Annotated in this window: 103 protein-coding genes (1 of these 103 only partly in view); 42 read left to right on the plus strand and 61 right to left on the minus strand. The window is 75.0% G+C overall.

The window, feature by feature from the left end:
- The 3 genes from ACFVVX_RS11440 to ACFVVX_RS11450 all read right to left on the minus strand — a co-directional run.
- Nucleotides 1-97: the start of a fasciclin domain-containing protein gene (locus ACFVVX_RS11440; RefSeq protein ID WP_387944004.1), read on the minus strand. The gene continues 593 nt to the left of window position 1, outside the view; only the first 97 of its 690 coding nucleotides appear in the window; it begins with the start codon at nt 95-97; the stop codon falls past the left edge of the window.
- A gap of 107 nt (nt 98-204) precedes the next feature.
- The gene (locus ACFVVX_RS11445; RefSeq protein WP_387944006.1) at nt 205-1,872 is read right to left on the minus strand and encodes a molybdopterin-dependent oxidoreductase; all 1,668 of its coding nucleotides are present in this window, start codon (nt 1,870-1,872) and stop codon (nt 205-207) included.
- 194 nt (nt 1,873-2,066) lie between these two features.
- Nucleotides 2,067-3,035 (minus strand): hypothetical protein, encoded by a 969-nt coding sequence (locus ACFVVX_RS11450; protein WP_387944008.1) that lies wholly within the window; start codon nt 3,033-3,035, stop codon nt 2,067-2,069.
- 227 nt (nt 3,036-3,262) lie between these two features.
- Between ACFVVX_RS11450 and ACFVVX_RS11455 the strand changes: the two genes are divergently transcribed.
- Entirely contained in the window at nt 3,263-4,270 is a 1,008-nt protein-coding gene (locus ACFVVX_RS11455) for an NADP-dependent oxidoreductase (protein ID WP_387944250.1), read from the plus strand.
- Nucleotides 4,271-4,340: 70 nt separating this feature from the next.
- Here the strand turns inward: ACFVVX_RS11455 and ACFVVX_RS11460 are convergent, their stop codons facing one another.
- The 4 genes from ACFVVX_RS11460 to ACFVVX_RS11475 form a co-directional block, all read right to left on the minus strand.
- Nucleotides 4,341-5,822 (minus strand): glutamate synthase subunit beta, encoded by a 1,482-nt coding sequence (locus ACFVVX_RS11460; RefSeq protein WP_387944010.1) that lies wholly within the window; start codon nt 5,820-5,822, stop codon nt 4,341-4,343.
- Nucleotides 5,823-6,066: 244 nt separating this feature from the next.
- Complete coding sequence (locus ACFVVX_RS11465; RefSeq protein ID WP_387944012.1) at nt 6,067-6,438, minus strand: hypothetical protein; 372 nt, start codon at nt 6,436-6,438, stop codon at nt 6,067-6,069.
- Between the two features lie 375 nt (nt 6,439-6,813).
- Complete coding sequence (locus tag ACFVVX_RS11470) at nt 6,814-7,017, minus strand: cold-shock protein (RefSeq protein ID WP_042388274.1); 204 nt, start codon at nt 7,015-7,017, stop codon at nt 6,814-6,816.
- A gap of 309 nt (nt 7,018-7,326) precedes the next feature.
- Nucleotides 7,327-8,175 (minus strand): hypothetical protein, encoded by an 849-nt coding sequence (locus ACFVVX_RS11475; RefSeq protein WP_387944014.1) that lies wholly within the window; start codon nt 8,173-8,175, stop codon nt 7,327-7,329.
- A gap of 239 nt (nt 8,176-8,414) precedes the next feature.
- On the opposite strand from ACFVVX_RS11475, the gene ACFVVX_RS11480 reads away from it, so the two are divergent.
- The 3 genes from ACFVVX_RS11480 (at nt 8,415) to ACFVVX_RS11490 (ending at nt 24,699) form a co-directional block, all read left to right on the plus strand.
- The gene (locus tag ACFVVX_RS11480) at nt 8,415-9,731 is read left to right on the plus strand and encodes an MFS transporter (RefSeq protein WP_387944016.1); all 1,317 of its coding nucleotides are present in this window, start codon (nt 8,415-8,417) and stop codon (nt 9,729-9,731) included.
- A 155-nt stretch (nt 9,732-9,886) separates the two neighbouring features.
- Complete coding sequence (locus tag ACFVVX_RS11485) at nt 9,887-23,242, plus strand: MupA/Atu3671 family FMN-dependent luciferase-like monooxygenase (protein ID WP_387944018.1); 13,356 nt, start codon at nt 9,887-9,889, stop codon at nt 23,240-23,242.
- The gene (locus tag ACFVVX_RS11490; RefSeq protein WP_387944020.1) at nt 23,239-24,699 is read left to right on the plus strand and encodes a condensation domain-containing protein; all 1,461 of its coding nucleotides are present in this window, start codon (nt 23,239-23,241) and stop codon (nt 24,697-24,699) included. Before ACFVVX_RS11485 ends, ACFVVX_RS11490 begins: the two co-directional genes overlap by 4 nt.
- Before the next feature lie 37 nt (nt 24,700-24,736).
- Here the strand turns inward: ACFVVX_RS11490 and ACFVVX_RS11495 are convergent, their stop codons facing one another.
- Both ACFVVX_RS11495 and ACFVVX_RS11500 read right to left on the minus strand, forming a co-directional pair.
- A complete protein-coding gene (locus ACFVVX_RS11495) occupies nt 24,737-24,892 on the minus strand; it encodes a hypothetical protein (protein ID WP_387944022.1) in 156 nt (51 codons plus the stop codon).
- A gap of 151 nt (nt 24,893-25,043) precedes the next feature.
- Entirely contained in the window at nt 25,044-25,214 is a 171-nt protein-coding gene (locus tag ACFVVX_RS11500; protein WP_387944024.1) for a hypothetical protein, read from the minus strand.
- A gap of 213 nt (nt 25,215-25,427) precedes the next feature.
- Between ACFVVX_RS11500 and ACFVVX_RS11505 the strand changes: the two genes are divergently transcribed.
- Entirely contained in the window at nt 25,428-26,855 is a 1,428-nt protein-coding gene (locus ACFVVX_RS11505; RefSeq protein WP_387944026.1) for a hypothetical protein, read from the plus strand.
- Here the strand turns inward: ACFVVX_RS11505 and ACFVVX_RS11510 are convergent.
- On the minus strand, nt 26,852-27,382 hold the full coding sequence (locus ACFVVX_RS11510) for an NUDIX hydrolase (RefSeq protein WP_387944028.1): 531 nt from the start codon (nt 27,380-27,382) through the stop codon (nt 26,852-26,854). The genes ACFVVX_RS11505 and ACFVVX_RS11510 overlap by 4 nt on opposite strands.
- 148 nt (nt 27,383-27,530) lie before the next feature.
- Between ACFVVX_RS11510 and ACFVVX_RS11515 the strand changes: the two genes are divergently transcribed.
- Nucleotides 27,531-28,193 (plus strand): HAD family hydrolase, encoded by a 663-nt coding sequence (locus ACFVVX_RS11515; protein ID WP_387944030.1) that lies wholly within the window; start codon nt 27,531-27,533, stop codon nt 28,191-28,193.
- A 237-nt stretch (nt 28,194-28,430) separates the two neighbouring features.
- Here ACFVVX_RS11515 and ACFVVX_RS11520 read toward each other — a convergent pair whose 3' ends face one another.
- The 4 genes from ACFVVX_RS11520 to ACFVVX_RS11535 all read right to left on the minus strand — a co-directional run bounded on the left by ACFVVX_RS11520 (nt 28,431) and on the right by ACFVVX_RS11535 (nt 31,383).
- Nucleotides 28,431-28,973, minus strand: coding sequence for an AAA family ATPase (locus ACFVVX_RS11520; RefSeq protein WP_387944032.1), 543 nt, complete (start codon nt 28,971-28,973; stop codon nt 28,431-28,433).
- Between the two features lie 231 nt (nt 28,974-29,204).
- Nucleotides 29,205-29,804: a MepB family protein gene (locus ACFVVX_RS11525; protein WP_387944034.1), complete on the minus strand. Its 600-nt coding sequence runs from the start codon at nt 29,802-29,804 to the stop codon at nt 29,205-29,207.
- Nucleotides 29,805-29,908: 104 nt separating this feature from the next.
- Nucleotides 29,909-30,541, minus strand: coding sequence for an HAD family hydrolase (locus ACFVVX_RS11530; protein WP_387944036.1), 633 nt, complete (start codon nt 30,539-30,541; stop codon nt 29,909-29,911).
- Between the two features lie 26 nt (nt 30,542-30,567).
- Nucleotides 30,568-31,383, minus strand: a complete 816-nt coding sequence (locus ACFVVX_RS11535) for a tyrosine-protein phosphatase (protein WP_387944038.1) — start codon at nt 31,381-31,383, stop codon at nt 30,568-30,570.
- A 231-nt stretch (nt 31,384-31,614) separates the two neighbouring features.
- Here ACFVVX_RS11535 and ACFVVX_RS11540 point away from each other — a divergent pair, with 231 nt between their 5' ends.
- Entirely contained in the window at nt 31,615-33,018 is a 1,404-nt protein-coding gene (locus ACFVVX_RS11540; RefSeq protein ID WP_387944040.1) for an erythromycin esterase family protein, read from the plus strand.
- An 83-nt stretch (nt 33,019-33,101) separates the two neighbouring features.
- Here ACFVVX_RS11540 and ACFVVX_RS11545 read toward each other — a convergent pair whose 3' ends face one another.
- Together ACFVVX_RS11545 and ACFVVX_RS11550 are read right to left on the minus strand one after the other, a co-directional pair.
- On the minus strand, nt 33,102-33,770 hold the full coding sequence (locus tag ACFVVX_RS11545; protein WP_387944042.1) for a DUF4097 family beta strand repeat-containing protein: 669 nt from the start codon (nt 33,768-33,770) through the stop codon (nt 33,102-33,104).
- 244 nt (nt 33,771-34,014) lie between these two features.
- Nucleotides 34,015-34,959: a LysR substrate-binding domain-containing protein gene (locus tag ACFVVX_RS11550; protein WP_387944044.1), complete on the minus strand. Its 945-nt coding sequence runs from the start codon at nt 34,957-34,959 to the stop codon at nt 34,015-34,017.
- Between the two features lie 71 nt (nt 34,960-35,030).
- Here ACFVVX_RS11550 and ACFVVX_RS11555 point away from each other — a divergent pair, with 71 nt between their 5' ends.
- Entirely contained in the window at nt 35,031-35,765 is a 735-nt protein-coding gene (locus tag ACFVVX_RS11555; RefSeq protein ID WP_387944046.1) for an SDR family oxidoreductase, read from the plus strand.
- A gap of 67 nt (nt 35,766-35,832) precedes the next feature.
- Here the strand turns inward: ACFVVX_RS11555 and ACFVVX_RS11560 are convergent, their stop codons facing one another.
- Complete coding sequence (locus tag ACFVVX_RS11560) at nt 35,833-36,381, minus strand: DUF1062 domain-containing protein (RefSeq protein WP_387944048.1); 549 nt, start codon at nt 36,379-36,381, stop codon at nt 35,833-35,835.
- 359 nt (nt 36,382-36,740) lie between these two features.
- Nucleotides 36,741-38,240 (minus strand): hypothetical protein, encoded by a 1,500-nt coding sequence (locus ACFVVX_RS11565; RefSeq protein ID WP_387944050.1) that lies wholly within the window; start codon nt 38,238-38,240, stop codon nt 36,741-36,743.
- Nucleotides 38,241-38,528: 288 nt separating this feature from the next.
- On the opposite strand from ACFVVX_RS11565, the gene ACFVVX_RS11570 reads away from it, so the two are divergent.
- Both ACFVVX_RS11570 and ACFVVX_RS11575 read left to right on the plus strand, forming a co-directional pair.
- Complete coding sequence (locus ACFVVX_RS11570; RefSeq protein WP_387944052.1) at nt 38,529-39,740, plus strand: sensor histidine kinase; 1,212 nt, start codon at nt 38,529-38,531, stop codon at nt 39,738-39,740.
- A complete protein-coding gene (locus ACFVVX_RS11575) occupies nt 39,737-40,411 on the plus strand; it encodes a response regulator (RefSeq protein WP_387944053.1) in 675 nt (224 codons plus the stop codon). Before ACFVVX_RS11570 ends, ACFVVX_RS11575 begins: the two co-directional genes overlap by 4 nt.
- A gap of 446 nt (nt 40,412-40,857) precedes the next feature.
- On the opposite strand, the gene pgm is transcribed toward ACFVVX_RS11575, so the two are convergent.
- The 4 genes from pgm to ACFVVX_RS11595 all read right to left on the minus strand — a co-directional run bounded on the left by pgm (nt 40,858) and on the right by ACFVVX_RS11595 (nt 46,115).
- Complete coding sequence (gene pgm / locus ACFVVX_RS11580; protein ID WP_387944055.1) at nt 40,858-42,504, minus strand: phosphoglucomutase (alpha-D-glucose-1,6-bisphosphate-dependent); 1,647 nt, start codon at nt 42,502-42,504, stop codon at nt 40,858-40,860.
- Nucleotides 42,505-42,740: 236 nt separating this feature from the next.
- On the minus strand, nt 42,741-44,009 hold the full coding sequence (locus ACFVVX_RS11585) for a sugar ABC transporter permease (protein WP_387944057.1): 1,269 nt from the start codon (nt 44,007-44,009) through the stop codon (nt 42,741-42,743).
- Nucleotides 44,006-44,794: an ATP-binding cassette domain-containing protein gene (locus ACFVVX_RS11590; protein WP_387944059.1), complete on the minus strand. Its 789-nt coding sequence runs from the start codon at nt 44,792-44,794 to the stop codon at nt 44,006-44,008. Before ACFVVX_RS11590 ends, ACFVVX_RS11585 begins: the two co-directional genes overlap by 4 nt.
- Nucleotides 44,795-45,020: 226 nt before the next feature.
- Nucleotides 45,021-46,115 carry a sugar ABC transporter substrate-binding protein gene (locus ACFVVX_RS11595; RefSeq protein WP_387944062.1) on the minus strand — a complete coding sequence of 365 codons (1,095 nt, stop codon included), beginning with the start codon at nt 46,113-46,115 and terminating at the stop codon, nt 45,021-45,023.
- 363 nt (nt 46,116-46,478) lie between these two features.
- Here ACFVVX_RS11595 and ACFVVX_RS11600 point away from each other — a divergent pair, with 363 nt between their 5' ends.
- Nucleotides 46,479-47,033, plus strand: coding sequence for a GNAT family N-acetyltransferase (locus ACFVVX_RS11600; protein WP_387944064.1), 555 nt, complete (start codon nt 46,479-46,481; stop codon nt 47,031-47,033).
- A 70-nt stretch (nt 47,034-47,103) separates the two neighbouring features.
- Here ACFVVX_RS11600 and ACFVVX_RS11605 read toward each other — a convergent pair whose 3' ends face one another.
- The 8 genes from ACFVVX_RS11605 to ACFVVX_RS11640 form a co-directional block, all read right to left on the minus strand.
- Nucleotides 47,104-48,150: a LacI family DNA-binding transcriptional regulator gene (locus tag ACFVVX_RS11605; protein WP_387944066.1), complete on the minus strand. Its 1,047-nt coding sequence runs from the start codon at nt 48,148-48,150 to the stop codon at nt 47,104-47,106.
- 168 nt (nt 48,151-48,318) lie between these two features.
- Nucleotides 48,319-49,218 (minus strand): carbohydrate ABC transporter permease, encoded by a 900-nt coding sequence (locus tag ACFVVX_RS11610; protein WP_387944068.1) that lies wholly within the window; start codon nt 49,216-49,218, stop codon nt 48,319-48,321.
- A complete protein-coding gene (locus tag ACFVVX_RS11615; protein WP_387944070.1) occupies nt 49,215-50,147 on the minus strand; it encodes a carbohydrate ABC transporter permease in 933 nt (310 codons plus the stop codon). The genes ACFVVX_RS11610 and ACFVVX_RS11615 overlap by 4 nt, the downstream gene beginning before the upstream one ends.
- Nucleotides 50,144-51,487 carry an extracellular solute-binding protein gene (locus tag ACFVVX_RS11620; protein WP_387944072.1) on the minus strand — a complete coding sequence of 448 codons (1,344 nt, stop codon included), beginning with the start codon at nt 51,485-51,487 and terminating at the stop codon, nt 50,144-50,146. The genes ACFVVX_RS11615 and ACFVVX_RS11620 overlap by 4 nt, the downstream gene beginning before the upstream one ends.
- A gap of 122 nt (nt 51,488-51,609) precedes the next feature.
- A complete protein-coding gene (locus ACFVVX_RS11625) occupies nt 51,610-52,779 on the minus strand; it encodes an aminotransferase class V-fold PLP-dependent enzyme (RefSeq protein ID WP_387944074.1) in 1,170 nt (389 codons plus the stop codon).
- Nucleotides 52,780-53,083: 304 nt separating this feature from the next.
- Nucleotides 53,084-53,548, minus strand: a complete 465-nt coding sequence (locus tag ACFVVX_RS11630) for a rhodanese-like domain-containing protein (RefSeq protein WP_387944076.1) — start codon at nt 53,546-53,548, stop codon at nt 53,084-53,086.
- Nucleotides 53,549-53,723: 175 nt separating this feature from the next.
- Entirely contained in the window at nt 53,724-54,086 is a 363-nt protein-coding gene (locus ACFVVX_RS11635) for a hypothetical protein (RefSeq protein WP_387944078.1), read from the minus strand.
- A 192-nt stretch (nt 54,087-54,278) separates the two neighbouring features.
- Nucleotides 54,279-54,803: an ATP-binding protein gene (locus ACFVVX_RS11640; protein ID WP_387944080.1), complete on the minus strand. Its 525-nt coding sequence runs from the start codon at nt 54,801-54,803 to the stop codon at nt 54,279-54,281.
- 94 nt (nt 54,804-54,897) lie between these two features.
- Between ACFVVX_RS11640 and ACFVVX_RS11645 the strand changes: the two genes are divergently transcribed.
- The 6 genes from ACFVVX_RS11645 to ACFVVX_RS11670 all read left to right on the plus strand — a co-directional run bounded on the left by ACFVVX_RS11645 (nt 54,898) and on the right by ACFVVX_RS11670 (nt 58,668).
- Nucleotides 54,898-56,112: a helix-turn-helix domain-containing protein gene (locus ACFVVX_RS11645; protein ID WP_387944082.1), complete on the plus strand. Its 1,215-nt coding sequence runs from the start codon at nt 54,898-54,900 to the stop codon at nt 56,110-56,112.
- A 276-nt stretch (nt 56,113-56,388) separates the two neighbouring features.
- Nucleotides 56,389-56,574: a hypothetical protein gene (locus ACFVVX_RS11650; protein ID WP_387944084.1), complete on the plus strand. Its 186-nt coding sequence runs from the start codon at nt 56,389-56,391 to the stop codon at nt 56,572-56,574.
- A 130-nt stretch (nt 56,575-56,704) separates the two neighbouring features.
- Entirely contained in the window at nt 56,705-56,827 is a 123-nt protein-coding gene (locus tag ACFVVX_RS11655; protein WP_387944086.1) for a hypothetical protein, read from the plus strand.
- 62 nt (nt 56,828-56,889) lie between these two features.
- Nucleotides 56,890-57,669, plus strand: a complete 780-nt coding sequence (locus ACFVVX_RS11660; RefSeq protein WP_387944088.1) for a phosphotransferase family protein — start codon at nt 56,890-56,892, stop codon at nt 57,667-57,669.
- A 112-nt stretch (nt 57,670-57,781) separates the two neighbouring features.
- Nucleotides 57,782-58,075, plus strand: a complete 294-nt coding sequence (locus ACFVVX_RS11665) for a hypothetical protein (RefSeq protein ID WP_387944090.1) — start codon at nt 57,782-57,784, stop codon at nt 58,073-58,075.
- Nucleotides 58,072-58,668, plus strand: a complete 597-nt coding sequence (locus ACFVVX_RS11670) for a hypothetical protein (protein WP_387944092.1) — start codon at nt 58,072-58,074, stop codon at nt 58,666-58,668. The genes ACFVVX_RS11665 and ACFVVX_RS11670 overlap by 4 nt, the downstream gene beginning before the upstream one ends.
- Nucleotides 58,669-58,887: 219 nt before the next feature.
- On the opposite strand, the gene ACFVVX_RS11675 is transcribed toward ACFVVX_RS11670, so the two are convergent.
- Nucleotides 58,888-59,280, minus strand: coding sequence for a ribonuclease (locus tag ACFVVX_RS11675; protein WP_387944094.1), 393 nt, complete (start codon nt 59,278-59,280; stop codon nt 58,888-58,890).
- A gap of 156 nt (nt 59,281-59,436) precedes the next feature.
- On the opposite strand from ACFVVX_RS11675, the gene ACFVVX_RS11680 reads away from it, so the two are divergent.
- Nucleotides 59,437-60,231 (plus strand): GNAT family N-acetyltransferase, encoded by a 795-nt coding sequence (locus ACFVVX_RS11680; RefSeq protein WP_387944096.1) that lies wholly within the window; start codon nt 59,437-59,439, stop codon nt 60,229-60,231.
- Between the two features lie 170 nt (nt 60,232-60,401).
- Nucleotides 60,402-60,788 carry an ASCH domain-containing protein gene (locus tag ACFVVX_RS11685; RefSeq protein ID WP_387944098.1) on the plus strand — a complete coding sequence of 129 codons (387 nt, stop codon included), beginning with the start codon at nt 60,402-60,404 and terminating at the stop codon, nt 60,786-60,788.
- A 75-nt stretch (nt 60,789-60,863) separates the two neighbouring features.
- Here the strand turns inward: ACFVVX_RS11685 and ACFVVX_RS11690 are convergent, their stop codons facing one another.
- Together ACFVVX_RS11690 and ACFVVX_RS11695 are read right to left on the minus strand one after the other, a co-directional pair.
- A complete protein-coding gene (locus ACFVVX_RS11690; protein ID WP_387944100.1) occupies nt 60,864-61,325 on the minus strand; it encodes a ribonuclease domain-containing protein in 462 nt (153 codons plus the stop codon).
- A 326-nt stretch (nt 61,326-61,651) separates the two neighbouring features.
- Complete coding sequence (locus ACFVVX_RS11695; protein WP_387944102.1) at nt 61,652-62,002, minus strand: hypothetical protein; 351 nt, start codon at nt 62,000-62,002, stop codon at nt 61,652-61,654.
- Between the two features lie 371 nt (nt 62,003-62,373).
- On the opposite strand from ACFVVX_RS11695, the gene ACFVVX_RS11700 reads away from it, so the two are divergent.
- Complete coding sequence (locus ACFVVX_RS11700) at nt 62,374-62,811, plus strand: hypothetical protein (protein ID WP_387944104.1); 438 nt, start codon at nt 62,374-62,376, stop codon at nt 62,809-62,811.
- Nucleotides 62,812-62,879: 68 nt separating this feature from the next.
- Here the strand turns inward: ACFVVX_RS11700 and ACFVVX_RS11705 are convergent, their stop codons facing one another.
- Nucleotides 62,880-63,899, minus strand: coding sequence for a cupin domain-containing protein (locus ACFVVX_RS11705; RefSeq protein ID WP_387944106.1), 1,020 nt, complete (start codon nt 63,897-63,899; stop codon nt 62,880-62,882).
- Nucleotides 63,900-64,032: 133 nt separating this feature from the next.
- Here ACFVVX_RS11705 and ACFVVX_RS11710 point away from each other — a divergent pair, with 133 nt between their 5' ends.
- Nucleotides 64,033-64,950: an MBL fold metallo-hydrolase gene (locus tag ACFVVX_RS11710; RefSeq protein WP_387944108.1), complete on the plus strand. Its 918-nt coding sequence runs from the start codon at nt 64,033-64,035 to the stop codon at nt 64,948-64,950.
- A gap of 84 nt (nt 64,951-65,034) precedes the next feature.
- Here ACFVVX_RS11710 and ACFVVX_RS11715 read toward each other — a convergent pair whose 3' ends face one another.
- A complete protein-coding gene (locus ACFVVX_RS11715) occupies nt 65,035-65,352 on the minus strand; it encodes a hypothetical protein (RefSeq protein ID WP_387944110.1) in 318 nt (105 codons plus the stop codon).
- Nucleotides 65,353-65,680: 328 nt separating this feature from the next.
- Between ACFVVX_RS11715 and ACFVVX_RS11720 the strand changes: the two genes are divergently transcribed.
- The 3 genes from ACFVVX_RS11720 (at nt 65,681) to ACFVVX_RS11730 (ending at nt 68,197) form a co-directional block, all read left to right on the plus strand.
- Nucleotides 65,681-65,926 carry a cupin domain-containing protein gene (locus ACFVVX_RS11720; RefSeq protein ID WP_387944112.1) on the plus strand — a complete coding sequence of 82 codons (246 nt, stop codon included), beginning with the start codon at nt 65,681-65,683 and terminating at the stop codon, nt 65,924-65,926.
- A gap of 270 nt (nt 65,927-66,196) precedes the next feature.
- The gene (locus ACFVVX_RS11725) at nt 66,197-66,568 is read left to right on the plus strand and encodes a hypothetical protein (RefSeq protein WP_387944114.1); all 372 of its coding nucleotides are present in this window, start codon (nt 66,197-66,199) and stop codon (nt 66,566-66,568) included.
- 105 nt (nt 66,569-66,673) lie between these two features.
- A complete protein-coding gene (locus ACFVVX_RS11730; RefSeq protein ID WP_387944116.1) occupies nt 66,674-68,197 on the plus strand; it encodes an FAD-binding protein in 1,524 nt (507 codons plus the stop codon).
- A 54-nt stretch (nt 68,198-68,251) separates the two neighbouring features.
- Here the strand turns inward: ACFVVX_RS11730 and ACFVVX_RS11735 are convergent, their stop codons facing one another.
- Complete coding sequence (locus ACFVVX_RS11735; RefSeq protein ID WP_387944118.1) at nt 68,252-68,671, minus strand: GNAT family N-acetyltransferase; 420 nt, start codon at nt 68,669-68,671, stop codon at nt 68,252-68,254.
- A 94-nt stretch (nt 68,672-68,765) separates the two neighbouring features.
- Nucleotides 68,766-70,283 carry a multicopper oxidase family protein gene (locus ACFVVX_RS11740; RefSeq protein WP_387944120.1) on the minus strand — a complete coding sequence of 506 codons (1,518 nt, stop codon included), beginning with the start codon at nt 70,281-70,283 and terminating at the stop codon, nt 68,766-68,768.
- Between the two features lie 274 nt (nt 70,284-70,557).
- On the opposite strand from ACFVVX_RS11740, the gene ACFVVX_RS11745 reads away from it, so the two are divergent.
- The 5 genes from ACFVVX_RS11745 (at nt 70,558) to ACFVVX_RS11765 (ending at nt 74,604) form a co-directional block, all read left to right on the plus strand.
- Nucleotides 70,558-72,018: a pyridoxal phosphate-dependent decarboxylase family protein gene (locus tag ACFVVX_RS11745; RefSeq protein ID WP_387944122.1), complete on the plus strand. Its 1,461-nt coding sequence runs from the start codon at nt 70,558-70,560 to the stop codon at nt 72,016-72,018.
- Nucleotides 72,019-72,111: 93 nt separating this feature from the next.
- Nucleotides 72,112-72,795: a hypothetical protein gene (locus ACFVVX_RS11750; protein ID WP_387944124.1), complete on the plus strand. Its 684-nt coding sequence runs from the start codon at nt 72,112-72,114 to the stop codon at nt 72,793-72,795.
- On the plus strand, nt 72,792-73,472 hold the full coding sequence (locus tag ACFVVX_RS11755; RefSeq protein WP_387944126.1) for a DUF6875 domain-containing protein: 681 nt from the start codon (nt 72,792-72,794) through the stop codon (nt 73,470-73,472). The genes ACFVVX_RS11750 and ACFVVX_RS11755 overlap by 4 nt, the downstream gene beginning before the upstream one ends.
- Before the next feature lie 179 nt (nt 73,473-73,651).
- Nucleotides 73,652-73,999, plus strand: coding sequence for a transcriptional regulator (locus ACFVVX_RS11760; RefSeq protein WP_387944128.1), 348 nt, complete (start codon nt 73,652-73,654; stop codon nt 73,997-73,999).
- Nucleotides 74,000-74,400: 401 nt separating this feature from the next.
- Entirely contained in the window at nt 74,401-74,604 is a 204-nt protein-coding gene (locus ACFVVX_RS11765) for a DUF397 domain-containing protein (RefSeq protein WP_387944130.1), read from the plus strand.
- A 99-nt stretch (nt 74,605-74,703) separates the two neighbouring features.
- Here ACFVVX_RS11765 and ACFVVX_RS11770 read toward each other — a convergent pair whose 3' ends face one another.
- From ACFVVX_RS11770 to ACFVVX_RS11825, 12 genes are all read right to left on the minus strand, one after another.
- Nucleotides 74,704-75,558, minus strand: a complete 855-nt coding sequence (locus ACFVVX_RS11770) for an alpha/beta hydrolase (RefSeq protein ID WP_387944132.1) — start codon at nt 75,556-75,558, stop codon at nt 74,704-74,706.
- A complete protein-coding gene (locus ACFVVX_RS11775) occupies nt 75,555-76,289 on the minus strand; it encodes an indole-3-glycerol-phosphate synthase (protein ID WP_387944134.1) in 735 nt (244 codons plus the stop codon). Before ACFVVX_RS11775 ends, ACFVVX_RS11770 begins: the two co-directional genes overlap by 4 nt.
- Entirely contained in the window at nt 76,286-77,008 is a 723-nt protein-coding gene (locus ACFVVX_RS11780; RefSeq protein ID WP_387944136.1) for an N-(5'-phosphoribosyl)anthranilate isomerase, read from the minus strand. The genes ACFVVX_RS11775 and ACFVVX_RS11780 overlap by 4 nt, the downstream gene beginning before the upstream one ends.
- On the minus strand, nt 77,005-78,150 hold the full coding sequence (locus ACFVVX_RS11785) for an acyl-CoA dehydrogenase family protein (RefSeq protein WP_387944138.1): 1,146 nt from the start codon (nt 78,148-78,150) through the stop codon (nt 77,005-77,007). The genes ACFVVX_RS11780 and ACFVVX_RS11785 overlap by 4 nt, the downstream gene beginning before the upstream one ends.
- Nucleotides 78,151-78,203: 53 nt before the next feature.
- On the minus strand, nt 78,204-78,578 hold the full coding sequence (locus ACFVVX_RS11790; protein WP_387944140.1) for an ectoine synthase: 375 nt from the start codon (nt 78,576-78,578) through the stop codon (nt 78,204-78,206).
- A gap of 137 nt (nt 78,579-78,715) precedes the next feature.
- Nucleotides 78,716-79,585, minus strand: coding sequence for a tryptophan synthase subunit alpha (gene trpA / locus ACFVVX_RS11795; RefSeq protein WP_387944142.1), 870 nt, complete (start codon nt 79,583-79,585; stop codon nt 78,716-78,718).
- The gene (locus ACFVVX_RS11800) at nt 79,578-80,621 is read right to left on the minus strand and encodes a hypothetical protein (protein WP_387944144.1); all 1,044 of its coding nucleotides are present in this window, start codon (nt 80,619-80,621) and stop codon (nt 79,578-79,580) included. The genes trpA and ACFVVX_RS11800 overlap by 8 nt, the downstream gene beginning before the upstream one ends.
- Before the next feature lie 5 nt (nt 80,622-80,626).
- Entirely contained in the window at nt 80,627-80,890 is a 264-nt protein-coding gene (locus tag ACFVVX_RS11805; RefSeq protein WP_387944146.1) for an acyl carrier protein, read from the minus strand.
- Nucleotides 80,891-80,944: 54 nt separating this feature from the next.
- On the minus strand, nt 80,945-82,423 hold the full coding sequence (locus ACFVVX_RS11810) for an AMP-binding protein (RefSeq protein WP_387944148.1): 1,479 nt from the start codon (nt 82,421-82,423) through the stop codon (nt 80,945-80,947).
- Nucleotides 82,420-83,319 (minus strand): MaoC/PaaZ C-terminal domain-containing protein, encoded by a 900-nt coding sequence (locus tag ACFVVX_RS11815; RefSeq protein ID WP_387944150.1) that lies wholly within the window; start codon nt 83,317-83,319, stop codon nt 82,420-82,422. The genes ACFVVX_RS11810 and ACFVVX_RS11815 overlap by 4 nt, the downstream gene beginning before the upstream one ends.
- Nucleotides 83,316-84,569, minus strand: a complete 1,254-nt coding sequence (locus tag ACFVVX_RS11820) for a beta-ketoacyl-[acyl-carrier-protein] synthase family protein (RefSeq protein ID WP_387944152.1) — start codon at nt 84,567-84,569, stop codon at nt 83,316-83,318. The genes ACFVVX_RS11815 and ACFVVX_RS11820 overlap by 4 nt, the downstream gene beginning before the upstream one ends.
- Before the next feature lie 166 nt (nt 84,570-84,735).
- Nucleotides 84,736-85,947, minus strand: coding sequence for an aminotransferase class I/II-fold pyridoxal phosphate-dependent enzyme (locus tag ACFVVX_RS11825; RefSeq protein ID WP_387944154.1), 1,212 nt, complete (start codon nt 85,945-85,947; stop codon nt 84,736-84,738).
- Between the two features lie 459 nt (nt 85,948-86,406).
- On the opposite strand from ACFVVX_RS11825, the gene ACFVVX_RS11830 reads away from it, so the two are divergent.
- Both ACFVVX_RS11830 and ACFVVX_RS11835 read left to right on the plus strand, forming a co-directional pair.
- Entirely contained in the window at nt 86,407-87,282 is an 876-nt protein-coding gene (locus ACFVVX_RS11830; RefSeq protein WP_387944156.1) for a BTAD domain-containing putative transcriptional regulator, read from the plus strand.
- Nucleotides 87,283-87,511: 229 nt separating this feature from the next.
- Nucleotides 87,512-87,799 (plus strand): ArsR/SmtB family transcription factor, encoded by a 288-nt coding sequence (locus tag ACFVVX_RS11835; protein WP_387944158.1) that lies wholly within the window; start codon nt 87,512-87,514, stop codon nt 87,797-87,799.
- A gap of 96 nt (nt 87,800-87,895) precedes the next feature.
- On the opposite strand, the gene ACFVVX_RS11840 is transcribed toward ACFVVX_RS11835, so the two are convergent.
- The 3 genes from ACFVVX_RS11840 to ACFVVX_RS11850 form a co-directional block, all read right to left on the minus strand.
- Nucleotides 87,896-88,891: a zinc-dependent alcohol dehydrogenase family protein gene (locus ACFVVX_RS11840; RefSeq protein ID WP_387944160.1), complete on the minus strand. Its 996-nt coding sequence runs from the start codon at nt 88,889-88,891 to the stop codon at nt 87,896-87,898.
- A gap of 231 nt (nt 88,892-89,122) precedes the next feature.
- Nucleotides 89,123-89,581, minus strand: coding sequence for a carboxymuconolactone decarboxylase family protein (locus tag ACFVVX_RS11845; RefSeq protein ID WP_387944162.1), 459 nt, complete (start codon nt 89,579-89,581; stop codon nt 89,123-89,125).
- A gap of 178 nt (nt 89,582-89,759) precedes the next feature.
- On the minus strand, nt 89,760-91,193 hold the full coding sequence (locus tag ACFVVX_RS11850; protein WP_387944164.1) for a PLP-dependent aminotransferase family protein: 1,434 nt from the start codon (nt 91,191-91,193) through the stop codon (nt 89,760-89,762).
- On the opposite strand from ACFVVX_RS11850, the gene ACFVVX_RS11855 reads away from it, so the two are divergent.
- A complete protein-coding gene (locus ACFVVX_RS11855; RefSeq protein ID WP_387944166.1) occupies nt 91,192-92,520 on the plus strand; it encodes an MFS transporter in 1,329 nt (442 codons plus the stop codon). The genes ACFVVX_RS11850 and ACFVVX_RS11855 overlap by 2 nt on opposite strands.
- 142 nt (nt 92,521-92,662) lie before the next feature.
- On the opposite strand, the gene ACFVVX_RS11860 is transcribed toward ACFVVX_RS11855, so the two are convergent.
- Genes ACFVVX_RS11860 through ACFVVX_RS11870 form a run of 3 tightly spaced genes read right to left on the minus strand, consistent with a single transcriptional unit; the run spans nt 92,663 to nt 94,668 of the window.
- Complete coding sequence (locus ACFVVX_RS11860; protein ID WP_387944169.1) at nt 92,663-93,415, minus strand: SDR family oxidoreductase; 753 nt, start codon at nt 93,413-93,415, stop codon at nt 92,663-92,665.
- A complete protein-coding gene (locus tag ACFVVX_RS11865) occupies nt 93,412-94,395 on the minus strand; it encodes a 3-oxoacyl-ACP synthase III family protein (RefSeq protein ID WP_387944171.1) in 984 nt (327 codons plus the stop codon). Before ACFVVX_RS11865 ends, ACFVVX_RS11860 begins: the two co-directional genes overlap by 4 nt.
- Nucleotides 94,396-94,407: 12 nt before the next feature.
- Nucleotides 94,408-94,668, minus strand: coding sequence for a hypothetical protein (locus tag ACFVVX_RS11870; protein ID WP_387944172.1), 261 nt, complete (start codon nt 94,666-94,668; stop codon nt 94,408-94,410).
- A 220-nt stretch (nt 94,669-94,888) separates the two neighbouring features.
- Here ACFVVX_RS11870 and ACFVVX_RS11875 point away from each other — a divergent pair, with 220 nt between their 5' ends.
- From ACFVVX_RS11875 to ACFVVX_RS11900, 6 genes are all read left to right on the plus strand, one after another.
- Nucleotides 94,889-95,776 (plus strand): class I SAM-dependent methyltransferase, encoded by an 888-nt coding sequence (locus tag ACFVVX_RS11875; protein WP_387944173.1) that lies wholly within the window; start codon nt 94,889-94,891, stop codon nt 95,774-95,776.
- Nucleotides 95,777-95,790: 14 nt separating this feature from the next.
- Nucleotides 95,791-97,341 carry a flavin-containing monooxygenase gene (locus ACFVVX_RS11880; RefSeq protein ID WP_387944175.1) on the plus strand — a complete coding sequence of 517 codons (1,551 nt, stop codon included), beginning with the start codon at nt 95,791-95,793 and terminating at the stop codon, nt 97,339-97,341.
- 263 nt (nt 97,342-97,604) lie between these two features.
- Entirely contained in the window at nt 97,605-99,095 is a 1,491-nt protein-coding gene (locus tag ACFVVX_RS11885; protein WP_387944177.1) for an FAD-binding protein, read from the plus strand.
- Between the two features lie 141 nt (nt 99,096-99,236).
- A complete protein-coding gene (locus tag ACFVVX_RS11890) occupies nt 99,237-99,731 on the plus strand; it encodes an SRPBCC family protein (protein ID WP_387944179.1) in 495 nt (164 codons plus the stop codon).
- Entirely contained in the window at nt 99,728-100,693 is a 966-nt protein-coding gene (locus ACFVVX_RS11895) for an alpha/beta fold hydrolase (protein WP_387944181.1), read from the plus strand. Before ACFVVX_RS11890 ends, ACFVVX_RS11895 begins: the two co-directional genes overlap by 4 nt.
- A gap of 152 nt (nt 100,694-100,845) precedes the next feature.
- Nucleotides 100,846-101,571 carry a 4'-phosphopantetheinyl transferase gene (locus ACFVVX_RS11900; protein ID WP_387944183.1) on the plus strand — a complete coding sequence of 242 codons (726 nt, stop codon included), beginning with the start codon at nt 100,846-100,848 and terminating at the stop codon, nt 101,569-101,571.
- Between the two features lie 167 nt (nt 101,572-101,738).
- Here ACFVVX_RS11900 and ACFVVX_RS11905 read toward each other — a convergent pair whose 3' ends face one another.
- A complete protein-coding gene (locus ACFVVX_RS11905; RefSeq protein WP_387944185.1) occupies nt 101,739-102,746 on the minus strand; it encodes an AraC family transcriptional regulator in 1,008 nt (335 codons plus the stop codon).
- A gap of 139 nt (nt 102,747-102,885) precedes the next feature.
- Between ACFVVX_RS11905 and ACFVVX_RS11910 the strand changes: the two genes are divergently transcribed.
- Complete coding sequence (locus ACFVVX_RS11910) at nt 102,886-103,380, plus strand: DUF1772 domain-containing protein (RefSeq protein ID WP_387944187.1); 495 nt, start codon at nt 102,886-102,888, stop codon at nt 103,378-103,380.
- A 130-nt stretch (nt 103,381-103,510) separates the two neighbouring features.
- On the opposite strand, the gene ACFVVX_RS11915 is transcribed toward ACFVVX_RS11910, so the two are convergent.
- The 3 genes from ACFVVX_RS11915 to ACFVVX_RS11925 all read right to left on the minus strand — a co-directional run bounded on the left by ACFVVX_RS11915 (nt 103,511) and on the right by ACFVVX_RS11925 (nt 104,541).
- Entirely contained in the window at nt 103,511-103,867 is a 357-nt protein-coding gene (locus ACFVVX_RS11915; RefSeq protein ID WP_387944189.1) for a hypothetical protein, read from the minus strand.
- Between the two features lie 222 nt (nt 103,868-104,089).
- Nucleotides 104,090-104,347, minus strand: a complete 258-nt coding sequence (locus ACFVVX_RS11920; protein ID WP_387944191.1) for a hypothetical protein — start codon at nt 104,345-104,347, stop codon at nt 104,090-104,092.
- A complete protein-coding gene (locus ACFVVX_RS11925) occupies nt 104,341-104,541 on the minus strand; it encodes a hypothetical protein (RefSeq protein WP_387944193.1) in 201 nt (66 codons plus the stop codon). Before ACFVVX_RS11925 ends, ACFVVX_RS11920 begins: the two co-directional genes overlap by 7 nt.
- A gap of 121 nt (nt 104,542-104,662) precedes the next feature.
- Between ACFVVX_RS11925 and ACFVVX_RS11930 the strand changes: the two genes are divergently transcribed.
- Nucleotides 104,663-105,529: a Scr1 family TA system antitoxin-like transcriptional regulator gene (locus ACFVVX_RS11930; RefSeq protein ID WP_387944195.1), complete on the plus strand. Its 867-nt coding sequence runs from the start codon at nt 104,663-104,665 to the stop codon at nt 105,527-105,529.
- A gap of 92 nt (nt 105,530-105,621) precedes the next feature.
- Here ACFVVX_RS11930 and ACFVVX_RS11935 read toward each other — a convergent pair whose 3' ends face one another.
- Nucleotides 105,622-106,074, minus strand: a complete 453-nt coding sequence (locus ACFVVX_RS11935; RefSeq protein ID WP_387944197.1) for an SgcJ/EcaC family oxidoreductase — start codon at nt 106,072-106,074, stop codon at nt 105,622-105,624.
- Nucleotides 106,075-106,208: 134 nt separating this feature from the next.
- On the opposite strand from ACFVVX_RS11935, the gene ACFVVX_RS11940 reads away from it, so the two are divergent.
- Both ACFVVX_RS11940 and gap read left to right on the plus strand, forming a co-directional pair.
- On the plus strand, nt 106,209-107,180 hold the full coding sequence (locus ACFVVX_RS11940; protein ID WP_387944199.1) for a GlxA family transcriptional regulator: 972 nt from the start codon (nt 106,209-106,211) through the stop codon (nt 107,178-107,180).
- A 239-nt stretch (nt 107,181-107,419) separates the two neighbouring features.
- Nucleotides 107,420-108,418, plus strand: a complete 999-nt coding sequence (gene gap / locus ACFVVX_RS11945) for a type I glyceraldehyde-3-phosphate dehydrogenase (RefSeq protein ID WP_387944201.1) — start codon at nt 107,420-107,422, stop codon at nt 108,416-108,418.
- Between the two features lie 159 nt (nt 108,419-108,577).
- Here the strand turns inward: gap and ACFVVX_RS11950 are convergent, their stop codons facing one another.
- Nucleotides 108,578-109,483 carry an alpha/beta fold hydrolase gene (locus ACFVVX_RS11950; protein ID WP_387944203.1) on the minus strand — a complete coding sequence of 302 codons (906 nt, stop codon included), beginning with the start codon at nt 109,481-109,483 and terminating at the stop codon, nt 108,578-108,580.
- Nucleotides 109,484-109,505 lie beyond the last annotated feature (22 nt).

Raw genomic sequence — 109,505 nt, forward strand, 5'->3', positions numbered from 1 at the left:
AGGCGCCGCCGCTGCTGCAGGCGCTCAGCGCGGCGGTGAGCAGGCCGGCGGCGAGCAGCGCGGTGGTGGACTTGCGGCGCAGGGTGGACGTGGTCACGGGGGTTCTCCTTGGGTGGGCGCGTGCGCGGTCGCGGACGCGGTGAGGGGGCCGGACGGCCCCGCGGGGCCGCCGGTGGACGGACGGAGGTGCTCGTCGGCGGGGCGTCAGGTGACGGTGACGACCGTGCTGTGCCAGCCGGTCGCCCCGGAGGGGTACGGGGGTCTGCGGGTCTCGGGCTGCACGGCGCCGGCGGCGTCGGTGGCGCGGACCTCGATCCGGTGCGTGCCGGGGGCGGCGCCGGCCCAGGTGTGGGTCCACTGGCGCCACACGTCGGGGCCGGCGTCGGCGGCGAGCCGGGTCTGCTGCCAGGGACCGCCGTCGACGCGGACCTCGACCGCGGCGATCCCCCGGTGGGTGGCCCAGGCGGTGCCGGCCAGCACCACCTCACCGGCCGGCACCCGGGCGAACGGCGCCGGCACCTCGATCCGCGAGGCGGTGCGCACCTCTCCGGTGCGGTCCCAGCCGCGCTGCACCCAGTACGGGTCGAACGCGGCGAAGGTGGTCGCCTCCAGGTCCACCAGCCACTTGGTGGCCGAGGTGTAGCCGTAGAGGCCGGGCACCACCGTGCGGCAGGGGAAGCCGTGCTCGACGGGCAGCGCCTCGCCGTTCATCGCCACCGCGAGCAGCGCCCGTCGCCCGTCGAGCACCGCCTCCAGCGGGGTGCCGATGGTCATGCCGTCCTGGGAGCGTCCCACCAGTTGCTGCGCCCCGGCGCGGATCCCGGCGCGGCGCAGCAGGGCGGGCAGGGAGGCGCCGAGCCAGCGGGTGGTGCCGGCGTAGGGGCCGCCGACCTCGTTGGAGACGCAGGTGAGGGTGTGGTCGAGTTCCTCCAGGGGCAGGGCGAGGAGTTCGTCGAAGCCGATCAGCAGCGGGCGGTCGACCATCCCGTGCAGGCGCAGGGACCACCGGCGGGGGTCGATGCGCGGCAGGGTGAGGGCGGTGTCGACGCGGTAGAAGTCGGCGGTGGGGGTGGTGGTGGGTGCCAGGCCGGGGATCCGCAGGGCGGGCGGGGGCGGTGGTGCGGGCCGGGCCGGGGGCGGCAGGCGGACGGCGGCGCGGGCGGCGGTGATGTCGTTGCGGCGGTCGGAGAGGATGCGCCCGCCCGCGCCGAGGGCGGTGGCGGCGGCGATGGTGGCGCCGCCGGCCGCGAGGACCGTGCGCCGGCGGGGGCGGGGGGCGGCCCCGGGGCTTTCAGCGGCGTCGGGGCCGTCGGGGCTGCCGGGGCCCTCGGGGCTGTCGGGGTCTTCGGGGGGTGGGGGCGACGGGGCGGTGGTGCGCCGCAGCAGGGCGGTGAGCCGGTCGAGGGCGAGCGCGCCGGCCAGGGCGGCGGCCGGGGCCGGCAGGGCGTCGGCGGGGCCGGCGCCGGGGCGGGACAGTGCCGCCCAGGCGCCGAGCGCGCCGAAGAGGGCGAACACGGCGGCGCCGACGGGCCGGTGGCGGGTGGCCGCCAGGCCGGTGGCGGCCGCGAGCAGGGCCAGGGTGAGGTGGATGCCGGCCAGCAGGACCGGTTTGTCGCCGGTGCCGAAGGTGCGGACCGCGTACTCCTTGAGCGCGGTCGGGGCAAGGTCGATGGCGGCCGAGCCGACCGCCACCACCGGGGCCGCCGAGGGCCGGACGAAGGCCGCCACCGCCTCGCCGGCCCCCACGGCGGCGGCCGCGGCGGCCAGCCCGCACAGCACCGCCGCCGCCCGGGCCGGGCGGGGCCGGCGGGTGGCCGGGGGCTCGCCGGGCCGGGCCGGGGCCGCGCCGGGGGTGCTCTGCTGGTTGCTCACGCCCGCCATTCGGCGCGGCCCGGCCCGCGGATGGGTGCGGTCGCGGTGTTCACGCGATCGGGTGGCCGGGGCGCTCCCGGCTGACGCCTCCGCAGGCATCGAGGAGCGGGCTCAGGCGGCGGGCTCAGGCGGCGGGCTCAGGCGGCGGGCTCAGGACCGGGTGCAGGCGGCGGGTTCAAGGACCGGGCCCGGGTTCACATGCCACGGATGAGCGCGCGCAGCGTCGTGCCGATGTAGAGGACCAGCAGCACGATGGCGAACCCGCCGAACGCGGCGCCCTCCAGCACGCCTTGGACCATGCCCTGGCCGGTCAGCGCGGGGCGGATCCACAGCAGCAGGAGGGTGGCCACGGCGGGCAGGAAGGTCTGGGCAAGCGGTCTCCAGGCGAGGTCGTGCAGGCTCTCGGAGCCCGCCGCCAGTCCGATGACCAGGACGGAGCCGAGGACGAAGAGCGTGAAGAAGCAGAGCAGGAACAGGCGCTCGCCGCTCACCGTCCAGCCCTTGTCGGCGTGGCGCGCCAGGTCCTTGGTCTCCTTGACCAGGGCCCCGAGCTCCGGGTCGGAGGGCGCCCACAGGGCCTGGACCCGGTCGTCGGGCTTCGGGTCGTCGCGGGTGTCGGCGCCCCAGGCGGTGATCCTGCGCCCGTCGGGCAGGGCCAGCACCAGGTCGCCGTGGTGGTGGGTGACGTAGCCGTCGGCGTCCTCGGCCGCCTCGAAGTCCACCGCTTCGACCACCGTCGCGGTGGCGACGACCGCGCCGGCCGCCTTGAGTTCGCGGACGGCCTCGCCCCCGTCCATGTCGTGCAGCGCACTGGGGACGGCCGCCGCGAGCGGGAGCAGGATCCACACGGCCACCTGGCGCACGATCACCCAGGGGCCGGCGCTGAAGTCCTCCGGCACCCGCTGCGTGTGCCGCCGGGGGCGGGCGTCCTCCTTCGCCAGCGACACCCGGGCGTCACGCCTGCGCCCCCGGGCCCGCTCGAACACGCGGACGGCCTTGCCCGCCCACAGGGCGAGCGCCCGGAGCCAGAGCAGCCCCACCCCGGTCCAGCCGAGGGCGAGCAGGCCGGTCAGCGGCTGCACGGCTCCGCCGCCCAGGGTGAACGCCCGTACGCACGCGACGGCCAGCACCGCCCACGCGCCGACCGCGCAGGTCCTCGCCACCCAGATCAGGACACGCCCCACCCGCCACCCCCAAGATCGAATACGCGGGCGGAGTCTCCCACACCCGGGTGACAGGCCCCCGCCGGGCCGCCGGCAGGCCCCCGGCGGGCCTCCGCCGGGCACCCGGCGGGCACCCGCCCTGGCGCAGTGACTAAGCGCTTGCTTAGAATCGGGCGCGCAGTGCGGCGCAGGCCGCGCAGGGACCCCAGCCACCGGGAGACGCCATGATGTCCGCCGTGAACCGCCAGATCCGCCTCGCCCGCCGGCCGGTGGGCGAGGTCGGGCCCGAGGACTGGGAGCACGTCAGCGAGCCGGCCGCGGCGCCCGGCGAGGGGCAGTTCGCGGGGCGCACCCGGTTCATCTCGCTGGACCCGGCGATGCGCGGCTGGCTCGACGACCGCCCCTCCTACCTGCCGCCGGTCGGCCTCGGCGAGGTGATGCGGGCCGGGTCGGTCGTCGAGGTGACCGAGTCCAACCACCCGAAGTACCGGATCGGCGACCTGGTCGCCGGCACCTTCGGCGTCCAGGAGCACGTGGTCTCCGACGGGCGGGGCACGCTGAAGATCGACACGTCCGCCGCCCCGGCGTCGACCTTCCTGGGCGCGCTCGGCATGCCGGGCATGACCGCCTACTTCGGGCTGCTGGACGTCGGGGCCCTCCAGGAGGGCGAGACGGTGGTGGTCTCCGGCGCCGCGGGCGCGGTGGGCACCCTGGTCGGCCAGATCGCCAAGGCGAAGGGCTGCCGGGTGGTCGGCATCGCCGGCGGCGCCGAGAAGTGCGCCCTGCTGACCGGCGAGCTCGGCTTCGACGCCGCGATCGACTACCGCTCCGAGGACGTGAAGAAGGCCCTGCGCACCCACGCGCCGGACGGCATCGACGTCTACTTCGACAACGTCGGCGGCGACATCCTGGACGCGGCCCTGGCCCAGCTGGCGATGCGCGCCCGCGTGGTGGTCTGCGGCGCCATCAGCCAGTACAACAGCACCACCGGCGTCCAGGGGCCGTCGAACTACCTGTCGCTGCTGGTGCGCCGCGCGCGGATGGAGGGCTTCGTGGTGTTCGACTACGCGCCGCGCTACGCCGAGGCCGCCCGCGAGCTCGGCGCCTGGATCGCCGCCGGCCGGATCAAGGTCCTGGAGCACGTGGTGCGGGGCACCCTGGACGACTTCCCGCAGACCCTGCAGATGCTCTTCCGGGGCGAGAACACCGGCAAGCTCGTCCTCGAACTGGTCTGACGCGGGGCGCCGGCCCGACACCCCGGGTACCGGTCCGACACCCCGGGTACCGGCCCGGGGCCCGGGTCGCTCAGACGGTGAGCGGGCGGTCGGAGGGCGCGACCGGGGCGGGCAGCTCGGTGCCGCCGCGCAGGTAGCGGTCCACGGCCGCGGCCGCCGAGCGGCCCTCGGCGATCGCCCAGACGATCAGCGACTGGCCGCGCCCGGCGTCGCCCGCGACGAACACGCCGTCCGCCGCGGCGGCGAAGCCCTCGTCGCGGGCGAGGTTGCCCTGCGGGTCGAGGGCGAGGCCCAGTTGGGCGGCCAGCCCGCCGTCGTGCTCGGGGCCGCGGAAGCCGAGGGCCAGCAGGACCAGCCCGGCCGCGACGGTCCGCTCCGTGCCGGGCAGCGGGCCGCGGTCGCCCGGCCGCGCCTCGGCGAAGCGCACCGCCGCCAGCCGCCCGCCGGCGCCCGCCTCGAAGCCCACCGTGGTCGCCGCGAACACCCGGGGCTCGCGGGCCGCGCCGCCGGCCTCCTCGTGCGAGGTCGTCACCCGGTAGACCTTGGGGTGGACGGGCCAGGGCTGGTCGGGCGCCCGGCGCCCGGGCGGGCGGGGGTTGATGTCCAGCTGGGTGACGGCCGCCGCCCGCTGGCGCAGGGCGGTGCCCAGGCAGTCGGCGGCGGTGTCGCCGCCGCCGACGATGACCACGTCGCGGCCCTCGGCGGACAGCGGGGACAGCGGGTAGTCGCCCTCGTCCACCCGGTTGGCCAGGGTCAGGTAGGTGATCGCCTGGTGCACCCCGGGCAGCCCGCGGCCGGGCACCGCGAGGTCCCGGCAGGCGGTGGCGCCGACCGCGACCACCACCGCGTCGCAGCGGGCGCGCAGCTCGTCCGCGGGCAGGTCGCGCCCGACCGCGACGCCGGTGCGAAAGCGGGTGCCCTCCGCCCGCATCTGCGCGATCCGCCGCTCCAGGCGGTGCTTCTCCAGCCGGAACGGCGGGATGCCGTAGCGCAGCAGCCCGCCGATCCGGTCGGCGCGCTCGTAGACCGTGGTGGTGTGCCCGGCGCGGGTCAGCTGCTGCGCGGCGGCCAGCCCGGCCGGGCCCGAGCCGACGACGGCCACCCGCAGGCCGGTCATCCGCTCGGGCGGCTGCGGCGGGTCGTGGCCCCGCTCCCCCGCCCGGTCGGCGATCTCCAGCTCCACGTTCCTGATCGTCACGGCCTCGGCGTCGATGGCCAGCACGCAGGCGCTCTCGCAGGGGGCGGGGCAGAGCCGGCCGGTGAACTCGGGGAAGTTGTCGGTGGCCAGCAGGCGCGCGGCGGCGGCCCGCCAGTCCTCCCGGGCGACCAGGGCGTTCCAGTCCGGGATGACGTTGCCCAGCGGGCAGGCGTGGTGGCAGAAGGGCAGGCCGCAGTCCATGCAGCGGGCGGCCTGGCCGGAGACGAGGGGCAGCAGCGCCCCCTCCCGGTAGACCTCGCGCCGGTCCCCCAGCCGCTCCTCGGGGGCCCTGCGCTCGCGGAGCCGGCGGGGCGTGGTGAGGAAGGCCTTGGGATCGACCTGGTGGTCTGCCATCGCGGTCTCCGGCAGGGCGTGCCAACGCGGGGGCGGTGACGCCGCCTGTGCCGCGGCCGGGGACGGGCGCGCTCCCGGTCTGCGCGCCACCGTGTGGCCACCGTACGCCTGCGCACCGCCCCGCGACAGCGGCCGGGACCGCAGCCGGGACCGGGGCCGGGACAGCCGCCCCGGCCGCTGTCGCGGCGACCGGTCACCGGTCGGCTGTCCAGCAGGTCAGCCAGTCAGCCGGTCGGTCGGCCGGTCACTGGTCGGAGTAGCTGAGGTCCCCCAGGGTCCAGCTGCTGACGTCCTCGATGGCGATGCGGTACATGCCGCCGGTGTGCGGCAGGCCGAAGCTGCCCTGGAGGATCTTCGCGACGTGCAGGTGCAGGTGGGTGGCCGATCCGGCGGCGGGGGCCGGGGAGCGCGCGGGGTCCGTGAACAGCGGTGCGAACGGCTTGAGGTGCTCGGAGGCCTCCAGCACCTCGGCGACCCGCTCGCGCCACACCGCCTCCGCGGCGAGCCTTCCCGTGATGACGGCCCCGGGGACGACCACGGTGATGGGCATCTGGTTGCTTCCCGTCGACTCCACCATGGTGGCGACGTCGGTGAGCAGTTGATCCGGTTTCGACATGCCGCCAGGCTAACGCGCCCGGCCCGGCGCGGGCAGGGTGCGCCGGAGGCCGTCGGCGTGGTGGCGCGCGGCGGCGAGGGGGACGGGGCGCGGGGCGGGGGCGTCCGCGGAACCGGCGGGGCCCGCCGCGGAAATCCCCCGGGCGGCCCGGGCGCGAGACGCACGGGGTGTTAATTCGGCGGACGCCGTACCGCCTCCGGCCGGACACCGGCCGCACACCCGGCAGCGGGCGGGAATACCGGCGGCGCCGCCGGGATCCGGCGGCGGACATGCCGAAGGGCCCGCACCGTGCAATTGCGCGGTACGGGCCCCAGGAGCTGTTCGGCGAGGCCGATCAGCTTGTGCTGTCCGGCCTGAGCCGTTCAGCAGGAAGTACTAGAGGGGGCGAATGTTCTCCGCCTGCGGGCCCTTCTGGCCCTGCGTGACGTCGAACTCGACCTTCTGGCCCTCGAGCAGCTCACGGAAGCCCTGGGCGTTGATGTTCGAGTAGTGGGCGAAGACGTCCGGGCCGCCACCCTCCTGCTCGATGAAGCCGAAGCCCTTCTCCGCGTTGAACCACTTCACAGTGCCATTAGCCATAAAAAATTCTCCTTCAAAGGGCATCCCGAAACCCGCACCTCGCAGGTCCCGCGTCGCCGCGATGAGCACCCACCCGGGTAAACCCGGGAAACAAAAATGCGCCTGCGGTCACAACCGACAGGCGCACACAAAGTTCATGGGAACCAAAACTGCAACTGATAACGACTGTAGCAGGTGCGGCGGCGAAGCGGCGGATTTTCCCCCGGCGGGTTTCCGGGCCCCGTCGCGGCGCCCCGCGGGCGGGGCCGGCGGGGCGCCGCCGCAGGCCGGAGCCGGGGGGCGGGGACCGGGGCGGGGCCGGGGCGCGGGTCAGCCGGCGGGGGCCGCGGCGGGCTGTTCGGCGTCGCCGAAGCGGGCCAGGGTCAGCGCCCCGACGATGGCGGCCGCGAAGCCTGCGGCGGCCAGCGGTACCGCGTCGTGGCGGGTGCGGTCGCCCAGCAGGAGCACCCCGACCACGGCCGGGCCCAGGGTCTCCCCCAGCACCATGGCCGCCGTGGCGGAGGTGACCGAGCCGCTCTGCATGGCCAGGGTGAGCGCGGCGAAGCCGCCGATCCCGGCGACGGCCACCGCGTACGCGGACGGCTCGGCGAGCAGCTGCGGCAGGTGCGGGGAGGGCAGCACCCGCACGGCGACGCCGAGCACCCCGAACTGCAGGCCCGCCACCAGGCCGAGCAGCGGGGCGCGGCGGGCGCGGGCGAGGCGGGCGACGGCCCAGCCCGCCGCCGTCAGGGCGACCGCCGTCGCCAGGACGCCCAGGCGCAGGGCCTGGTCTCCTCTGCCGTCGCCGTCGCGCCCGGCGGTCAGGGCCAGGACGACCAGCCCCGCGCAGACGGCCGCCACCCCGGCCCACTCGCTGCGGCGCAGCCGTACGTGCAGGGTGCGGGCGGCACCGACGGCGGTGACGGCGAGGGCGGAGGACAGGGCGGCCTCGACCACGTACAGGGGCAGGCGCTGCAGGGCGACGAGTTCGGCGACGAAGCCGAGCATGTCGAGGGCGATGCCGACGAGGAAGGGCCACTGGTGGAGTACGCCGGTCAGGGCGGCGGTCTGGCCGTGACCCGGGGCGGGTGCGGCACGGCGGGCGCCGAGTGCCTGGAGGACGGTGGCGGAGCCGGTGAGGAGGGCGGCCACGAGTGCCGACAGCAGGCCGAGGGACATGGGGTGACGGTACGGGGGCGGGCGGGTGGGCGGTGGGCGGCTCGCGGGCGAAGAGGCCGGGGGCGCCGGTGTTCTGAGGGTGTTTCAGCTGGCCCGGTGGCCGGAAGTGATCGCTCCGCTCCGACTTGACGGCGTACTGTCGTATGGTCGAAAGCGCCGTGGGCGGGCGGCACCCTTGATCCCGTCGGCGGCGGCATTCTAGGATCAAAAGTGAAATGTCACATGGCAACGGAGCTGTCGTGGGGGATCACACCGTTCCAAGCCGGGGTACCGCCACAAGCGCCCTGCCCAGGCCGTTCTACCGACTCGCCGTCGGAGACGCCGTCTCCAGCTACGGCAGCCAGCTCAACATGGTCGCGCTCAGCCTCTTCGCGTACCAGGCCGCGGGCAGCGCCATCGGCACGGCCGGGTACCTGACGCTGCGTCTGATCGGCGGTTTCGGCGCCGGGCTGCTGGCCGGGCGGGTCGTCGCCCGCGCCGACCGGCGGCTGCTGATGGTGGGCTGCGCGTTCACCCAGGCCACCGGGCTGGTGGCGCTCGCCCTGGTGCCCGAGCACCTGCGGATCCCGGTGCTGTACCCGCTCGCGCTGCTGTTCGGGGCGGCGGGCACCTTCTCGGCCGTCGCGCTGCGCAGCAGCGTGCCCGAGATGGTCGGCCCGGAGCTGCGGGCGCGCGCCAACGGGGTGCTGGTGACCGGGCGTTCGACCGCGATGGTGCTGGGATTCGCGTCCGCGGGGGTGCTGGTGGCCTGGGCCGGGTTCCAGGCCGCGCTGCTGACCGACGCGGCCAGCTTCGCGGTGTTCGGCGCGGTGGTGCTGCGGCTGCCGCTGCGCACCCGCTCCGACGGCGGCGCCGAGGCCGCCGCGCCGGTGCGGCCGGGCGGGCGGTGGGCCGGGCTGGTGCTGCTGCGCGCGCTGCCGGTGATCGGCGCGATGGTCGCCATCCGGCTGGTCGATGCCTTCGGCTCGGCCGCGCACAACATCGGTCTGCCGGTGTTCGCCACCCAGCACGCGCCGGGCAATCCGGCCGGGGTGCTGGGCCTGTTCTGGGCCACCTGGGCGGTCGGCAGCCTGGGCGCCCACCAGCTGGTCTCCCGGCTGGTGCTCAAGCGGGGCAAGGAGCCCGGCGAGCGGGCGTTCGCGGTGGGCACCGCCCTGATGTCGGCCTGCTTCATCCTCGCCTTCACCGGACTGCCGACCCCGCTGTTCCTGGTCGTCGCGCTCGGTGCCGGCCTCGCGGACGGCTTCACCGAGATCTCGTACACCACCCGGGTCCAGGCCGTCGACGACGACCGGCGCGGGCAGGCCTTCGGGCTGGTGGCCAGTGCCGAGAGCCTCGGCATGGGCGTCGGGATGCTGCTCAGCGCCGGGCTGATGGAGCGTTTCAGCCCGCTGACGGTGGTCGGCTTCTCGCACGCGGTGCCGATCGCGCTGGCGGCCGGCTTCCTGCTGCTGGTGGGGGTCGGCGCCCGCCGCCGGCGCGCGCCCGCCGGGTCCGCCTCGGCCGCCGTTTCCGCCGCGCCCGCCGACGACCGGGCTCTGTCCGACCCCGCCTAGGGACCGTCAGGCCCCGTCCCGGCAGGACCCTTCAAGGACCCGTCAGGACCCTCCCACCAGGGCCCGTCCGCCGCAGCGGGCGCCCTCCGGCGGCGCGTCCGCCGTGCCCGCGGTACCTCGTCCCCGCCCACGAAGCCCAGGAAGGTACGACCCGCATGAGCGCCAACGGCCCCGACCGCCCCCGACTCGACGCGCTGGAGGGCGGGCTGCTGCGCCGTGCCGGCCTGGCCGACTGCGCCCTCGTCCCCGGCGGCGAGGACGGCGGTTCGGCGGGCAGCGGTGCGCAGGGCGATGGTGCGCAGGGCGGTACGGACGGCGGCGCCGCGTTGACCGCCTACCTCGTGCCCTCCGACGACCAGGATCCGGCGGCGCTGCGCCGGCGGGCCGCCGCACACCTGCTGGAGGAGGCGCCCGGCGCGGTGATCCGGCTGGTGGACGGCATCCCGCGCACCGCCGACGGCCGGCCCGACGCCGCCGCGCTCGCCGGCGCCTCCGACCCGCGCGAGCGGCCCCGGCCCGCGCGCCGCCACCTGGGCGAACTCTCCCGCCACTGGCGCCCGTTCGCCGCAGCGCCGGCGCCCGCCCCCGGGCCCGCCCCGCAGTCCGGGCCCGGGGCAGTCGGGGTCGGGGCCGAGGGCGGAGGCGGGGCCGGGGGCGAGCCGGCCGTCGCCGCCGGGCCGGCGCCGGCCTCGCCCCCCGAGGGCCCCGCCGACCTGCCCGACGCCCTGCTGCGCGCCGCCCGCCTGCACCCCGAGCGCGGCCTGCACCTGGTGCGCGCCGACGGCACCACCACCACCCTGCGCTACCCCGAGCTGCTGGACCGGGCGCTGCGCGTGCTGGCCACCCTGACCGAGGCGGGCCTGCGCCCGGGCGACCGCGCGATCCTCCAGGTGCCCGACCTGGAGCACTACTTCCCCGCCCTGTGGGCCTGCCTGCTGGGCGGCCTGCTGCCGGTCACGGTGGCCCGCCCGCCCGGCTACGACCACCCCAACCCGGTGCTGGAGAAGCTGGTCAACGCCTGGGAGACGCTGGAGCACCCGCCGGTGCTGGCCGCCGGGGACGCCGTGGCCGGCCTCGCGGACATCGCCGCCCTCCACCCGCGGGCCGCCGGGCTGCGGGTCGTCCCGGTGGACCGCTCCGCCCGCACGCCGCCGGCCGCACCGCACGGGGCGAGCGGGGACGTGGCGTTCCTGCAGCTGTCCTCCGGCTCCACCGGCCGCTCCAAGGCCATCCGGATCAGCCACCGGGGCATCCTGGAGTACGTCGCGGGCGCCCGCGAGCACGGCTACGACCCCGGCGACGCCACCGTCAACTGGCTGCCGCTGGACCACGTCGCGGGCCTGCTGATGTTCCACCTGCGGGACGTGGTGGCGGCCTGCGACCAGACCCACATCCCCACCGAACTCGTCCTGGCCGACCCCCTGTTGTGGCTGGACACGCTGGAGCGCCAGGGCGCCGCGCACTCCTGGTCGCCGAACTTCGGCTACCGGCTGGTCGCCGAGGCGCTGCGCGCCGCCCCCGGGCGGCGCTGGGACCTGTCGCGCGTCAAGTCCCTGATCAACGCGGGCGAGCAGTGCACCGAGAGCGTCGCCGACGAGTTCCTCGCCCGGCTGGCGCCCTGCGGGCTGCGGCCCGAACACCTGCTGCTCGGCTGGGGCATGGCCGAGACCTGCACCATCATCACCTACAAGCGCTACGGCGAGGCGGGCGCCGTCCAGCTGCTGGCCACCGACTCGCTCACCGGCGACCTGCGCCCGGCCGAACCGGACGCGGCCGAGCCCGTCACCCGTTTCCTGTCCATGGGCCGCCCGGCGGCCGGGGCCCGGCTGAGGGTGGCCGACGACCACGGCACCGTCCTGCCCGAACTGCGCATCGGGCGGCTGCAGGTCTCCTCCGGCCGGGTCACCCCCGGCTACCTCAACAACCCGCAGGCGGACCGGGAGTCCGCGACCGCCGACGGCTGGTTCGACACCGGGGACCTCGCCTACCTGCGCGACGGGGAGGTGGTCCTGACCGGCCGCCGCAAGGAGATCATCATCATCAACGGCGTCCACCACTTCTGCCACGACCTGGAGGACGTGGTCTCCGCCGTCGACGGGGTGCTCTCCGGCCACGTCGCCGCCTGCGGGGTGCCCGACGAGCGCAGCGGCAGCGAGCAGTTGGCCGTGTTCCTGGTGCCCGCGCCGGGGGCGGGCGAGCCGCACGAGCTGGCCGGCGCGGTGCGCGGCGCGCTGGCCGGGAGGTTCGCCCTGTCGGCCGCCCTGGTGCTCCCGGTGCCCGCCGCCGACTTCCCCCGCACCACCAGCGGCAAGATCCAGCGCACCGCCATCCGCGAGCGGCTGCTCGCCGGGGACTTCGACGAGTCGATCGCCCGCCTGGACCTCGCCGAGGGCAACGCCCGCACCGTGCCGGACATCGTGCGCACCCCGGCCTGGGAGCCCAGGCCGGCGCCGTCCGGACCCGCCCCCGTGCCGCAGGAGGCGGTCCTGCTGGTGGGGCCCACCGGCCCGGGCACCCTGTCGGACGCGCTGGCCGCGGTGCTGCCGCGGGCGGTGCAGGCCGGGCAGGGCGAGGCCTTCGCCCGCGCCGGCGCCGGCTACCTGCTCGACCAGCGGCGCGCCGAGGGCTGGCCCGAGCTGCTGGAGCACCTGGAGGAGGGCGGCCTGCGCCCGCGGCGGGTGCTGCACCTGTGGGCGCAGGACGGCGAGCCGGATCCGGTGCTGTGCGGCGAGGCCCTGCTCGGTCTGGCCCGGGCGCTCGCCCACCGCTACGGCTCCGGGGCGCAGGGCGTCGAGCTGACCACCGTCAGCGCCGGCCTGCACGCCCTGGCGGACGGCGAACTCCCGCGGCCGGCGGCCGCGTTGAGTGCCGCGCTGAGCGGTTCCGTGCGCGCCGAGCAGCTGCTCGGCGCCGCCCGCCACCTGGACCTGCCCGCCGGGGCCGCGGCGAAGGAGGGGGCCTCGGCGGACGAGGAGGCCGTGCAGGCCGTGCTGGCCTTCCTCGCCGATCCGCGGCGCGAGCCGGAGGCGGCGTGGCGCGGGGGGCGCGCGTATGTGCCGCGGCTCGGCCCGCTGCCGGCGCCCGCCGACGGGCCGTCCTGCACCCTGCTCTCCCCCGGCGCCCGCTGGCTGGTCACCGGCGCCCTGGGCGGCATCGCCGGGGAGCTGCTGCCCGAACTGCTGCGCCGCCACGGCCTGCGGCTGCTGCTGGTCGGGCGCGGCGGCCTCGCGGGGGACGGCCCCGGGGCGGCGCGGCGGCGCGGCGCGCTGGAGCGGCTGGCCCGCGCCGGCGGCCAGGTGGACTACCGCACGGCCGATGTGACGGACCGTCAGGCCCCGGCGGCGGTGGTCGCCGAGGCCGAACGGGCCTGGGGCGCACCGCTGCAGGGCGTGCTGCACCTGGCGGGCGACTACCGGATCGGCCTGCTGGAGGAGCTCGGCGGGCCGCAGTGGCGCGAGGCCGTGCGGGCCAAGACCGAGGGCACCGACGCGCTGGCCGAGCTGGTCCGGGCCCGCCCCGGCGCCCAGTTCGTCGGCTTCTCCTCGATGATCGGCTTCCAGGAGGTGGTCGGCTCCGCCGGGTACGCGGCGGCCAACCGCTATCTGGAGGCCGCCGCCGAACGGCTGCGCCGTGAGCACCGGGTGCCCGCCTGGACGGTGTCCTGGGGCCTGTGGAGCGGCGTCGGGATGAACCGGGAGACCTCCCACGACGAGGGCGCGGCCGAACGCGGGATCGCCGTGTTCGACGCGGCGCAGGGCCGCCGGCTGGCCGCCGCGCTGCTGTCCGCCGCGCCGGGGCACTACTACGCCGGCCCCGACACCGCCCGCCCCGCCGCCCGGCGCCGACTGCTGGCCGGGGAGCCCCGGCTGATCGACGAGCAGCGCCCGGCCCGCGAGGCACGGGCGGACGGCGGGCCGCGGACGGACGGCGCGGCGCCGCCCGTGGCGGGGCCCGCCGCGGGCGAGCTGCGCCGCGCCGTGCTGGACGCCTTCGAGGCCGTCCTCGGCGAGAGCGTCGACCCCGGCCGGGCCTTCCACGAACTGGGCCTGGGATCGGTGCAGTTGATGCGGGTGCACGCCGCGCTGGCGGCCGGTCCCGCGCCGGGCCTGGCGCAGACCGCGCTGTTTCGCCACCCGACCGTGGACGCGCTGGCGGCCCACCTGGCCGGCGATCCGCAGGAGCCGGTGCGCCCCGCCGCGCCCGGCACCGGGCACGAGGCGGCGGCCGACCGGCGGGTGGCGGTCATCGGCCTGGCGCTGCGCCTGCCCGGCGCGGACACCCCCGAGCAGTACTGGCGCAACATCGTGGACGGCGTGGTCAGCACCACCCGCTACACCCCCGGGCAGCTGGCCGCCGCCGGCATCCGGGCCGAGGAGTACACCCACCCCGACTTCGTCCCGGTCACCGCGCCGATCGCCGACATCGGCCACTTCGACGCCGAGGCCTTCGGGATCAGCGCCGCCGAGGCCGCGCTGATGGACCCCCAGCAGCGGCTGCTGCTGGAGACCTGCGCCCGGGCCCTGGACGAGGGCGGCTACGGCGACAGCCCGCCCGACACCCGCATCGGCGTGTTCGCCGGCACCGGCATGACGCTGTACTCGCTGCGCACCTACCTGCAGCAGGCCGTCGGAGCGGCGGCCGACCCGGCCCGGCCGGTGGAGGCGCTGCAGGTCGCGATCGGCAACCAGGCCGACTTCGCCGCCACCCGGGTCGCCTACCGGCTCGGTCTGACCGGTCCCGCCGTCGGCGTGCAGACCGCCTGCTCCACCTCGCTGGTCGCCGTCCACCTGGCCGTGCAGTCGCTGCTCACCGGCGACAGCGACCTCGCCCTGGCCGGCGCCGCCGCCCTGCACGTCCCGCAGGCCGCCGGCTACCGCTACCAGGAGGGCTCGATCCTGGCGCCCGACGGCGTCTGCCGGGCCTTCGACGAGCGGGCCGGCGGCACGGTGGGCGGCAACGGCGTGGCCGCCGTGCTGCTCAAGCGCCTGGACCGGGCGCTGGCCGACGGCGACACGGTGCACGCGGTGATCCTCGGCTCCGCCGTCAACAACGACGGCGCGGGCAAGGTCGGCTACACCGCCCCCAGCGTGGACGGCCAGGCCGCGGTGGTCGGGCGGGCCCTGGACGTGGCGGGCGTGGCGGCCGACAGCATCGGCTACATCGAGGCGCACGGCACCGGCACCCCGCTCGGCGACCCGATCGAGGTCCAGGCCCTCACCCGCGCCTTCCGGGCCCGCACCGAGGCGGTGGGGTTCTGCGCGCTCGGCTCGGTCAAGCCCAACATCGGGCACCTGGACACCTGCGCCGGCCTGGCCGGGCTGATCAAGGCCGTCCTGGCGCTGCGCCACGGGACCATCCCGCCACTGGCCAACCTGACCCGCCCCAACCCCGCGCTCGGCCTGGCCGGCAGCCCCTTCGTGCTGAGCTCCGCGGGCGCGCCGTGGCCGGCCGGCCCCGCCCCGCGCCGGGCCGGGGTCAGCGCGCTGGGCGTCGGCGGCACCAACGCCCACCTGGTCCTGGAGGAGGCCCCCGCACCCCGCGCGCCCGAGGCCGCCGGCGCACCGGAGCCCGGCCTGCTGCCGCTGTCCGCGCGCAGCCCCGAGGCGCTGGCCGAACTCGCGGGCGCCGTCGCCGGGCGGCTGCGCGCCGACCCGCCGCCGCGCCCCGGCGACCTGCTGCTCACCCTCGGCGCCGGACGCCGCGCGCTGCGCCACCGGCTGGCCGCCACCGGCACCGGGGCGGGCGAACTCGCCGAGGCGCTGGAGGCGTTCCGCGCCGAACAGGCCTCGGGCCCGGCGCACACCTCGCGCGACGCCGGGCGCAGCGTGCAGGCGCCGGTGCTGCTCTACACCGGGCAGGGCGCGCAGTACCGGGGGATGGCCGGCGAGCTGTACGGGGCGTACCCGGTGTTCCGCGGGGTGCTGGACACCTGCGAGCGGCTGCACCGCGAGGCGTGGGGCGAGTCGCTGCTGGAGCTGCTGCTGGAGCCGGAGGGCACCGGCGGCGGGGGCGGGCGGGAGGTGTGGAGTACGGAGGCGGTGCAGCCGGCGCTGTTCGCCGTGCAGGCCGCGTACACCGCGCTGTGGGAGGAGTTCGGGGTGCGGCCGGCCGCGGTGGCGGGGCACAGTGCGGGCGAGTACGCGGCGGCCTACGCGGCCGGGGCGTTCTCGCTGGCCGACGGCCTGTTCCTGGCGGGGGTGCGGGGGCGGCTGATGCACCGTTCGACCGAGCCGGGGGCGATGACGGCGGTGGCGGCGTCCGCCGGGCGGCTGGCCGGGCTGGAGCAGTGGCTGCCCGGGGTGGACCTGGCCGTGGTGAACGGTGCCGGGCAGTGCGTGCTGGCCGGGCGGCCGAAGGACGTGGCCGCGGCGGAGGCGGTGCTGGCGCTGGAGGGGCTGTCGACCGATCGGCTGGCCGGCGACCGGGCGTTCCACTCGCGGCTGATGGACCCGGTGCTGGAGGCCTGGCGCGGGCGGTTGGAGGAGATCGCCTTCCGGCCGCTGCGGGTGCCGCTGGTGACCAACCTGGGCGGCGCGGTGCTGGCGGCCGGCACGGTGCCGCAGGCCGGGCACTTCGTGCGCCAGACGCGGGAGGCCGCGCGTTTCGACCAGGTGCTGGCGGCGCTGGACGGGCTCGGCCACGGGCTGTTCCTGGAGGTCGGCCCGCACCACACGCTCAGCGTCCTGGGGCGCCGGGAGCTGGCGCAGGCGGTGTTCGTGGCGAGCGGGCGGCGCGGGCGCTCCCCCGAGCGGCAGCTGCTCGGGGCGCTCGGCGCGCTGTGGACGCACGGCGCGGGCGTCGACTGGGCCGCGGTGGCCGCCGCCCGTACCCGGCCGGAGGGGCCCGCGCGGCGCGTCCCGCTGCCGGGGCGGCCGCTGCACCGCACGTACCACTGGTTCACGGCGCCCGGGGCGCCGCCCGCACCCGAAGCCGTGGCCGTGGCCGCGCCCGTGTCAGGGCCCGAGGCCGTGCCGGCGACCGCGCCGACGGCCGTCCCTGAAGCCGACCGCACCGTTCTGGAGGAGACCGTCATGACCGACACCCCCGCGCCGGAGCCGGCGCAGCAGGCGGCGGGCCTGGTCCTTCGCCGGGTCGTGGAGCAGACGGCGCGCCAGCTGGGCGTGGCCGAGGAGGCGGTGGGTGCGCAGGACCCGTTCTTCGACCTGGGTGCCGACTCGCTGTCGATGATCAACATGATCCGTGATCTGGAGCGGGCGTTCCGGGTGCGGGTCTCGATGCGCGAGCTGTTCGAGGACGCGGACACCCCGGCGCGGCTGGCGGGGCTGATCGTGGAGCGGATGGACGCGCAGGCGCTGGCGGCGCTGGTGCCCGCGCCCGAGCCGGTGTCCGAACCGGCACCCCAGCCGGCGCCCGAGCCGGCCGTGGCCGCCGCTGCCGCCGTGCCGGTGGCGGTGGCTCCTGCGGCTGCCGTGCCCGAGGCTGCCGTGCTCCCGGCGGCGGCGGTCCCTTCCTCGGTGGTCCCTGCTGCGGTGCCCCCGGTGCCCGCCCCGGTGCTGCCGGCGGCGGGTGCGCCGTCCGGTGCGGCGCTCCCCGGTTCGGTGATCCCCGGTGAGGCCGGGGCGGTGATCGACCGCCAGCTCGCCCTGCTCGGCCAGTTCTCGGAGCTGATGGCCCACCAGCTCGACCTGCTCGCCGGCTCCGCCCCCGGCGCTCCCGCCGCCCCGGCCCTGCCCGCGGCGGCGCAGCCCGCCGCCGTCCCCGTCCAGCCCGCTCCCGCTCCCGTCGAGCCGGCCGTCGTCCCGCCCGCCGCCGCGCCGGCGTCGGCGGCGCCGCAGGTGCACGGACCGCGGGTGAGCGTGGCGCGGGACTCCGGGATGGCCGCGGGCGGTCTGAGCGGCGAGCAGCGCCGCCACCTGGACGACCTGGTCGGGCGGTTCACCGCGCGCACCGCCGCCTCCAAGGCGCTCACCCAGCGCCACCGGCGGGTGCTCGCCGACAGCCGGGCCGTGGTCGGCTTCCGTTCGGCGACCAAGGAGATGCTGTACCCGATCGCGGCCCGTGGCGCGCACGGCTCGCGGCTGGAGGACATCGACGGCAACTCCTACGTCGACATCACCATGGGCTTCGGGGTGCTGCTGTTCGGCCACGAGCCCGAGTTCGTCCGGGAGGCCGTGCGCGAGCACCTGGGCGGCGGGCTGCGGCTGGGCCCGCGCGGGGAGGAGACCGGCGAGGCCGCCGAGCTGCTGGCGGAGCTGACCGGTACCGAGCGGGTCGCGTTCGCCAACTCCGGTACGGAGGCCAACGCCGGGGCGATCCGGCTGGCCCGGGCCCACACCGGGCGGGACAAGATCGTGATGTTCGAGGGCTCGTACCACGGGCACTTCGACCACACCCTGGGCCGCCCGGTGGGCCACGGCGCGGACCGCGAGACGGTACCGGTGTCGATCGGCATCCCCGGCAGCGCGGTCGCCGACCTGATCGTCCTGCAGTACGGGGACCCGCAGAGCCTGCGGGTGATCGACGAGCTGGGCGACCGGATCGCGGCCGTGCTCGTCGAGCCGGTGCAGAGCCGCCACCCCTCCCGGCAGCCGGCCGAGTTCGTGCGCGAGCTGCGTGAACTGACCGCCCGCCGGGGCATCGTGCTGGTCTTCGACGAGATGCTCACCGGCTTCCGTCCGCACCTGCGCGGCGCCCGCGGCTTCTGGGGTGTGGAGCCGGACCTGTCGACGTACGGCAAGGTCCTCGGCGGCGGCTTCCCGATCGGCGCCATCGCGGGGCGCGCGGCGGTGATGGACGGCATCGACGGCGGCTTCTGGCAGTACGGGGACGGCAGTTACCCGCCCAACGACACCACCTTCTTCGGCGGCACCTACATCCAGCACCCGCTGTCGATGGCCGCCTGCCGCGCGGTGCTGCGGCACTTCAAGGAGCAGGGGCCCGGTCTGCAGGAGCGGTTGAACGCCCGCACCGGCGAGCTGGCCGCCACCCTCAACGGCTTCTTCGCCGAGGAGGAGTTCCCGCTGTCGCTGGCGCACTTCGGCTCGCTGTTCCGCTTCGAGCCGCGCGCCGACATGGAGTTGCTCTTCCACCACCTGCTGGTCAAGGGCGTCTACGTCTGGGAGTGGCGCAACTTCTTCCTGTCCACCGCGCACTCCGACGGCGACGTGGAGTTCGTGATCGACGCCGTCCGCGACTCGCTGCGCGACATGCGCCGCGGCGGTTTCCTCCCCGCCACCCGCGCGATACCCGCCCATGCGATACCCGCCCCGGCCGTGCCCGCGCCGCGCCGCGAACTGCCCGGCCCCGGCGCCGAGGTGCGGACGGCGGCGGCGGCCGCGCAGCCGCAGCCCGCTCCCCCCGCGCCGCCCGGCGACCCGGACCGCAAGGTCGACTTCAGCCTCTACTTCTTCGGCGACTACCCGCTGGAGACGGCCCCCGAGGACCGCTACCGGATCGTCCTGGAGAGCGCGCGCTTCGCCGACCGCAACGGCTTCCACTCCCTGTGGCTGCCCGAACGCCACTTCCACTCCTTCGGCGGCATCTTCCCCAACCCCTCGGTGCTGGCCGCCGCCCTCGCCCGCGAGACGACGCGCATCCGCCTCAACGCCGGCTGCGCGGTCCTGCCGCTGCACCACCCCGTGCGGGTCGCCGAGGAGTGGTCGGTGGTGGACAACCTGTCCGGCGGGCGGGTGGGCCTGGGCTGCGCCAGCGGCTGGCACCCCAACGACTTCCTGTTCTTCCCCGACCGCTACGGCACCCACAAGCAGTTGATGCACCAGCAGGTCGACACCATCCGGGCGCTGTGGCGCGGCGAGCCCTACCGGGGGCGCAGCGGCAGCGGCGAGCCGATCGAGGTGCACCTGCACCCGCGGCCGCTGCAGGAGGCGGTGCCGATGTTCACCGCGATCGTCGGCAATCCGGACAGCTTCCGCGAGGCGGCCCGCCACGACCTCGGTGTGATCACCAACCTGATGACCCAGAGCGTCGAGGAGCTGGCCGCCAACATCGCCCTGTACCGGCGCACCCGGGCCGAGCACGGCCTGGATCCGGAGGCCGGGCGGGTGGTGGTGCTGGTGCACACCTACCTGGGCGCCGACCTCGCCGCCGCCCGCGCCCAGGCCTACCGGCCGTTCTGCTCCTACCTGCGGTCCTCGCTGTCGCTGTTCGGGCAGGTCGCCAACAGCCTCGGCCTGACCCTGGACTACGAGAACACCCCGGAGGAGGACCTGGAGTTCGTGCTGGAGCGCGCCTACGAGCGCTACTGCGCCTCGCGCGCGCTGATCGGCACCCCCGACAGCGTCGGGGAGGTGCTGGACTCGCTGCGCGCCGCGGGCGCCGACGAGATCGCCGCGTTCGTCGACTTCGGGCTGGCCCCCGACCTGGTCGCCGCGGGCCTGCCGCACCTGGACGAGCTGCGGCGCGCCAGTGCGCTGCCGCGCGAGCGGCGCGCCCCGCTGTCCTACGCGCAGCAGCGGATGTGGTTCCTGCACCGGATGCTGCCGGACAGCTCCCGCTACAACGAGGTCAAGGCGATCGCCCTGGACGGGCCGCTCGACGCGGGTGCGCTGGCCGGGGCGCTGCACGCCCTGGCCGAGCGGCACCCGGCGCTGCGCACGGTCTTCCGCGAGCAGGACGGCGAGCCGTACCAGGTGGTGCTGCCCGCGGCGGCGGCCGGTTTGGCGGTGGAGGACGCCCCGGTGGGGCGGGATCCGCAGGAGGCCGTGCGCGCGCTGGTGGCCGAGGAGGGCGCGTACCGCTTCGACCTGGCCGCCGGGCCGCTGCTGCGCACCCGGCTGCTGCGCCTGGGTGAGGAGCGGCATGTCCTGGTGCTGTCGATGCACCACATCGTGATCGACACGCTGTCCGCCGTGGTGGTCACCCGTGAGCTGGGCGAGCTGTACCGGGCCGCGCTGGCCGGGCGGCGGGCCGATCTCCCGGCCCTGCCGACCAGTTACGCGCGGTTCGCGGCGCGTGAGCGGGAGCTGGTGGAGCAGGGCGCGCACGCGCAGGACCTGGAGCACTGGCGCAAGGTCCTGGGCGGGCAGCTGCCGGTGCTGGCGCTGCCCACCGACCGCCCGCGGCCGGCGCTGCCCGACGGGCGCGGGCGCGCCTTCGTGCGGCTGCTGGACGGCGAGTTGTCCGCCGGGGTGCGCGAGCTGGCCCGCTCCCGGCGCTCGACCCTGTTCATGGTGCTGCTCACCGCGTTCGCCGGGGTGCTGCACCGCTTCAGCGGCCAGGACGAGATCGTGCTGGGCACGCCGGTCGCCAACCGCGACGAGGGCTGCGAGGACCTGGTCGGGTTCTTCGTCAACACGCTCGCCCTGCGCCTGGACCTGTCCGGGGAGCCGGACTTCGAGCGGCTGCTGGCCCGGGTGCGGGCCACCGCCCTGGACGCCTTCGAGCACCAGCGGCTGCCCTTCGAGGTGCTGGTGCAGGAGTTGAACCCGCAGCGCGACACCAGCCGCAACCCGCTGTTCCAGGTGCTGGTGGAGTTCGAGAACCACGCGCTGTTCGAGCTCGACCTGCCCGGTGTGCAGGCCCGTCCGCTGGACGACGTCGTCGACAAGGCCGGCTTCGACCTCACGCTGTTCCTCACCAACCTGCCCGAGGGCATCCGCTGCCACGTCGAGTACGCCACCGCCCTGTTCGACCGGGAGAGCGTGGAGCGGCTGCTGGCCGCGTTCGAGCGGCTGCTGGCCGCCGCGGTCGCCGACCCGGCCCGCCCGATGGCCGAACTGCTGCCCGGCGCCGGCGAGATCGCCACCCCGGCGGCCGCCGCCACGCCCACGCCGCGCGAGCGCCTGGCGCGCACCGCGGCCGACCACCCCGAGCGCACCGCCGTCCTTGCCCCCGACGGGACCCCCGTCACCTACCGCGAACTGGCCGAGCGGGCCGGACAGTTGGCCGCCCGGCTGGCCGCGGCCGGGGTCCGCGCCGCCACCCCCGTCGCCACCCTGCTGCCGCGCGGCGCCGACCAGGTCGCCGCGCTGCTCGCCGTCCTGCACCTGGGCGCGGTCCACGTGCCCGTCGACCCGGTGCACGGCGCGGAGCGCTGCCGGCTGATCGCCGCGGACAGCGGCGCGCCCGTCCTGCTCACCAGCGCCGCCACCGACCGCCTGGGCATCACGCTGCCCGCCGTCCTGACCGACGACACCGGCGGCAGCGGCGACACCGGCGACACCGACGGGCCCACGCCCGTGCCGCCCGCCGTCGACCCCGACCCCGAGACACCCGCCTACTGCCTCTACACCTCCGGCACCACCGGCCGGCCCAAGGGCGTCCTGATGCCCTACCGCGGCCTGCACGCGCTGGTCGACTGGAACACCGACCAGCACCCGCCGGCGCGCACCCTGCAGTACGCCTCCTGCGGCTTCGACGTCAGCGTCCAGGAGGTCCTGACCACCCTCGCCGGGGGCGGCACCCTCGTCCTGGTCGACGAGGAGACCCGCTACGACGCCCGGGCGCTGGCCGAGCACATCCGGCGCACCCGCACCGAGCGCCTGCACCTGCCCCACACCACCCTGACCGGCCTGCTCGACGCCCTCGCCCAGGCCCCGGTGCCCGACCTGCGCGAGATCGTCTCCGGCGGCGAGCAGCTGCTCCTCACCCCCGCCCTGCGCGACTTCCTGCGCCGCCACCCGCAGTGCCGGCTGTTCAACCACTACGGGCCCACCGAGACCCACGCGGTGACCGCCGTCGAGCTGTCCGCCGACGGCCCCGACCACGCCCCGATCGGGCGCCCGGTGCCCGGCAGCCGCATCCAGCTGCTCGACGGCGCCGGCCGGCCCGTCCCGGACGGCGCGGCGGGCGAGATCCACATCCTCGGCGCACAGGTCGCCCTCGGCTACCTCGGCCGCCCCGAGGAGAGCGCCGCCGTGTTCGCCCCCACCCCCCACGGCCTGCGCTACCGCACCGGCGACCTCGGCCGGCTGCGGCCCGACGGCACCCTGGACTACCTCGGGCGCATCGACGAGCAGGTGAAGATCCGCGGCTACCGGATCGAACCCGGCGAGGTGGAGAGCGTGCTGCGCACCGTCCCCGGCGTGCGGGGCGCGGCGGTGGCCGCGCAGAGCGGGCCGCAGGGCACCGCGCTCGCCGCCTACGCCGTCCTGGCCGAGGGCACCGGGCTGGCGCAGGTGCGCGACGAGCTCGCCGACCGGCTGCCCGAGCACATGGTGCCCCGGCTGTGGGCGCGCGTGGAGCACGTGCCACTGACCCGCAACGGCAAGCTGGACCGCGGCGCGCTGCCGCCCGCCGCATCGCTCGGCGCCGGCTGCGACACCGCGCCCGCCACCGAGCTGGAGCACCTGCTGCAGCGGCTGTGGGCGCAGGAACTGGCCGTGGCCGCACCGGGGGTGGAGAGTTCCTTCTTCGACCTGGGCGGGCACTCGCTGGCCGCCACCCGCCTGCTCAACCGGGTCCGCGAGGAGGCCGGGCTGGAGATCGGCGTCCTCGACTTCTTCCGCCGCCCCACCATCCGCGGCATGGCCGAACGCGCCGGCGCGGCCGCCCCCGCCCGGGCCCAGGCCTACGAGCGGGGCGAGCTGTGAGCGCGCCGCAGGAGGACGAGGACTGGGAGCGGCTGCTGCGGCTGCTCGACGAGCGGGAGGTCGTGCTGTCCACCCGCGGCGAGCGCCTGGAGTACCTCGCCCCGCCCGGGGCGATGGACGCCGAACTCCTCGCCCTGGTCAAGGGGTCGCGGGAGCGGCTGCTCGCCGACCTCACCGGCTCGGGGGCCGCCGAGGCGTCCGCGCCGGCCGGCATCGCCCAGGCCCGGATGCACCGCGGGCACGGGCGCGCCGCCGACCCGAGCCTGTGGAACATCACCCAGCGCCTCACCCTGCGCGGCCCCCTGGACACCGGGCGCCTCCAGCAGGCCCTCACCGCCCTCACCGCCCGGCACACCAGCCTGCGCACCCGCTTCACCGCCACCGGACTCGGCCTGCTCCAGCAGGTCCTGCCCGCCCCCGGCGCGCTGGCGCTGCCCGTCACCGAGACGTCCGGCGACCCGCACGCCGTCGAGGCCGCCACCCGCGAGGAGGCCGCCACTCCGTTCGACCTCGCCACTCCCCCGCTGCTGCGCGCCCGCCTGCTGCGCCAGGGCCCCGAGCACCACACCCTGCTCCTAACGATCCATCACATCGCCCTGGACGGCTGGTCGCTGGCCACCCTGCTGGACGACCTCGGCGCCCTCTACCGGGACCGGCACGCCCCGCTGCCCGATCCCGGCTCGATGACCGAACACGCCTGCTGGGAACGGACGGTAGTGACCAGGCAGGCCGTGCGCGAGGCCACCGCCCGCTACGCCGAGCGCCTGGCCGGGCTGCCCCTCACCGTGCACCTGCCCACCGACCGCCCCCGCCCCGCGCAGCGCTCCGGGCGCGGCGCCATCGCGCACTTCACCCTGCCGCCCGACCTCACCGCCGCCCTCCACCGCTGCGCGGCCCGCCGCTCCACCACCCCCGCCGCCGTGCTGCTGGCCGCCCTGGGCGACCTGCTGAACGACCTCACCGGCGCCGAGGAGAGCCTGGTGATGCTCTCCACCACCAACCGCCGCCGGCGCGAGCACGAGCGGGTGGTCGGCCTGCTCTCCACCAACCTCCCCGTGCGCCTGGCCAACCGCGACCCCGGCGGCTTCCCCGCCCTCGTCGACCGCGCCGCCCGGGCCCTGGCCACCACCCTCGACCAGGCCGACGTCCCCTTCGGCCTGGTCACCGAGGACCTGCGGGAGCTGGGCCTGGCCCTGCCCCCGTCCTTCCCCCAGCTGATGCTCGTCGTGCAGAGCACCCCCGCCACCACCCTGGACCTGCCCGGCCTGGACGTAAGGATCGAGGACATCGAGGGCAACGGCGCCCGCGCCGACCTGATGCTGATGCTCACCCCCCACGAGGGCGCCCTCGCGGGCCTCGCCGAATACGACACCGACCTCTTCGACGAACCCACCGTCCGGGGCTGGCTCGACTCCCTGACCGCCCGCCTGGCCAAGGAGCTACCCGCCCTGGGGTAGCACGCGCCACCCCCGGGCAGGCAGGTCCCGCCACTGCTCACGGGCTCACGGGGGGACCTGTCCGCTCCGGTCGGCGCCAGATGGCAAGGAGCAGTGCTGCCGACACCACCAGGCCGGCCAGGGAGACGGCACAGGCGGCCGTCAGGCGGTTCCGTTCGGCGGCCTCGCGCTGCTCGTCCCGGTCGTCGGTCACCGGCGGTGAGCGGCGAGCTGATGCCTGCGCATCCGCACGCGGACGTCCACAGCAGCGGATCGGTCGTAGCGGGCCTCTGCGACTGCGTGCCGATCCACCAGGTCCCTGCACGTCTGGCAGCCGAGAGACGGCTCGGGCAGGACACCGACGCTCACCCGCCACCGTCCTCGGCGGTTTCCGGGGGAACGGTGTCGGAGCATGTGGCAGCGGGCGGATCCTGCTTTCCGAGCCGCGCGTACAGCTCCGCCACACCCGCGACGGCCTCACGCCACGCGGGGCTGTCGGTGTCGAGGTAGTAGCCGCCGCTCTCGTGCCTGCTCACTGGGGCTCCTTGGGGTGCTTCGAGGGCCATGGCCAGATCGTCGGCCCCGATGGCAGGGCCCGGCAATGGCGGACCCCGTATGAACGGTCGGGGTTCTCCTACCGCTGGAACGACAACCTCGGCCGTCTTCCCAGCCGCGCTGTGAAAGCGACCATTGGCCCCCGCCCCGGCGGGCTAACGTGGTGTCACTCCCATCAGTACATGGAGCCGTTGATGCCCCGTGCCAACCATCGGCCGGTCGCCGAGCGCCTACGCGCACAGGCCACCGCCGAGCGGTGGACCCCCTGGCAGCTCGCCCAGGCCATCGCGACGACCTGTTCCGTCTCCCTGCTGCAGGCCAACCGTCTCGCCCGCGGGTGGACCCTGGAGATCGCTGTCGCAGCCTTCTCCGGGGTCGGCCACCGCGCGACCCTGCAGCAGCTGTCCTCGTGGGAACGCGGCACCGCCCGCCCCGGGGAGGTCAACCTCGACGGCCTGTGCCGCCTCTACACGACCAGGCCCGACCGGCTCGGCTTCGGCCGGGACTACACGAAGGGGCCCGACGCAGCGGTCGTGCTGCCCACTTCGGCCCGCTCCCCTGTGGAGCCGCCAGCCGAGCCGGCGCCGGACCTGGCCGGGCAGCGGGCCGTACTCCGGGCGCTCCTCTCCGGCGTCGGCGTCGGCCTGTCCGCGCCCGTCCTGGACGCCCTCGGCGACGTACGCCGCAGCATGACCGACACCCTCGGCGACACCCTCAGCGAGACGACGATGGAGCACTGGGAGCGCTCCGCCGCCGAGTACGGCCACGCCTACCAGATGAGCCCGCCCAACCAGTTGCTGGCAGAGAGCGTGCTCGACTTCGTGGAGGTGCAGCTCCACCTCGCCCGCCGCCAGCCCTCCGACTACCGGCTGCGCCTGTGCCACGTGGCGGCCCAACTCGCCGGCACTGCAGGCATTGCACTGGTCGCACTCGGCGAACACCGTGAAGCACGCGGCTGGTTCCGATGCGCCCAGCTCGCCGCCGAGGAAACCGGCGACCGGGCTCTTCGCGCCTGGCTGCTGACCCGCGAGGCCGTCATCCCCTTCTACTTCGGCAGCCCGCAGGCCGCCGCCGACCTTGCCGAGCGCGCCCGCCTCGTCGCCGGGAACACCCTCTGCGCGACCGCTGCGTGGGCCCCCGCGCTGGAGGCCCGCTCCCTCGCCCGGCTCGGCCGGGCCGACGACGCCCGGAAAGCCATGCGCATCGCCGAGACCGTCTTCGCCCGACTCGGAACCGACCAGACCGGCGATACGGCATACGGCTACACCGCCCGCCAACTGCGCTGGCACACCGGCAGTATGCACACCGTCCTCGGCGACACCCGTCGTGCGCGGGCAGCCCTTGACGAGGCCCTCACCATGTACGCCCCGGTCGAGTACCTCGACCGGGCACTCATCGCCCTCGACCAGGCGACCGGCCTGCTCCACGTCGGCGAGGTGTCGGCCGCCGCGCAGGTCGGCGTGCAGGCCCTCACCGAACTGCCGGACGAGCACCGCACCGGCATCCTGCTGTCCCGGGCCCGGGAGGTCGCAGCGGGCGTACCGGCCGCCGCCGCCCGACTGCCGTGGGTCCGGGACCTGCGCGAAGCCGTCATGACCCCCACGCCCGCGCTCCCCGCCTAGGAGCGGCGGGCGAGGAGTTGCAGCAGTCCGGTCACCGCGACGCCGGCGACGATCTCCCGACGGTCGATCATGTCCTGGATCCGGTCGAGGGGGATCCATTCGATGCGGTCCGCCTCGTGGGTGTCCGACGGCGGCCCGACGAACCGGGCGCCGCGGCCGAGGAACACGTGGTGCTCGGCGTTCGACATGCCGCCGATGGGCTGGTTGTAGGCGAGCGGCTCGACGCACGCCACGCGCCAGCCGGTCTCCTCCTCGACCTCGCGGACGGCGGCCGCCGCCAACTCCTCGCCCACCTCGACGATGCCGCTGGGGATCTCCCAGTTCCAGGTGTCCGTGGCGAACCGGTGCCGCCACATCATCAGCACCTCGCCGTCCCCGTTGAGGACCACCGTGGCGGCGACCGGGGCGAACCTCACCAGGTGGTGCTCGTAGCGGGGGTGACCGGGCGGCTCGACGTCCACCAGGTCCAGAGCCACCCACGGGCTGGTGTAGACGGGGCGGCTGCCGTGGATCGTCCACTCGCTCACGGGTACCTCGCGATCTGGATGGGCCTGGTCCGCGCCATCCTGTCAGAGCACCCCGGCACGATGGCGGGCTGCCCACGGCCCGCCCCGGAGGCGCCGGTCGAGGGCAGCGGCGCCTGCTCCGCCGTCCCACCCCACTAGGCTGCCGGGCATGACGATCAAGGCTGTCGTGTTCGACGTCGGCGAGTGCCTGGTGGACGAGACCCGGGAGTACGGCACCTGGGCCGACTGGCTGGACGTCCCCCGCCACACGTTCGTCGCCCAGCTCGGCGCGGTGATCGCCCAGGGCCGCGACTACCGCGAGACGTTCCAGGTCTTCAGGCCGGGCTTCGACCTGTACGAGGAGCGCGAGCGCCGCGCAGCGGCGGGCAGGCCCGAGTGGTTCGGCGAGGACGACCTCTACCAGGACGTCCGCCCGGCCCTCGCCCGGCTGCGCGCCGACGGCCTGTGGCTGGCGATCGCCGGCAACCAGACCGTGCGGGCCGGCCGCATCCTGCGCGAACTGTTCACCGCCGACGTGGACCTGATCGGCACCTCCGACGACTGGGGCGCCGGCAAGCCGGACCCGCTGTTCTTCGAGCGGGTCGCCGAGAGCACCCCGGCCGAGCCCGGCGAGATCCTCTACGTCGGCGACCGGCTCGACAACGACGTGCTGCCCGCCGCGAAGGCGGGGATGCGCACGGCACTGATCCGGCGCGGGCCGTGGGGCTGGATCCACCAGCACGACCCGGACGCCGCCCGGGCCACCTTCCGCATCGACTCGCTGGCCGAACTGCCCCACCTCATCGCGGAGGCCAACGCCGCAGCGAGCTGAGCGTCGCCGAGCACGGCGAGGCCAGTGGGCTCTCCCCGCTACCGCCGGCCTGCGGCCATCCGGTGCGGGCCCAGGTAGTAGGACAGTGCGGTGAGCAACGGCCCGGCCGCGAGGAGCTCCACGACCCCGGCCTCGGACACCCACTCGATCCGGGTGGCCTCCCGGTGGCCGGCTACCGGTGGCCGCAGGGTCGACGGCTCGCCGCCCGCTGCGGGGCGGGGGTGTGCCTCGCGGTGGTCAGCGGGTGGCTCGGAGGGCGGCGGCCAGGGCCGGGACGTCGACCGGGACGGTGGTGTCCACGCGGTGGACGCTCCCCAAGCCGAGCGGCTCGGCACCGCGCCCCCACGACTCCCAGTCCCCGCCGGGACCGCCGGGGCGCTCAGGGTGCACCGGGTGCCGTTCGGCCAGCCGCGCGGCGAACCGGCGGCGGGCCACGTCCAGCGGCACCTCGCACCAGACCTCACACACCTCCGCCACGCCCGCGCGGTGAAGACCGGCCTTCACGACCGGCCGCATCCCGGCCAACCAGGGGCTCTCCAGTACGGCCCCGCCCCGCGCGTCCCCCAGCAGCGTCCACAGGGTCTCGCCGGCCGCGGCCCCCAGAATGCGACTCCACTCGCGGTCCGGGCACTCCGGCGCCCGAAGGCCCGCCAGGGCGTCCGCCAAGGTCTCCTTGACCGCGTCCCTGCTGAGGAGCGGAAGACCCATCTCGGCCGCCAGGGCCCGCGCGAGCGTTGTCTTCCCCGCTCCGGGAAGCCCGTTGACCAGCACAGTCACCATCCGATGACTCTATCCTCGGACGCTCACCCCTGACCTGCAGTCAGCCGGAAGGATCCGCCCCCGAACAGGCCCCCGGCCGGCGGGCGAGGAGTTGCAGCAGTCCGGTCACCGCGACGCCGGCGACGATCTCCCGACGGTCGATCATGTCCTGGATCCGGTCGAGAACAGCAGCGCCTGCTCCGCCGCCCCCACTGAACGAGTCACTCCCGAATGACCAGTAGCCGTAGGCGCTCAGTGGTGGTGTGGCGGCTGGCCGATGGCGGCACTGTCCTGCGGGTGGTAGAGCTCCTGGGCGCGGGCCAGGTCGATGGGCCCGTCCTGGTGCAGGTGCAGGAAGAAGCCCAGCTGCCACGCTTGCGTACTGCCGGCCTGGCGGTTGGCAGGGGTCACCCAGGGCGGGTAGATGCGAAAGGCTCGTTTCCCGCCCGAACCGTTCGCTGATACGAGGCCGTGTCGGCGGAGCGCGTCCATGGGAAAGACGAACTGGCCGAAGTGGTGATCGTCGCGGGTGCTGATGACAAAGAGGTCGACGGGGTCCGTGGCGTCGAAGGGCTGGATGGGCCCGGCCGGGGACCTCTTCCAGACGGTGACGAACTGGCCGGCCTTGGTGGGGGTCGTCCTGGCGGCGCGAAACCGAACGGCGAGGCCGTCGAGGGTGAACTCGTAGGCGGCGTACTCGGCGCTCTCGGCTTCGGGAACCGGCTGCGAGCAGGCGAATCCGCAGCGGTCGTAGACGAGCGCCTTCGCCGCGATGAGGTCTTCGTGGACCGGGGCGGTGCCCAGCCAGGGTTCCGGGCGGAGATCGGCCGGGTGCTCGCGGTCCGTGGTCATCTGCCCACTCTGCCACGGGCGGTCCGACGCAGCCGGGCGGCATCGCCCTGATCGAGGACCATCAGTCCGACGTGGAGCGGGCCGGCTCCTTGGGGCCGCCCCGGCTACCGGGGTGTCAGCAGGGCGGCCAGCTCGGTCAGCGAGTCGACCGTCCGGTCGGCCTCCGGTGCCGTGGTGGTCAGGCCGATCGGTCCGCGGCGCAGGTGGGCGGTCCGCAGGCCGCAGGCCCGGGCGGGGGCGATGTCGTTCGCCGGGTGGTCGCCGACGTAGAGGATCTCGCCGGGCTCGCCCGGCGCCCACCGGGCCACCTGCTCGAAGAACGCGGGCGAGGGCTTGGCCACGCCCCACTCCCCCGAGGTGGCGATGGCGTCGGCCGGCAGCGCCAGGCCCTTCAACAGGTCGGCGACGACGGCGTTCTGGTTGCCGGCGACGCCCACCCACAGACCGGCGTCCCGCAGCCTGCGCAGCGCCGGGCGGACGTCCGGGTACAGGTCGCCCTCCTCCAGGTGGTCGCCCCGGCCGGCGGCCCGGCGGGCCCGCCACTCGGCGCCCACGTCGACCCCCGGCCGCACGATCCGGATCGCGTCCGCGCTGTCCCCGCCCTCGGCCAGCACGGCGCCGACCAGCGCCGACATGGTGTGCGGCGGCACGCCCAACCACCGTGCCCAGTCGGCCCAGTAACGGGTTTCTCCGACCAGGGTCTCTCCGATGTCGAACACCACGGACCGCACGCGCATACCGCGAGCCTAGTGCCGCAGGGGAATCAGGAGTCGGTGAGCAGGAGGGCGCGCAGGGAGGCGATGTGACGGTCCGTCAGGCCGAGGGCCTCGCGCAGGTAGCGGTGCGGGGTCGACCAGTGGGTGCGGACGGCGTCCAGGGCGGCGGCCAGGTACTGGGGGCGGGCCTCGAAGACCGGGCGCAGCAGGGTCCAGAGTTCGCTGCCGGGTTCGGGGACGGTGCCGTCGGCGCGGGTGAAGCGGTGGAGCTGGGCGGGGTCGTTGCTGCGCAGGTAGTCGGTCATGACGGCGTCCTCGGGGACGTCGAGGGCGAGCAGGACCAGGGCCACCGCCCAGCCGGCGCGGTCCTTGCCGGCGGAGCAGTGGACGAGGGCGGGCAGGGCGGCGGGGGTGGCGAGGGTGCGCAGGATGCGGGCGTGTTCCTCGGTGCGGTCCAGGACGCGGTGGCGGTAGGCGGCGGTCATGCGGGCCTCGGCGCGGCCGTCGCCGAGTTCGGTGCGCAGGGCGGGGAGGTCGCCGCGGCGCAGGAGGTGGTAGGAGCGGGCGCCCTGGGCGGGGTCGGTGAGGGCGAGTTGGAGGCGGTCGGTGCCGGGGACGGGGACGTCGGCGCGGTCGGTGGTGAGGTCGGCGGTGCCGCGCAGGTCGATGATCAGGCGCAGGCCGAGGGTGGTGAGGACGGTGACGTCGCCGGGGGTGGCGCGGGCGAGGTGGCCGCTGCGGAACAGGGTGGCGCGGCGTACGGTGCGGCCGTCGGCGGCGGGCAGGCCGCCGACGTCGCGGAAGTTGCGGACGCCGGTGAGGGCGGGTGCGGGCGTGTGCGCGGCGGGGTGATCGGGTGTCACGGGCGCTCCCCTCGGCGAGCCCTGGCGGTGGCCCGGTGGCGGTGGTGGCCTGGTGGCGGTGGCGCGCGGTGGCGGCGGCCTGTGGGGGATGGTAGCCCGGGGTCCGGGGGCTCAGGCGGGCCGGGGGCTTTCCCCCGGGTCGGGTCGGAGGCGGGCCCCAGGGCCACCCGGCGCCATCCGGGTCATGATCATTCCACTGCCCGCGGAACACCGGACCGAGGAGTGACCAGCATGACCACCCACAGGAAGCCGATCGGCCGGCGGGGGCTGCTCGCCGCCGCGACGGCACTCGCCGCCACCGCCCTGGTGGCCCCGGCGGCCGCCGCCGCACCCGCCGCCGGGCCCGGCTCCGGGGCTGCGGCCCCCGGCGCGGCAACGGCCCCCGGTGCCACGGCGGTCGACGACCGGCAGGCCGCCGCGATACGCGCGCTGGAGCGCGCCGCCCACCCCCTGCGGTCGACGGAGCCCGGCGGCCGCAGCAGCGACCTGCGGCCGCTGGGCGCGATGGTCGCCGACGCCCGGGTGGTCGGCCTCGGCGAGGCCACCCACGGCTCGCACGAGTTCTTCGCCATGAAGGAGCGCGTCTTCCGCTACCTCGTCGAGGAGAAGGGCTTCACCACCTTCGCCCTGGAGATGAGCTGGACGGCCGGCCTGCGGATCGACGAGTACGTCCAGGGCGGCCCCGGCGACGCCCGTCGGGTGGCCGAGGAGACGCTCGCCGGATCCCCTTGGGAGCGTGAGGAGTTCGTCAGTCTCATCACCTGGATGCGGCAGTACAACGACCGCCACCCCGGGCGGAGCGTGCACTTCATGGGCAACGACATCGGGGCGCCCCGGCTCGGCGACGCCGTGTTCGACAAGGTCGTCTCCCACGTCCGTACGACCCGCCCCCAGGACCTCGCGCGCCTGGAGGAGCTGTACGCGGGCCTGCGCCCGCTCGACGACGTCTTCGCCTACCTGGGCAGGCCGCCGGCCGAGCGCAGCCGCAACGCCGTCCTCGCCCAGCAGGCGCTCGACCTGGTCGCCGCGGGCAAGGGCGCCGGCGGCGAGGCCTACGAGTGGGCCGAGCAGCACGCCCGCAGCATCGCCCAGACCTTCGCCTTCGCCTCCCTCGACCTCTCCGACCCCGGGTCGGTCTCCGCCGCGGAGCACCTGCGCGACCAGGCCATGGCCGCGAACACCCTCTGGTGGCAGCGGCGCACCGGCGACCGGATGCTGCTGTCCGCGCACAACGGCCATGTGGGCTACCTGTCCAGCGACCCCGTGATGTACCCGACCACGCAGGGCGTCTACCTGCGCAACGCCCTCGGCCGGGGCTACACCGCCGTCGGCTTCACCTTCAACCAGGGGTCCTTCCTCACCGCGACCAGCCTCGGCGGGGCCTGGAACAAGGTCACCGTCCCCGCGGCCGCGCCCGGCATGCAGGAGTACACCCTCGACCGGGTCCGCCACCGCGACTTCTACCTCGACCTGCGCACCCTGGCGGCGGCGGGCCGCAGTTGGCTCGACACCGCGCGACCCGTCTACGAGGCCGGCTCCAGCTTCCGGAGCGACCCGCTCCCGACGCTGGCCGTCAACCGGGCCTACGACGTCCTCGTCCACCTGCACCAGGTCCGGGAGGCCACCAGCCTCTGACCCGGCCCTGGCCCGGCGACGCCCCTGACCCGGCGCCGCCCTTGGCCTGGCGCCGGCCCTGACCGGCGCCCTCGGCGGCCGGTTCAGAGGCTGCGGGCGGCGATGTCGCCGTAGGAGGTGGTCGCGTGGATGGTCAGGCCGGGGGTGCCGTCGGTGTTGCGGAGCGTGTTGTGGATCCGGCCGTAGGAGGTGCCGGCGTCCAGGGAGGCGGAGGCCTCGCGGGCGGCGCCGACGGCGATCTCGCCGTACTCGGTGCGCAGTTCGACCGTGCCGCTGACGGCCTCGGTGATCCGGATGTCGCCCTTCTGGGTGCTGATGTCGGCGGGGCCGCCCAGGCGGCCGACCGAGACGTCGCCGGAGAGGAGGGTGAGGCGGGCGGTCGCGGCCTCGTCGAGCTCGACCGAGCTCTGCGCGGCCTCGAAGGCGACGTCACCGAGCCGCCCTTCGCTGCGGAGGTCGGCGCTGGCCGCCTTCGCCTCGATCCGGGAGCCGGCCGGCAGCTGGACCGTCACCTCGACGGAACCGGAGGCGCCCAGGTACTGGTTCTTCGCCGGCGAGGCCTCGATCCGCAGGACGCCGTCGCGGTACTCGACCGTGGTCAGCTCGGCCGCCTTCACGTCGCGGCCCTTGGCGGCGTCCGCGGGCCGGACCTCGACCGCGGTGTCGGCGCGGTCGGCGGCGATGAGCCGGATGCGGCCCGCGGGGATGTCGAGGACGGCGGCGATCGGGGCGGGGGTGGCGAACTTCTGCATCGTGGTCTCCGGTGTGCTCGGCTGTCTGCGCTTCGTTTCTGACGATGGAAAAGCTACGTTGCGTTCAAGGATTCTTCAATACGTTCGTTGCGAAGAATCAGCATCATTGCAGGTGAGAGCCGGATAATCGTTGCAACGGCCTTGAATCTAACGCAACAACAGGGGCCCGCTCGTTGCACCGGATTGAGGGTGAACGCTACGCCGGGACGGGCGTCGGGGCAGCACGCCGGTCAGCCCGGTGCGGTCAGGCCAGTGCGGTGAGGTGGTCGGGGTGGAGGGCGGCGACGTCGTGGGCGGCCTGGACGAAGGCGGCGACGGCTGCGGATCGCGAGGTCTCCGGCCAGGCGACCATGACCGCGCTGGGGCTGAGGCCGGTGACCGGCCGGTAGGCGATGTCCGGGCGCTGGTGCCGCTCGGTGGTGGAGCGTGCCAGGAACCCCACCGCCTGGCCCAGCGCGACGACCTCCAGGAGTTGCTCGACGCTGGCCACGAGCGGCCCCTCGGGAGTGTCGGCCGGCGCCGGGCCGGTGTGGCCGCCGTCTGCTTGCGCGCCGTCACATCCGGTGTAGTAGGCGGTGGCGGAGGGGTCGGCCCCCTTCCAGCGCGGGACCGGCTCGCCCTCGAGGTCGGCCGGCCGCAGTCGCCGGCGTCCGGCCAGGCGGTGCCCGGCGGGCAGGACGGCCAGGCGCGGCTCGACCACGAGGGTCTGGGAATCCAGCCCTTGGGCGTCGAACGGGCTGCGCAGCAGCGCTACGTCGGCACGGCCGTCGCGCAGCATGGCGATCGGCTCTCCGCTGCCGCCGACGACGACTTCGGGCGGCGGCAGATGCGCACCCGTTTCCCGGTAGGCGGCGAGGATCTCCCGCAGCAGCCCGGCGTCGCCTCCCGGTTTGACCGCGACGACGAGCTGGGGTGTCGGCTGGCCGGCCCGGCGTGCCCGCCGGGCCGCCGCGTGCACCGCGTCGACCGCGATCCGGGCCTGGTCGAGCAGGACCAGGCCGGCGTCGGTCAGCTTCACCTGCCGGGTGGTGCGTTCCAGCAGGCGCACCCCCAGCCGGGACTCCGTCTGGGCGATCGCCTTCGACAGCGGGGGCTGCGCCATCCCCAGGCGTTGCGCGGCCCGGCTGAAGTTCAGTTCCTCGGCGACCGCGATGAAGTACCTCAGCTCCCGTACCTCTAGCTCACTCATATCCGTGGACTATAGATCCAGAGTCTTCTGGTCTTTCCCTGCCGCCCGTGGGTGAGGGGAGGCTGGGTGCCATGACGACTTCGCAGAAGACTGCTCTGATCACCGGCGCGAACAAGGGCATCGGCAAGGAAACGGCGCGCAGGCTGGCGGCCCTCGGCATCACCGTGCTGATCGGCGCCCGCAACGCCGAGCGCGGCGAGGCGGCGGCCGAGGAGCTCCGGGCGGGCGGCGCCGACGTACGGTTCGTTCCGCTGGACGTGACCGACGAGGCGTCGGTGCGGGCCGCCGCCCAGCACATCGACGCCACGTTCGGCCGCCTCGACATCCTCGTCAACAACGCCGGGATCGCCGCCGCACCGCAGAAGCCGAGCGAGACCCAGGCCGCCACCGTCCGACAGGTCTACGAGACCAACGTGTTCGGCGTCATCGCGGTGACCCACGCCATGCTCCCCCTGCTCCGCCGCTCCGGCGCCGCACGCATCGTCAACATGTCCAGCGAGCTCGGCTCCCTCGCCCACCAGGCAGACCCGGGCAGCCCGTGGTCCGCCTACTACTCGATCCTCCTCCCCTACTGCACCTCCAAGAGCGCGCTGAACGCGATCACCGTGCTCTACGCCAACGAGCTGCGCGCCGAAGGGATCCTGGTCAACGCGGTGAGTCCCGGCTACTGCGCGACCGACCTCAACCGCCACACCGGGATACGCACGGCCGAGGAGGGCGCGGCCGTGGCGGTCGACCTGGCGACGGCGGGCGCGGACGGCCCGACGGGCGCCTTCTTCGCCGAGGACGGGCCGATTCCCTGGTGAGGCCGTGCCGCGGGGTCGGGCCTGTCCGGCGGATCCTGCCGGACAGGCCCCTGATCCCCGAGTGGGCTCAGCGCTTGAGCGTGAAGGTGAAGTCGCCGGAGAGCCTGCCGCTCAGCCGGACTGCCGAGACGAGCCTGCCCTCCGCGAGCAGTCTCTCGACCTCGGCCCGCGAAAGGCCGCACCCTTCGGCGATCAGCCGCACCGGCCGGACGGGGATCCGCGCCGCGAAGCGGACCGAGATGTCGATCACCTCGCGGTCCAGGTGGTCCGATCCGCCGGTGTCGAGCCGCCAGGCGTCGTCCCAGTCGAGGGCGATGCGGTTGCGGCGCCGCAGGACCGGGTCCTGGAGCAGCTCAGCCGCCAGGCCGGGGTCGTTGTCGTGCATCCGGTCCAGCAGGTCGGGCCGTACGGAGCGCACGTTCACCCGCTCCAGGACCGTGAGCTTCGCCGTGTCCCCGCAAGCGGTGCACAGGACGAGGAGCCAGGCGTCGAGGAGCTTGTGGTTCGCGTTGACGCGGAACTTGCCGTTCGCCCGGAAGCGGTCGGACGCGCAAGCGGGGCAACGGCGGAGAACGGTCGGTAGACAGGTGGGCATGACCACCCAGTCATTGAGCACAGAAGTACACCGGTTTCAGTGAGAAGTCCGCAGCAAAAAGCAGCGCGGCGCACAGGCGCGACGCGCGACAGATCAGCAATCGGGGGGTCTCACAGGGTGTACAACGGGATGTCCTTGCCTGGACGACGTGGGTCGCCAGCACGGTAATGGCGTACGGCGGCGCCGGTCCACCGGTTTTCGGGCGCCTCGCCGCCAGGTCACGGACAAGCACCGTGACGCAGGCACACAGGCCGGCGGCCGGGCCCGGGAGCTCGGGGTGATCCGGGATCAGGCCGGTCACCGGGCGGGCAGGGGCTGCAGCCGGCGGGCTCGGTGCAGCCCCTGCCCGGACGCCCCGGGGAGGGCCGGTCAGCGGCCGGTCAGCGGCTGGTGTCCGGGTGTTGGACGCTGAGGCTGCCGTAGGCCCGCAGGGCGCCGGAGGGGTCGCCGGGCTTGTCCCGCAGGACGGCGTCCAGGAAGGCGAGGGTGGCCGCGGCGACGGTGCGCGGGCTCTCGGTGCGGCCCAGGGTGCCGACGATGGAGGGCACGGGCGGCAGGTACAGGGGGCCGTCCATGAAGGTGAGGTGGGCGGCGCCGGGGATGGTGAGCCGGTAGCTCGTCGCGGTGGCGGCCTGGAGGGCCTCGGTGAGGCGGGGCAGGTAGCGCGGGTCGGTTGCCGCGGTGGGGGCCTGGGTGAGGGCGAGGGCCGGCTGGGCGAGGGCGGGCGAGGCGGGTCCGTGGGGGAAGCCGTCCAGGTCGATGACGGCGTCGAACCGGCGGTCCTGCCGTGCTGCTTGGAGGGCGGCGGCGCCCCCCATGGAGTGGCCGCCCACCGCGGCCCGGCCGGTGTCCAGGCGTCCGCCCAGCGGGTCGGCGATCGCACCGCGGTCCAGCGCTTCCAGCTGGGTGAGGACGAAGCCGAGGTCGGCGGCGCGTACCGCCGTCCAGTCGGCCGCCAGCTTCTCGTCCTCCTCGGGGTCGCCGCTGGAGGCGGTCTCGGTGGTGAGCGTCCGGCCGTCGGCGAGGACGACGGCGGCGGAGTCGTACGGGTGGTCGAGGGCGGCGACCACGTAGCCGTGGCTGGCCAGTTCCTCCGCCCAGGCGGTGTTCTGGGTGCGCACTCCGCCCGAGCCGGGAGAGAACAGGACGACGGGGAACCGTCCTCCCCGGCTGTCCACCGGGGCGTCGAAGACCGACCGGGTACGGGCGCGCGCAACACCGTCGATCAGGAAGCCCGGCAGGCCCACTGCGCGGGCGAGGGCCTCGGAGACGGTGCGTGCCTCGTCCTGCGTGCGTCCGAGGTACTGGGCCCGCTGCGTGCCCGCGGGGCTCTCCTGCGCGGGGTACCAGAGCTGGACCACGACCGTGCGCCGGTCGTCCGGATCGGCGGTGAAGGTCTCGGGGCGCTGCGGGTCGGTCCACTGCAGCACGCGGGTGCCGACCGCGAAGTCGCCCGAGGGCACGGGGAACACGGGGACGGGAAAGGCCCAGGCGGCCACCGGGCCGGCGGCGATCAGGCCGGCGCAGGCCGCCGTTCCCGGCAGTGCCAGCCACCAGCGGGCCCGCCACGGCGGCCGGGCGGTACGGCGCGGCAGCGCTCGCAGCAGCGGGGAGAGGGCGAACGGCAGCGCGAGGGCGGCGCCGGCCAGTACCGGCAGCATCTGCCAGCGGATGCCCGTCGCCCCGAGCGCGATCGCGGACAGCGCGAGGACCGCCCCCGCCGCGATCGTGGCGCGCGGGCGGGCGGCCGGGGGTAGCCAGCGCGCCGCCACCAGGGCGGCGGCGCCCAGCAGGGCGAGGATTTCCAGGAGGGACATGTGCAGTCCCGTGATGGTCTCGGTCACCCGGCCATCGTCGGCGCCGGGTGTGCGCTGCCGCATCGATCCCCGGTCGCCCCCGTGGGCGGCCCGGGGGCGACCGGGGTCGCAGTGCGCGGCAGGTCCCCGTGCGACCGGGGCAGCAGTCCGGCACCCTGCAGCGGCGCCCGCTTTGCGACCACGGGAGGTGGTGGGACTCCTCCTGCGGTCGTATCCCGGCACGGCGCGGTCAGACGGTGGGCTGATGCGCTCCGCGCGGTCCGCGGCCTACCGTTCCAGAGCTGGCCCGGCCGTGCCCACCGGGTGGGCCACCGGGGCCGGGACGGGAACGGGAACGGGAACGGGGACCGCGTGCGGGACGGGGTGCGGGTGCTGGACGGGGTGCGGGTGCGGGACGGGGTGCGGGTGCGGTGGGCGGCGACGGCCTCCCGGCTGCCGCCCCCGGTGTGGGACTCGCTGCTGCCGGCGCTCCTGATCCTCAACGTCGTGACCACGCACCCGCCGCAGGAGCTGGCGGTGGCCGCGGCCCTCACCGCCGCCCTCGCGCTGCCCCTGGTGTGGCGGCGCCGGGCCCCGCACGCGGTGTTCGCCGCCGTGGCCGCCGCGGCCCTCGTCCAGTGGCTGGCGGACGTCCAACTCCCGGCGGACGTCGCCCTGCTGGTGGCCCTCTACACGGCGGCCGCGCACTCGGGCCGGCGCGGCACGCTCGTCGCCGGCGCCGTCGTGGAGGCCGGGGTCCTGCTGGCCTGCCTGCGCTGGGCGCCCGAGGGCGCGTTCCTGACCCCCTTCGTCGCGGTCACCGCGATGGCCGTCGCCGCCGCCGTGCTGGGTGTGAACGTGCGCACCACCCGCGCCTACCTCGCGGCCCTGGAGGAGCGGGCCGCCCGCCTGGAGCGCGAACAGGAGCAGCAGGCGCGCCTGGCCGCAGCCGAGGAGCGGGCCCGCATCACCCGGGAGATGCACGACATCGTCACCCACAACCTGTCCGTCATGGTCGCGCTCACCGACGCCGCCGTGTACGCGCAGCACCGCTCGCCCGAGAGGGCCACCACCGCGATGCTCCAGGTCTCCGAGACCGGCCGGCAGGCCCTGACCGACATGCGGAGGTCGTTGGGCGTCCTGCGGACCGACGAACCGGACGCGCAGCGCCACCCGCTGCCCGGCATCGCGCAACTGGAGGCCCTCGCCGAGCAGATGTGCGCCGCCGGGCTGCCGACCCGCCTGGAGGTCCGCGGCGGCCACACCCACATCCCCGCCACCGCCCAGCTCACCGTCTACCGCCTGGTACAGGAAGCCTTGACCAACGCCCTCAAGCACACCCCCGCCGGCACGCGCGCGACCGTCCTGATCCGCTGCTCCACCGCGGCCGTCACCGTGGACGTCACCGACAGCGGCGGCCCCTGCCCGCCGCCTCCCGCCGCGGCGTCGGGCCACGGCATCCCCGGCATGCGCGAGCGCTCGGCCGCCTACGGGGGGACGCTGCAGGCCGGACCGCTCGCGGGCGGCGGCTGGGCGGTGCGCACCCGCCTCCTCCTCGACAGCGGCGCGGCGGTGTCCGCATGACGATCCGCGTCCTGATCGCCGACGACGAGGCGCTGCTGCGGATGGCCTTCGGCACGGTCCTGGAGGCCCAGCCCGACATGGTGGCGGTCGGCGAGGCGGCGGACGGCGCCCAGGCCGTGCGCCTCGCCCGGGAGCTGCGCCCCGATGTCGTCCTGATGGACGTCCGGATGCCCGGGACGGACGGCATCGAGGCGACCCGGCAGGTCGTCGAGGTCTGCCCGCAGAGCAGGGTGCTGATCCTCACCACCTTCGACCTGGACGAGTACGCCTTCGCCGGACTCAACGCCGGGGCCTCGGGCTTCCTGCTGAAGAACACCAGGCCCGAGGAGTTCCTCGCCGCGATCCGGGCGGTCGCCGCGGGCGACGCGGTGGTCTCCCCGCGGATCACCCGGCTCCTGCTGGAGAGCCTGCGCCCGCACATCCCCGGCGGCGGTCCCGACGGCGGCGGTCCGGGGCGCGACGAGCGGCTGGGCCGGCTCAGCGCCCGTGAGCGCGAGGTGCTCGTCGAGGTGGGCCGCGGCCTGTCCAACACCGAGATCGCGGCCGCCCTGTTCCTGGCGGAGGCGACCGTGAAGTCCCATCTGGGGCGGATCCTGCACAAGCTCGAACTCCGCGACCGGATACAGGCCGTGGTCTTCGCCTACGAGAGCCGCCTGATCCGCCCGGCCTGACGCCGCCGCGGCCGGGCCGCAGCCCCTGCCGGGCGGGGCCTAGTGCCGCGTCAGGCAACCTTCGCCCCGCACGTCCCAGCAGGAGTCCAGGCCGTCGGGTGCGGTGTCCGGCGCGGGTACGGCGGGGGCGGGGGCGGCGGGGGCCGGGCCGGCGTCCGGCGGGAGGGTCGTGCGCGGGCGGGTCATACGGGTTCCCCCTGGGGTGCCTGGGTGCGGTGCGCGGAAGCGGGCGGGCCCGCACCAGGCTGATGATCTTGGTGCGGGCGCACCCCAGGATCACCGCGGCGCACCGCGGGAGGCAATCGGGTCGCCCCGTCAACTTGCGGCGCCGGCCCGTCCCACGGCGCTGGCCTGCGCTTTGGGACGGCGGGCCGGCCCCAGGTTGAGACGGCCCGCCCCGGGGGCCGTCCCCGGGCGGGGCGGGGACGGCCGGGGGGAGGGGGTGGTCAGGCGGTGCCGGTGAGGACCTCGCCGACCAGCTGGCGGGCCTCGTCCTGGACGCGGGCGAGGTGGTCGGGGCCGTGGAAGGACTCGGCGTAGATCTTGTAGACGTCCTCGGTGCCGGAGGGGCGGGCGGCGAACCAGGCGTTGGCGGTGCAGACCTTGATGCCGCCGATCGCGGCGCCGTTGCCGGGGGCCTCGGTGAGGACGGCGGTGACGGGTTCGCCGGCGAGTTCGTCGGCGCGGACCTGCTGCGGGGACAGGCGGGCGAGCAGGGCCTTCTGTTCGCGGTCGGCGGGGGCGTCGACGCGGGCGTAGGCGGGGGTGCCGAAGCGCTCGGTGAGGTCCTGGTAGTACTGGCTGGGGGTGCGGCCGGTGACGGCGGTGATCTCGGAGGCGAGCAGGGCGAGCAGGATGCCGTCCTTGTCGGTGGTCCACACCCCGCCGTCGCGGCGCAGGAAGGAGGCGCCGGCCGACTCCTCGCCGCCGAAGGCGATCGAGCCGTCGAGCAGGCCGTCGACGAACCACTTGAAGCCGACCGGGACCTCCAGCAGCTCGCGCTTGAGGTCGGCGGCGACGCGGTCGAGCATCGAGGAGGAGACCAGGGTCTTGCCGACGGCGGCGTCGGCGGGCCACTGGTCGCGGTGGCGGTAGAGGTAGTCGACGGCGACGGCGAGGTAGTGGTTGGGGTTCATCAGTCCCCCGTCCGGGGTGACGATGCCGTGGCGGTCGGCGTCGGCGTCGTTGCCGGTGGCGATCGCGTACTGGTCGCGGCGCCCGATGAGGGAGGCCATCGCGGCGGGCGAGGAGCAGTCCATGCGGATCTTGCCGTCCCAGTCCAGCGTCATGAAGCGCCAGGTGGGGTCGGTCTGCGGGTTGACCACGGTCAGGTCGAGGCGGTGGGTCTCGGCGATCCGGCCCCAGTAGGCGACCGACGCCCCGCCCAGGGGGTCCGCGCCGATGCGCAGGCCCGCGCCGCGCACGGCGTCGAGGTCCAGGACGGAGGGCAGGTCCTCGACGTAGGCGGTGAGGTAGTCGTGGCGCCCGGTGGTGGGGGCGGCCAGGGCGCGGGCGTAGGGCACCCGCCGCACGCCGCGCAGGCCTTCGCGGATGAGGGCGTTGGCGCGGTCCTGGATCCAGCCGGTGGCCTCGGAGCCGGCCGGGCCGCCGTTGGGCGGGTTGTACTTGAAGCCGCCGTCGCGCGGCGGGTTGTGGGAGGGGGTCACCACGATGCCGTCGGCGGGGGCCTGCGGGTTGCGGCGGTTGTGGGCGAGGATCGCGTGGGAGACCGCGGGGGTCGGGGTGTAGCCGTCGGCGCCGTCGAGGAGGACGGTGACGCCGTTGGCGGCCAGGACCTCCACCGCGGTGGCCTTGGCGGGCTCGGACAGGGCGTGGGTGTCGGCGCCCAGGAACAGCGGGCCGCTGATGCCCTGGGCGGTGCGGTACTCGCAGATCGCCTGGGTGGTGGCGGCGATGTGGTCCTCGTTGAACGCCGCGTCCAGGGAGGAGCCGCGGTGGCCGGAGGTGCCGAACGCCACCCGCTGGCCCGGTTCCTGCGGGTCCGGGCGCAGCGTGTAGTAGGCCGTCACCAGCCGTGCCACGTCCACCAGATCGTCGGGCTGCGCCGGCTGCCCGGCCCGTGCGTGTGCCATTGGTCCTCCACCGTTCTCGCTGCCGCGGCCCGTCCCCGCGGTCCGCCGGCCCCTGCGCGTGCTCGCAGATCGTAACCAGAACGCGACCGCGGGTTCGACGCGGCCCTCGCGGGCGGGGGCCGGACACAGGGGAAGGGGAGGGGAGGAGGCGGGCCGGGGCGCGACGCGGCGCGGCGGCCTCCACCGGTGGGGTGGAGGCCGCCGCGTCGCGCTCGGCCGGTGGGGGCGGTGTGGGGTCAGCCGCGGCCGGCGCTCTTCTGGGTGCGGCGCGAGACGGAGTCCAGGACGACGGCGGCGAGCAGGACGGCGCCGGTGATCATGTACTGGATGGCCTGGGCGGCGTGGACCATGTCCAGGCCGGTGGTGATCGACTGGATGACCAGGATGCCGAGCAGCGCGGACCAGGTCTTGCCGCGGCCGCCGAAGAGGCTGGTGCCGCCGATGACGGCGGCGGCGATGGCGCTCATCAGGACGTTGCCGCCGCCGAGGGTCTTGTCGGCGGAGCCCTGCTGGGAGGCGATGAACAGGCCGCCCAGGCCGGCCAGGCCGGCGGAGATCATGAACACCGAGATGCGCACCCAGGCGACGTTGATGCCGGCCCGGCGGGCGGCCTCGATGCCGCCGCCGACGGCGAAGATCTGGCGGCCGTAGGAGGTGCGGCGCAGGACGAAGTCGGTCAGGACGACGACGCCCAGCAGGACGACCAGGGGCAGTGGCAGTCCGCTGTCCTGGTTGAGGGTGTAGGCGCCGACCAGGGCGAGGGCGGCGAGGGCGCCGGTGCGCAGGGCGATCTCGCCCGTCGGGCGGGCCGGCAGGCCGGCGGCGGTGCGGCGGCGGGCGTCCAGGAGCTGGCCGGCCAGGAAGAGGCCGATGGCCAGGACGGCGAGCAGCCAGGCGTAGAGGATGTCGCCGTCGCCGAGGAAGTAGGTGTCCAGGTTGGCGACGACGCCGTCGTTGAGGTTGTTGACGGTGCCGAGCTTGCCCAGGACGTAGTCCTGCAGGCCGCTCCAGGCGAGCATGCCGGCGAGGGTGACGACGAAGGCGGGCACGCCGATGCGGGCGAAGAAGAAGCCGTGCAGGGCGCCCATCGCGACGGCGGTGGCCAGGGCGATGAGGATCGCCAGCCATTCGGGCAGGCCCTGGCGTACCGCGAGGACGGAGGTGACGGCGGCGCAGACGCCGGCGACGGAGCCCAGCGAGAGGTCGATCTCGCCCAGCAGCAGGACGAAGACGACGCCCACCGAGATCAGGCCGGCGCCCGCGATCCACTTGGTGATGTTGGTGAGGTTGTCGGCCTGGAGGAAGTGGCCGGTGACGCTCTGGAAGATGACGGCGATCAGGACCAGGCCGATGACGACGGGCAGCGAGCCGAGGTCGCCGCTCCTGATCCGGCGGCCGAACTCCTCCAGGTAGCCGGCCACTCCGCCGGAGCGCACCAGCAGGCGCGGGTCCGTGGCGGGGGCGGCGGGGGCGGCGGGGGTGGGGGTGGTCTGGCTGGTGCTCATTTCGCGTCCTCCGCGATGCGTGCCTGGCGCCGGGTGACGGCGTTGTCGGTGGCGCCGGTGATGGCGGAGACGATCTCCTCGTGGGTGGTGCCGGCGACGGGGAAGACGCCGTTGTTGCGGCCCAGGCGCAGGACGGCGACGGTGTCGGCGACCGCCTTGACGTCGGCCATGTTGTGGCTGATGAGGATGACGCCGAGGCCGCGTTCGCGCAGCCGCTCGACCAGGTCGAGGACCTGGGCGGTCTGCTCGACGCCGAGGGCGGCGGTGGGCTCGTCGAGGATGACGATCCTCGGGTCGCCGACCAGGGCGCGGGCGATGGCGACGACCTGGCGCTGGCCGCCGGACAGGGCGGCGATGGGGATCCGCACGCTGGGGATGCGGATGGACAGGGTGTCCAGGAGCTCCTTGGCGCGGCGCTCCATGGCGACCTCGTCGAGGGTGCCGAAGCGGCGCAGTTCGCGGCCGAGGAAGAGGTTGGCGACGACGTCGAGGTTGTCGCACAGGGCGAGGTCCTGGTAGACGGTGGCGATGCCGAGGGCCTGGGCGTCCTGGGGGCGGGTCAGGCGGACGGGGCGGCCGTCCCACTCGATGACGCCCTCGTCGATGGGGTGCACGCCGGCGATCGTCTTGACGAGGGTGGATTTGCCGGCGCCGTTGTCGCCGACGAGGGCGACGACCTCTCCGGCGCCGACCTCCAGGTGGACGTCGGTCAGGGCCTGGACGGCGCCGAAGCGCTTGGAGACCGCGCGCAGCGCCAGTACGGGTGCGCCTGTCACGTGAACCATCTCCTGCGGGGGTAGGACGGGCGGCGGACGGTTCGGTCCGCGGCCGGGCGGTGAGGGGGTGTCGGGGGGCGGGCCTGCGCCCGGCGCCCCCGGGTGGTCCGGGGGGCGCCGGACGGGGCCGGGCCGGGCGCCGGGCGGGCCGCCGGGTGGGGCGGGCCCGGTGCGCGGGCTGCCCGGTGCGCGGGCTGCCGGGTGCGGCTGCCGGGTACCGGCTGCCCGGTGCCGGTTACTTGATGCCGGCGGCGGTGCAGGCGGCGGCGTAGTCGGCGGTGCAGATGTCGGCGGCCTTGTAGAGGCCGTCGGCGATCACGGTGTCGTTGATGTTGGCCTTGGTGACGACCTTGGGCTCCAGCAGCTTGGCGGGCACGCCCTTGTCGGTGTCGCTGTCGACGGAGGCGGTGGCGACGGCCTTGACGTCCTTGCCCTGCAGGAGGTTGACGGCCAGCTCGGCGGCGCTGTCGGCGAGCGGCTTGTAGGCCTTGTAGATGCTGTAGGCCTGGTCGCCGGCGACGATGCGCTGGACGGCGTCGAGGCCGGCGTCCTGGCCGCCGACCGGCACGGTGATGCCCGCGGCCTTGAGCTGGGTGATGATCGCGCCGGCCATGCCGTCGTTGGCGGAGTAGACGGCCTGGAAGCCGTCCTTGCCGAGCTGGGTGATGGCGGCGCCGGTCTTCTGGCCGGCGACAGTGGGCTTCCACTCACCGGACTGCTCGTAGACGACCTTCTTGACCTTGCCGTCGAGGACCTTGTGCGCGCCGGCCTTGAACTGGGCGGCGTTCGGGTCGGCCTCGTCGCCGTTGATCATGATGAGGTTGGCGTCGGCGGCCTTGGCGCCGAGCGCGTCGAGCAGGGCCTGGCCCTGGAGCTCGCCGACCTTCTGGTTGTCGAAGGAGACGTAGGCCGAGACGGGGCCGCTGGCCAGGCGGTCGTAGGCGATGACCTTGACGCCCTTGGCGGCGGCCTCCTTGACCCAGGACTGGGTCGACTTGGCGTCGAAGGCGTCCAGGATGATCACCTTCACGCCCTGCGCTATCAGGGTGTCGAACTGCTGCTTCTGCTTGGCGGCGCTGCCCTCGGCGTTGCTGTACTGCACCTTGCAGTCGGGGCAGAGCGCGGCGACCTTGGCCTGGATGAACGGGCGGTCGAAGGACTCGTAGCGGGTGGAGGATGCGTTCTCCGGAAGCAGCAGGCCGATGGACTTGGTGTCCCCGGAGCCCGCGCTCTCCTTCTTGTCGCCGCCGGCCTTGCCGCAGGCGGCCATGGACAGGGCCATCGAGACCGCGGCGGTGCCGATGAGGGCGCGACGCATCGTTGCGTTCATGTGGGGGGTGCCTCCCTGACGTTGCCGCAGCGCTGCGGCGGGGTGGGAGGAGTTAACCCGGACGCGTCAGCTGTCGTCAATAAGTAAAACCAAGACCTGAGAAATGTGGACGATTTCGTTATCTTCCTGAACGCATGATGCCCCTGGGGCGCCCTGGGCGACGGCGGCCCCGCGGCAACCCCGCAGGCGGTGGCGGTCGCGACCCCTCGTCATGGCGCCGCGGGCGGTCGCGGACGCGGCGATACGCCATGCCCTTGCTGGAACATGACACTTCATCAGGTTTAAGCCTAGCTCACGGACGGCGGGCGGGCGGGGGCGGAAAATCCTTTGCCGGACGGCCCTGGCCGCCATATAACATGTCACATGCTTCATACCGAGAGAGTCGCCCTGCGGGCCCGCCACGACGGCGACATCCCCGTCCTGCAGGCCGAGTTGTACGACGACATCGCCACCCGCTCGCGCGCGGACACCCGCCCCTGGCTGCCGATCCCGCCGGGGGCGCCCTCCCCCTACGCGGTGGCCGACGCCCCCGCCGACGTCGCGTTCTTCTCCGTGGTCGACACCGCCTCGGGCGAGCTGGCCGGCGAGGCGCTGCTGTGGGGCATCGACACCCACAACCGCTGCGCCCACCTCGGCCTGGCGCTGCGGCCCGCCTTCCGGGGCCGGGGGCTGGCCCGCGAGGCGCTCACCGTCCTGTGCCGCTACGGCTTCACCGTGCGCGGCCTCAACCGCCTCCAGGTCGACACCATGGCCGACAACCTGCCGATGGTCGCCGCGGCGAAGGGCTCCGGCTTCACCCCGGAGGGGACGCTGCGCCGCTCCGCCTGGGTCTGCGGCGCCTTCCAGGACGAGGCGGTCCTCGGGCTGCTCGCCGAGGAGTGGTACACGAACCGGCCCGAGGAGGACCGGGCGCGGTAGCCGGACTCGACAGCCGGACAGGCCGGCGCGACCGGGTCCGGGCCGGCCGGCGGGCGGCCCGGCCCCGGGGTCAGCGCGAGCTGTCGCGCACCACGAGCTCGGCCGCCAGCACCAGCCCGGCGTCCGCCGCCGCCCGCCCGCGGACCTGTGCCAGCAGCACCCGCACCAGGGCCGCGGCGATGGCCCGCAGCGGCAGCCGCACCGAGGTCAGCGCGGGGTGCAGGTGCCGGCACAGCGGGGTGTCGTGGAAGCCGGTCACCGCGACGTCGCCGCCGAGCACCGCTCCCCCGACCGTCAGGCCCTCCGCGCGCACGGCCTCGTAGGCGTCCAGGGCCGACAGGTCGGATCCGGCCGCCACCGCCGTGGGCCGGTGCGCACCGCGCAGCAGCGCCCGCAGCGCGGCGACGGCCGGCGCGCCGGGTGCCGCGGGCGGGGGCGAGAGCACCTCCAGGCCCAGCCGGTGCGCCTCGGCGAGGAAGCCCTCGCGGCGCGCGGCCAGCCACGGCAGGTCCGCCGCCGGGGAGGCGAAGGCGACCCGGCGGTGGCCGAGCGCCGCCAGGTGCCGGGCCACCTCGGCCATCGCGGCGCCGTTGTCGATGTCCACCCAGTGCTGGGGCTGCTGCGCCGCGGTGCGGCCGAAGGCGGCGAACGGCACGCCCGCACGGGCGACGTGGGCGATCCGGGCGTCCTCGTCCAGGACGTCCGCCAGGACCAGCCCGTCCACCTGCCGGGCCGCCACCAGCTCGTCGATCGCCGCCCGCGCGTCCCGCGCGCCCGGCGGCGGGCGGAAGAGCAGCACCCGGTGGCCCTCGGCCCCCGCCGCGTCCACCAGGGCCTCCAGGAAGCCCGCCATCAGCGGGTTGGGGTCGAACGGGTCGTCCACCGGGGCGAGGTAGCCGATGGTGCGCCGCTCGCCGGTGCGCAGCGAGCGGGCGGACTGGTCGGGGCGGTAGCCGAGGCGGTCGATGGCGGCGGTGACCCGGGCGAGGGTGTCGGGGTGGACGCGGTGGGGGGCGTTGAGGGCGTTGGAGACGGTCTGGCGGGACACGCCGGCCGCGCGGGCGACCTCCTCGATGGTGGTGGCGGCGCGGCGCGGCGGGCGCGGTCCCTGGGTCATCGGTGCTCCGGTGGGTGGGTGGCGGGGGGCTGGGCGTGTGGTGTGCATCCTGCCTGGCCCGCGGTGCCGGGGGCCGCTCCGGGGCGGGGTGTCGGGGACGGGGAGGGGTGGGTGCGGGGTGTCGGGTGCGGGGTGGGTGCGGGGTGTCGGGTGCGGGGTCGGTGCGGGTCAGCCCTTGGTGGCGCCGGCCAGCAGGCCGGAGATGAACTGCCGTTGGAGGACCAGGAAGAGGACCATCATGGGCAGGATCGACACGGCGGTCCCGGCGAGGATCGCGCCGTAGTCGGTGGTGTTCTCGTGGCCGTGGAGGGTGGCCAGGGCCACCGGCAGGGTGTGCATGTCGGGGCTGCGCAGGGCGATCAGCGGCCAGACGAACTGGTTCCACGAGCCCAGGAAGAGGAAGATCGCCAGGGCGGCCAGGACGGGCCGCATGACCGGGACGACCACGCTCCACAGCACCCGGAGCTCGCCGGCGCCGTCCACCCGGGCGGCGTCGAGGAGTTCGTCGGGCATGCTGTCCAGGGCCTGGCGCATCAGGAAGATCGCGAAGGGGACGCACAGGCCCGGCAGGACGACGGCCTGGTAGCTGTCGAGCATGCCGAAGGACATCATCATCTTGAACAGCGGTACCAGCATGACCTGTTCCGGCACCACCAGGGTGGACAGCAGCAGGGCGAAGAGCAGGGTGCGGCCGCGGAAGCGGAACTTGGCGAAGGCGTAGCCGGCGAGCAGGGCGACGACCAGTGCGCCGACGGTCTGCAGTCCGGAGATGGCCAGGGAGTTGAGGATCACGCGGCCCAGGCCGATCTTGGACTGGAGGCTGTCGAGGTTGTCGCCGAGGTGGCTGCCGGGCAGCAGTTTGGGCGGCCAGGCGAAGATCTCGACGCCCTGGCGGGTCGCGGCCAGCACGAGCCAGGTGAAGGGGCCGACGGACAGGCCGGTGACCGCCGCCAGGACCAGGGTCAGCGGCCAGCCGCGCAGCCGTCGGCGCAGGGGTGCGGCGGCGGTGCCGGCCGGGGGTGCGGGGGCGGGGGGTGCGGGGGTCGGGGGCGCGGCGGTGGCGCTCAACGGCGTTCTCCCATCAGGCGCATCTGGACCGCGCCGAGCACCGACACGAGCAGGGTGAGCGCGTAGGCGATGGCGGAGGCGTAGCCGAAGTCGAAGTAGCGGAAGCCGTTCATGTACAGGTACATGGAGACGGTGAGGGTGGCGTTGTCCGGGCCGCCGTGGGTCAGGACGTAGGGCTCGTCGAAGAGTTGGAGGGTGCCGATGGTGGAGAGCACGACCGTGAACAGCAGGACGGGGCGCAGTGCGGGCAGGGTGACGGAGCGGAAGCGGCGCAGCGGGCCGGCACCGTCCATCATGGCGGCCTCGTAGAGCTCCTTGGGGATGCCCTGCAGTCCGGCCAGGTAGATGACGGCGTTGTAGCCGGTGTAGTGCCAGGTGAGGACGAGGACGACGGCCATCTGGGACCAGAAGGGGCTGCCGAGCCAGTCCACGGCGGGCAGGCCGAGCGCGGTCAGGAGGTGGTTGACCGCGCCGTCCTTGGTGTTGAGGAGGAAGGCGAACATGACGCCGGTGGCGACGAGTCCGGTGACGGCGGGCATGAAGGCGCCCAGGCGCCAGGCGGTGCGCCAGCGCACCAGGGCGGAGTTGAGGGCGACGGCCAGGCCGAGGGCCAGGGCGAGCATCAGCGGGACCTGGACGGCGAGGATGCGGGCGGTGTTGCGCAGGGCGGTCCAGAACAGCGGGTCGTGCAGCAGGCGGCGGTAGTTGGCCGCTCCGGCCGCGTGGGTGGCGGCTCCGGATCCGGTGGTGAGCGACAGCAGGAACGAGGAGACGATCGGGTAGGCCTTGAACGCCGCGAAGGTGGCCAGGGCGGGGGCGAGCAGGAGGTAGGGCAGGGCCTTGCGGCGCAGCCGTGCGCGGCGGCGGGCGGCCGGCAGGGGGGTGCGGGTGGCGGCGGGTGCGGGGGCGGGCGGGGCGGCGGTGGTCATGCGAGGGGGCGTCCGGTCTGCTGGGCGAGCTGCTTGGCGGCGTCCTGGAGTGCGGCGGCGGGGTCGGTGCCCTTGACGAGGACCTTGACCTGGACGTCGCCGACGAGTTTGAGGGCGCGGGCGTAGTCGCCGGAGTAGTTGGTGGCGTCGGCGCCTTCGGCGAGGAGGTCGGCGAAGGTCTTCAGGACGGGCTGGCCGCCGTAGAAGGCGCTGGGTGCGGCGAAGGTGGGGTCGGCGTGGGCGGCGCTGAGGGCGGGGAAGACGCCGCCGGCGGCGAACATGGCGTTCATCGGGGCGGGCCGGGTCAGGGCGTACTCGACGAACTTCCAGGCGGCGACGCGGCGGGGGCTGGAGGCGGCGACGGCCAGGTTGGTGGAGTTGACGATGGCGGCGCGCTTGCCGCCGGGGGTGACCGCCGGGGGCCTGGCCAGGCGCCACTTTCCGCTCTGGTCGGGGAACTTGGTCTCCAGGTAGTGCGCGGCCCAGGCGGCCAGGGGGGCGACGGCGACCTTGTTGTCCTTGACCAGGTTGGACCAGCCGTGGTCGCCGGCGGAGTCGGCGACCAGTCCGGCCTCGTCCAGGCGCTTGAGGACGGTCATCGCCTTGACGGCCTGCGGGGAGGAGAGGGTGATGTCGCCCTTGAGGTCGAAGTAGAAGCCGCCCTGCAGCTGCATCAGTGCCTGCAGGAGGTTGACGTCGACGTCGGGGGTGCCGGGCTTGTTGATGCCGAGCAGGGCGACGCCGGGGTTGGCGGCCTTGAAGCGGTCGGCGGCGGCGACCAGGTCGTCCCAGGTGGCGATGGACTCCGGGTCGAGGCCGGCCTTGTCGAAGAGGTCCTTGCGGTAGAAGAAGCCGAGGGGGTTGACCTCCCAGGGCAGTGCGTAGGCGTGGCCGTCCTTGCCGCTGACGGTGGGCCACAGGCCCTGGACGAACTTGTCCTTGTGCGCGTCGGCGCCCAGGGCGGAGAGGTCGGCGAGGCCGCCGGGGAACTTCTCCAGGTAGCCGGGCAGGTAGTCGCAGCCGATGTGGAGGACGTCGGCCAGGCCCTGGCCGCCGGCGGCGAGTCCGACGGTGATCTTGTCCCAGATGGCCGGTTCGCCGACGTCCTGGACGTCGACCTTGATCCCGGGGTTGTCCTTCTCGAAGGCCGGGACGACGGCGCGCAGGGCGGTGGCGGCCGAGGTCCAGGACCAGACGGTGACGGTGCCGGTGGCGGCGTCCCCGCCGGTCGCGGTGGCGGAGTCGGAGCCGGAGCAGGCGGCCAGGGCGCCGCCCGCGGTCAGGGTGAGCAGGCCGGCTCCGGAGGCGCGCAGGAGGTCGCGGCGGGAAAGGTGTGACATGGCATTCCTTCCTGAGGGGGTGGTGCGGGTCGGTGCGGGTCGGTGCGGGTCGCTTCGCCGGGCGGGGGTGCCGGGCGGCGGGGGTGCCGGGCGGCGGGTACCGAATGGGGGGTGATGGTGGGTCAGGCGGCGCGGGCGGCGTGCAGGGCCTCGGAGAGCCGGGCGGCGGCGGTCTTCGGGTCGGTGCTCGCGTGCGGTGACAGCCGGATCCAGCCGCCGCGCAGGGTGGTGGCGAGCCCGGCCCGGGTCAGTGCGTCGTGGACGGCCTGCGGGTCGGCGCCCGGCAGGCGGAAGCGGGCGATGCCGCTGCCGGTGGCGCCAGGGGTGCGGGCGCCGACGGCGCGGGCGGCGTCGAGCAGTGCGTCGAGGGCCCCGTCGATCAGGGCGGCGATCCGCTCGATCCCGGTGTTGCGGACCAGGGCCAGGCCCGCGCCCAGCGCGGCGACGGCCGGGCCGTCCGGGTTGGTGAGGGTGTGGGCGACGGCGCCGGGGCGGGCGGGGCGCGGGTGGTCGGGCGCCTCGATCGGGTCCAGGACGCCCGACCAGCCGCCCAGTCCGGGGTCGAGCCGGTCCGCCACCCGGTCGCGCACCAGCAGCAGCGCCGCGCCCCAGCCGGCCCGCAGCCACTTCTGGCCGCCCGAGGCGAGGACGTCCGCGGCGTCGGCTTCGAGGTCCACCGCGCCGAGCGCCTGGACCGCGTCCACCACCAGCACCCGCTGCGGGCCGATCACCTCCTTGATGGCCGCCAGCGGCGCCCGGAACCCGGTCGCGGCGTCCACCGCGCACACCGACACCGCGCGCACCCCCTCGTCCAGGTGGGCCCGTACCGCGTCCGCCGTCACCGGACCGTCCATCAGGCGCACCGCCAGGCCCCCGTTGCCGGCCGCGCGCAGCCAGGGGTAGAGCGCGCCGGGGAAGTCCGCCCGGCTCGCCAGCACCGTGCCCGGGGCGGTGGTGCCCGGGGCGCGGGACGGGCGGCCGGTGGGCGTGTGGGCGGTGGGCGTGTGGGCGCCGAAGGCGTGGGCGGCGGCGAACATGCCGTGCGAGGTCGAGCCGACGAAGGCGATCTCGTGCGGTGCGCAGCCGAGCAGCCCGGCGGCGGTGCGGGCGCACTCCCCCGTCGCCGCGTCCAGGTCGGCCAGGGCGTCCCAGCCGCGGTGGTGGATCGCCGAGGCGGAGCCGACCAGCGCGTCGCGCACCTGGGCGGACACCGGTCCGAACCGGGCGAAGTCCAGGTAGCCGGACGGTTCGTCGAACTGCTGCAGGTACTCCGGGACGGTTCGTTCCGGCATGGCGCTACTCCTCGATTTGAACGTTCAAACACACAAAATCCAGCAGAACCCAACAGTCCCGAACGAGTGGGTCACAGCAAACGCCCGCCCTCGCGGCGTCGTCAAGGGCCTCGCGGGGCGGCGCCCGCCTTCGAGATCCTTCCGTTACCGTGCGCGACGGACGGGCTTGTCAATACAATTTCACATTGCTATGGTGCGTGGTCGTGCAGCCGCCGTGGACGGGTCCACGACGGCTGCGGGCGGTGCGGGGCGGGTGCGCTGCGGGTGCGTCAGCAGGCGCGGCGGGGTCAGCAGGCGCGGTGCGTCAGCAGGCGCAGGCGATGCCCGAGCGCGGGGCGGTCAGGTCGTCGACCGGGCGTCGGTCCGGGCCCTGGTCGCTGTCGTAGGCGAAGCCCTCGCGCGCCCAGTACTCGAAGCCGCCGATCATCTCCTTGACCCGGTAGCCGAGGCGGGCGAAGGCCAGCGCCGCGCGGGTGGCGCCGTTGCAGCCCGGGCCCCAGCAGTAGGTGACGACGGTGGCCGAGGGGTCGACCAGCTGCGGCGCCAGCTCGGCGATCCGGGCGGTGGGGATGTGCAGCGCGCCCGGGATGCGGCCCTGCGACCAGGCGGCCCCGGCGCGGGAGTCGACCACCACCACCCCGGGCACGCCGGCCGCGAGGTCGGCGTGCACGTCCGACACGTCCGCCTCGAAGGACAGCCGGGCCAGGAAGTGTGCGGCGGCCGCGGCCGGATCGGCGGCGGGGGTGCTGAGAACGGCGCTGGCGGTCATGTCGGTGCTCCTCGGGCTTCCTGGGGCGCCCCCGGCGGGCGGTGCCCCGATCCTCTCCCCCGCCCGCCGCACCCCGCGAGCGGCGTGATCGCCGCTGTTCGCCAAGATCCCGCCACCCCGGCGCGGGCCCGGTCCGCTCCCCCGCGACAGCGGACCGGGCCCGGCCGGCGCCCGGTCAGGGGCGGTCGAGGGTGATGGAGTTGATGGGCGTGAGGTCGGCGTAGACGCCGTTCTGGGCGGCCATGTCGTAGTTGCAGCCGGTGCCGTTGTAGCCGGTGCACAGGTGGGCGTGGGCGCCGCCGGACTGGTTGTTGAGCACCCAGTGCCAGCCGTTCTGGTTGCTGAGGTTGTGGGCGCCGTAGGTCCGGAAGACGTCGGTCGGCGAGCCGGTGGGCGAGTCCTGCGGGTAGATGCAGACCGCCCCGTACGGACAGCCGTCCCAGCTGCCGTCCGCGGCCTGGGCCCCGGTGGTGTTGGCGCTCAGCACGGCAACCGCCGCGATGGCGAGGGCGGCAGCGCCCCGAATCGTCCTGCGCATGGGTGTTTCCCTCCGTTGCGGCCGTTTTGGCCGGTTGTCAGCACTGTAGGAGGACGGCACAGGCCCGTCGTACCTGACGGATGACAGGGTCGGGGGTCGGGGTCGGGGAACTCCGCAACGGGGACCGGCGCCGGGGTGTCGGGGCCGGGGTGTGGGTGGCCTGCGCTGAGCCTTTTCGCAGGCGGGCGGAGCTCAGCCGTTGACGGCCGCTGCGATCTGCCGGGCGGCCTCGGCGGGCGTGAGGTGTGTGGTGTCGACGACCTCCGCCTCGGCGTGCAGCCAGGTGCGGGCCGCCTCGGCATAGGGCTCGAGGTACTTGAGACGGAACGGGGAGTCGGGGCCGAGGACGGTGTCCCCCGCGATGCGTCCGCGCAGGGTGGCCTGGTCGGCGTGGAGGACGAAGTGCCGCACCGGGATGGCATGCTGGGCGAGGCCCGTGCTGATCTCGCGCCAGTACCGCTCGACCAGCACGGTCATGGGTATCACCAGGGTGCCGCCGGTGTAGTCGAGCACATGGCGGGCGGTCTCGACCACGAGCGGCCGCCACGGCGGCCAGTGCTGGAAGTTGTCCGTCCCGGGCAGCCCCGGCGTGATGTCCATGAGCGTCTCGCCGACCTTCTCGGCGTCGAACACACGTGAGTCCGGGATGAGTGGCTGCACGAGCGCACTGGTCGTCGTCTTGCCCGCGCCGTGGGTGCCGTTGAGCCATACGATCACGGGCCCGATGCTAGTGCCGCGGGAACGGGCACCGCAGAAAGCCGACCGGAGAGAGCACCCGGTCCCGCTTTCGCCGAGGCGTAGTGTCGAGCCCATGGCGAACGACCATCTCGGGGACCGCCTGGCCAAGCTGCGCAGGATGGCGGATCTGACGCAGGAAGGCCTGGCGGAGAAGTCCGGCGTGTCCGTGGACGTTGTCCGGAAGTTGGAGCAGAGGCGCAAACAGTCCGCGAGGCTGCCCACACTCCACGCCTTGGCCAAAGGCCTTGACGTCGAACTCACGACGCTCCTGGGAGATCCTCCCGCCGTGCCGTCCACCGGCGACGCCGAGCCCCCGGAACTGGTCGCCGTCCGCCGCGCCATCATGCCGCCACTGTTCGCTCCACCTCCCGCGTCCGACGGGGCGGACCGGCTCTCGCTGCCGATGCTCCGTGCCGAGATCGCGGACGCCTGGACGCTGTACCACGCCGCCGAGTTCGGCCGTGTGATGGAAGTGCTGCCCGGCATCATCGCCGACGCCCGTCTTGCTGCCGCCGTGGGCAGGGGACGGGATCGGCCGGAGGGCCAGCACGCGCTGGGAAAGGCCCTTCAACTCGGTGGCCATCTCGCCATCCGGCTGGGCAAGACCGATCTCGGCCTGTCCAGTCTGGAACGGGCGATAGCGGCGGCAGACTCCTCCGAGGATCCCTTGCTGCCCGCAATGATCTGCAACTCGGTGGCGTGGGCGTACCAACGCCAGAACCGGCTGGACGACGCCCGATCCCTTGCGGTTCACGCCGCCGACGGTGTCGAGCGGGAGCACTCCACAAGTGCTGAAGGCCTACGGGTCTGGGGCGGCCTGATCATGTCGGCTGCAACCAGCACGGCCCGCCATGGGGACTACGGCGGCGCGTCGGACATGATGCTCACCGCCGAACGGGCGACGACGCGCCTCGCCCGGCTGCCGGCGCCCACCGACGGACGGATGGTCAGCATCTTCAGCCGCTCCTCGGTGCGAATCGAGCGGGTCCGCCTGGCAGTCCAGCACGCTCGACCGGACGAGGCCCTGGAGTTGGCCCGGGGCATGCGGCTCAGCGCCGACACCCCCCCGTCGTGGCGCACCTGGCTGCTCCTCGACGTCGCCCGCGCCTATGCGGACATCGGCGATGCAGCGGGAGCGGTGGCCAGCCTCGAGAAGCTTCAGCGGGTCGCTCCCGGCTGGATGAGGCACCACACCCTTGCCGTGTCCATCGTGGCCGATCTCCGGGCCGGACCCGCGCGCCCGCCTGGCCTGCGGAGGTTGGCGCAGAATCTGGGCGTAGCTGATTAGCGATCAGAAGTAGGACGTACCGTCCCTGTTGCCCGCACATCCGTCACGGCAGCCTTTCCGTACGAACACGGAGAGGAGCGGAGCCGATGGCAGCGAACGCCCCGGGCCCCAGGAGGCACTCCCCCTGCAAGGCGAGTCGCGGCCAAGTGGCTTCGCCGTCCATCACCTCCTGGACGAGGACGACGGCATACACGGCGAAGGCGATCGGCCGGGGCATCCTGCGGGAGTGGCCCCCCTGCACCTGTGGTGCGGACATCTGTCCCGACGGGAGTCAGCGTGAAGCAGTCTGAGACGGTCCCCGAGGTTCCGGCGGAGTGCCCGGTGTGCCGGTCGTTCGACCGCATGGCCGGCATCTTCGCCGAGGCCCCCGCAGAGCTTCACGACGAGGACGCCGTGCGCGACATTCAGAAGCTCCGTGACGGGCACGACGCAAAGTGCCGCAACAAGGCGGGTGCGGCGTGAGGACGCTCCCTGAAGCGCCCGTGGACCCGTTCAACTGGATCAGGGCTCACCCGTGGCCGCGTGAGCGCAGCCCGAACGGTCGGAGCGGGCCCCTGAAAGACTCATCAACCCGATGAAGGGAAGTACGGCCATGCGACAGAGGGTCACGGCGCACATCCTGGGCAACGGCAGCTGCCCGGCCGGCGGAGACCACCAGTACCAGACGTGGAGTGCCAAGGTGCGCTGCGTCAAGTGCGGCGCCACACAGGGCTGATCATGCGAGTCCGGGGAGGGGCCGGTCCGGGGCCCCCTCCCCTTCGCGGAAGGGATCGAGGTATGGAACCCCACGTCGGCTGGGACGAACTTCCCGCAGCGGTAAGGGCGGTGGTCGAAGAGCGCGACGGGGAGGTGCTCTCCGCCGAGACGGTACCGGAGGGGATCACCTGCCGGACGGCGCTGATCCTCTCGACGGCAACCGCGAGGCTGTTCCTCAAGGGCGCGCTCGTCGCCGACCGCGGCAGCTGGGAGGCGCAGCGCATGGAGGCCGGCGTCAACGCGGCGGTCGGCGGGGTGGGCCCGGCGATGCGCTGGGAGGCCGTCGTCGACGGATGGCACCTGGTCGCCTTCGACCACGTGGACGGCCGGCATGCCGACCTCACGCCCCGGTCGGGGGACGCGGCGATCGTCGCCGACGTCCTCAGGCGCGCCCGTTCCTGCCGCGCGCCTGGCGGCGGACTCGTCCCGTCGCTGGCCGAGCGGTACCGCCGGGTCCTTCGCCCCGGGGACGCCGAGGCGCTCGAAGGCTCGTCGCTGTTGCACACCGACACCAACCCGCACAATCTCCTGATCGCGTCCCGGTGCGGCTACCTGGTCGATTGGGCCATGCCCGCCGTCGGCCCCGCGTGGGTGGACGCCGCACAGACGGCGGTGCGGCTCATGGGGTACGGCTGGGAGCCCCGGGACGCCCGTGCGTGGCTCGGCGGATTCCCCGAGTGGGAGCACGCCGCCCGGGCCGGCAGGGCCGTTTTCGTGCGTGTGGTCAGCGATGACGCCACGGCCCGGTTCGGCCCGTACGCCGAGGGGGAGAACGCCCGGTTCCGGGCACTGCTGGGCTGAGCCGCGCCCGCCGGGCGCCCCGGGCCGCGGCGATCGGGCGAGCGCGTCCGGCGCCGACCGGGGTGTCAACAGATCCTTGACAAGTGAGCCCTCGTCAAGGTTTCCTTGACACATGCCGATCATGAAGCCGCAGAGCCTCCCCGGGGCCACGCCCCCCGCCGTCACGCCGCTGACCGCAGTCCTCCCGCTCGCGGTGGGGCTGCCCGCCCTGACCGCGGTGTTCGCCGACCGGCTCGGCACCCCCGCCACGGCCGCGCTGGCCGCCGTGGACCTCGCGCTCATCGCCGCCGTCGGCGCGCTGGCCGCCCGGGCCGACGCCGAGGCGAAGCGGGCCCGCCGTGACGAGGACGCGCTCGACGCCCTCCTCCCCCTGCCCGCGACCGCCGCCGACGGGGTGCGGCGATGAGCGGCGAGGCGCTCCTCGGCCCGCAGGAGGCCGCCCGCATCCGCGAGGGCATCGCGGCGGCCGTCCTCGGCGCCCCCGAGGGCCTGGCGGAGTCCCTGGAGCACGACACCGACGGCTACCTGCGACTGGTCGACGCCTCCCGGGTCGGCGCCGAGGAGGCCGGGCGCCTGCTGCGCGAGGCCGTCCAGGGCGCCCGGGCCTCGGGCCACAGCTGGGACGCGGTGGGCCGCGTCCTCGGGGTGAGCCGCCAGGCCGCCCAGCAGCGCTTCGCGGACAAGCCCGCCGACATCCTCCCGACCGCGGCCACCCCCTACCTGCCGGGCGCCCCGGAGCGCCGCATCCTCAGCCCGCTGTCGGCCGTCAACGAGATGGCCGCCCTGGCGGAGGCCGGGCGCATGGGCTGGCACCTGATCGGCTACGGCGCGCTGCACCACGAGGTGGAGCTGTCCGACCGGCCCTGGGAGCACTGCCGGGTGACGCTCGCGTCCGCCGGGCGCCAGCGCCGGATGGAGGCCGAGGGCTGGATCCCGGTCGGCGCCGGCTGGTTCCCGTGGCGCTACTACAAGCGCCCGCTCGCACCCGGGAAGAGCTGACGGTGCGCCACTTCGCGGGCGGGCGGGGACGGGCGCGGGGCTTCGGGCGGGCCGGACGCGGGGCCTCAGGCAGGCCGGGCGCGGGCCCTTCGGCCGGGACGGCGGAGGCGGGCCTCCCGCACGGGGAGGCCCGCCGACGCGGCCGGGGTGGCGGCCGGGGAGGTGGCTACGGGCAGTGGCAGCTGCGGGTACGGGCGGGGTGCCGCGGGAGGGACCGGGTCAGCAGGCGAAGTCGACGCGGCGGAACGTCGCGTAGTGGTCGGCGGTGTAGTAGTCCTCGTGGTACGCCTGGCCGGTGACGATGCGGCGGGCGCCGCGGGTGGGGGAACCGGGGGTGACGACGGTGTACTCGTGGTAGTAGCCGGAGGACTTGGCGGGCAGGACGCGCTCGCGGTTCTGGAAGACGATGCCGTCCTGGGAGTAGGGGAACGGCCCCCCGGCGGCGATCAGGTCGAGGGTGTGGTCGGCCTGCGACGGCAGCGCCGACAGGCACACCTTGCCGCTGACGGCGGCGTGGGCCTCGGTGGCGACCACAGCGGGCGCCAGGGTCAGCAGGGTGACGGCGGCAACGGCGGCGGCGCGCGTCTTCCACGCGCGTAGAGTGCGGGTCATGACAACAGTGTGGCCAGCTGTCGGGGCCGGTCGGAAGGGGTGTCGCGAGTCTTCACCCGGGGGTAACCGGCAGCACGGCCGGGCGACTTGGTCCGTACGCACGGCGGGCCGGATCCGGGTGGGCGGGGGCTCCGGGCGAGGTCGTAGGGTGGCCTGATGTCCCTGATCAGCCTGCATGACAAAGCCGCCCTGGCCGCCCGGTTCGAGCGCGATCCGGCGCTGCACCTGATGGAGCTCGGCGACCTCGACGACCTGCTGTGGCCGCACACCACGTGGTACGCGCTGGCGGGCGGCGACGGGCCGGTGGCCCTGGTGTACGGGGTCGGCGAGATCCCGACCGTGCTGGGGTTCGCGCGGCCGAGCCGGGCGGGGGCGCTGGAGGAGCTGCTGCGGGCGATGCTGCCGGTGCTGCCGCGGCGGTTCCTGGCCCATCTGACCGGGGGCGCGGGCGAGGTACTGTCGGCGGCGTACACGGTGGAGCACCGCGACGCGCTGGTGCGGATGACGCTGACCGACCCGGACGCCGCGGCGGCGCACCCGCGCGGCGAGTGGCTGCCGCGGACCCTGGACGCCGGCGACCTGGCGGAGGTGCTCGCCCTGTTCGCGGCCGCCTATCCGGGCAACTGGTTCGACGAGCGGATGCTCGCCACCGGGCGGTACACGGGGGTGCGCGACGCGGACGGCGTGCTGACGGCCGTCGCCGGGGTGCACGTGTACTCCCCCGGCCACCGGGTGGCCGTGATCGGCAACGTGGCCACCCTTCCGTCGGCGCGCGGGCGCGGCGCTGCGGGGGCGTGCGTCGCGCAGCTGTGCCGCCTGCTGCGCGAGGACGGCGTCGACCGGGTCGGGCTCAACGTGCACGCCGACCACGCCACCGCGCGGGGGCTGTACGAGCGGCTGGGCTTCACCGTGTCCGCCGCCTTCGAGGAGGCCGTGTTCAGCGCGCGGTGACGACGCGCGCGGTGACGACGCGCCCGGCGGGGACGCGCCCCACGGGGGCCGCGCGGGGCGGTGGGAGCCGGGGACGGGGGCGGGCCGTTACGCTCGGGCGCAGGCAACCCCTTTCGAGCCGGTGGACGCCGGGTGAGGGCGGTACGGCGATGTGGCCGCGGATCGACGGCATGCGCTCCCTTGAGCTGGGCACCCCGGACGGGATGCGGACCTGGCTGAACTCCCTGGTGCTGAGCGGGGCGAAGACCACCACCACCGGCCTGTTCGGGGAGTACGCCGAGGAGGGCGAGGAGTTGGAGCACGTCGGCGAGCGGCTGGCCCTGCTGGACGACCGCGGCCGGCCGGTCGCCACCGTCGAGATCACCGCGGTGGAGGTGCGGCCCTTCGGTGAGGTGGGCTGGGAGCACGCGGCGGCCGAGGGCGAGGGCGACGCGTCCCTGGAGGAGTGGCGCGCGGGCCACCGCGGCTACTGGCAGCGCCTGGGCAGCACGGTCGGGGACGACACCGCCGTGGCCTGCCTGGCCTTCCGGCTGGTCGACACGGCCGGGCAGGCGTAGGCCCCGCCCGGGTCCGGCCCGGCGGGAGGTCCCACCGGGCCGGACCCGGGCGGGGGCTCGGGCGCTGCGGGCGCGTCAGCAGCCTTCGGAGATCTCGCGGAAGTTGGCGTAGTGGTCGGCGCTGTACCAGGTCTGCGCGGTGCGCTCGTCGCGGACCAGGCGCTCGGCGTCCCGGTGGGTGGTGGGCGTCGGGCGGGGGTTGACGTCGTACTCGTGGTACACACCGCCCTCCGGGAGGTCCCCGCTGCGGTTGCCGTAGGGGTTGCTGCCGCGGATGTACTCCGGGCCGGGAATCTGGTAGTCGACGGGGTGGCGGCTGGTGGGCCACTCGAGGTTCCCCCAGATGCGGCAGGCCTGTTCGACCTGCGCCGGGAGGGCCTCGACGGGGAGCGGGGGCTGGATGAGCGCCCGGACGGCCGGAGCGGCGGCCGGGGCGGCGGCCAGCGCGGGGGCGGCGGCCAGCGCGGGGGCGGCGGGAGCGAGCGGGCAGGCCAGGGCGAGGACCAGGGCGGCCTGCGCCAGGCGGCGGAGAGTCATGGGGGTACCCGATTCCGTGCGGGGGCGTGTGCAGGAAAGGCGTACCGCGCGCACGCTCGACACCCCGGCGGCCACGCCGCAGTCGCTCCGGCCCCCGACCCGTCCGAGTGAGTCCCGAAGCCCGGAAGGGGTGATCCGAAGGACGCTCCCCGGCCGGGGCCTGCCCCTCGGGTCGTCTGCGGGACCGGATGAGGATGGCTGCACGGCGGAGTGCGGCCTGGCCGGCGTTGAGGAGCGCCCTCGGGCCGGGCGCCCCCTGCGCCGCCGTGCGGTGGCGGGGCGACAACGACATGCACAACCGACAGGCCCACAGCGCGCCGTCCGGGTCAGTGCCCCTCGCTGACCCCGAAGGCGCCGCTGCCCCAGTACACGGACGGCTTTTCGGCACCGCTCGGCCAGTCGCTCTGCAGATGGCGGCGGCCGTCTCCCAGGGCCCCTAGCCGGTGCAGGCTCAACCGCCCCGCCACCAGGTCGTCCGCCTCGGCGTCCGTGATCGGCAGCACGGTGCGGTACTGCGCGTCCTGCGAGGCGACCCAGTCGACGTACTCGGTGAACACGCTCACGAAGGCCTGCGAGCACAGGCCGCACCGCTGAACAGAGACGATGAAATGCGAGTCGTCCCGAATCATCGTCTCGAGCCGAACCCCGTCGCGGCTGCCGTGGTGCGCCTCCGCCACCGCGGCGTCCTCGGCGCAGCACGCCACGCACCCGAAACCCGCACGGTCACTACCGTCTTGCGAACCCATGGATCCCCCACACCTCAGCCGCCCCTGACCTGCCCCACCCTAACAACCCACAGTGAGGCCCGGCCGCTGAACCAACGAGCATGCGCCGCCCGACCCGCGGGCAAGCAAGCCGTCCGGCGAGGCCGGACAAGTTCGCCGGCGGAAGCCGGACTTTGGCCACGAGACACGACAAGCCCGCCGTCCGCTACGAGGCCACCGTCACGATCGCCGTCATCAACGAGCGGCTCTGACCTCGCCGGCCATGCGCGGTCGGCGAGAAACGCGGTACCGCTGCAGGTGGTGAGGCATTTAGCCTGTGGCGCATGCATCAGCCTCGAAGGCGCGACCGGCGTCTGGCTCGCCGTGTGCCGTCGGAGCCGGCCCAGCGCCAGGCGTTCCGGTTCACGGCCGTGGGCGCCGATGTTGTCCTGGTTGGCTACTTCTCTGCGAAACAGAAGGACTTCGAAACGCTCATGGCGTCGGCGGCCACAGAACTGGCAGCGCGCGGCGCCCGGGTCGTCGTGCAGATGGTGCAACGACGGGGCGTCTCGGACGGCGGGGTCCAGAAGATGGGTCTGCCCTACTCCTCGCGGACTCTGCTGAGCCACGGAAAGGTCCGCGAGGTGGCTCAGGCCTGTGACCAGGCCGACGCTGACGCAGTGATCTTCGTTGCCTCCTTGACCGAGCGCCAACAGCGCGCGCTGACAGACATGCTCGGCCGCCCCGCTGTGAGTCTTTCCGACATCCTCGCTGCCGACTGACCGCTCACTCGAAGCGGGCTTTTGACACACGCCTCAGGTCCTGTCCGGCCGATCTTGCCGGACAGGACCTAGTGGGCGGTGTCGGTGCGGTAGCGGCCGGGGGTGGTGCCGAAGAGGCGGGTGAAGGCGTGGGAGAGGGCGTAGGGGGTGCTGTAGCCGACGCGGCGGGCGATGGCCTCCAGGGGGTGGGCGGTGTCGCGCAGCAGGGTGGCGGCGCGGGTCAGGCGCCACCAGGTGAGGTAGGCCATCGGGGGGCTGCCGACCAGGGCGGTGAAGCGGCGGGTGAGGGTGGCGCGGGAGACGCCGGCCCGCTCGGCGAGGCGGTCGGTGGTCCACGGGTGGGCCGGGTCCTCGTGCACGGCGCGCAGGGCGGCGGCCACGACGGGGTCGTGCAGTGCGGCGGGCCAACGGGCCCCGGCCGGTTGGGTGTTGGCCTGCGCGGCGGCGGCCTGCGCGGTGGCGGGCCGGGCGGTGGCGGCGGGTTCGCGGGTCAGCCAGGCGCGGACCATGTAGACCAGCAGCAGGTCGATCAGGCCGGGGACGGCGAGCGCCCCGCCGGGCCGGTCGGCGGCCAGTTCGCCGCCCAACAGGTCGACGGCGGCGCGTAGTTCGGGGTGGCGGCCGAGGCGGTTGGGCAGGTGGACGACGTCGGGCAGTTCGGTCATCAGCGGGTGGGTGCGGCTGTGGTCCAGGCGGTACTTGCCGCACAGCAGCTCGGCCGCCCCGGCGGCGTCGGTGTCGGTGTCGGCGGCGGTGTTCGGGCGGACCAGGGACCTGGCGGGGGCCGGCGGGCGGCCGGGGGTGAGCAGCCGGTCGATCGGGGTGGCGTTCGCGGCGGCCCCGGCGTCGAGTGGGGCGTCGGCCAGGACGTGACCGGTGCCGTGCGGGAGCAGGACGGCGTCGCCCGGTCCGAGGACGAGGGGGGCGCCGCCGTCGGGCAGCAGCCAGCAGCTGCCCGCCAGGACGACGTGGAAGCCCGCGCCGTCGTACTCGGGGATGCGGGCGCGCCATGTGCCGTGCACCCGCAGGCGGTTGGAGGAGGGCCGGCCGATCCGCACGGCCGCTATCGCGTCGCTGACCACGTCCATGCGCCGATGGTATCCGCCGGCCGCCTAGGTGAGCCGCTCGCGTATCCGCAAGAGCCTGACGGGCATTGAGCGGCTCACCTGGCCGCTCCTAGAGTGGGGGCAGTTGCCGAAACCGAGGAAGTGTGGAGGGGCCGTGGAACCGATCGTGCTCGGGGACGTGGAGATCGTCAGGGTCGTGGAGTGGCAGGGGACGTTCGGCCCGGTCGCCAGGATCGTGCCGGACGTCGGGGCGCAGGTGTGGCGGGACAACGAGGAGTGGCTGGCGCCCGGGCACTGGGAGCCGGAGAGCGACAGCTACGTCGCCGCGATGCAGACCTGGGTGGTGCGCAGCGAGGGGCGCACGGTGCTGGTGGACACGGGGGTGGGCAACGGGCGCAGCCGGCCGGCCAGTCCGCACTTCCACAACCGGCAGGGGGACTTCCTGGGGCGTCTGGCGGAGGCGGGGGTGGCGACGGGGGATGTGGACGTGGTGGTGAACACGCACTTCCACGCGGACCACGTGGGGTGGAACACGGTGGACGCGGGTGGTGAGTGGGTGCCGGCGTTCCCGAACGCGACGTACCTGTTCCCGGCGGCGGACGATGCGGCCTACGGTCCGCAGGGGCGGTACGGGGACCGGCAGGAGCCGGCGGGTGAGGAGGGTCGGCTGCACTGGGAGGAGCGGCGGTTGATGTATGCGGACAGCATCGCGCCGGTGCACCGGGCCGGGCAGGCGCGGTTGTGGGAGGGGGGTCACCGGATCGACGGGAACCTGGTGTTGGAGGCGGCGCCGGGGCACACGCCGGGGTCGTCGGTGCTGCGGGTGTCCTCGGGCGGGGAGCGGGCGGTGTTCGTGGGGGATCTGCTGCACAGTCCGGTGCAGTTCCTGGAGCCGGGGTGCAACAGCTGCTTCTGTGAGGACCAGGCGGGGGCGGCGGCCAGTCGTCGGCGGGTGCTGGAACGGGCTGCGGACGAGCGGGAGTTGGTGGTTCCGGCGCACTTCGGTGGTGCGGGGGCGGCGCAGGTGCGGCGGCGCGGGGCGGGGTTCGAGATCGCGCGGTGGGCCGTCTGAGCTGGTGCGCGTAGCGGGGGGTGGGACGTAGCGGGGGGTGCAGGGGGTGCTCGCCGGATCGTCCGGGGTGGCGAGTCGGTGCTGTCACGGGCGGTCCCGGTGGTTGTCCTCGGCGGCTTTGCGTTCCGCCTCGCGCAGTCGGGCCGCCGCGCGGGCGAGGTCGGCTGCGGCCAGGTGGAAGGCGCTTCGTGTGTCGGGCCGGTGGGCCAGGTCGGACAGGTCCGCGGTGAGTCGGCGGAGGGTTTCGACCGGCTCGGCGAAGGAGGCCAGCAGGGCTGGTTCCTCGGCCGGGCGGGGGCGGCGCTCGCGGGGCAGGGCGGTGAGGCGTTCCAGGGCGGCGTTCAGCAGCTTGCCGCTCTCCCCCATCGCCTCGGTGACGGGGTGCTGTTCTTCGGTGGTCATGCCCGTTCCCCTCGCGGTGCGCCTGGGCGGCCCGGTCGGCCGGCCCGCCCCTGTCGTCTGCGGGTTCTACCCGCCGGGGGTCCGCCGTACCCCGGTGGTGCGGGGCACGGGGTGCCGGGGCGGGCGGTGCCGGGCGGCTGGTCGGGGCGGTGGAAGGTTTTGCCAAACGGTCGACCAACCGGGTCGGCGGCTTCGGTAGCGTCCGGGCTGTTGGTCGGTTCGAGCGGTGCGGGTGCCCGGTGGCGGGGGTCCGTCGGAGAGGTGTGCCATGGGTGCGGTCCGGGTGTCGGAGGCTGCTGCGGGGTTGCCGCGGGCGTGGTGCTCGCAGGTGCTGGCGCGGGTGGGGACGGCCGAGGTGAAGGTCCTGCGGATGGATGCGCTGCCCGTGGAGGAGGAGTGGCACGAGCAGGCGGAGGTGCTGCTGGTGCTCGACGGGCGTCTGGAGCTGGTCGTGGAGGGCGTCGTGGTGCCGGTGGGTCCGGGCGGCCTGTACGTGGTGGAGGCGGGTGTGCGCCATGCCGTCGGGCCGGGCAGCCGGGGCACCCTGGTGATCGTGGAGGCGCCGGCCCGCTGAGCGCCTGCGTTTCGGGGGCGCCCCCCGTCCCGGGGTCTGGTCCGCTTCGGCCTGCGGCAGCGTGTCGACACCATCATGCCTGGTCGCGGGCCCCGGCGGTAGGACGTAGCGCACGCCGGTGCGGCCTTGTCCGGGGCCGTCGACGGCCCGCAGACTTCTCGTCATCCACTCCCCCGGCCCGCGTGCCGGCACCCCTGTGCGGGTGTCGGCGCGTGCGTCGTGCTGTCCGGCCGCCGGCGGGAGTGCGGACGACGCAGGGGGAACAAGGCGATGGGTCGACAGGTGGACCGGGATCTGGTGCTGCGGGCGCGGGTGCTGCTACTGAGCACGGACCGGCGGGTGGTGCGCGGAGCGCGGGGGCTGGCGGCGTACCGGCTGCTGGCGCAGGCCGATGCGGCGGTGTACGGGTCCAAGCTCGCCTACGTGCTGCTGGAGGCGGCCCGCTCGCCGCAGGTGCAGGACCTGCCGCAGGCGCGGTCGGCCCTGCTGGAGGAGGCGGTCGCGGTGGCGCGGGCGCTGGAGGAGGGCAACCCGTACCGGGCGAAGGTGCTCGGCCGGGCGCGGGAGGCCCTGCAGGCGGAGCAGGCCCGGCAGGCGGGGCAGGTCGGGCAGGCGGAGGGGACCGGGCAGGGCGGGCGGTGAGGGCGGTGAGGGCGGGCCGGGTGCGGGAGCGGCGCGGAGGCTGCGCGTGTACGTGCCGATTGCGGTAGAACTATCGCTATTTGACGATTGATCGGGAGACTCTGGATGAGCAAGTCGGCACTTCCGCGCCGCGGTCTGATCACCGGTATGGCCGCGGCCGTGGTGGGCTGGAACACCGCCGGGCGGTCCTGGGCGGTCACCGGGGGCGCGGGCGGGGGCGCGGTGGCCGCGCTGCCGGCGCTGGACGGGAGCGTGGTCGTCGAGCCCGGCGTCCTGGAGGGTTTCGCCGGGGACTTCGGGCACCTGGTGACCGCCGCGCCGCGGGCCGTGCTGCGGCCGGGGTCGGTAGGGGACGTGGTCGCGATGGTGGGCTTCGCGCGCCGCCACCGGATTCCGGTCGCGATGAACGGCCAGAGCGGCGACGCGGGCACCGGCGGCGCGGACAACGGCGGCGCGGGCACCGGCGGACAGGGCCTGGAGTCGCACTCCAGCTACGGCCAGGCCACCGCCCCCGGGGGCATCGCCGTCGATGCGCGCGGCCTGGACCGGATCGTGTCCGTCACCCCGGGGCGGGCCGTGGTGGAGGCGGGCGTCACCTGGGCGCGGCTGACCGACGCCGCGCTGGCCGAGGGGTGGATGCCGCCGTGCCTGACGGACTATCTGCACCTGTCGGTGGGCGGGACGCTGAGCGTGGGCGGGATCGGCGGCGGTGTGCAGCGCTACGGGCTGCAGGCGGACACGGTGGAGTCGATCGACATCGTGACCGGCACCGGGCGGCTGGTCACCGCCTCGGCGGACTGCGAGCGGGAGCTGTTCGAGGCGGCGCTGGCCGGCGGCGGGCAGGTGGGGATCATCGTGCGGGCGACGGTGCGGCTGGTGCCGGCGCGGGAGCGGGCGCTGGTGTTCAGCCTGTTCTACGACGACCTGGCGGCGTATCTGGGCGACCAGGAGCGGCTGATGGCCGAGGGGCGGTTCGACCTGCAGGTCGGGGAGGTGCTGCGCAGTGCGGCGGGTACCGCGTGGCGGTACCGGATCGAGGGGGTGGCCCTGTACGACGGGGGCGCGGTGCCGGACCGTGCGGCGCTGCTGCGGGGGCTTCGGCACGAGGCCGGGGAGACGGTCGTGGTGGACCAGGAGTTCCGCGCGTACGCGTTCCGGGTGGACGGCTTCGCCGGGTACCTGAAGGCGGCGGGTTTCTGGGGGCTGCCCAAGCCGTGGCTGAGCCTGTTCCTGCCGGCCTCCACGGCGGGCGTGTTCATGCGGGAGGCGGAGCGGGAGCTGACGCCGGCGGATCTGGGGGCGGGGATCCTGCTGTTCTACCCGTACGCGGCCGAGCGGTTCACCCGTCCGTTCGCGGTGGTGCCCGAGGAGCCGGTCGGCTTCCACTTCGACCTGCTGGCCTTCCCCGCCCCGGGCGCGGACGTGGCCGCGATGCTGGAGCGCAACCGGCGCCTGTACGAGCGGGCGGTGGCGCTGGGCGGCAAGCGGTACCTGGTCGGGGCGGTTCCGCGGATGGGCCGTGAGGACTGGCGGCGCCACTACGGCCGGCGCTGGCCGGCGCTGGTGGCCGCCAAGCGGCGCTGGGACCCGGCGGGGATCCTCACGCCGGGTCAGCGCATCCACGCCTGAGCGGGCGGGGGCGGGGCTCCGCCCGGTCTCCGGGCGGTGCCCTCGGGCCCGGGTTCAGACCAGTCGGTGCATGCCCACCGAGCGGGGGGCGGTCGGGGCGAACCCGTACTGCGCGTAGAGGTGTTGGGCCGGTCCGTCGGCGATCAGCGACACGTACGCTCCGGCGGGTGCGCGGCTCTCCAGCTCCGCGGTCAGCCGTGCCATGATCCGCCGGCCCAGCCCCCGGCCCTGGTGCCCGGGCAGGACGCACACGTCGGTGATCTGGAAGACCGCCCCGCCGTCGCCGACCACCCGCCCCATCCCGACGGTGTGCCCCTCGTGGTGCACGGTGACGCCGTACCAGGTGTTGGGCAGTCCGGCCGCCACCGCCGCGGCGGGCCGGTCGCTCATCCCGGCGCCGGTGCGCAGGCGGCGGAAGGTGTCGACGTCGGGCACGCCGGAACGCAGCTCGTAAGGGTCACCAATGGTGTTCATGAGTTACATGGTACGGGTGGGGCGCGGGTGGCGGAGCAGCGCCCGGCCGCCCGGGGTTCCCCGGGCGGGCGGGCGGAGGGGCTCTGGTGGTTCGTCAGGTGATCTCCAGTTGGGCCATCATGCCCATCGCGGAGTGGTCCAGCAGGTGGCAGTGGTAGGGGTAGCGGCCGCGGTAGGAGTCGAAGGTGGCCTGCAGGCGCACCGTCTCCCCCGGCAGCAGGCGCACGGTGTCCTTCAGGCCCGCCTCGGCCGGTGCGGCGGGGGCGCCGTTGCGCTCCAGGACGCGGAACTGCACCAGGTGCAGGTGGAAGTTGTGCGGGGCCAGCTGGTTGGCGTTGGTGACCGTCCACACCTCGCTGGCGCCGAACGCCACGCGGGCGTCCACCCGGTTCTCGTCGTAGACCCGCCCGTCGATGGTGGCCTGCGGGTTCGCCCGCCCGTCCTCGTCCATCCGCAGCACGACGGCGCGCTGCGCGGTGGGCGCGGCCAGCGCGGGCAGGGTGCGCAGCCGGGACGGCACGGAGCTGGCGTCGTAGGCGGCGCGTACGACGTCGAAGCGCAGGACCTGGCCGGTGAGTTCGGCGGGGCCGGGCGGCAGGGTGTTCTGCAGGACGAGGCGGGTGCCGATCGGGTAGCGGGAGAAGTCGATGACGACGTCGGCGCGTTCGCCCGGTGAGAGGTCGACGGTGTCGGTGGTGAAGGGGCGTTCCAGCAGGCCGCCGTCGGTGCCGATCAGGGTCATCGGGCCGCCGTCGGCCAGGCGCAGGGAGAAGAAGCGCAGGTTGGAGGAGTTGAGCAGGCGCAGGCGGTACTTGCGGGCGGCGACCTCGACGTAGGGCCAGGGGCGGCCGTTGGCGAGGATGGTGGTGCGGTTGAAGGGGTCGTCCATCTGGTAGACGAGGCGGCCCGCCTCGTCGAAGCGGGCGTCGCGCAGGGCGATGGGCAGTTCGTACTGGCCGGAGGGCAGCGGCAGGGCGCGTTCGGCCTCGTCGGTGAGCAGGTAGAAGCCGGACAGGCCGCGGTAGACGTGTTCGGACTCCATGTGGTGGGCGTGGTCGTGGTACCAGAGGGGGGCGTGGGGCTGGTCGTTGGGGTAGGTGTAGGTCTTGGCGGCGCCGGGGTTGACGAGGTTCATCGGGCCGCCGTCGCTGTCGACGGGCACGCGGGCGCCGTGCAGGTGGACGGAGACGGGCCGGTCCAGGCGGTTGACCTGTTTGACGACCACCTTGCGTCCGGAGCGGGCCCGGATGGTGGGGCCGGGGAAGCTGCCGTTGTAGGTGAGGACCTCGGTCAGGCGCCCGGGCAGGATGCGGGTGCGGACCTTGAGCATGGTGACGGTGTAGGTGTCGGCGCCGCCGTCGGTGGAGGTGGGGCTGAGCACCGGGGGGATCGGCATCGCGGTGGTGAACGGGACCACCGGGCCGGGCGTCGCGCCGCCGGTCCCGTCCGCGGCGCCCGTCCCGGCCATGCCGGCCATGCCGTCCATGGCGTCGGCGGCGCCCGAGCCGTCGGCGGCGGTGGCGGTGGCCGCCGGGTGCAGGGTGGAGCGCATGACCAGCACCCCCGCCCCGCTCGCCAGGGCGGCGCCGATCATCCTGCGTCTGGTCACCATCGGGTCCTCCTGCACGCGGTGCGCGTGGGCGTGCGCCGGCCGCCCGGCTGCGGCCCGCTTCCGAGGTGATTGCAACAGCGCCCGCCTACGTGCCGCTTGAGTCCCGCTGAGGCGGGGCGGGGCCCGTGCCGCCGGGCGCGCGCGGCCGGCGGGGAGCCGGCGGGGGGCCGGGCCTGCGGCGGGCCGGTGAGCTGGGCGTGTTGCGCGGGGGTTGCGGTGGGCACGTCACGGTACTCGGGAAGGAGTCGAAGAGCCCTCAAGGAAGGGTCGAAACGTGGACCTGCGGTACTGGCTGCCCCGCGCGGTCGAGGTCGCCGAGCGGTGGGGCGAGCGGTTCGGCCCCTGGCGGGCGCACCCCTCGCACCATGTGGGCGACGAGGAGTTCGCTCCCGTCTTCGAGCGGTTCGCCAAGCGGATGGAGCACAACTACCCGTTCTTCCATCCCCGTTACGTCGGGCAGATGGTCAAGCCGCCGCACCCGGCCGCGCAGGTGGGCTATGTGACGGCGATGCAGTACAACCCCAACAACCACGCCTACGAGGGCGGGCCCGCCACCAACGACATGGAACGCGAGTGCGTGGCCGCGCTGGCCGCCATGTTCGGGCTGCCCGCGCACGTGGGCCATCTGACCAGCAGCGGCACCATCGCCAACCTGGAGGCCCTGTACGTGGCCCGCCAGTGCCACCCCGGGCGCGGCATCGCCTACAGCGCGGAGAGCCACTACACCCACAGTCGGATGTGCCACGTGCTGGGCGTCGAGGGCCACAGCGTGCCCGCCGACGGCGCCGGGCGCATGGACCCGGGCGCGCTGGAGCGGCTGCTGGCCACCGGGCGGATCGGCACCGTCGTCGTCACCGCCGGCACCACCGGCCTGGGCGCGGTGGACCCGGTGCACGAGGTGCTGGCCCTGGCCCGGCGCCACGGCGCCCGCGTCCACGTGGACGCCGCCTACGGCGGGTTCTTCGCCCTGCTGGCCCTGGCCGAGGACCCCGCCCGGCGCCTGGGCATCGACCCGCGCCCGTGGCGGGCCATCGCCGGCTGCGACTCGGTGGTCGTCGACCCGCACAAGCACGGCCTGCAGCCCTACGGCTGCGGGGCGGTGCTGTTCGCCGACCCCGGCATCGGGCGCCACTTCGCCCACGACTCCCCCTACACCTACTTCACCGACGCCGAGCTGCACCTGGGCGAGATCAGCCTGGAGTGCTCGCGGGCCGGCGCCTCGGCGGCCGCGCTGTGGCTGACCCTGCAGCTGCTGCCGCTCACCGCGGACGGCTTCGGCGCGGTCCTGGCCGGCGGGCGCCGCGCCGCCCTGCGCTGGGCCGAACTGATCAAGCGCTCCCCCGAGCTCAAGCTCTACCAGAGCCCGCAGCTGGACATCGTCACCTACTTCCCCGCCACCGGCCCGCACGGCGTGCCCGTCGCCGGCCCGACCGGCTGCCCCGCCACCGGCCCCGGCAGCCGCGCACCCGGGCACCTGTCGCAGATCGACGCGGCGAGCGAGCGGATGCTGCGCGCCGGCATGGACAGCCCCGACGACCCGCTCTACCTGAGCGTGCTGCGCACCGACGCCGCCGCGTTCACCCGCCGCCACCCCGACGCGGTACCCGACGCCGCCACCGCGCGGGTCCTGCGCAGCGTCCTGATCAAGCCCGAGGCCGAGGACCACCTCGACCTCCTGCACGAGCGCGTCACGCGGCTGGCCGCCGAGAGCCGGCTCCAGCCCTCCCTTCACTGAGCTGTCACCGAGTGAGCCGTCACCGAGCCGTCACCGCTGTCGCCGCTGTCGCCGCTGCCACCGCTGTCACCGCTGTCACTGAGGAGAGTCCCGTTGACCACCGCCACCGCTGCCACCATCCCCGTCTCAGCCCCCGCCTCCGCCTCCGGCCCCGTCCGGCCCGGCCGGGCCCCGGCTCCGCCCGCCCGACCCGCCCGCCCGGGCGAGGGCGCTGCGCTGGCCGCCCTGCTCGCCGCCGCCTTCCAGGAGGACCCCCTCACCCTGTGGGCCTTCCCCGACGAGCAGCACCGGCGCCGGATCCTGCCCGCCTTCTTCCGCGCCTTCCTCGACCAGGCCCTCGCCTGGGAGGGCGTGCTGACCACCGACGCCCTCGACACCGTCCTGCTGTTCCTGCCGCCCGGCGCCTGGGAGCAGACCGAGGCCGACGGCGAGGCGTTCGCCGCCCGCCTGGCCGAGGCCGTCGAGGACCCCGCCGCCGTGCGGGCCCTGGCCGCCATCACCCGCCTGCAGGCCGAACGCCACCCCCGCCACCGCCCGCACTACTACGTCTCCTTCGCCGCCGCCGCCCCCGGGCGCCAGCGCACCGGCGCCGTCTCCGTCCTGCTGCACCACCTGCTGGAGCGCGTCGACGCCGAGGGCCGCGCCGTCTACACCGAGGCCAGCTCCGCCGGCGGCGCGGCCGCCGCCCGGCGCGGCGGCTTCACCCCCTTCGGGGAGGCCATCGCCCTGCCCGGCGGCGGCCCGCAGCTGCGCCCGATGTGGCGGGGCCCGCGGTGAGCGGCGACCTGCGGCTGTTCTCCGCCGAGCAGATCGAACGCGGCGAGGCCGCCGCCCACCCCGAGGTCGGCGAGATCCTCCACTGGAGCCGGCACTTCCTCACCACCGCCCACCCCGACCTCGGGCGCAGCGGCCCGGTCTGCCCGTACACGCAGCCCTCGCTGCGCCGCGGGCTGTTCCACGTCGCGGTGGTGGAGGGCGGCGACGGGCCCGGCGGCGGTGACCTGCCGGCGGTGGTGGGGCGGCTGCGGTCCTGGTACGACCGGTTGTCGCAGCGGCTGTCCGAGGAGTCGGACCGGGAGCTGCTGACGGTGCTCCTGGCGCTGCCGCAGCTGGACCGGGCGGACTCGACGGTGCTGGACGAGCTGCAGCGCAAGGCCAAGGACGAGTTCGTCTCGCAGGGCCTGATGATCGGCCAGTTCCATCCGGTGTGCGAGGAGGGGGGCCTGTGGAACTCCTCGTTCCGTCCGCTGCGTTCGCCGGTGCCGCTGCTGGCGGTGCGCAAGCTGCTGGTGTTCGACCTGCCGTTCCTGATCGGCGACGAGACGCACCTGGACCACTACCTGCGCCGCTTCGCTCCCGAGGTGCCGGCCCGCATCCGTGACCAGCTGGTCTCCGGGATGATGGGCGTGGACACGGGCATGGGCGCGCGCGTGGTGGCGACGGCGGGGGTGTGACCCGTCGTGGGTGGCGCCGGGCACCGACCCGGCACGGCCCCGTCCGGCGGGCGGGCGGCGGGTGGTGGGCCGGGCCGGGCCGGGCCGGGCCGGCCGAGGATGCCCGGAGTGGGAAGTCGGCGGGTCCGACTTCCCACTCCACGGCCCGGGACCGGCACGGGTGGGGGGATAGTCGGGGCATGGGTTTCCCCGTGATGCCGGACGGCCGCCGTGAGCGGTTGGCCGCACGGCTGCCGCAACGGCTGGAGGACCTCGCCGGACCGGTGGGCGGCACGGTCGAGCTGCCGGTGCACCTGGTGTGGTCGGGGCTGAACCGCTTCGATCTGGAGCGGCCCCGGCTGAGGATGGGCCTCTACCGGGTGGTCCTGACCGAGGGCATGCGCGAGGACCTGGTCCGCTTCCTGGACGCGGGGCTGCTGGTGGAGCTGTGGCCGGTGCTGCGCACCCTGGTGGGCCCGGCGGTCCGGACGGTCTGGGAGGGCGCCTTCACCGAGCTCGCGGCGGCCGCCCGGCCCGCAGCGGCGTGAGGCTCACCCGGCTGCACCGTCTGGTAGGTGGCGCGGCGCAGCCGGTTGCCCATGGCGGCTGGGTAGAGCTCGTAGAGCATCCGGTCGGGCCGGCCGGGGCCGTCCGGCGGCGGGCGCGGGTGGCGGACGCGGGCCGGCCGAGGATGCCCGGAGTGGGAAGTCGGCGGGTCCGACTTCCCACTCCGCGGCCCGGGGCCGGCGCGGGTGGGGGTCACCGCCGGTCCGTGCGCGGGGGCGGCAGGGGGGGGTGGGAGGGTGGACAGGCCGGACGGGGTCCAGTCCTACACCGCGCTGTGGAGTCGCCTGCAATCCGCGGCCCTGGGGCACGTAGAGTCGAGGAACATGATCCTTGGCCTGGCAGGAGCCGACTGGCACAGGCCCTCCGACAGGGAGCTGCCTCCATGAACATCCCGGACTTCACCGGCGCTGCGTGGCACAAGAGCACCTTCAGCGGCGACAACGGCGGCCAGTGCGTAGAAGTGGCCTTTCACCAGGGCGCCGTCGGAGTCCGGGACTCGAAGGCCGAGGGCCGGGGACCCGTCCTGGCCTTCGCACCGCAGGAGTGGCACGCCTTCGTCGACAGCGTCGTCGCCGGCGAGATCTGAGCCGCGAGTTCAGCTGCACCACAAGGGACGTCCCCCGAGGGCGCGCGGCCGCAAGTGGGCCGCGCGCCCTCGGTCTTCGGGTCGCCGGCGCGGGGGTGCTCAGGCGGGTTGGTGGGGGGTGGGGAGGTGGTGGTCGGCGAAGGTGAGGGCGTTCTGGTGGTAGGCGGGGGCGGTGCGGGCCAGGGAGAGGTTGTGGCCGGCGCCCCGGTGGTGGTGGACGGTGGCGGTGCCGGGCGGGAAGGCGGCGGTGAGGTCCTGGCCGTCCAGGTTCCACCAGGCCTCGTGGTCGGCGAAGGTCAGCCGCACGGGCACGTGGATGCGGGCGGCGAGGCGGGCGAAGCGGGCGGGCCAGGTGGCGAGTTCGCGGTTCTCCAGGGCGGGCACGGGGGTGAGCAGGCGGCGGGCGGCGTGGAAGGTGCCCGGCGGGTAGAGGTTGAGGGGGCCCCAGTTGAGGCGGGTGGCGCCGGCGGCGAGGGTCTCGGCCCGGTCCCAGGCGCCGGGGGCGTAGTGCTGGGCGAGGCCGGAGACGTCGACGCCCAGCAGCGGCGGCAGGTGCCGGGGCCAGTGCGCGGCGAGGTGCAGGGCGATCTTGCCGCCGAAGGAGTGGGCCAGCAGCAGGACGCCGGCGCCGACCGGGCGGGTGCGGGCGTAGTCGGCGAGGGCGGCGGCGATCGCGGTGCCCTGGTCGGCGATCAGGGCGCCGGCGGGCAGGTGGGCGGCGCTCGCGCCGTGGCCGGGGCGGTCGACGGCCAGCACGGTGTGGCCGTGGCGGGCGCCGTGGGCGAGCAGGCTGGTGGCCGGGTCGGCGGGGCCGTCGAAGTAGGCGGCGCGCATGCCGCGCCCGTGCACGGCCAGCACCAGGGCCCGGGGCTGCGCGGCGGGCTCGGCGGGCTCGGCTACCAGCGCGGACAGCGGCAGGCCGTCGGCGTCGAGGGTGAGCGGGCGGGCGCTCACAACGCGGCCGGGGCGGTGCGGGCCGCAGCGGTGCGGGCCGGGGCGGGGGCGGTGCGGGCGGCGTCGAGGGCGGCGAGCCAGCCGGGCAGGTCGGTGCTGCGCATCAGGGAGGTGCCGATCAGCAGGCCCGCGTAGCCGGCGTCCAGGAGGCGGGCGCCGTCGCGGGGGTCGGTGATGGCGCTGGCGCTGACGGGGGCGCGGGTGGCGGTGGCGTGCAGGGCGGGCAGCAGGCGCAGGCTGCGGGTGAGGTCGCCCGGGTCGCGTTCGCGGGTGCGGATGTCCTTGTTGTTGACGGCGACGACGCAGTCGCCGGCGTGGGGCAGGGCCGCGATCTCGTCCTCGCCGGTGACCTCGACGAAGGGGGTCAGGCCCTCGTCGAGGGCGGCGGCGACGAGTTTGTGGAGCTGGGCGCGCGACAGCAGGGCCGCGGTGAGCAGCACGGCGCGGGCGCCCAGGCGCCGGGCGGTGGCGAGTTGGGCGGGCCGGGTGAGGAAGTCCTTCTGCAGGACGGGGAGTTCGGTGCGTTCGGTGACCTGGCGCAGCAGGTCGGGGGTGCCGCCGAACCAGCGGCCGGTGACGACGGACAGGCAGGGGGCGCCGGCCTGTTCGTAGCGGGTGACGAGGTCGTCGACGGTGCGGCCGGCGAGGAGGTCGCGGCCGTGGGGGTCGCGGAGTTTGATCTCCATGATCAGTGGGCGCCGGGCGGCGAGGAGGGCGTCGGTGAAGGTCATGCGGGCTGTTCCTCACGGTGCCAGGTGCGGGCGAGGGCGGTGACGGCGGCGGCGGTGAAGCGGCCGGCGGTGTCGCGGGCGCCGGTGTCGATGTCGGCGCCGCGGTAGAGGGGGTGGGCGGTGACGGCGCGGTAGGCGTGGTGGTTGTCGGGGGTGAGGCCGCCGGCGAGGAGGAAGGGGCGTTCCAGGCGGGGCAGCAGGGCCAGGACGTGGGCGGGGTCCAGGCGTTGGCCGGTGGAGCCGACGCGGCCGTCGGCGGTGGCGGTGTCGAGGAGGAACAGGTCGGTGCCGGCGCGCTGGTAGGCGCCGATGAGGGGGCGTTCCAGGCAGGTGGGGCCCTGGAGGTGGAGGACCTTGAGCAGGACGGCGTCGGGCAGGGCGGCGCGCAGGGCGCGGACCACGGCGGGGGGCTGGTAGGCGTGCAGCTGGATCCAGCGGATGCCGGTGGCGGTGGCGGCGGCGGCCAGGCGGGCGGGGTCGTCGAGGAAGGTGACGAGGGTGGGTTCGATGCCCTGGTCGCGGGCGGCGGCGGCCAGGCGGGCGAGTTGGGGCAGGGTGAGGTCGGCGGGGCCGCCGGGGATGCCGTGCCACAGGCCCGCCAGGGTGGCGCCGTGGCCGGCGAGCAGGGCGAGGTCGGCCGGGGTGCGGGCCCCGCACACCTTGAGGTGGCGGGGCCCGGCGGTAGGGGCGTGCGGGGCCGGGGGCGTGGTCGTGGTCATTTGCCCAGGCCCAGCATGGAGGCGATGCGGTTGTACTGGATCTCGTTGCTGCCGGAGTAGATGGTGCCGGCGACCGCGTTGCGGACGTCCTTCTCCAGGCCGTACTCGGACATGTAGCCGTGTCCGCCGAAGACCTGGACGGCGGCGAGGCTGGTGGCGAGGTTGCTCTCGCTGGTGAGGAGTTTGGAGATGGCCATGTCGACGGTGACGTTCTCGCCCTCCTCCAGGCGCTGGGCGGTGTCGTAGAGCCACTTGCGGGCGGTCTCCAGGCGGATCTTGGTGTCGACGATCTTGTTGGCGACGGACTGGTAGGAGCCGATCGGCTTGCCGAAGGACATCCGGGTCTTGGCGTACTCGATGCAGCGGTCCAGGCGGTGCTGCATCTCGCCGACGTTGACGATGAAGGAGTAGAGGATCTCGCGTTTCATGACGTGGTCCAGGACCAGGAAGCCGCCGCCGACCCGGCCGATGACGCGGGTGGCGGGGACGCGGACCTCGTCGAGGTAGAGCTCGCTGAGCGGCGAGGTCCGCAGGCCCATCTTCTTCATCGGGCGCCCGACGGTGATGCCGGGGGTGTCGCGGTCCAGGAGGAAGGCGGTGACCCCGAGTGCGCCGCCCTGGGGGTGGGTGCGGGCGTAGACGACGACGACGTCGGCGACGGGCCCGTTGCTGACGAAGGTCTTGCTGCCCGTCAGGACGAAGCCGTCGCCGTCGCGTTCGGCGCGGGTGCGCATCTGCATGGCGTCGGAGCCGCCCTCGGCCTCGGTGATGGCGTGGGCGCCGATCGCCTCGCCGGAGGCGATGCGCGGCAGGTAGGCCTCCTTGAGGGCGGTGGAGCCGAAGGCCTGCAGGGGGACGCCGGTGGAGGCGAGGCTGGTGGTGACGGAGAAGTTGAGGCCTCCGTCGCGGCAGCCCTCCCCCAGGCCCTCCAGGACGTACATGGTGGTCAGCAGCGACTGGTCGAGTCCTCCGTACTGCTCGTCGAAGGGCAGGGAGAGGATGCCGGTCTTCTGGATCATGCGCCACTTGTCGAAGGAGAAGGTGCCCTCCTCGTCCTGGTCGATGTGTCCGGCGCTCAGGTCGTCGCTCCACCGGGCCAGGCCCTCGCGCAGGGCCCTCTGGTCGGCGTTCCAGCGGATCACGGGACTACCGCCTTCCTCCGGGCCCGGTCGGGCCCGGGGTACTCGGGTCGGCTCTAGTAGGCGGAGGAGGAGTGGGCGTCGAGCTGGTGGACCTCGTCGCCCTGCAGGGCGGGGGCGAAGACGCACACCAGGCGCAGGTCCTCGTCGGGGCTGGCGACGAGGTAGTGGGCGTCGTGCTGGTCGAGGGCGTACATGCGCCCGGGGGTGATGGGGTGGGCGTTGCCGTCCAGGTCGATGACCTCGCCGGAGCCCGCGATGCAGTAGCAGGCCTCCATGTGGTTGCGGTACTCCAGGCGGGACTTGGTGCCGGCGCGTACGAGGGTGTCGGTGAGGCTGTAGCCGAGGCCGTCGCCGGCCAGCAGGAAGCGCCGGGACAGGCCGTTGCCCCACTCGACGGTCTTCACGTCTTCGAGGTCGCGGATGAGCATGGTGGTCTGCCTTTCACTCGGAGGTCGCTGAGGGTGCTGAGGGTGCTGGGATTGCTGGGAGTTGCGGTGGTACGGGTACTGCGGGCGGTGCCGGTGGTGCGGGTGGTGCGGTTCCGGTCCGCGGGGGGCCGGAGGTCTCAGGGGGTGCGCAGGGCGCGGACGAAGGCCCGCAGGTCGGTGACGACGTCGCGGCGCTGGTCGAGGGCCTGCTCGACGCGGGCGACGGCCGCGGAGCCGACGATCGCGGCGTGGGCGCCGGTGCGGGCGACGGCGGCGACGTCGGCGGCGTCGCGGACCCCGAAGCCGACCGCGACCGGCGCGTCGGTGCGCGCGCGCAGGGCGGCGACGGTGTCGGCCAGGGCGCCGTGGCCGGCTGCCGGGGCGGTGCCGGAGCGGCCGTAGTGGGCGACCAGGTAGACGTAGGCGCCGGCGTGCTCGGCGGCGTCGGCGATCACGTGGTCGGCGGAGCCGTGGTAGCAGGTGGTGACCTGGGGCAGGGCGGCGGCGCGGGCGGCCTCGCGGTAGGCGGGGCGCAGCCGGGGCGGCAGGGCGTGGACGAGCAGGGCGTCGGCGCCGGCCCGGGCGATGGCGGTGGTGGCGGCGGCGGGGTCGTGGTGTTTGAGGCTGTGGCTCCAGTCGGCGAGCAGGGCGATGCGCAGGTGGCGCAGGTGCGGGCGCAGCTCGGCGAGGTGGGCCAGGACGGTGTCGAGGGTGGTGGCGTGGGCGAGGGCGCGGGTGGCGGAGCGGCGGATGACGGGGCCGTCGGTGGCGGAGTTCGGGAAGGGGACGGCGAGTTCGAGGACGTCGAGGCGTTCCTCGTCGAGCATGAGGATCAGGTCGCTCAGGGCGGGGGCGGGCGGGTCGCCGGCGTTGAGGAACAGGGCCAGGCCCGGTTGTCCGTCGGGGCGGGGCGGGAAGAAGGCGCGGGCGGGTGCGGCGGTCGCGGGTGCGGTGGCGGCGGGCGCGGTGGCGGCGGGTGCGGTGGGTGTGGGTGTGGTGTCAGGCATGGGTGGCCGCCGGGGTGCGGGAGAGGCGTTCGGCCAGGGCGCGGGGGGCGCCGTCGGCGAGGGCGTCGAGGGCGGCGCGGTAGGCGGTGGGCCAGTGGGGGGTGTGGCCGCAGGCGACGGCGAGGGCGGCGGCGTTGAGGGCGATGGTGCGGGTGGCGGTGGGGTGGGCGCGGTGGGTGAGGGTGTCGAGGAAGTGGGTGGTGAGGCGGTCGGGGGCGGGGGCGAGGTCGGCGAGGGTGCCGGTGGCCTCGTCCAGGGCGGCGGCGGGCAGGTGGACGGTGGCGGGTGCGGTGCCGGGGGTGTGGGTGTGCAGGGTGTTGTCGGCGAAGGGCAGGAGTTCGTCGGCGCCGGCGGTGTTGGCGGCCAGCCACAGGGTGCGGTCGGTGGTGTGGCGGGCGAGGGCGCGCAGGGTGTCCAGGGGTGCGGCGTGGGAGACGCCGGTGAGCTGGGCGCTGACGGGGACGGCGGCGAGGAAGGGGCCCAGGGCGTTGAGGAAGCGGCCGAAGGGCTTGAGGGGCAGGGGGTGGAGCAGGCGGGCCAGGCGGGTGAGGGGGGCGGGGTAGACGTGCGGGCCGGCGAAGGCGATGCCGTGGCGGTCGAGGTGGTCGGCGGTGTGGCGGTGGGAGGTGGTGAGGGGGATGCGCAGGCGGTCCAGCAGGTCGATGGAGCCGGCGGCGCTGGTGTAGGCGCGGGAGCCGGTTTTGACGACCCGTACGCCCAGGGTGGCGGCGGTGAGGGCGGCGGCGGTGGAGATGTTGAAGGTGGCGGGGCCGCCGCCGGTGCCGACGACGTTGACGGCGTGGGGGTGGGCGGGGCCGGGGTGGGGGGCGCGTTCGGTCAGGGAGGCGGTCAGGGCGCGCAGGGTGTCCGGGTCGGGCAGGCGGGTGGTGAGGGAGGCCAGCAGGGCCGCCGCCTGGGCCCGGTCGCTGTCGCGGCCTGGGCCCGGGCGGCGTTCGTCCAGCTGGTCCCACCACGAGCGCCAGGTGTCGGCGTCGACCGGTTCGTGGCGCAGGAGTGTGGTGAGGGCCGGGTGCATTCGGATCAGCCCGCGACCGGGGCGGGGGTGCGGCGCTGGGTGATGAAGGCGTCGATGGCGGCGACCGAGCGGAAGTTGTTGGGGTCGAGGTCGGTGTCGTCGACGGGCAGCTCGAAGCGGTCCTCGACCCAGGCGATGAGCTTGAGGACGCCGAGGCTGTCGATGACGCCGTCGGAGAGGAGGTCGTGGTCGTCGGCGAGCTGGTCGGCGCTGACGTCGGGCAGGAACTCCTCGATGAGGAAGCGCTTGATGGTGGCGGTGTTGCTCATGGTGTCGGTTCTCCTCGGGTGACGGGACGGTCAGGCGGACAGGTGGTCGGGTGGTCAGGCGGGGGCGGGGTCGACGGCCTTGCGGTCGACCTTGCCGGTGGGGGTCTTGGGCAGCGGGGTGTCGGTGATGGTCAGCTGGGCGGGGACGGCGGCGCGCGGCAGGCGCCGGGCCAGGTGTTCGCGCAGGACCAGGCTGTTGAGGGTGCTGCCGGGGGTGCGGTGGACGGCGGCGAGCAGGCGTTTGCCGGTGAGCGGGTCGGGGCGGGCGGCGACGGCGGCCTCGCGGACCTCGGGGTGTTCCAGCAGGACGCGTTCGATCTCGGCGGTGTTGACGGCGACGCCGCGGACCTTGACCTGGTGGTCGCTGCGGCCGGTGAGCAGCAGGCGTCCGGCCTCGTCGCGGGTGACGAGGTCGCCGGTGCGAAACCAGCGGCGTCCTTCGCCTGCGCCGGGCGGGTGGGTGGTGAAGCGGCCGGCGTCGCGGGCGCGGTCGAGGTAGCCGGCGGCCTGGAAGGGGGTGGCGACGTAGAGTTCGCCGCTGCCGGGGCCTTCCAGGGGCTGTCCCCGGTCGTCGACGAGCAGGGTGTGGACGCCGGGCAGGGGGCGGCCGATGGGCACGGGCAGGGCGGCGGTGGCGTCGAGGGTGTCCAGGGGGTGCAGGAAGCTGTCGTTGGTCTCGGTGCAGCCGTAGATGTTGTAGAGGCGGGCCGCGGGGAGCAGGTCGGGCAGGGCGGCGAGGGTGCGCCGGTCGATGGCGTCGCCGGTGAAGGCGGCGTGTTCGACGCTGTCGAGGACGGCGGCGGTGGGGCGGGCGGCCTCGGCGAGCAGGGCGTAGAACATGGGGACGGCCTGGACGACGTGGGGGCGGTGGGTCTGGAGCAGGGTGAGCAGGTGGCGGCCGTTGGCGGCGTGGGCGGGGTCGACGAGGACGACGTGGCCGCCGTGGGCGAGGGTGGCCCAGACGTCGAGCAGGCACAGGTCGAAGTTGAGGGGGGCGTAGTTGAGGACGGTGCGCCCCGGTCCCAGGTCGAAGGTGTCGTGGGCCCAGGCGGTGAAGCGGTCGATGCCGCTCTGGGCGAGGGGGACGGTCTTGGGCAGGTCGGTGGAGCCGGAGGTGGTGAGCAGGAAGGAGGTGCCGGCCGCGAGGGTGGGGGCGGTGCGGGGGGCGGGGGGTGCGGCGGGCTGGGGTTCGTCGTGGGGGGCGAGGATGTGGCGGGCGCCGGCCTGTTCGAAGAGGGCGGTGAGCAGGGCGGGGGCCAGGGCCGGGGAGGGCAGCAGGAAGGGGCGGCGTTCCAGCAGGCAGGCCAGGACGAGGGCGACGGCGCCGGGGGACTTGGGGGCGAGGACGCCCAGCGGTTCGCCGGGGGCGAGGTCGAGGGTGGTGAGGCGGGCGCGTTCGGTCTCGGCGGCGGCGGCCAGTTCGCGGTAGGTGGTGGTGCGGCCGTGCCAGCTGAGGGCGGGGGCGTCGGGCTGTTGGCGGGCCTGGGCGGCGAAGGCGTCCGGGAGGGCGAGGGGCGGCGGTGTGGTGGTCATCGGGCGTCCTCGCGGGGCGGGGTGAGGGTGGCCCAGCCGGCTTTGACGGCGGTGCCGGTGTCGGTGGTGAGGGTGAAGCGCACGACGGTGGCGTCGTCGTGGGGGTGCAGGCGCAGGTGCAGGTCGGTGCCGGGGGCGACGGGGGCGGCGAAGCGGGCGCCGAGGCCGCTGATGCGGGTGGCGTCGCCGTCGGCGTAGCGGTCGGCGATCTCCTCGGCGGCCAGGGCGAGCAGGCTCATGCCGTGGGCGATGACGCCGGGGAAGCCGGCGGCGCGGGCGGCCTGGTCGTCGAGGTGGATGGGGTTGAGGTCGCCGGAGGCGTGGGCGTAGCGGTGGACGGCGGCGGCGTCGAGGGTGCGCCGGGTGGTGGCGGGCTCGCCGGGGGTGGTGCCGGGGACGGGGGCGGGCGGGATGTCGCCGAAGGGTTCGATGGTGCGGGCGCCCAGCAGCAGGGCGGAGGTGAGGAGTTCGGCGAAGACCGTGCCGTCGGCGCTGAGGCGGGTGCGCAGGGCCAGGCGGGTGCCGCGGGCCTCGCGGCGGGCGCCGAGGACGGTGAGGTCGACGGTGGCGGGTTCGCCGGCGCGTACGGGGCGGGTGGTGCGGATCTCCTGGCCGAGGTGGACGACGGCGACGGGGCCGCTCTCGTGGGCGGTGAGGGCGGTGACGGTGTGTTCGGCGAGGGTGTGGGCGAGGACGAAGGGGTGGACCGGTGAGGGGGCGTCGTCGCGGGCGGGGGGCAGGCCGGTGCGGGCACAGGCCCGGTACTCGGCGAGTTCGCCGGCCGTGGCGGTGCGCCGGGAGGTGCGCGGGCCGGTGTCCGGCACCGGGGCGGGGGCCTGGGCCGGGGCGGGGCCGGGGGCCGGGGCCGGGGTGGTCGGGGTCGTCGTCGTGGTCATGCTGGGGTCACCACCAGGGAGGAGTTGTGGCCGCCGAAGCCGAAGGAGTTGGACAGGGCCGCGCCGGTGGGCACGGGGCGCGGGGCGCGGTGGACGACGTCGATGTCCAGGCCCGGCTCGGTGTGCTCGTGGTTGGCGGTCGGCGGGACCTCGCCGGCGCGCATGGCCTGGACGGCGGCGATGAGTTCGACGGCGCCGGCGGCGCCGATCAGGTGGCCGGTGACGCCCTTGGTGGAGGTGACCGGTACCCGGTGGGGGCCGAAGACGGTGCGCAGGGCGGCCGCTTCGGCGCGGTCGTTGTGGACGGTGGAGGTGCCGTGGGCGTTGACGTGGGCGATGTCGCCGGGGGTCAGGCCCGCGTCGGCGATCGCGGCGCGCATGGCGTCGGCGGCCCCCGAGCCGTCGGGGCGGGGCATCGACAGGTGGTGGGCGTCGGCGGTGGCCGCGTAGCCGGCGAGCAGGGCGTAGGGGCGGGCGCGGCGGGCGCGGGCGTCGTCGAGGCGTTCCAGGACGAGGAAGCCGGCGCCCTCGCCCATCACGAAGCCGTCGCGGTCGGTGTCGAAGGGGCGGCTGGCGCGGGCGGGGTCGTCGTTGCGCAGGGAGACGGCGTTGAGGTTGCCGAACCCGGCGAGGGTGACGGGGGTGAGGGTGGCCTCGCAGCCGCCGGCGATGACGAGGTCGGCGCGGTGGGTCTGCAGGAGCAGCAGGGCGTGGCCGATGGCGTCGGCGCTGCTGGCGCAGGTGGTGGCGATGGTCAGGGCGGGGCCGTGCCAGTCCAGGCGCATGGCGATCTGGGCGGCGGCGGCGTTGGGCATGGTGACCAGCGGCATCAGCGGGTTGACCTTGGCGGGGCCGTGGCTGGTGTAGTGGGCGGACTCGCGGTCGCTGGTGGTGCGTCCGCCGACGGCGTTGCCGACGATGATGGCGGTGCGTCCGGGCGGGGCCTGGGGGTGGCCGGCGTCGCGGTGGGCGGCGAGGGCGGCGAGGGTGCCGTAGTGGGCGAAGGGGTCCAGGCGGCGGGCGTCCTTGGCGGGCAGCCGCTCGGCCTCCGCGTGGGCGGCCTGGTCCAGGCCTCGCACGCGGCAGCCGATGCGCACGCGGTGGTGTCGGAGGTCGAGGTGGTCGAGGGCGGCGGCGGTGGAGGTGCCGGCGCGCAGGGTGGTCCAGAAGTCGCCGGGGGTGGATCCGGCGGGGCTGACCACGCCGAGGCCGGTGATGGCGATGTCGGGCCTGGGTGGGCGGGGTGCCATGGGTGTCTCCCTTCCGGCGCGCGGGTGGTGGCGGCCGATCGGATCGGGGCGGGGCCGGTTCGGGGCGCCCCGGGTGCGGGGCGGGGCCGGGTTCGGGCCGCCCGGATCGGGGCGGGGCTGGTTCGGGGCGGGTCGGTCGGGGCGGGCCGGGTCGGCGCGCGTCCGGTCAGATCAGGCCGGTCTGGCGGGCGGCGGTGAGGAAGGCGCCGGCGGCGAAGTCGATGTCGGCGGGGGTGTGGCGGGCGGTGACGGCGATGCGCAGCCGGGCGAGGTCGTTGGGCACGGCGGGGGTGACGACGGGCAGGCCGATGACGCCGGCCTTGCGGCAGGCGGTGGCGTAGTCGTAGGCGGCGTCGTCGGAGCCGGCGATGACGGGGATGACGGCGGTCTCGCTGGCCATGGTGCGGATGCCGGCCTGGTTGAGGGCGGTGCGCAGGCGCTGGGCCTGGGTCTGGATGTGGGTGACGCGTTCGGGTTCGCGGCGCAGGATGCGCAGGGACTCCAGTGCGGCGGCGGCCTGGGCGGGGGCGAGGGCGGCGGAGAAGAGGAAGGGGCGGGCGGCGTACTTGAGGTGGCCGATGAGGTCGGCGCTGCCGGCGATCCAGCCGCCCATGGAGGGGATGGCCTTGGAGAGGGTGCCGAGTTTGATGTCGACGCGGTGGCGGTGGCCGAAGTGCTCCTCGATGCCGCCGCCGGCCTCGCCGATGACGCCCAGGGCGTGGGCCTCGTCGACCATCAGGAGGGCGTTGTGGGCGTCGCAGACGGCGCGCAGCTCGGGCAGGGGGGCGATGTCGCCGTCCATGGAGTAGACGCTGTCGACGACGACCAGGCGCACGCCGCGCGGGTCGGCGGCCCTGAGGCGGCGCTCCAGGTGCTCGACGTCGTTGTGGCGGAAGCGGGTGACGGTGGCGCCGCTGAGGCGGCAGCCGTCGACGATGCTGGCGTGGTCGTACTTGTCGATCAGGACGGTGTCGCCGGGGCCGACGATGCCGCCGATGGTGCCGACGTTGGCGGCGTAGCCGGAGCCGAAGACCAGGGCCTGTTCGCGGCGGGCGAAGCTGGCGACCTCGGCTTCGAGCTCCTCGTGCAGGGGGATGGTGCCGGCCAGGGCGCGCACGCCGTGGTTGCCGGTGCCGTAGAGGTCGACGGCGGCCTTGGCGGCGGCGACGACGCGTTCGTCGCCGGCCAGGCCGAGGTAGCTGTAGCCGGACATCATCAGCAGGCGCTCGCCGTCGAGGTCGGCGTAGGCGCTGTCGCGTTCGACGGTGTAGGCGACGAAGCTGTTGCGGCGGGAGGGGTCGGACTCCAGTGCGCTCACGCGGTTGCGGGTGGCGGCCAGTTTCGGCTCGAGTCGGTCCCATCCTCCGGTTGCGTTCACGTGCCTTCTCCTCATCGACGTCGCGGCGCGGCGGAATTTTCTTCGGCGGGTGGTGCGGGGTTTTTCCGGGCGGGTGGCGCGGTTGTCCGGCGGGTGGTGCGCGGTGTTCCGCCGGAGGGTGTCCGGTGTTTCGGCGGTTTCTTCTCGAGGCCTTCACCGGGGGCGCTCAAGGATGGCTACATTTCTACGGCAGGGCGCGCAAGGCGTGCGCAATACCGCCCTGGTGGGGCTCTGACGTGCGGAAACCGGACGGGTACGACACATCGCGGTGCCGGCTGGGAATGTTGGCCGCCCGGTGTTGACATCGCGCAAGCGAGCGAATGTATGGTCGAAATCCGTCGAAACCGAGCGGGTTTATCGGCGTTTCCGGTCCAGGGTTTCCAGAGCTCTCAGTTGGGGGTTGGGGCACGTGAACGGTTTCCGGGGAGATGGCGTGGACGGCAGAGCGGGGGCGGTGTCGTGCTGATCAGGCTGGCGGGTCTCGTCACGATCGAGCACCCGGGGTGTGCGCCGCAGCACCTGTCGAGTGCGCAGGCGCAGGTGGCGTTCGCGCGGCTGGTGCTGGAGCGGGCCGCGGGCACCAGCCGCGACCACCTCGCGGACACGGTGTGGCCGGACGGGCTGCCCGACACGTGGGCGTCGGCGCTGCGCAGTGTGGTGTCGCGGGTGCGGGCGTTCGTGGCGGCGCCGGGGCAGGCGCCGGGGGTCACCCCGCTGATCGCGCAGGGCGGGCGGTACATGCTGCGGCTGCCCGAGGACGCGGCGGTGGACCTGGAGGCCGCGGAGTCGGCGGTCGGGGAGGCGGGGGAGGCGCTGGGCGCGGGTGCGTTCGCGGTGGCGCAGCAGCTGGCCTCGGGGGCGATCGCGAACCTGCGCGGTTCGTTCCTGCCCGACCACGAGGGCGAGTGGGTGAACGGGGTGCGCGAGCACGTGGACGAGTTGCGGATGTCGGCGCTGGAGACGGCGAGCCTGTCGGCGTCGGCGCTGGGCGAGGAGCACCACGCGCTGCGGTTCGCGGACGAGGCGGTGCGCCGGGCGCCGTTCCGGGAGAGCGCCTACCGGTGCCGGATGGCGGCGCTGGCGGCGGCCGGGAACCGGGCGGAGGCGCTGCGCTGCTACCAGCAGTTGCGGCGGGTGCTGGCGGAGGAGCTGGGGATCGATCCGGCGCCCGAGACGCAGGAGCTGTACCTGGGGCTGCTGCGCACGCCGGCTCCGGTGCCGGAGGCGCCGGTGGTGGTGCGGGCGGTGGATCCGGTGCTGATGGGGATCTTCGAGCCGTTGGCGACGCGTCCGGCGCCGGTGCCCGGTCCGGGGCGGGTGGGCCGGGCGGCCTGAGCCCTGGGGATCTGCGGGTGCCCGGGCCTCCCTCTGCGGGGGCCCGGGTGCCCGCATCGGTGTTGCGGGCCTGTTGCGGGCCTGTCGGGGCGGCGGCGCGAGGGGCGGCGCCGTAGTAGCGTCGTCGCCCGGCAGGGCGGTGCGGGTCTCGGGATAGGGGTGGTGGGGCGTGGTGCGGGCCCGGGGCGGTGTGCGGGTGCTGGCGCATCCGGGGGTGGAGCAGGTGGGGGTGCAGCAGGTGCTGGAGGCCCTGGCGGACCCGGCGCGGCGGGCGGTGGTGCGCCGTCTGGCGCACGCCGGGTGCGCTCTGAGCTGCGGGTCCTTCGACCTGCCGGTCTCGCGGTCGACGTCGACGCACCATTTCAACGTGCTGCGCCAGGCGGGGCTGGTGCGCCAGTACTACGTGGGGACGATGAAGATGAACGCGCTGCGCTCGGAGGAGCTGGAGGGGCGTTTTCCGGGTCTGCTGGCGGCGGTGGTGGCGGCGGCGGACGCCGAGGCGGGGCCCGAGGCCTGACACGGCGTCAGGTCCCTGTGGGATTGGGGGACCTGACGCCGCGTCGGGCTCGGGGGTCTGGCTCGGGGGTCGGGCTCGGGGGTTTCGGGGTCGGGTTCAGGGCCGGACGGTGACGACGATCTTGCCGACCTGGGCGTTGGACTCCAGGTAGCGGTGGGCGTCGGCGATGTCGTCGAGGCCGTCGAAGACCCTGTCGACCAGCGGGGCGAGGGTGCCGGCGCGCAGGCCCGCGGTGATGAACGCGACGGCGCGGCGCAGCCGTTCGGGGTCGGCGGCGACCTCGAAGACGGTGTAGAAGCGGCTGGTGATCGGGGCGAAGGTGTCGGCGCCGGGCAGCGGGGTGGGGCGGGGGTCCAGGCGTCCGTAGACGATGAGGGCGCCGCCGGGGGCGAGGGCGCGGGCGAGGTCCTCCACGCCGGGTCCGCTGACGGGGTCGAAGGCGGTGCGGGCGCCGCGGCCGCCGGTGATGGCGGCGACCTCGGCGGGCAGGTCCTGCTCGCCGGTGACGATAACGTGGGCGGCGCCGGCGTCCAGGAGTTGGCGGCGCTTGGCGCGGGTGCGGGTGGTGGCGATGGGGACGGCGCCCAGGTGGCGGGCGGTGCGGATGGCGGCGAGGCCGACGCTGGAGGAGGCGGCGGTGATCAGGGCGTGGTCGCCGGGGCGCAGGTGTCCGTCGGCGGCCAGCGCGCCGTAGGCGGTGAGGTAGGGCATCCACAGGGCGGCGGCCCGGACCGGGTCCAGGCCCGGGGGGCGGTGGACGGTGGCGGCGGCGGGGACGAGGACCAGGTCGCCGTAGGTGGGGTAGTCGTTCTGGGAGAAGAGCGGCAGGACGTCGACCCGGTCGCCGGGGGCGAAGCCCTCGACGCCCGGGCCGGTCGCGTCCACGGTGCCCACGGCCTCGCAGCCCAGGCCCGAGGGCAGGTCGGGGCTGGTGAGGTAGGTGCCGGTGCGGAAGAGCACCTCGGCGCGGTTGAGGCCGATCGCCTCCACCTTGATCCGCAGCTCCCCCGCGCCCGGGGCGGGGGTCTGGACGTCGTGGACGGCGAGGACCTCCGGTCCGCCGATCCGGTCGAACAGTACGGCCCTGGCCATGGTGGCGCTCCCCTGGTGTGCGTGCCGGCCTTGCGTGCCGGTCCCGTGTGGCGGTCTTGCGTGGCGGTCCCGTGTGGCGGTCCCGTGTGGCGGTCCCGTGTGCCGGTCCCGTGTGGCGGTCGGGAACCCACCAAACCCCTTGTTCCGAGAACTGTCAAACTTCGACGGTTCTCGGAATAAGGGGCGGGGGAACGGTGTTGACGTACCGTCACGGGCGGTGGGGCGGGCCCGTCACCAGGTGGCGCCGCCGGGCTGGCGGGTGGTGGCGTTGATGCGGTTGAAGAAGTTGGTCAGACTGATCCACAGCACCAGGCTCGCGAGCTGCTTCTCGTCGTAGTGCGCGGCGGCGGCGTCCCACACCTCGTCGGGCACCACGGCCCGGTCGGCCAGGCGGGTGACGTGCTCGGCGAGTTCGAGCGCGGCGCGCTCGGCGTCGGTGAAGTAGGGGGCCTCGCGCCAGGCGGCGACCGCGTGCAGCCGCTCGTCGCTCTCGCCGTTCTTCTTCGCGCCGGCCACCCCGCCGATCACGCAGTAGCTGCAGCCGTTGACCTGGCTGGCGCGCAGGTGCACCAGCTCCAGGGTCGACTCCGGCACGCCGCCCTTGCGGGCGGCCTTCGCCACGGCGAGGATCGCCGGCATCGCCTCGGGGATGACGACGGCGGGGTTGGCCATACGGGCGTCGTTGTTCATGGGTCTCGCTCCCTGCTCCGCGTTTGGTGCTGTCCTCCCTTTGACGGAACGCGGCGCGCGCGTGTGACAGGCGGCGCGAAAAAGTTTTCCCGCTCCCCCGCCCGGCCGCGCTGCGGGCCCGCGGGCGGGTCCGGGGGCGGGTCCGGGGGCGCGGGGGGCGGGCGCGGGCGGGCGCGGGTCAGGGAGCGGTGGTCAGGGAGCGGGTGGCGAGGGCCAGGCGTCGGGCGGCCTCGGCGAGGTCGCCGGGGTCGGCGGTGGCGGCGAAGCCCAGGCGCAGGTGGGCGGCGGGGGCCTCGGCGGGGAAGTAGCCGGCGCCGGCGTCGACGCACACCCCGTGGGCGCGGGCGGCCTCGGCGACGGCGGTGTCGGTGAGGGCCGGCGGCAGGCGCAGCCACAGGTGCAGGCCGCCGGCCGGGGGGCGGGCGGGGGCGAGGTCGGGCAGTTCGCGGGCCAGTGCGTCGGACAGCGCGGTGCAGCGCTCGCGCAGCGCGGCGGCCAGGGCCCGCAGGTGGCGCTCCCAGGCGGGGGTGCTGAGCAGTTCGACGGCGGCCTCCTGCAGGGGGCGGGCGATGAAGAAGTCGTCGACGCGGCGCATCGCCTGCAGGCGGCGCATGACCGGGCCGCGGGCGACCAGGGCGCCGATGCGCAGGCTGGGCGAGGCGGGCTTGGTGAGGGAGGTCAGGTGGATCACCGTGCCGTCGCGGTCCTCGGCGGCCAGCGGGGGCGGCAGCGGGCGGCCGTGGCCGAGGTGGCGGGCGAAGTCGTCCTCGACGAGGAACGCCCCGGCGGCGCGGGCCACGTCGACGATCTGGCGGCGGCGTTCGGGGGCCAGGGCGGTGCCGGTGGGGTTGTGGACGGTGGGCTGGCAGTAGAGCAGGCGGGCGCCGGTCATGGCGAAGGCCTCGGCGAGCAGGTCGGGGCGGATGCCGTCGGCGTCGATCGGCACGGGTACCGGGCGCAGGCCGGCGGCGCGGGCGGCGGCGAGGGCGCCGGGATAGGTGGGCGACTCCACCAGGACCGGGGCGCCGGGTGCGGCGACGGCGCGGAAGAGCATCGACAGGGCGCCCTGGCCGCCGCCGGTGATCAGGACGTCCTCGGGGCCGACCGCGGCGCCGACCTGGCGGGCGAAGATCGCCCGCAGCGGGGCGAGGCCGGCGACCGGGGCGCGGTGCCAGGCGTCCGGGCGGCGGGCGGCCCGGGCCAGGGCCGCGCCCAGCGCCCGGGTGGGCTGCAGGTCCTCGTGCAGGTAGCCGCCGCACAGGGCCAGGGCCCCGGCGGGCGGCGGTGCGGGGCGCTCGGCCTCCTCCGGCCAGGGCGCGTCACGGCCCTGGTCGCGGGAGGCGGCGGACAGGGCCAGGGCCTGCCAGGAGGTGTCCGGCGCGTCCCCGCCGCGGGCCGGGCGGCGGGGGGCGACGTAGGTGCCGCTGCCGGGGCGGGTGACCACCGCGCCCTCGGCGGCCAGTTGGGCGATCGCCCGGGAGACGGTGACCGGGCCGACCCCGTGACGGGCGATCACGTCGCGGCTGCTGGGCAGCCGGTCGCCGGGGGCCAGGGCGGCGACCTCCGCCCGCAGGAGCGCCACCAAGGTCTCAGTACTGCTACTGTCGGACATGAAGATACAGAATAGCGCTTTTGTCCCGGGGTCGGAACCGCTCCCCGCCGCCGGCGCCCCGGCGCCGGGCCTGTGGCGCAACCGCGACTTCCTCACCTTCTGGCTCGGCGAGACGGTGTCGCTGCTCGGCACCCAGATCACCGCCCTGGCCCTGCCGCTGACCGCGATCCGCGCCTTCGGCGCCAGCGACGAACAGGTCGGGCTGCTGCGCTTCCTGCAGCTCGCCCCCTACCTCGTCCTGGCCCTGCCGATCGGTGTCTGGAGCGACCGGGTGCGCCGGCGGCCCCTCATGATCGGCGCCAACCTCGTCCGGCTGCTGCTGATCGCCCTGGTCCCGCTGCTGTACTGGCTCCACGCCCTGGACCTGGGCCTGCTGCTGGCGATCGCCTGCGCCGTCGGCACCGCCTCGGTGGCCTTCGACGTCAGCTGGATGTCCTACGTGCCGGTCCTGGTGCGCAGCCCCGCGCACTACGTGGAGGCCGGTGCCAAGATGGGCGCGAGCTCGTCGGCCGCCGACGTGGCCGGGCCGGGGCTGGCGGGCCTGCTGGTCTCCGCGCTCACCGCGCCGGTGGCGCTGGTGGTGGACGCCTGCTCCTACGCGCTGTCGCTGGTGTCGCTGCTGCTGATCCGCACCCCCGAGCCGGCGCCCGCGCCCGGGGCGCGGCGCCACCTGGTGCGCGAACTGCGCGAGGGGCTGGGCTGGGTGCTGGGCGACCGCGTCCTGCGGGCGCTGGCGCTGGTCGGCTTCTGCTGCAACTTCTCCATGGTCACCGTGTGGACGATGTTCCTGCTGCACGCCGCCAACGACCTCCACCTCGCGCCGTCCGCGCTGGGCGCCGTCCTGGCGACCGCCTCCCTCGGCGGGCTGGCGGGCGCGCTGCTCTCGCGCCGGGTGATCGCGCGCTTCGCGCTCGGCCGGGTCTACCTCACCGCCCAGTCGGCCCTGCTGCTGGGCCCGCTGCTGATCGCCGCGGCCGCCGGGCCGCGGGCGGTGGTGCTCGGGATGTACGTCGTGTCCTTCTTCACCACCTACCTGGGCCTGGGGGTGGCCGGGGTGGTCATCGTGAGCCTGCGCCAGAGCCTGACCCCGCAGCCGATGATGGGACGGATGACGGCGGCCTTCCGCACCCTGCTGTTCGGCGGCGGCGCCCTGGGCGGCCTGTGCGCGGGCCTGCTCGCCGGGCGCATCGGCGCGGGCCCCGCCCTCGTCGTCGCCGCGGTCGCCTCCGCCGCCGTCGTCCCCGCCCTGGTCGCCTCCCCCGTCAGCCGCCTGACGTCCCTGCCCGAGGCCGTGCCCGGAGCCGAGGCCGTGCCCGGTCCCCGGTGAGGGCGGCCGGGCCGGGCAAGGGGCCGGGCCGGTGCACTCCGGGGTGCACCGGCCCGGCCCCCGCCCGGGGGGAGGTGACGGTCCTACGGGCGACGGCCCCGGAAGTGGCGGTCCGTCAGGCGCGGGCGCCGGGAGGGGTGCTTCAGGTGATCGACACCCCGCTGTCGATGCTCAGGACCTGGCCGGTCATACAGTCCTGGTCGAGGAAGAGGCCGATCGCGCGGGCCACCTCCTCGGGGGTGACGAAGCGCGGCACGGGGGCCTTGTCGCGCATCGACTCGATGACGTGGGCGGGCAGGGTGTCCGTCATCGGGGTGATCATGAAGCCCGGTGAGAGGGCGTTGACGGTCACCCCCCGCCGCCCGCACTCCGCCGCCAGGGTGCGGGTCAGGCCGATCAGCCCGGCCTTGGAGGCGGAGTAGGCGGTCTGCCCGGCGGTGGCGATCAGACCGGACGGGGAGACGATGTTGACGATCCGCCCCCAGCGCGAGCGCAGCATCGCCGGCACGCACGCCCGGGCGGTGTGGAACGCCCCGACGAGGTTGGTGTCGATGACGCTGCGCCACTGCTCGGGGTTCTGCATCGCCATCAGCGAGTCCTTGCGGATCGCGCCGTTGTTGACCAGCACGTCCACCGGGCCCAGCCGCTCGCCGATCTGCGCGTACAGGGCGCTCACCTGCGCCCAGTCGCCGACGTCGCCGGTGACGACGACGCAGTCGTTGACGAGCTTGTCCGCCACCGCCTCCGCCTGGGCGCGGGAGCTGTTGTAGTGCACCGCCACCCGGCAGCCCAGCGCGTCCAGTTCCACCGCCAGCGCCTGGCCCAGTCCCCCGGAGGCGCCGGTGACCAGCGCCACCGGCTGTTCGGGCCGCACGCCCTGCGCCTTCGCGCTCATCGCGCCCCTCCCCACTTCAGCAGTACCGAGCCCCACGTCATCCCCGCCCCGAACCCGGCGAGCAGCACGTGCTGGCCGGCCCGGATGCGTCCGGCGTCCAGCGCCTCCGACAGGGCGATGGGTATCGACCCGGAGGCGGTGTTGCCGTACTTCTCCAGGTTGGTGACCAGCCGGTCGGCGGGGATCCCGGTGTGGTTCAGCACCGAGTTGATGATCCGGATGTTCGCCTGGTGCGGCACGATGTGGTCCACGTCCGCCGGGGCCAGCTTCGCCGACTCCAGCGTCTCGCGCACCGTGCGCACCGTGTAGCGCACCGCGTTGAGGTAGATCTCGTTGCCGTTGATCTTCGCGTAGTGCAGGCCGCGCCGGACCGTCTCCTCGGTGGTGGGCATCCGGCTGCCGCCGGCCGGCACCTTGAGGCTGTCCTTGCAGGTGCCGTCGGCGCCCAGGTTCCACGCCAGCATCCGGTTCTCCGGGCCCGGCTGCAGGACGACGGCGCCCGCCCCGTCGCCGACCAGGATCGACAGGTCCCGGTCGGCGGGGTTGGCGGTCAGCGTGTGCGTGTCGGAGCCGATCAGCAGGATCGGGCGCGGGTCCAGGTGCATCAGACCCGCCGCCGTCACCAGCCCGTACACGAACCCGGCGCACTCGGAGTTGACGTCGTGCGCGCTGCCCGCGATGCCCAGGGCCTCGTGGACGAACGCCGACGTCGCCGGCGAGGGCTGCTCGGGGGTGGCGGTGGCCACGATCAGGTGCGCGATGTCCGCCCCCGTCAGCCCCGCCCGCTCCAGCGCCCGGCGCCCGGCCTCGACGGCCATCGAGGCGGTCGTCTGGCCGGGCCCGACCGCCCGGCGCTCACGGATACCGCACCGGGAGACGATCCAGTGCTCGTCCACGCCGAAGCGCTTGGCGAGCTGCGCGCTGGTGACCACGCGCTCGGGCACGGAGATCCCCCACCCGGTGATGTCGAAGCCGCTCATCCGGGCGCCCTCCTAGGCGCTCTGCTGCGGCACGAGCGCCAGGATCCGCTCGTGGACGACGCGCAGGGTGGTGGTGTCGTCGATGTCCGCGAACAGCGACTCGTCCGCCGGGATGTGCGGGTACTGGTTCTGGAAGCCGTAGAGCCACTCCATCAGGTCCAGCGAGTCGACGTCCGCGATGTGCTGCAGCGCGGCGTCCGCGTCGATCTCCTGTGCGCCGGAGACCGCCTGCAGCTGGCCGGCCAGGTCCTCGATGGTGGGGATGTCGGACATGAGCGTGATTCCTTCCGTCAGCGCCGGCAACCATGCCTGCGTCGATGCCGCCGGGCCAACTCTTCGCCCCGGGCCTTGCCACGCATGGAACCCGCCCCGGCGCAACCAAAGAGCAAGCAGGGCGGCGGCGTTCACCTTGCGCCCGCCTTGCGAGGCGCGCGCTTTCCTCAAACCCGAATCCCACCCCTGCGCGCCCCGCCACCACCAGAAGGAGCCCCGCATGACCACCGTCGAGGCCAGGTCCATCAACCCGGACGTCGAGGCGATCCGCCACCACTACGAGGTCGGCAACGAGCTCTACCGCCTCATCCTGGGCCCCACCATGATGTACTCCGGCGGCTACTGGGAGGACGGCGAGGACCTCGTCGCCACCCTCGACGAGGCCCAGGAGCGCAAGCTCGACGCCTTCGTCGACCTCGCCGGCGCCGCCGGGGCCGCCAAGGTCCTGGACATCGGCTGCGGCTGGGGCACCATGCTCAACCGCCTCACCACCGTCCACGGCGTCCAGCAGGCCGTCGGCGTCACCCTCTCGCGCACCCAGGCCGACTTCGTCGCCGCCATCAACAACCCCGCCATCGAGGCGAAGGTCGAGAGCTGGGAGGACCACAAGGCCGACGGCGAGCCCTACGACGCCGCGTTCTGCATCAACGCCCTGGAGCACTTCGTCCTGTCCAGCCTCACCCCCAAGGAGCGCACCCAGCGCTACCGCGTCTTCTTCAAGCAGGTCCACTCCCTGCTCAAGCCCGGCGCCCGCTTCGTCCTGCACACCATGACGGTGGAGAACCCGCCGCTGCGCCGCCAGCTCCTGGACGACCTGAAGTTCCTGCAGCGCGAGGAGTTCGAGGGCTGCCACATCCCGCGCCTGCCCGAGCTCGCCGCCGGCCTCGACGGCCTCTTCGAGGTCACCGAGATCCGCAACGAGCCGGAGTCCTTCGCCCGCGCCTGCCGCGCCTGGCTGGAGCTGCTCGCCGCCCGCCGCGAGGAGGCCGTGGCCCTGGAGAGCGAGGAGACCGTCGCCCGCTTCGAGCGCTACCTCGACATCTTCGCCTACACCCTCGAGGACCACATCTTCAACAACTTCCGCGTCACCCTGACCCGGCGGGCCTGAGGGGAGCGCGCACCATGACCACCACCACCGAACCCCCCGCCACCGCCCGCCCCGAGGGGGGCGGGCGCCCGGTGCGCGACCTGCGGGTCGCCGTCATCGGCTCCGGCTTCTCCGGCCTGGGCACCGCCGTGCGCCTCCTGCAGCAGGGCATCGACGACTTCCTGGTCTTCGAACGCGCCGACGAGGTCGGCGGCACCTGGCGCGACAACACCTACCCCGGCTGCGCCTGCGACGTCATGTCCCACCTGTACTCCTTCTCCTTCGCCCGCAACCCCGAGTGGAACAGCACCTTCGGCGGCCAGGGCGAGCTGTTCGCCTACCTCAAGGACACCGCCGAGCGCTTCGGCGTGCGCCCCTACCTGCGCCTGGGCCACGAACTGCTCGCCGCCCGCTGGGACGAGGACCTGCGCCGCTGGCACATCGAGACCTCCCAGGGCCACTACACCGCCCAGGTCCTGGTCACCGGCACCGGCTACCTCTCCGAGCCGTCCGTGCCGAACCTGCCGGGCCTGGACACCTTCCAGGGCACGGTCTTCCACTCCGCGCGCTGGGACCACGGACACGACCTCACCGGACGCAACGTCGCCGTCATCGGCACCGGCGCCTCCGCCATCCAGTTCGTCCCCAAGATCCAGCCCCAGGTCGGACGCCTGGACCTCTACCAGCGCACCCCGCCCTGGGTGGGCCCCAAGAACGACAAGCCCACCAGCACCCGCCAGCGCTGGATGCTGCGCCACCTGCCCGGCTACCAGCACTTCCGGCGCAGCTTCAACATGCACGGCCGCGAGATCCTCGCCTTCGTCATGTCCCGCCCCGCGCTCGCCACCAAGATGCAGAAGATGGCCAGCGACCACCTCAGGAAGTCCGTCGCCGACACCGACCTGCGCCGGCGCCTGACCCCCGACTTCATCCTCGGCTGCAAGCGCCTGCTGTTCTCCAACACCTGGTACCCGGCCATCCAGCAGCCCAACGTCGACATCGTCTCCGACGCCATCACCGCCATCGGCCCCACCTCGGTCACCAGCGCCGACGGCACCAGCCGCGAGGTCGACACCATCATCCTGGGCACCGGCTTCCACGCCACCGACCGCCCGGTGGCCCGGCGCATCCACGGACGCGGCGGCATCTCGCTGCGCGACACCTGGAAGGACGGCATGTCCGCCCACCGCGGCACCACCGTCGCCGGCTTCCCCAACCTGTTCATGCTGCTCGGCCCCAACACCACCCTCGGACACTCCTCCCAGGTCGTCATGATCGAGGCCCAGATCGCCTACGTCATGGACGCCCTCAAGGCCATGGACAAGCGCCAACTGGCCAGCGTCGAGGTCCGCCCCCAGGCCCAGCAGGACTACAACACCGCCCTCGCCGCCAAACTCGACGGCACCGTGTGGAACGCCGGCGACTGCAAGAGCTGGTACATCGACGCCGGCGGGCGCAACAGCTCCATCTGGCCCACCTACACCTGGCGCTTCCGCCGCCAGACGCGCCGCTTCGACCTGGAGTCCTACCAGGTCGCCACCCTCACCGGCGCCGACAGGCTCACCGGCGCCCGCACCGCCGCCTGACCACACCACAGCGCGGCACGAGGCACCACAGCACCACAGCACCACGGCGCAGCACCGCACCACGGCGCAGCACCGCACCACGGCACGCAGCACCGCGCCGCGGCACGAGGCAGCACGGCACCACGGCACCGAGCAGTACGGCAGCACGGCACCGCAGCACGGCAGCACCGCAGCACGACGCACCACGCCCTGGCACCACCGCCGTCCGAGCAACCGACAGCGCGCACACCCACCCGCTGACACGACGATCGGGAGAATCTGAGATGAGCAAGGCAGCACTGTCGCGGCGCGGCCTGATCACCGGCATGGCCGCGGCCGTGGTGGGCTGGAACACCGCCACCCGTTCCTGGGCCACCACCGCCGACACCACCACCCTGAACGCCGCCACCGTCTCCGCCGTACCCGCCCTGGACGGGACCCTGGTCACGGCCCCCGCCACCCTCGCCGGCTACTCCGGCGACTTCGGCCACCTGGTCAGCGCGGCCCCCCGCGCCGTCCTGCGCCCCGGATCCGTCCAGGACATCGTCAAGATCGTCAACTACGCCCGCTGCAACGGCCTCAAGGTCGCCATGAACGGGCGCAGCGGCACCGGCGAGGACCTGGAGTCGCACTCCAGCTACGGGCAGGCCACCGCGCCCGGCGGGATCTCCATCGACGCCCGCTCGCTGAACCGGATCGTCTCCATCGGCGCGAGCAGCGCGGTGGTGGAGCCGGGGGTGACGTGGGCGCAGCTGACGGAGGCGGCGCTGGCGCAGGGCAGGACCCCGCCGTGCCTGACGGACTACCTGCACCTGTCGGTGGGCGGGACGATCAGCATCGGCGGGATCGGCGGGACGGTGCAGAAGTACGGCCTGCAGGCGGACACGGTGGAGTCGATCGACATCGTGACCGGGACCGGGCAGCTGGTGACGGCCTCCGCGACGCGCAACCGGGACCTGTTCCAGGCGGCGCTGGCGGGCGGCGGCCAGGTGGGCATCATCGTGCGGGCGACGGTGAAGATCGTGCCGGCGCCGGAGCGGGCGGTGGTGTTCAACCTGTTCTACGACGACCTGTCGGTGTATCTGGCCGACCAGGAGCGGCTGCTGGCGGACGGGCGGTTCGGCTCGCAGGTCGGGGAGGTGCTGCGCAACGGTTCCGACACCGCGTGGCGGTACAAGATCGAGGCGGTGGCGTACTACAGCGGCTCCGCGGTGCCGGACCGCTCGGTGCTGCTGCAGGGGCTGTCGCCGGTGGCGGCGGACACCACGGCGGTGGACCAGTCCTACCGGGAGTACACGTTCCGGGTGGACGGGTTCGCGGACGCGCTGAAGGAGGGCGGGTACTGGCACGAGCCGAAGCCGTGGCTGAGCCTGTTCCTGCCGGCCTCCACGGTGGGCACGTTCATGCGCGAGGTGGTGCGGGACCTGACGCCCGGTGACATCGGGGCGGGGTTCCTGCTGTTCTACCCGTACGCGTCGGCGAAGTTCACGCGGCCGTTCGCGGTGATCCCGAACGAGCCGGTGGGGTGGCTGTTCGACCTGCTGGCGTTCCCGGCGCCGGGGTCGGACGCGCAGGCGATGCTGGAGCGCAACCGGCGGCTGTACGACCGGGCGGTGGCGCTGGGTGCCAAGCGGTACCTGGTGGGCGCGGTGCCGCGGATGACGCGCGGTGACTGGCAGCGGCACTTCGGCACCCGGTGGGACGCCCTGGTGGCGGCCAAGCGCAAGTGGGACCCGTCGCGGATCCTGACGCCCGGTCAGGGGTTCTTCGGCTGAGCGGCGGCCCCGGGGGGCGGGGCCCGGCCCCGCCCCCGGCCTCTTTCGTTCCCTTGGTTCTTCTCGTTCTCTTCGTGATTCGTCGGCGTGCGCCGTGGTGTGCGCGCCCTGCCCTGGGCTTGCGCCCATTGGGAGGTTTCCGTGAACAGCTACGACATCGTCGACGAGGCGATCATCGACGCGCCGGTGGAGCGGGTCTGGGAGGCGCTGGTCGCCGAGCTGGGCGGTGCGGCGCACTGGTGGGTGCCGCACAACACGTTCGAGCCGGGGGCGGTGGGCCCGGAGCGCGAGGGCGGCAGCACCCTGGTGACGGTGCACACCAAGGGCGTCGACAAGGGCGGCCCGAAGCTGCGGTTCACCGCGCGCACGACGGCGGTGGAGCCGGGGCGGCGGCTGGCGGCGGACTACGTGGCGGGGGCGTTCCGCGGCAGCAGCGAGTTCCGGCTGACCGCGGTGGACGGCGGGGCCCGCACCCGGCTGTCGATGGCCTTCCAGGCCGCTCCGCAGGGGTGGCTGCGCCTGCTGGCGAAGGTCGCCGACATCGGTGCGGAGCACTCGCGGGCCACCCGCAACGCCTTCGCGCACCTGGACGCGCTGCTCGCGGGTGCGGGTGCGGGTGCGGGGGGTGCGCGGTGAGCCCGGGCGCGGGTGCGGGCGTGCTGAGCGCCCCCGCCGACGGCACTGCCGGCGCTGCCGGCGCTGTCGGCGCTGTCGGCGCTTCGGGCACGGCCGGTGCCCGGGTGGCGGCCGGTGCTGTGGTGGTGGCGGACGCCACGGTGCGCACCGATGACGGGGCGCGGCTGGTGGTGACCGTGCACGCCCCGGCGGGCGGTGCGCGCGAGCGCACGGTGGTCCTGGCGCACGGGTGGGCCGCGGGGCGCACCGTGTGGGAGGGCGCGGCGCGGGTGCTGGCCGCGGGCGGGCACCGGGTGGTGTCCTTCGACCAGCGCGGGCACGGCTCCTCCACGCCGGGCGGCGAGCCGATCGGGGTGGAGCGCCTGGGCCGGGACCTGGAGGCGGTCATCGAGCGCCTGGTGCCGGCCGGTGAGGCGGTGGTGGTGGCCGGGCACTCGGGCGGCGGGTTCGCCGCGCTGTCGCTGGCGGCGCGCTGGTTCGCCGCGGACCCGCGGGCGGCGGGCGGGCGGCTGCACGCCCTGGTGCTGGCCGCGAGTGCGGCGCACGGGCAGGACACCCCCGCCAGTGAGGTGCGGATGATGGGCAGTGCGCTGTTCGGGCGGGCCCTGGGGGTGCCGTGGCTGGGGCGGCGGCTGCTGGCGCAGACGCTGGGCCCGAAGGTCGCGCTCGGCGCGCAGGAGGCCAACCGGCGGCTGTTCGCGGCCACCGACCGCGGGGTGCGGGCGGCGTGCTTCGCCTCCACCCGGGGGATGGACCTGCGGGCGGCGCTGGCGGCGGTGACGGTGCCGGCGGTGGTGATCGCCGGCGAGGCGGACAAGGTCGTCGATCCCAAGGACGGGCGGGCGCTGGCCGGGGCGCTGGCGCACGGGCGCTTCGAGTCGCTGCCCGCGGCCGGGCACATGCTGCCGCTGGAGGCCCCGCACCGGCTGGCCGCGGTCATCGCCGAGCTGGCCGGGCGCTGATGGGCGCCGCCGCGACCGCCGTGGCCCGGCCCGCGGCCGCGGCCGGCGGGCCCGCGGCGGCCCTCGCCGGCCCCCGTGGCACCGGCGTTGCCGGTACTGCCGGTGTTGCCGGTGTTGCCGGTGACGGTGGTGCCGGCGGCGGGCGCGGGGTCTTGCTGGGGCGGGTGCTGCCCGCGGCGGTGGCGGTGGCCGAGGCGTTCGACGACCTCGCGCCGGCGCCGCTGTTCGCCGCCGAGCAGGCCCTGATGGCCGGGCGCGGCGAGCGCCGGCGGCGCCAGTTCGCCACCGCCCGCACGTGTGCGCGGCGCGCGCTGGCCCAGCTCGGCCAGCCCGGCGCGGCCCTGCTGCCCGGTCCCGGCGGCGCCCCCCGGTGGCCCGCCGGGACCACCGGCAGCATCACCCACTGCGAGGGCTACCGGGCGGCGGCCGCGGTGCGCACCGGCGCGCTCCTGTCGCTGGGCATCGACGCCGAGCCGGCCCTGGCCCTGCCCGCCGGCGTGCTGTCGCTGGCCGCGGGCGAGGAGGAGCGGCGCCACCTGGCGGCGCTGCCGGCGGGCGGGGTGCCGTGGGACCGGCTGCTGTTCTGCGCCAAGGAGGCCGTGTACAAGGCCTGGTACCCGCTGGGGCGGCGCTGGCTGGGCCTGCGCGATGCCGAGGTGCGCCTGGATACGGCGGGGACGTTCAGCGCCGTGCTGCGGGCGGGCGCGGCGCCCGCGGGGGTGCCCTGGCACTACAGCGGGCGCTGGGTGGCGGACGGCGGCCTGCTGCTGGCCGCGGTCGCCGTACCCGCCGTACCCGCCGCGCCCGCGGCGGCCCGTGCGGGCGCGCCCGGTGCGGGTGCGCCCGGTGCGGGTGCGCCCGTCGCGTGGGCCTGCTGAGGGCGCCGCCCCTGCGGCCCGGGCCCACTGCCCCCCCCCTTTTCGCCTCTTCGCCCCCGTCCCGGGCCCCCGGTCGCCGTGTGCGGCCGGGGGTTCGGGGTTTGCGCGTTCCGGGTCTCCCGGACCGGGGGTGACGGCGGGTCGGCCCGGCCGGGGTTCGGGGGTTGTCAGCCGGCGAGGACGACGGTCTCGGCGGGGCCGCTGAAGGGGGCGGGCTGGGCGGGGGCGCCGGCGGCGGCCAGGCGGCGGTGTTCCTGGGGGCTGATGCCGCGCACCCGTTTGAAGGCGGCGCTGAGGGCGAAGGCGTTGCTGTAGCCGACCTTGCGGGCGGCGAAGGCGACGGTGCACTCGGGTTCGCGCAGCAGGTCCGCGGCCACCGCCAGGCGCCAGCCCGCGAGGTAGGCCATCGGCGGCTCGCCGACCAGGGCGGTGAAGCGCCGGGCCAGGCCCGCGCGCGAGACGCCGACCTTCTGGGCGAGGTCGGCGACGGTCCACGGGCGGGCGGGGTCGTCGTGGATCAGGCGCAGGGCGGGGCCGACGACGAGGTCGTGCTGGGCGCGGTACCAGGCGGGGGCGCCGGAGTCGGGGGCGGCGAGCCAGCTGCGCAGGACGCTGACGACCAGGAGGTCCAGGATGCGGTCCAGGACGAGTTCCTGGCCGGGTTCGCTGCGGCCGATCTCGGCGGAGAGGAGTTTGACGAGGGTGTCGTCGGCGCCGGTGCCGGCGGGGCGCACGAGCAGGGCGGGCAGGCAGGCCAGCAGGCGCTGGCCGATCTCGTGTTCGGCCTGGTAGGTGCCGGAGAGCATGACGCAGGAGGTGGTGTCGTCGGGGCGGGTGTCGCCCCAGGTGCGCACGCCCAGCGCCATCGACTCGGCGACGTCGGTGCCGTCGCGCGAGCAGCTCTGGCCGGGTCCGATGAGGACCTGGACGGGGGTGTCGGGGTCGTCGGAGACGGTGTAGGGCTCGGGGCCGCGCACGATGGCCACGTCGCCGGGGCGCAGGAGCAGCGGGGTGCCGCGTTCGGGCAGGATCCAGGCGTCGCCGCGGATCATGGTGACGACGGACAGGGGGGCGCGGTCCTCGATCCGCAGGGACCACGGGGGGCTGAGGATCGAGCGGAGCAGGAACGCTCCGCGCGCCTTGGGGCCGTCCAGCAGGCCCGTGAGAGTGTCCATGGTCGAAGTCTAGACGCCGGAACATGGATTGACGTCGCGTCATTTGAGAGAGTCTTGAGTGGTCGGGATGGGTCCCGGCCGCGATCCGTTGGATGATCGCAGGGTATGTGTTGCGCAACTCACCGGAGGGAAGCCCACGATGGAACTGTCGCGTGTGATCGCGCTCGTGGCCGCCACGATCACCACCGGCCTGACGGCCGGCCTGTTCTACGCCTACGCGTGCTCGGTGATGCCGGGCCTGCGGGGCGTGGACGACCGGACGTTCGTGGAGGTGATGCAGCGCATCAACGTGGCGATCCTGAACGGCTGGTTCGTGCTGGGGTTCGTGGGGGCGCTGCTGTCGACGGGGGCGGCGGTGGCGCTGCACCTGCCGGCGGCGGGGCGCGACGTGCTGCCGGCGGTGGTGGCGGCGCTGGTGTTCTACGTGGCCGCGCTGGCGGTGACGCGCAAGGTGAACATCCCGCTCAACGACGCGCTGGCGGCGGCGGGCCAGCCGGGCCGGATCGCGGACCCGGCGGCGGTGCGGGCGCGGTTCGAGGCGCGGTGGGTGCGGTGGAACGTGGCGCGGGCGCTGCTGTGCACGGCGGCGCTGGGGTGCCTGTGCTGGGCGCTGGTGCTGCACGGCGGCAACTGACCGCCGGGCAACCGGCCGCCGGGCAACTGGCCGTCCGGCGGCGGGATCCGGCGCCCCCGGCGCCCTGGGCGCGTGCCGCGCCCAGGGCCGGGGGCGCCGCCCTCCGGTTTTCCGGGGGGTGCCGGGGTGTTCAGCGTGCCGCCGGGGGTGCGGGGGGTTTGCGGCGCAGCGGGGCGAGTTCGCGGGCGAGGGTGTGCAGGTCGGCGGCGATGCGGTGGGCGATGTCGCCGGCTCCGGCGCCGGGGGGCAGGTGGCGGCTCCAGGAGCGGGCGCGGGCGGGGCCGTCGTGGGTCATGTGGAAGGTCAGGCGCAGGGCGCCGTCCAGGTCGACGAGGGTGATCAGGACGTGGGTGTCGGACAGGTCGATGGCGACCTCGTTGCCGATGCAGGAGCAGCGTACGAGGTCGGCGATCTCGGCGTCCGCCAGGTGTTTGGCGAGCTGGACCGCCTTTCCCTCGATGCGAAAGGGTCGCAGTGCGGGACTCACGGTGGGTGCCGTCCTTCCCTTCGGGGTCCCTGGTGCCCGGTGGCACCGGGGCGCCCGGGCGCCGGTGAGGGATGTGCGGCGCGCGGTGCCCGCCATGATGCGCCTGCCGGGTGCCCGGTGTCCAAGTCGCCCGGCGTGTGGGCGACTTGCGCGGCGGCACGAGGGGGCGCGCGGGGCGCACGGCGGCCTGTTGCGCTCGCGCCGGGGGCGGCCGGGGAGGGGTCAGTTCCGGTCGCTGTGGTGGCGTTCGTGGCGCAGTCCCTCGCGCAGGAGGTCGGTGATGCGCAGGACCTGTTCGGGGCGGGCGCGGCCGAGGTCGATCAGGTAGTCGCCGCTCAGGCGCCCGTGGTGCCAGTCGACCCCGACGCAGGGCAGTGCGGCGCCGGCGAGCGCGAGGACGGCGAGGAGGTCCTCGGCGGCGCAGGCGGCCTGGCGGCGGCGCTCGGCGGCGGTGCGGGCGAGGAGGGATTCCATCAGCACGCCGCCGAGGGGCGCGGCTCGAAGCGGCGCCAGGCGGCGTCGGCGGCGCCGTAGGTGGAGAACCCCGCGAGGGCCCCACAGCTCTCGTGCAGCCACTGCCCCGTCCTCTCGTTGCGCACCCGGTACAGGCGGGCGCCGGGGTCCCACCGCACGCCGTAGCCGTGGAGTTTGGGGGTCGGCACTCGGGCAGACATAACGGAACCCTCCGCATCGGATCTTTCACTCTCTGTGGGGAAGATGGTTGCGGACGGGCCTCGTCCGCGGAAGCATCTGAACGGGACAATCACAGGACCGGGTTGTGAAGTTGGGGGCCCGTTGAACAAGAAGGAACTCGACCCGGCGTCGTCGCCGGCGGCGGCGCTCGGGGTCCAGCTGCGGAGGTCGCGCGAGGCCAAAGGCCTCACCCAGGCGGGGCTGGGTGCGCTCGTCGGCTACTCGGCCACGTTGACCTCCTACATCGAGCGGGCGGAGCGCACCGCGGACCGGGCGTTCGCCGAGAAGGCCGACGATGTCCTGGAGACAGGCGGAACCCTCCAGCTCATGCTGCTGGCCCTGCACCGCTCGGCCCTGCTCGCGGGGTTCCCGGACTACGTCGACCACGAGGCCCGCGCGACCCGGATCCGGGTCTTCGAGATCGGCATCGTGCCGGGGCTCCTGCAGGCGCCCGGCTACGCGGCGGCCGAGGCGGCCGGCTGGGTCGCGCGCGGAAGCGTCACGCAGAAGCAGGCGGACGAACGGCTCGCGCTGCGCCTGTCGCGCCAGAGGGTCCTGCGGCGCAGACCCGCGCCCCTGGTCCACGCGATCCTCGACGAGGCGTCGATCAGGTGGAGCCCGGACGGCCCCGAGGTCCTGGCCGGGCAGCTCGCGCACCTGGAGGCCCTCGCCGCGCTGCCCCACGTCGTCCTTCAGGTGCTCCCCTTCTCACTCGGCGCCCGGCGCACCTTCCACACGCCGGTGACCTTGCTGAACCTCCCCGGACGGGCCCGGATCGGGTACGCCGAAACGGTCCGACGCGGCTACCTGGAACGGGATCCGGACGTCCTGGACTCCTGGAGCCGCGACTTCGACCGGCTCCAGGTCGACGCCCCCTCGGTGGCCGATTCACTGGCGATCATCCGCGCCGCGCGAAGGGAACTTCACAACGGCGCCCCGCCTGCGCCTGCCTGCCCGGCCGGGACCTGACGCCCTGCCCCGCCGGCCCGCGCACCCTCGTGCCCGGGCCGGCGGCGCCGGCGGCTATCGCGGGGCCCTTCGGTCGCCGCGTGCCCGGGGGTTCAGTCGGCGGCGACGGCGGTGTTCTGGCAGGCGGTCAGCAGCCAGCGGTCGTCGCCCTGGCGGGAGAGGACGTACAGCGGGGCGCCCTCGCTCTCCTGGCCCGGGGCCAGGTAGCGCTGGCGGACCTTGACCGCCGCGACGTCGGGGCGGATGAACAGCACGTGGGCCACCTCGTAGGAGACCCTGCCGTCCCAGTTCGCCGCGGGCAGGACCCGGCGGGTGAAGTCGGCGATCTCCTTCAGGCCGAGCAGGACCTTCCCGTGGGCGGTCGTCCAGATCGCCTCCGGGTGGAACAGGGCGAGGAACGCCTCGGGGTCCTTGGCCTGCTGGGAGTGCTCGACGGCGGCGACCAGGCGGGTGATCGCCTCGATGTCCGCCGCGCGGGACGCGGGGTGCCGGCCGGTGTGCTGATCGGGGTTCAGGTCGGTGTGCTGGTCGGTGTGCGGGTTCATGGCGACCACCCTCGCAGTTGAAGCCCGCTTGAGGTCAAGCCGGCCGGGGGGTGTGCTCCGCCGGACCGCGGGCGGGCCCGCGTACCCTCGTGCCCGTGCCAGCACCGCCGCCCTCCCCCTCCCCTCCCCCGCCCGTGTCCGCGTCCGCGTCCGCGCCCGCGCGCCTGCACCGGGTGGCCGTCCTGGTCCTGGAGGGCGCCAAGCCCCTGGACGTGGGCATCCCCGCGCAGGTGTTCACGACCCGCGCGAGCATGCCCTACGAGGTGCGGGTGTGCGGCGCGGCCCGGGGCCTGGTGGCCGGCGGCGACGGCCTGTCCTACGCGGTCGCGCACGGCCTGGAGGCGCTGGCGTGGGCGGACATCGTGTTCGTCCCCGGCTACCGCCACCCCGACCGCGAGGACCCGCCGCGCGAGGTCCTGGACGCGCTGGTCGCCGCCCGCGAGCGCGGTGCGCGGCTGGCCGCGATCTCCACCGGCGCGTTCGCGCTGGCCGCCACCGGCCTGCTCGACGGGCGGCGCGCCACCACGCACTGGCACTACACGCGGGCGCTGGCCGCCGGGCACCCGCTCGTGCGGGTCGACGAGAACGTGCTGTTCGTCGACGAGGGCGGCGTGCTGACCTCAGCCGGCGCCGCCTCGGGCATCGACCTGTGCCTGCACATCCTGCGCGGCGACCTCGGGGTGGCCGCCTCCAACCACGCCGCCCGGCGCCTGGTCGCCGCCCCCTACCGCAGCGGCGGCCAGGCCCAGTACGTGCCGCGCAGCGTGCCCGAGCCGCTCGGCGAGCGGTTCGCCGCCACCCGCCAGTGGGCGCTGGGGCGCCTGGGCGAGCCCCTCACCCTCCAGGTCCTCGCCCGCCACGCGGCGGTCTCCCCGCGCACCTTCTCGCGGCGCTTCGCCGAGGACACCGGGTACACGCCGATGCAGTGGGTCATGCGCGCCCGCGTCGACGCCGCCCGCGAACTGCTGGAGCGCTCCCAGCTGGCCGTCGAGCAGATCGCCGCCGACACCGGCCTGGGCACCGGCGCGAACCTGCGCCAGCACTTCCAGCGCGTGCTGGGCACCACCCCCACCGAGTACCGGCACACCTTCGCCCGCGGCGAATAACCCCGCCCCGCCCCGGCCCGGGCCCGCCGCCACTCCCCCGGCCCGCCGCCCGCCGCCCGCCGCCCGCCGCCGACGGCTGCGGCTGCGGCTGCGTCGGCGGCGGCGGCTGCGGCGGCGGCTGCGGCGGCGGCTGCGTTGGCACGATCCTTTCGGAGCGTGGCGATCTGGGCGCTGTCAGCGCCGCGGGCGGTGCGCGAGCCTGGTGGCGAACCCGCAAGGACCGGAAAGGACCCGCCCCCATGACCCGCATCGCCATCAACGGATTCGGCCGCATCGGACGCAACGTGCTGCGCGCGCTGCTGGAGCGCGACAGCGCCCTGGAGGTGGTCGCCGTCAACGACCTCACCGAGCCCGTCGCGCTGGCCCGCCTGCTCGCCTACGACACGACGGCCGGACGGCTCGGGCGCCCGGTGCACGCCGAGGGCGACGCGCTGGTCGTCGACGGCCGGCGCATCGCCGTGCTCGCCGAGCGCGAGCCCGCCAAGCTGCCCTGGGCCGAACTCGGCGTCGACATCGTCCTCGAGGCGACCGGCCGCTTCACCTCCGCCGACGGCGCCGGCGCCCACCTCACGGCCGGCGCCCGCAAGGTCCTCGTCAGCGCGCCGGCCGACGGCGCCGACGTCACCCTCGCCTACGGCGTCAACACCGATGCCTACGACCCGGGCGCGCACACCATCGTCTCCAACGCCTCCTGCACCACCAACGCCCTCGCGCCGCTGGCCGCCGTCCTCGACGACCTCGCCGGCATCGAGCACGGCTTCATGACCACCGTCCACGCCTACACCCAGGAGCAGAACCTCCAGGACGGCCCGCACCGCGACCCCCGGCGCGCCCGCGCCGCGGCCGTCAACATCGTGCCCACCACCACCGGCGCCGCCAAGGCCATCGGCCTGGTCCTGCCGAACCTCGACGGCCGGCTCTCCGGCGACTCCATCCGCGTGCCCGTGCCCGTCGGCTCCATCGTCGAGCTCAACACCACCGTCACCCGCGACGTCACCCGCGAGCAGGTCCTCGCCGCCTACCGCGACGCCGCCGCCGGAGCGCTCGCCGGGATCCTGGAGTACTCCGAGGACCCGCTCGTGTCCTCCGACATCACCGGCAACCCCGCCTCCTCCATCTTCGACTCCGCCCTCACCCGCGTCGACGGCCGCCGCATCAAGGTCGTCGCCTGGTACGACAACGAGTGGGGCTTCTCCAACCGCGTCGTCGACACCCTCCACCTCCTCGCCGCCAACTGACCCCCCGCCACCACCCCGCCCCCGTCCCGCCGCGGCCGCCGGCGCCGTGCGGGGGCGCACCGTGGGCGCCGCCGGCGCCGTGTGGGGCCGGTGCAGGGCGGCGGCATGGGGGCCGGTGCGGGGCAGCGCCGGTGCCGGGCGGGGCGGGGCGGGGCGGTGTCACTCGCCGACGGCGGCCCCGGCCTGCACCGCGGCGACGAACCGCAGGAGGCGCTCGTTGACGAACCCGGGGCGCTCCAGGTTCAGGCCGTGCCCGGCCCGTGCGACGATCTCGGCCTGGACGCCCGGGATCAGCGCGGTGACCCGCTCCAGCGCCCGGCGGGGCCGCAGCAGGGCGCTGCGGCGTCCGATCAGGACCAGGGCGGGCAGGCGCACCGAGCGCAGCTGCGCGTCGGTGAACACCGGGGCCGGCGGGCGGGTGGCCGGTTTGTAGGTGCGCATGCCCAGCATCAGCGGGGCGGTCATCTCGGGCGGCGCGCCGAGGGCGGGGTTGGCCAGCAGGCGCCCCAGGGCCGGGCGCAGCGGGCGCGGGGCGAGCATGGCGGGCAGGCCGGCGGCCATGTGGGCGTAGAAGCGGGCGGGGACCTTCTCGATGCCGCCGGGGTCCAGGGGGGCGATCGAGGCGAGGCGTTCGGGGGCGTGGACGGCCTGGTTGAGGGCCAGCCATCCGCCGTAGGAGAGGCCGACGAGGTGGACGCGCTCCAGGGCGAGGGCGGCGAGGACCTCGCCGAGCCAGGCGGCGTTCTCCCTGCCGCCGGGTGCGGCGGCGCGCTGCACGCTGCGGCCGGGGTCGTCGAGGGTGTCGATCGCGTAGAGGGGGTGCCGCTCGCCCAGGGCGGCGATCTGGGGGTGCCAGTTGGAGGCGTGTCCGGCGTGGCCGTGCAGGAGCACGATCGGCTCGCCGGCCGGGGCGCCGGTGCGGTGGACGCGGACGGTGCCGTAGGCGGTCCCGACGTCCAGTTCCTCGCGCGGGCCGGGCCACAGCCGCATGGCGCGGTCGTAGGCCCGCAGGTATCTCGTGCGGGCTTCCTCGCTGACGAAGCGTCCGACACCCGTCCTGGTCATGGTCCCTCCCGGTGCGTGGAGC

Origin of the sequence: Kitasatospora sp. NPDC058170 (assembly GCF_042883905.1) — a bacterium.
Lineage (GTDB): Bacteria > Actinomycetota > Actinomycetes > Streptomycetales > Streptomycetaceae > Kitasatospora.

What these genes read in the sequence shown, in the direction of transcription:
- ACFVVX_RS11515 (WP_387944030.1), top strand. Translation starts at nt 27,531, where the DNA reads ATGACGATCAAGGCTGTCGTGTTCGACGTCGGCGAGTGCCTGGTGGAC.
- ACFVVX_RS11855 (WP_387944166.1), top strand. Translation starts at nt 91,192, where the DNA reads ATGAAGATACAGAATAGCGCTTTTGTCCCGGGGTCGGAACCGCTCCCC.
- ACFVVX_RS11850 (WP_387944164.1), bottom strand. Translation starts at nt 91,193, where the DNA reads ATGTCCGACAGTAGCAGTACTGAGACCTTGGTGGCGCTCCTGCGGGCG.
- ACFVVX_RS11875 (WP_387944173.1), top strand. Translation starts at nt 94,889, where the DNA reads ATGACCACCGTCGAGGCCAGGTCCATCAACCCGGACGTCGAGGCGATC.
- ACFVVX_RS11545 (WP_387944042.1), bottom strand. Translation starts at nt 33,770, where the DNA reads ATGCAGAAGTTCGCCACCCCCGCCCCGATCGCCGCCGTCCTCGACATC.
- ACFVVX_RS11530 (WP_387944036.1), bottom strand. Translation starts at nt 30,541, where the DNA reads ATGCGCGTGCGGTCCGTGGTGTTCGACATCGGAGAGACCCTGGTCGGA.
- ACFVVX_RS11585 (WP_387944057.1), bottom strand. Translation starts at nt 44,009, where the DNA reads ATGAGCACCAGCCAGACCACCCCCACCCCCGCCGCCCCCGCCGCCCCC.
- ACFVVX_RS11735 (WP_387944118.1), bottom strand. Translation starts at nt 68,671, where the DNA reads ATGAACACCATTGGTGACCCTTACGAGCTGCGTTCCGGCGTGCCCGAC.
- ACFVVX_RS11565 (WP_387944050.1), bottom strand. Translation starts at nt 38,240, where the DNA reads ATGCGGCAGCGCACACCCGGCGCCGACGATGGCCGGGTGACCGAGACC.
- ACFVVX_RS11815 (WP_387944150.1), bottom strand. Translation starts at nt 83,319, where the DNA reads ATGACCACGACGACGACCCCGACCACCCCGGCCCCGGCCCCCGGCCCC.
- ACFVVX_RS11465 (WP_387944012.1), bottom strand. Translation starts at nt 6,438, where the DNA reads ATGTCGAAACCGGATCAACTGCTCACCGACGTCGCCACCATGGTGGAG.
- ACFVVX_RS11865 (WP_387944171.1), bottom strand. Translation starts at nt 94,395, where the DNA reads ATGAGCGGCTTCGACATCACCGGGTGGGGGATCTCCGTGCCCGAGCGC.
- ACFVVX_RS11885 (WP_387944177.1), top strand. Translation starts at nt 97,605, where the DNA reads ATGAGCAAGGCAGCACTGTCGCGGCGCGGCCTGATCACCGGCATGGCC.
- ACFVVX_RS11790 (WP_387944140.1), bottom strand. Translation starts at nt 78,578, where the DNA reads ATGCTCATCCGCGACCTCGAAGACGTGAAGACCGTCGAGTGGGGCAAC.
- ACFVVX_RS11910 (WP_387944187.1), top strand. Translation starts at nt 102,886, where the DNA reads ATGGAACTGTCGCGTGTGATCGCGCTCGTGGCCGCCACGATCACCACC.
- ACFVVX_RS11540 (WP_387944040.1), top strand. Translation starts at nt 31,615, where the DNA reads ATGACCACCCACAGGAAGCCGATCGGCCGGCGGGGGCTGCTCGCCGCC.
- ACFVVX_RS11690 (WP_387944100.1), bottom strand. Translation starts at nt 61,325, where the DNA reads ATGACTCTCCGCCGCCTGGCGCAGGCCGCCCTGGTCCTCGCCCTGGCC.
- ACFVVX_RS11780 (WP_387944136.1), bottom strand. Translation starts at nt 77,008, where the DNA reads ATGACCACGACCACGCCCCCGGCCCCGCACGCCCCTACCGCCGGGCCC.
- ACFVVX_RS11670 (WP_387944092.1), top strand. Translation starts at nt 58,072, where the DNA reads ATGAGCGGCGAGGCGCTCCTCGGCCCGCAGGAGGCCGCCCGCATCCGC.
- trpA (WP_387944142.1), bottom strand. Translation starts at nt 79,585, where the DNA reads ATGCCTGACACCACACCCACACCCACCGCACCCGCCGCCACCGCGCCC.
- ACFVVX_RS11680 (WP_387944096.1), top strand. Translation starts at nt 59,437, where the DNA reads ATGTCCCTGATCAGCCTGCATGACAAAGCCGCCCTGGCCGCCCGGTTC.
- ACFVVX_RS11665 (WP_387944090.1), top strand. Translation starts at nt 57,782, where the DNA reads ATGCCGATCATGAAGCCGCAGAGCCTCCCCGGGGCCACGCCCCCCGCC.
- ACFVVX_RS11760 (WP_387944128.1), top strand. Translation starts at nt 73,652, where the DNA reads ATGGGTTTCCCCGTGATGCCGGACGGCCGCCGTGAGCGGTTGGCCGCA.
- ACFVVX_RS11620 (WP_387944072.1), bottom strand. Translation starts at nt 51,487, where the DNA reads ATGTCACACCTTTCCCGCCGCGACCTCCTGCGCGCCTCCGGAGCCGGC.
- ACFVVX_RS11805 (WP_387944146.1), bottom strand. Translation starts at nt 80,890, where the DNA reads ATGAGCAACACCGCCACCATCAAGCGCTTCCTCATCGAGGAGTTCCTG.
- ACFVVX_RS11630 (WP_387944076.1), bottom strand. Translation starts at nt 53,548, where the DNA reads ATGACCGCCAGCGCCGTTCTCAGCACCCCCGCCGCCGATCCGGCCGCG.
- ACFVVX_RS11575 (WP_387944053.1), top strand. Translation starts at nt 39,737, where the DNA reads ATGACGATCCGCGTCCTGATCGCCGACGACGAGGCGCTGCTGCGGATG.
- ACFVVX_RS11870 (WP_387944172.1), bottom strand. Translation starts at nt 94,668, where the DNA reads ATGTCCGACATCCCCACCATCGAGGACCTGGCCGGCCAGCTGCAGGCG.
- ACFVVX_RS11725 (WP_387944114.1), top strand. Translation starts at nt 66,197, where the DNA reads ATGGGTCGACAGGTGGACCGGGATCTGGTGCTGCGGGCGCGGGTGCTG.
- ACFVVX_RS11555 (WP_387944046.1), top strand. Translation starts at nt 35,031, where the DNA reads ATGACGACTTCGCAGAAGACTGCTCTGATCACCGGCGCGAACAAGGGC.
- ACFVVX_RS11685 (WP_387944098.1), top strand. Translation starts at nt 60,402, where the DNA reads ATGCGCTCCCTTGAGCTGGGCACCCCGGACGGGATGCGGACCTGGCTG.
- ACFVVX_RS11705 (WP_387944106.1), bottom strand. Translation starts at nt 63,899, where the DNA reads ATGGACGTGGTCAGCGACGCGATAGCGGCCGTGCGGATCGGCCGGCCC.
- ACFVVX_RS11905 (WP_387944185.1), bottom strand. Translation starts at nt 102,746, where the DNA reads ATGGACACTCTCACGGGCCTGCTGGACGGCCCCAAGGCGCGCGGAGCG.
- ACFVVX_RS11600 (WP_387944064.1), top strand. Translation starts at nt 46,479, where the DNA reads ATGCTTCATACCGAGAGAGTCGCCCTGCGGGCCCGCCACGACGGCGAC.
- ACFVVX_RS11615 (WP_387944070.1), bottom strand. Translation starts at nt 50,147, where the DNA reads ATGACCACCGCCGCCCCGCCCGCCCCCGCACCCGCCGCCACCCGCACC.
- ACFVVX_RS11470 (WP_042388274.1), bottom strand. Translation starts at nt 7,017, where the DNA reads ATGGCTAATGGCACTGTGAAGTGGTTCAACGCGGAGAAGGGCTTCGGC.
- ACFVVX_RS11660 (WP_387944088.1), top strand. Translation starts at nt 56,890, where the DNA reads ATGGAACCCCACGTCGGCTGGGACGAACTTCCCGCAGCGGTAAGGGCG.
- ACFVVX_RS11455 (WP_387944250.1), top strand. Translation starts at nt 3,263, where the DNA reads ATGTCCGCCGTGAACCGCCAGATCCGCCTCGCCCGCCGGCCGGTGGGC.
- ACFVVX_RS11810 (WP_387944148.1), bottom strand. Translation starts at nt 82,423, where the DNA reads ATGACCACCACACCGCCGCCCCTCGCCCTCCCGGACGCCTTCGCCGCC.
- ACFVVX_RS11765 (WP_387944130.1), top strand. Translation starts at nt 74,401, where the DNA reads ATGAACATCCCGGACTTCACCGGCGCTGCGTGGCACAAGAGCACCTTC.
- ACFVVX_RS11840 (WP_387944160.1), bottom strand. Translation starts at nt 88,891, where the DNA reads ATGGCCAGGGCCGTACTGTTCGACCGGATCGGCGGACCGGAGGTCCTC.
- ACFVVX_RS11820 (WP_387944152.1), bottom strand. Translation starts at nt 84,569, where the DNA reads ATGGCACCCCGCCCACCCAGGCCCGACATCGCCATCACCGGCCTCGGC.
- ACFVVX_RS11595 (WP_387944062.1), bottom strand. Translation starts at nt 46,115, where the DNA reads ATGAACGCAACGATGCGTCGCGCCCTCATCGGCACCGCCGCGGTCTCG.
- ACFVVX_RS11935 (WP_387944197.1), bottom strand. Translation starts at nt 106,074, where the DNA reads ATGAACCCGCACACCGACCAGCACACCGACCTGAACCCCGATCAGCAC.
- ACFVVX_RS11845 (WP_387944162.1), bottom strand. Translation starts at nt 89,581, where the DNA reads ATGAACAACGACGCCCGTATGGCCAACCCCGCCGTCGTCATCCCCGAG.
- ACFVVX_RS11635 (WP_387944078.1), bottom strand. Translation starts at nt 54,086, where the DNA reads ATGCGCAGGACGATTCGGGGCGCTGCCGCCCTCGCCATCGCGGCGGTT.
- ACFVVX_RS11485 (WP_387944018.1), top strand. Translation starts at nt 9,887, where the DNA reads ATGAGCGCCAACGGCCCCGACCGCCCCCGACTCGACGCGCTGGAGGGC.
- ACFVVX_RS11925 (WP_387944193.1), bottom strand. Translation starts at nt 104,541, where the DNA reads ATGTCTGCCCGAGTGCCGACCCCCAAACTCCACGGCTACGGCGTGCGG.
- ACFVVX_RS11700 (WP_387944104.1), top strand. Translation starts at nt 62,374, where the DNA reads ATGCATCAGCCTCGAAGGCGCGACCGGCGTCTGGCTCGCCGTGTGCCG.
- ACFVVX_RS11590 (WP_387944059.1), bottom strand. Translation starts at nt 44,794, where the DNA reads ATGGTTCACGTGACAGGCGCACCCGTACTGGCGCTGCGCGCGGTCTCC.
- ACFVVX_RS11800 (WP_387944144.1), bottom strand. Translation starts at nt 80,621, where the DNA reads ATGCACCCGGCCCTCACCACACTCCTGCGCCACGAACCGGTCGACGCC.
- ACFVVX_RS11860 (WP_387944169.1), bottom strand. Translation starts at nt 93,415, where the DNA reads ATGAGCGCGAAGGCGCAGGGCGTGCGGCCCGAACAGCCGGTGGCGCTG.
- ACFVVX_RS11505 (WP_387944026.1), top strand. Translation starts at nt 25,428, where the DNA reads ATGCCCCGTGCCAACCATCGGCCGGTCGCCGAGCGCCTACGCGCACAG.
- ACFVVX_RS11715 (WP_387944110.1), bottom strand. Translation starts at nt 65,352, where the DNA reads ATGACCACCGAAGAACAGCACCCCGTCACCGAGGCGATGGGGGAGAGC.
- pgm (WP_387944055.1), bottom strand. Translation starts at nt 42,504, where the DNA reads ATGGCACACGCACGGGCCGGGCAGCCGGCGCAGCCCGACGATCTGGTG.
- ACFVVX_RS11605 (WP_387944066.1), bottom strand. Translation starts at nt 48,150, where the DNA reads ATGACCCAGGGACCGCGCCCGCCGCGCCGCGCCGCCACCACCATCGAG.
- ACFVVX_RS11460 (WP_387944010.1), bottom strand. Translation starts at nt 5,822, where the DNA reads ATGGCAGACCACCAGGTCGATCCCAAGGCCTTCCTCACCACGCCCCGC.
- ACFVVX_RS11880 (WP_387944175.1), top strand. Translation starts at nt 95,791, where the DNA reads ATGACCACCACCACCGAACCCCCCGCCACCGCCCGCCCCGAGGGGGGC.
- ACFVVX_RS11520 (WP_387944032.1), bottom strand. Translation starts at nt 28,973, where the DNA reads ATGGTGACTGTGCTGGTCAACGGGCTTCCCGGAGCGGGGAAGACAACG.
- ACFVVX_RS11475 (WP_387944014.1), bottom strand. Translation starts at nt 8,175, where the DNA reads ATGTCCCTCGGCCTGCTGTCGGCACTCGTGGCCGCCCTCCTCACCGGC.
- ACFVVX_RS11550 (WP_387944044.1), bottom strand. Translation starts at nt 34,959, where the DNA reads ATGAGTGAGCTAGAGGTACGGGAGCTGAGGTACTTCATCGCGGTCGCC.
- ACFVVX_RS11675 (WP_387944094.1), bottom strand. Translation starts at nt 59,280, where the DNA reads ATGACCCGCACTCTACGCGCGTGGAAGACGCGCGCCGCCGCCGTTGCC.
- ACFVVX_RS11655 (WP_387944086.1), top strand. Translation starts at nt 56,705, where the DNA reads ATGCGACAGAGGGTCACGGCGCACATCCTGGGCAACGGCAGCTGCCCG.
- ACFVVX_RS11625 (WP_387944074.1), bottom strand. Translation starts at nt 52,779, where the DNA reads ATGCCGGAACGAACCGTCCCGGAGTACCTGCAGCAGTTCGACGAACCG.
- ACFVVX_RS11950 (WP_387944203.1), bottom strand. Translation starts at nt 109,483, where the DNA reads ATGACCAGGACGGGTGTCGGACGCTTCGTCAGCGAGGAAGCCCGCACG.
- ACFVVX_RS11740 (WP_387944120.1), bottom strand. Translation starts at nt 70,283, where the DNA reads ATGGTGACCAGACGCAGGATGATCGGCGCCGCCCTGGCGAGCGGGGCG.
- ACFVVX_RS11525 (WP_387944034.1), bottom strand. Translation starts at nt 29,804, where the DNA reads ATGACCACGGACCGCGAGCACCCGGCCGATCTCCGCCCGGAACCCTGG.
- ACFVVX_RS11775 (WP_387944134.1), bottom strand. Translation starts at nt 76,289, where the DNA reads ATGACCTTCACCGACGCCCTCCTCGCCGCCCGGCGCCCACTGATCATG.
- gap (WP_387944201.1), top strand. Translation starts at nt 107,420, where the DNA reads ATGACCCGCATCGCCATCAACGGATTCGGCCGCATCGGACGCAACGTG.
- ACFVVX_RS11730 (WP_387944116.1), top strand. Translation starts at nt 66,674, where the DNA reads ATGAGCAAGTCGGCACTTCCGCGCCGCGGTCTGATCACCGGTATGGCC.
- ACFVVX_RS11645 (WP_387944082.1), top strand. Translation starts at nt 54,898, where the DNA reads ATGGCGAACGACCATCTCGGGGACCGCCTGGCCAAGCTGCGCAGGATG.